The organism is Streptomyces sp. NPDC003393 (assembly GCF_053589015.1).
Genome location: NZ_JBSFRB010000031.1, coordinates 1 through 101,396, shown reverse-complemented (window position 1 = coordinate 101,396; position 101,396 = coordinate 1). Strand labels below are relative to the sequence as shown.

General features: G+C 70.0%; 80 protein-coding genes, 1 tRNA gene and 7 pseudogenes. 38 read left to right on the top strand and 50 right to left on the bottom strand.

Annotated features, from left to right (window positions below; genetic code table 11):
• Window positions 1-276: glycoside hydrolase family 6 protein (locus tag ACWDUZ_RS26510; RefSeq protein ID WP_451634313.1), on the top strand; the 276-nt coding region annotated here is incomplete at its 5' end.
• A 64-nt stretch (window positions 277-340) separates the two neighbouring features.
• Here the strand turns inward: ACWDUZ_RS26510 and ACWDUZ_RS26505 are convergent.
• The gene (locus ACWDUZ_RS26505) at window positions 341-1,111 is read right to left on the bottom strand and encodes a phytanoyl-CoA dioxygenase family protein (protein WP_451634312.1); all 771 of its coding nucleotides are present in this window, start codon (window positions 1,109-1,111) and stop codon (window positions 341-343) included.
• Between the two features lie 125 nt (window positions 1,112-1,236).
• Between ACWDUZ_RS26505 and ACWDUZ_RS26500 the strand changes: the two genes are divergently transcribed.
• On the top strand, window positions 1,237-2,193 hold the full coding sequence (locus ACWDUZ_RS26500) for a class I SAM-dependent methyltransferase (protein WP_451634311.1): 957 nt from the start codon (window positions 1,237-1,239) through the stop codon (window positions 2,191-2,193).
• A gap of 119 nt (window positions 2,194-2,312) precedes the next feature.
• The gene (locus ACWDUZ_RS26495) at window positions 2,313-3,014 is read left to right on the top strand and encodes an SDR family oxidoreductase (protein WP_451634310.1); all 702 of its coding nucleotides are present in this window, start codon (window positions 2,313-2,315) and stop codon (window positions 3,012-3,014) included.
• 66 nt (window positions 3,015-3,080) lie between these two features.
• Here the strand turns inward: ACWDUZ_RS26495 and ACWDUZ_RS26490 are convergent.
• The 4 genes and pseudogenes from ACWDUZ_RS26490 to ACWDUZ_RS26475 form a co-directional block, all read right to left on the bottom strand.
• Window positions 3,081-3,378: pseudogene (locus ACWDUZ_RS26490) on the bottom strand (glycoside hydrolase family 75 protein); the annotation flags it as partial.
• 65 nt (window positions 3,379-3,443) lie between these two features.
• Window positions 3,444-4,280 (bottom strand): aldo/keto reductase, encoded by an 837-nt coding sequence (locus tag ACWDUZ_RS26485; RefSeq protein ID WP_451634309.1) that lies wholly within the window; start codon window positions 4,278-4,280, stop codon window positions 3,444-3,446.
• A 99-nt stretch (window positions 4,281-4,379) separates the two neighbouring features.
• Complete coding sequence (locus ACWDUZ_RS26480; protein ID WP_451634308.1) at window positions 4,380-6,206, bottom strand: AMP-dependent synthetase/ligase; 1,827 nt, start codon at window positions 6,204-6,206, stop codon at window positions 4,380-4,382.
• 390 nt (window positions 6,207-6,596) lie between these two features.
• A complete protein-coding gene (locus tag ACWDUZ_RS26475; protein ID WP_451634307.1) occupies window positions 6,597-7,460 on the bottom strand; it encodes a LysR substrate-binding domain-containing protein in 864 nt (287 codons plus the stop codon).
• A 187-nt stretch (window positions 7,461-7,647) separates the two neighbouring features.
• Here ACWDUZ_RS26475 and ACWDUZ_RS26470 point away from each other — a divergent pair, with 187 nt between their 5' ends.
• The gene (locus tag ACWDUZ_RS26470) at window positions 7,648-8,715 is read left to right on the top strand and encodes a bile acid:sodium symporter family protein (RefSeq protein ID WP_451634306.1); all 1,068 of its coding nucleotides are present in this window, start codon (window positions 7,648-7,650) and stop codon (window positions 8,713-8,715) included.
• 205 nt (window positions 8,716-8,920) lie between these two features.
• Here ACWDUZ_RS26470 and ACWDUZ_RS26465 read toward each other — a convergent pair.
• Window positions 8,921-9,067, bottom strand: a pseudogene (locus ACWDUZ_RS26465) (zinc-binding dehydrogenase); the annotation flags it as partial.
• Between ACWDUZ_RS26465 and ACWDUZ_RS26460 the strand changes: the two are divergent.
• Window positions 9,061-9,441: pseudogene (locus ACWDUZ_RS26460) on the top strand (MarR family winged helix-turn-helix transcriptional regulator); the annotation flags it as partial. The pseudogenes ACWDUZ_RS26465 and ACWDUZ_RS26460 overlap by 7 nt on opposite strands.
• A 36-nt stretch (window positions 9,442-9,477) precedes the next feature.
• On the opposite strand, the gene fdhD reads toward ACWDUZ_RS26460, so the two are convergent.
• Genes fdhD through ACWDUZ_RS26435 form a run of 5 tightly spaced genes read right to left on the bottom strand, consistent with a single transcriptional unit; the run spans window position 9,478 to window position 15,930 of the window.
• Window positions 9,478-10,305: a formate dehydrogenase accessory sulfurtransferase FdhD gene (gene fdhD, locus ACWDUZ_RS26455; RefSeq protein ID WP_451634305.1), complete on the bottom strand. Its 828-nt coding sequence runs from the start codon at window positions 10,303-10,305 to the stop codon at window positions 9,478-9,480.
• Between the two features lie 7 nt (window positions 10,306-10,312).
• A complete protein-coding gene (locus ACWDUZ_RS26450; RefSeq protein ID WP_451634304.1) occupies window positions 10,313-11,173 on the bottom strand; it encodes a 2Fe-2S iron-sulfur cluster-binding protein in 861 nt (286 codons plus the stop codon).
• Entirely contained in the window at window positions 11,170-13,002 is a 1,833-nt protein-coding gene (locus ACWDUZ_RS26445) for an NAD(P)H-dependent oxidoreductase subunit E (protein WP_451634303.1), read from the bottom strand. The genes ACWDUZ_RS26450 and ACWDUZ_RS26445 overlap by 4 nt, the downstream gene beginning before the upstream one ends.
• Before the next feature lie 19 nt (window positions 13,003-13,021).
• The gene (locus tag ACWDUZ_RS26440; RefSeq protein WP_451634302.1) at window positions 13,022-14,962 is read right to left on the bottom strand and encodes a molybdopterin oxidoreductase family protein; all 1,941 of its coding nucleotides are present in this window, start codon (window positions 14,960-14,962) and stop codon (window positions 13,022-13,024) included.
• On the bottom strand, window positions 14,959-15,930 hold the full coding sequence (locus tag ACWDUZ_RS26435; RefSeq protein ID WP_451634301.1) for a 2-dehydropantoate 2-reductase: 972 nt from the start codon (window positions 15,928-15,930) through the stop codon (window positions 14,959-14,961). The genes ACWDUZ_RS26440 and ACWDUZ_RS26435 overlap by 4 nt, the downstream gene beginning before the upstream one ends.
• A 219-nt stretch (window positions 15,931-16,149) precedes the next feature.
• On the opposite strand from ACWDUZ_RS26435, the gene ACWDUZ_RS26430 reads away from it, so the two are divergent.
• From ACWDUZ_RS26430 to ACWDUZ_RS26410, 5 genes are all read left to right on the top strand, one after another.
• Window positions 16,150-17,490: an OFA family MFS transporter gene (locus ACWDUZ_RS26430; protein ID WP_451634300.1), complete on the top strand. Its 1,341-nt coding sequence runs from the start codon at window positions 16,150-16,152 to the stop codon at window positions 17,488-17,490.
• The gene (locus ACWDUZ_RS26425; RefSeq protein WP_451634299.1) at window positions 17,459-17,602 is read left to right on the top strand and encodes an MFS transporter small subunit; all 144 of its coding nucleotides are present in this window, start codon (window positions 17,459-17,461) and stop codon (window positions 17,600-17,602) included. The genes ACWDUZ_RS26430 and ACWDUZ_RS26425 overlap by 32 nt, the downstream gene beginning before the upstream one ends.
• 143 nt (window positions 17,603-17,745) lie before the next feature.
• Window positions 17,746-18,693, top strand: a complete 948-nt coding sequence (locus ACWDUZ_RS26420) for a beta-ketoacyl-ACP synthase III (protein ID WP_451634298.1) — start codon at window positions 17,746-17,748, stop codon at window positions 18,691-18,693.
• Between the two features lie 136 nt (window positions 18,694-18,829).
• Entirely contained in the window at window positions 18,830-19,507 is a 678-nt protein-coding gene (locus tag ACWDUZ_RS26415) for a GntR family transcriptional regulator (RefSeq protein WP_451634297.1), read from the top strand.
• 195 nt (window positions 19,508-19,702) lie between these two features.
• Window positions 19,703-20,884 (top strand): ROK family protein, encoded by a 1,182-nt coding sequence (locus ACWDUZ_RS26410; protein WP_451634317.1) that lies wholly within the window; start codon window positions 19,703-19,705, stop codon window positions 20,882-20,884.
• Window positions 20,885-20,960: 76 nt separating this feature from the next.
• On the opposite strand, the gene ACWDUZ_RS26405 is transcribed toward ACWDUZ_RS26410, so the two are convergent.
• The 5 genes from ACWDUZ_RS26405 to ACWDUZ_RS26385 all read right to left on the bottom strand — a co-directional run bounded on the left by ACWDUZ_RS26405 (window position 20,961) and on the right by ACWDUZ_RS26385 (window position 29,065).
• Window positions 20,961-22,382: an OFA family MFS transporter gene (locus ACWDUZ_RS26405; RefSeq protein ID WP_451634296.1), complete on the bottom strand. Its 1,422-nt coding sequence runs from the start codon at window positions 22,380-22,382 to the stop codon at window positions 20,961-20,963.
• 1 nt (window position 22,383) lies between these two features.
• Window positions 22,384-23,748 (bottom strand): MFS transporter, encoded by a 1,365-nt coding sequence (locus tag ACWDUZ_RS26400; RefSeq protein WP_451634295.1) that lies wholly within the window; start codon window positions 23,746-23,748, stop codon window positions 22,384-22,386.
• Window positions 23,749-23,971: 223 nt separating this feature from the next.
• The gene (locus ACWDUZ_RS26395; RefSeq protein ID WP_451634294.1) at window positions 23,972-26,107 is read right to left on the bottom strand and encodes an acetate--CoA ligase family protein; all 2,136 of its coding nucleotides are present in this window, start codon (window positions 26,105-26,107) and stop codon (window positions 23,972-23,974) included.
• Window positions 26,108-26,111: 4 nt separating this feature from the next.
• Window positions 26,112-27,344 (bottom strand): formyl-CoA transferase, encoded by a 1,233-nt coding sequence (frc, locus tag ACWDUZ_RS26390; RefSeq protein WP_451634293.1) that lies wholly within the window; start codon window positions 27,342-27,344, stop codon window positions 26,112-26,114.
• Window positions 27,345-27,355: 11 nt separating this feature from the next.
• Entirely contained in the window at window positions 27,356-29,065 is a 1,710-nt protein-coding gene (locus ACWDUZ_RS26385; RefSeq protein ID WP_451634292.1) for a thiamine pyrophosphate-binding protein, read from the bottom strand.
• A 176-nt stretch (window positions 29,066-29,241) separates the two neighbouring features.
• Between ACWDUZ_RS26385 and sucC the strand changes: the two genes are divergently transcribed.
• The 4 genes from sucC to ACWDUZ_RS26365 all read left to right on the top strand — a co-directional run bounded on the left by sucC (window position 29,242) and on the right by ACWDUZ_RS26365 (window position 33,078).
• Complete coding sequence (sucC, locus tag ACWDUZ_RS26380; RefSeq protein WP_451634291.1) at window positions 29,242-30,372, top strand: ADP-forming succinate--CoA ligase subunit beta; 1,131 nt, start codon at window positions 29,242-29,244, stop codon at window positions 30,370-30,372.
• Window positions 30,373-30,386: 14 nt separating this feature from the next.
• A complete protein-coding gene (gene sucD, locus ACWDUZ_RS26375) occupies window positions 30,387-31,271 on the top strand; it encodes a succinate--CoA ligase subunit alpha (protein ID WP_451634290.1) in 885 nt (294 codons plus the stop codon).
• A gap of 32 nt (window positions 31,272-31,303) precedes the next feature.
• Entirely contained in the window at window positions 31,304-32,845 is a 1,542-nt protein-coding gene (locus tag ACWDUZ_RS26370; protein ID WP_451634289.1) for an aldehyde dehydrogenase family protein, read from the top strand.
• A gap of 148 nt (window positions 32,846-32,993) precedes the next feature.
• Window positions 32,994-33,078 (top strand) — tRNA-Leu (locus tag ACWDUZ_RS26365).
• Between the two features lie 738 nt (window positions 33,079-33,816).
• Here the strand turns inward: ACWDUZ_RS26365 and ACWDUZ_RS26360 are convergent.
• Both ACWDUZ_RS26360 and ACWDUZ_RS26355 read right to left on the bottom strand, forming a co-directional pair.
• Window positions 33,817-34,677, bottom strand: a complete 861-nt coding sequence (locus ACWDUZ_RS26360) for a hypothetical protein (protein ID WP_451634288.1) — start codon at window positions 34,675-34,677, stop codon at window positions 33,817-33,819.
• Between the two features lie 188 nt (window positions 34,678-34,865).
• Complete coding sequence (locus ACWDUZ_RS26355) at window positions 34,866-35,450, bottom strand: nucleosidase (protein WP_451634287.1); 585 nt, start codon at window positions 35,448-35,450, stop codon at window positions 34,866-34,868.
• Here ACWDUZ_RS26355 and ACWDUZ_RS26350 point away from each other — a divergent pair.
• Window positions 35,433-35,864 carry a DJ-1/PfpI family protein gene (locus ACWDUZ_RS26350; protein WP_451634316.1) on the top strand — a complete coding sequence of 144 codons (432 nt, stop codon included), beginning with the start codon at window positions 35,433-35,435 and terminating at the stop codon, window positions 35,862-35,864. The genes ACWDUZ_RS26355 and ACWDUZ_RS26350 overlap by 18 nt on opposite strands.
• Window positions 35,861-36,322, top strand: coding sequence for a DUF2269 family protein (locus tag ACWDUZ_RS26345; protein WP_451634286.1), 462 nt, complete (start codon window positions 35,861-35,863; stop codon window positions 36,320-36,322). Before ACWDUZ_RS26350 ends, ACWDUZ_RS26345 begins: the two co-directional genes overlap by 4 nt.
• Window positions 36,323-36,480: 158 nt before the next feature.
• On the opposite strand, the gene ACWDUZ_RS26340 is transcribed toward ACWDUZ_RS26345, so the two are convergent.
• From ACWDUZ_RS26340 to ACWDUZ_RS26260, 17 genes and pseudogenes are all read right to left on the bottom strand, one after another.
• Window positions 36,481-36,789: a GNAT family N-acetyltransferase gene (locus tag ACWDUZ_RS26340; protein ID WP_451634285.1), complete on the bottom strand. Its 309-nt coding sequence runs from the start codon at window positions 36,787-36,789 to the stop codon at window positions 36,481-36,483.
• 338 nt (window positions 36,790-37,127) lie between these two features.
• Window positions 37,128-37,610, bottom strand: coding sequence for a peroxiredoxin family protein (locus tag ACWDUZ_RS26335; RefSeq protein WP_451634284.1), 483 nt, complete (start codon window positions 37,608-37,610; stop codon window positions 37,128-37,130).
• Between the two features lie 709 nt (window positions 37,611-38,319).
• Window positions 38,320-38,544 carry a hypothetical protein gene (locus ACWDUZ_RS26330; protein ID WP_451634283.1) on the bottom strand — a complete coding sequence of 75 codons (225 nt, stop codon included), beginning with the start codon at window positions 38,542-38,544 and terminating at the stop codon, window positions 38,320-38,322.
• A complete protein-coding gene (locus tag ACWDUZ_RS26325) occupies window positions 38,541-39,191 on the bottom strand; it encodes an RNA polymerase sigma factor (RefSeq protein ID WP_451634282.1) in 651 nt (216 codons plus the stop codon). Before ACWDUZ_RS26325 ends, ACWDUZ_RS26330 begins: the two co-directional genes overlap by 4 nt.
• A 529-nt stretch (window positions 39,192-39,720) precedes the next feature.
• On the bottom strand, window positions 39,721-40,653 hold the full coding sequence (locus ACWDUZ_RS26320; RefSeq protein WP_451634281.1) for a lactonase family protein: 933 nt from the start codon (window positions 40,651-40,653) through the stop codon (window positions 39,721-39,723).
• Window positions 40,654-40,708: 55 nt separating this feature from the next.
• Window positions 40,709-41,176: pseudogene (locus ACWDUZ_RS26315) on the bottom strand (DDE-type integrase/transposase/recombinase); the annotation flags it as partial.
• Between the two features lie 115 nt (window positions 41,177-41,291).
• Entirely contained in the window at window positions 41,292-41,552 is a 261-nt protein-coding gene (locus ACWDUZ_RS26310) for a transposase (RefSeq protein ID WP_451634315.1), read from the bottom strand.
• A 178-nt stretch (window positions 41,553-41,730) separates the two neighbouring features.
• Window positions 41,731-42,999: an MFS transporter gene (locus ACWDUZ_RS26305; protein WP_451634280.1), complete on the bottom strand. Its 1,269-nt coding sequence runs from the start codon at window positions 42,997-42,999 to the stop codon at window positions 41,731-41,733.
• Between the two features lie 818 nt (window positions 43,000-43,817).
• The gene (locus tag ACWDUZ_RS26300; protein WP_451634279.1) at window positions 43,818-46,100 is read right to left on the bottom strand and encodes an FUSC family protein; all 2,283 of its coding nucleotides are present in this window, start codon (window positions 46,098-46,100) and stop codon (window positions 43,818-43,820) included.
• 121 nt (window positions 46,101-46,221) lie between these two features.
• Entirely contained in the window at window positions 46,222-46,542 is a 321-nt protein-coding gene (locus ACWDUZ_RS26295) for a hypothetical protein (RefSeq protein ID WP_451634278.1), read from the bottom strand.
• Between the two features lie 313 nt (window positions 46,543-46,855).
• Window positions 46,856-47,932, bottom strand: coding sequence for a methyltransferase (locus tag ACWDUZ_RS26290; protein WP_451634277.1), 1,077 nt, complete (start codon window positions 47,930-47,932; stop codon window positions 46,856-46,858).
• A gap of 1,318 nt (window positions 47,933-49,250) precedes the next feature.
• The gene (locus tag ACWDUZ_RS26285; RefSeq protein ID WP_451634276.1) at window positions 49,251-51,164 is read right to left on the bottom strand and encodes a glycoside hydrolase family 2 protein; all 1,914 of its coding nucleotides are present in this window, start codon (window positions 51,162-51,164) and stop codon (window positions 49,251-49,253) included.
• 162 nt (window positions 51,165-51,326) lie between these two features.
• Complete coding sequence (locus ACWDUZ_RS26280; protein WP_451634275.1) at window positions 51,327-52,544, bottom strand: family 1 glycosylhydrolase; 1,218 nt, start codon at window positions 52,542-52,544, stop codon at window positions 51,327-51,329.
• Between the two features lie 20 nt (window positions 52,545-52,564).
• On the bottom strand, window positions 52,565-53,440 hold the full coding sequence (locus tag ACWDUZ_RS26275; RefSeq protein ID WP_451634274.1) for a carbohydrate ABC transporter permease: 876 nt from the start codon (window positions 53,438-53,440) through the stop codon (window positions 52,565-52,567).
• The gene (locus ACWDUZ_RS26270; protein ID WP_451634273.1) at window positions 53,440-54,261 is read right to left on the bottom strand and encodes a carbohydrate ABC transporter permease; all 822 of its coding nucleotides are present in this window, start codon (window positions 54,259-54,261) and stop codon (window positions 53,440-53,442) included. The genes ACWDUZ_RS26275 and ACWDUZ_RS26270 overlap by 1 nt, the downstream gene beginning before the upstream one ends.
• A gap of 190 nt (window positions 54,262-54,451) precedes the next feature.
• Window positions 54,452-55,102 (bottom strand): extracellular solute-binding protein, encoded by a 651-nt coding sequence (locus ACWDUZ_RS26265; RefSeq protein ID WP_451634272.1) that lies wholly within the window; start codon window positions 55,100-55,102, stop codon window positions 54,452-54,454.
• A gap of 46 nt (window positions 55,103-55,148) precedes the next feature.
• Window positions 55,149-55,724, bottom strand: a pseudogene (locus tag ACWDUZ_RS26260) (extracellular solute-binding protein); the annotation flags it as partial.
• Window positions 55,725-56,031: 307 nt separating this feature from the next.
• On the opposite strand from ACWDUZ_RS26260, the gene ACWDUZ_RS26255 reads away from it, so the two are divergent.
• From ACWDUZ_RS26255 to ACWDUZ_RS26225, 7 genes and pseudogenes are all read left to right on the top strand, one after another.
• Complete coding sequence (locus ACWDUZ_RS26255) at window positions 56,032-57,069, top strand: LacI family DNA-binding transcriptional regulator (protein ID WP_451634271.1); 1,038 nt, start codon at window positions 56,032-56,034, stop codon at window positions 57,067-57,069.
• A 532-nt stretch (window positions 57,070-57,601) separates the two neighbouring features.
• Window positions 57,602-59,035, top strand: a pseudogene (gene pdxR / locus ACWDUZ_RS26250) (MocR-like pyridoxine biosynthesis transcription factor PdxR); the annotation flags it as partial.
• A gap of 430 nt (window positions 59,036-59,465) precedes the next feature.
• Complete coding sequence (locus tag ACWDUZ_RS26245; protein ID WP_451634270.1) at window positions 59,466-60,233, top strand: SDR family NAD(P)-dependent oxidoreductase; 768 nt, start codon at window positions 59,466-59,468, stop codon at window positions 60,231-60,233.
• A 121-nt stretch (window positions 60,234-60,354) separates the two neighbouring features.
• Window positions 60,355-60,450: pseudogene (locus tag ACWDUZ_RS26240) on the top strand (thioredoxin domain-containing protein); the annotation flags it as partial.
• Between the two features lie 37 nt (window positions 60,451-60,487).
• Window positions 60,488-61,087 carry a sigma-70 family RNA polymerase sigma factor gene (locus ACWDUZ_RS26235; RefSeq protein WP_451634269.1) on the top strand — a complete coding sequence of 200 codons (600 nt, stop codon included), beginning with the start codon at window positions 60,488-60,490 and terminating at the stop codon, window positions 61,085-61,087.
• A gap of 163 nt (window positions 61,088-61,250) precedes the next feature.
• Window positions 61,251-61,721 (top strand): peptide-methionine (R)-S-oxide reductase MsrB, encoded by a 471-nt coding sequence (gene msrB, locus ACWDUZ_RS26230; protein ID WP_451634268.1) that lies wholly within the window; start codon window positions 61,251-61,253, stop codon window positions 61,719-61,721.
• A 144-nt stretch (window positions 61,722-61,865) separates the two neighbouring features.
• Window positions 61,866-62,195, top strand: coding sequence for a hypothetical protein (locus tag ACWDUZ_RS26225; protein WP_451634267.1), 330 nt, complete (start codon window positions 61,866-61,868; stop codon window positions 62,193-62,195).
• A gap of 79 nt (window positions 62,196-62,274) precedes the next feature.
• Here ACWDUZ_RS26225 and msrB (ACWDUZ_RS26220) read toward each other — a convergent pair whose 3' ends face one another.
• From msrB (ACWDUZ_RS26220) to ACWDUZ_RS26210, 3 genes are all read right to left on the bottom strand, one after another.
• Entirely contained in the window at window positions 62,275-62,676 is a 402-nt protein-coding gene (msrB, locus tag ACWDUZ_RS26220; RefSeq protein ID WP_451634266.1) for a peptide-methionine (R)-S-oxide reductase MsrB, read from the bottom strand.
• 135 nt (window positions 62,677-62,811) lie between these two features.
• Window positions 62,812-65,280: a SpoIIE family protein phosphatase gene (locus ACWDUZ_RS26215; RefSeq protein ID WP_451634265.1), complete on the bottom strand. Its 2,469-nt coding sequence runs from the start codon at window positions 65,278-65,280 to the stop codon at window positions 62,812-62,814.
• A gap of 305 nt (window positions 65,281-65,585) precedes the next feature.
• A complete protein-coding gene (locus tag ACWDUZ_RS26210; RefSeq protein ID WP_451634264.1) occupies window positions 65,586-66,116 on the bottom strand; it encodes a COG4315 family predicted lipoprotein in 531 nt (176 codons plus the stop codon).
• A 148-nt stretch (window positions 66,117-66,264) separates the two neighbouring features.
• On the opposite strand from ACWDUZ_RS26210, the gene ACWDUZ_RS26205 reads away from it, so the two are divergent.
• The 6 genes from ACWDUZ_RS26205 (at window position 66,265) to ACWDUZ_RS26180 (ending at window position 73,027) form a co-directional block, all read left to right on the top strand.
• The gene (locus ACWDUZ_RS26205; protein ID WP_451634263.1) at window positions 66,265-66,867 is read left to right on the top strand and encodes a sigma-70 family RNA polymerase sigma factor; all 603 of its coding nucleotides are present in this window, start codon (window positions 66,265-66,267) and stop codon (window positions 66,865-66,867) included.
• The gene (locus tag ACWDUZ_RS26200; RefSeq protein ID WP_451634262.1) at window positions 66,848-67,600 is read left to right on the top strand and encodes a hypothetical protein; all 753 of its coding nucleotides are present in this window, start codon (window positions 66,848-66,850) and stop codon (window positions 67,598-67,600) included. The genes ACWDUZ_RS26205 and ACWDUZ_RS26200 overlap by 20 nt, the downstream gene beginning before the upstream one ends.
• A gap of 629 nt (window positions 67,601-68,229) precedes the next feature.
• Window positions 68,230-70,026: an L-lactate permease gene (locus ACWDUZ_RS26195; RefSeq protein ID WP_451634261.1), complete on the top strand. Its 1,797-nt coding sequence runs from the start codon at window positions 68,230-68,232 to the stop codon at window positions 70,024-70,026.
• A 141-nt stretch (window positions 70,027-70,167) separates the two neighbouring features.
• The gene (locus ACWDUZ_RS26190; protein ID WP_451634260.1) at window positions 70,168-70,890 is read left to right on the top strand and encodes a hypothetical protein; all 723 of its coding nucleotides are present in this window, start codon (window positions 70,168-70,170) and stop codon (window positions 70,888-70,890) included.
• A gap of 196 nt (window positions 70,891-71,086) precedes the next feature.
• Window positions 71,087-72,307: a metallophosphoesterase gene (locus ACWDUZ_RS26185; protein WP_451634259.1), complete on the top strand. Its 1,221-nt coding sequence runs from the start codon at window positions 71,087-71,089 to the stop codon at window positions 72,305-72,307.
• 114 nt (window positions 72,308-72,421) lie between these two features.
• The gene (locus ACWDUZ_RS26180; RefSeq protein WP_451634258.1) at window positions 72,422-73,027 is read left to right on the top strand and encodes a class I SAM-dependent methyltransferase; all 606 of its coding nucleotides are present in this window, start codon (window positions 72,422-72,424) and stop codon (window positions 73,025-73,027) included.
• 122 nt (window positions 73,028-73,149) lie between these two features.
• On the opposite strand, the gene ACWDUZ_RS26175 is transcribed toward ACWDUZ_RS26180, so the two are convergent.
• Window positions 73,150-74,064 (bottom strand): DNA-3-methyladenine glycosylase family protein, encoded by a 915-nt coding sequence (locus tag ACWDUZ_RS26175; RefSeq protein WP_451634257.1) that lies wholly within the window; start codon window positions 74,062-74,064, stop codon window positions 73,150-73,152.
• Window positions 74,065-74,124: 60 nt separating this feature from the next.
• Window positions 74,125-74,364, bottom strand: a complete 240-nt coding sequence (locus ACWDUZ_RS26170) for a hypothetical protein (protein ID WP_451634256.1) — start codon at window positions 74,362-74,364, stop codon at window positions 74,125-74,127.
• Between the two features lie 271 nt (window positions 74,365-74,635).
• Here ACWDUZ_RS26170 and ACWDUZ_RS26165 point away from each other — a divergent pair, with 271 nt between their 5' ends.
• A complete protein-coding gene (locus tag ACWDUZ_RS26165) occupies window positions 74,636-75,073 on the top strand; it encodes a GNAT family N-acetyltransferase (protein WP_451634255.1) in 438 nt (145 codons plus the stop codon).
• Window positions 75,074-75,114: 41 nt separating this feature from the next.
• On the opposite strand, the gene ACWDUZ_RS26160 is transcribed toward ACWDUZ_RS26165, so the two are convergent.
• Entirely contained in the window at window positions 75,115-75,357 is a 243-nt protein-coding gene (locus ACWDUZ_RS26160) for a hypothetical protein (RefSeq protein ID WP_451634254.1), read from the bottom strand.
• A 259-nt stretch (window positions 75,358-75,616) separates the two neighbouring features.
• On the opposite strand from ACWDUZ_RS26160, the gene ACWDUZ_RS26155 reads away from it, so the two are divergent.
• Both ACWDUZ_RS26155 and ACWDUZ_RS26150 read left to right on the top strand, forming a co-directional pair.
• On the top strand, window positions 75,617-75,766 hold the full coding sequence (locus ACWDUZ_RS26155; protein WP_451634253.1) for a hypothetical protein: 150 nt from the start codon (window positions 75,617-75,619) through the stop codon (window positions 75,764-75,766).
• Window positions 75,759-77,222, top strand: coding sequence for a dihydrolipoyl dehydrogenase family protein (locus ACWDUZ_RS26150; RefSeq protein ID WP_451634252.1), 1,464 nt, complete (start codon window positions 75,759-75,761; stop codon window positions 77,220-77,222). The genes ACWDUZ_RS26155 and ACWDUZ_RS26150 overlap by 8 nt, the downstream gene beginning before the upstream one ends.
• A 192-nt stretch (window positions 77,223-77,414) precedes the next feature.
• On the opposite strand, the gene ACWDUZ_RS26145 is transcribed toward ACWDUZ_RS26150, so the two are convergent.
• A complete protein-coding gene (locus ACWDUZ_RS26145; RefSeq protein ID WP_451634251.1) occupies window positions 77,415-77,957 on the bottom strand; it encodes a DoxX family protein in 543 nt (180 codons plus the stop codon).
• A gap of 54 nt (window positions 77,958-78,011) precedes the next feature.
• The gene (locus ACWDUZ_RS26140) at window positions 78,012-79,460 is read right to left on the bottom strand and encodes an amidohydrolase family protein (protein WP_451634250.1); all 1,449 of its coding nucleotides are present in this window, start codon (window positions 79,458-79,460) and stop codon (window positions 78,012-78,014) included.
• A gap of 444 nt (window positions 79,461-79,904) precedes the next feature.
• Between ACWDUZ_RS26140 and ACWDUZ_RS26135 the strand changes: the two genes are divergently transcribed.
• The 4 genes from ACWDUZ_RS26135 to ACWDUZ_RS26120 all read left to right on the top strand — a co-directional run bounded on the left by ACWDUZ_RS26135 (window position 79,905) and on the right by ACWDUZ_RS26120 (window position 83,780).
• Window positions 79,905-80,726 carry an IclR family transcriptional regulator domain-containing protein gene (locus ACWDUZ_RS26135; RefSeq protein ID WP_451634249.1) on the top strand — a complete coding sequence of 274 codons (822 nt, stop codon included), beginning with the start codon at window positions 79,905-79,907 and terminating at the stop codon, window positions 80,724-80,726.
• 73 nt (window positions 80,727-80,799) lie between these two features.
• Entirely contained in the window at window positions 80,800-81,999 is a 1,200-nt protein-coding gene (locus tag ACWDUZ_RS26130) for a CaiB/BaiF CoA transferase family protein (protein WP_451634248.1), read from the top strand.
• Entirely contained in the window at window positions 81,983-82,825 is an 843-nt protein-coding gene (locus ACWDUZ_RS26125) for a citryl-CoA lyase (RefSeq protein ID WP_451634247.1), read from the top strand. Before ACWDUZ_RS26130 ends, ACWDUZ_RS26125 begins: the two co-directional genes overlap by 17 nt.
• A 94-nt stretch (window positions 82,826-82,919) precedes the next feature.
• Window positions 82,920-83,780, top strand: coding sequence for a dioxygenase family protein (locus ACWDUZ_RS26120; RefSeq protein WP_451634246.1), 861 nt, complete (start codon window positions 82,920-82,922; stop codon window positions 83,778-83,780).
• Between the two features lie 35 nt (window positions 83,781-83,815).
• Here ACWDUZ_RS26120 and ACWDUZ_RS26115 read toward each other — a convergent pair whose 3' ends face one another.
• From ACWDUZ_RS26115 to ACWDUZ_RS26100, 4 genes are all read right to left on the bottom strand, one after another.
• Complete coding sequence (locus ACWDUZ_RS26115; RefSeq protein WP_451634245.1) at window positions 83,816-85,900, bottom strand: alkaline phosphatase family protein; 2,085 nt, start codon at window positions 85,898-85,900, stop codon at window positions 83,816-83,818.
• A 233-nt stretch (window positions 85,901-86,133) separates the two neighbouring features.
• Window positions 86,134-87,342: a cytochrome P450 family protein gene (locus ACWDUZ_RS26110; protein ID WP_451634244.1), complete on the bottom strand. Its 1,209-nt coding sequence runs from the start codon at window positions 87,340-87,342 to the stop codon at window positions 86,134-86,136.
• A gap of 251 nt (window positions 87,343-87,593) precedes the next feature.
• A complete protein-coding gene (locus ACWDUZ_RS26105) occupies window positions 87,594-88,910 on the bottom strand; it encodes an Ig-like domain-containing protein (protein WP_451634243.1) in 1,317 nt (438 codons plus the stop codon).
• 304 nt (window positions 88,911-89,214) lie between these two features.
• Window positions 89,215-91,677, bottom strand: a complete 2,463-nt coding sequence (locus ACWDUZ_RS26100) for a PQQ-dependent sugar dehydrogenase (protein WP_451634242.1) — start codon at window positions 91,675-91,677, stop codon at window positions 89,215-89,217.
• 431 nt (window positions 91,678-92,108) lie between these two features.
• Here ACWDUZ_RS26100 and ACWDUZ_RS26095 point away from each other — a divergent pair, with 431 nt between their 5' ends.
• Complete coding sequence (locus ACWDUZ_RS26095; RefSeq protein ID WP_451634241.1) at window positions 92,109-93,098, top strand: sugar phosphate isomerase/epimerase family protein; 990 nt, start codon at window positions 92,109-92,111, stop codon at window positions 93,096-93,098.
• Window positions 93,099-93,303: 205 nt separating this feature from the next.
• Here ACWDUZ_RS26095 and ACWDUZ_RS26090 read toward each other — a convergent pair whose 3' ends face one another.
• The 3 genes from ACWDUZ_RS26090 to ACWDUZ_RS26080 form a co-directional block, all read right to left on the bottom strand.
• Window positions 93,304-93,543, bottom strand: coding sequence for a LuxR C-terminal-related transcriptional regulator (locus ACWDUZ_RS26090; RefSeq protein ID WP_451634240.1), 240 nt, complete (start codon window positions 93,541-93,543; stop codon window positions 93,304-93,306).
• A gap of 295 nt (window positions 93,544-93,838) precedes the next feature.
• A complete protein-coding gene (locus tag ACWDUZ_RS26085) occupies window positions 93,839-97,882 on the bottom strand; it encodes a ThuA domain-containing protein (RefSeq protein ID WP_451634239.1) in 4,044 nt (1,347 codons plus the stop codon).
• Window positions 97,883-98,076: 194 nt separating this feature from the next.
• Complete coding sequence (locus ACWDUZ_RS26080; protein WP_451634238.1) at window positions 98,077-99,111, bottom strand: multicopper oxidase domain-containing protein; 1,035 nt, start codon at window positions 99,109-99,111, stop codon at window positions 98,077-98,079.
• Between the two features lie 814 nt (window positions 99,112-99,925).
• Between ACWDUZ_RS26080 and ACWDUZ_RS26075 the strand changes: the two genes are divergently transcribed.
• On the top strand, window positions 99,926-101,396 hold a 1,471-nt coding region (locus ACWDUZ_RS26075), incomplete at its 3' end, for an OmpL47-type beta-barrel domain-containing protein (protein WP_451634314.1).

The window sequence follows — 101,396 nt, the reverse complement described above, 5'->3', positions numbered from 1 at the left end:
GGCGCGGGCCTGGGCGAACGGCCCACCGCGGCCCCCGCCGCCGGGATCGACGCCTACGTGTGGGTCAAGCCCCCGGGCGAGTCCGACGGAGCCAGCCAGGCCGTCGACAACGACGAGGGCAAGAGCTTCGACCGCATGTGCGACCCCACGTACGAGGGCAACGCACGCAACGGCAACAACCCCACGGGCGCGCTGCCGAACGCACCACTGGCCGGCCACTGGTTCTCCGCCCAGTTCCAGCAGCTGCTCCAGAACGCCTACCCACCGCTGTCGTGAGCCTCGGCGCGTAGGTGATCCGCCGGGGCCGGCCCGGGGTCGGACCCGTTCCTCTCCTCCCCGGTCACCTCTCCCGGGTCAGGCCCCGGCGGATCGAGAACTCCACGGCCGAGTAGTTCCCGTCCGGCCGGTCCAGTTCGAGCGGCACCACCGGGTGCAGCGGCGGCTGTGCCATGAAACGGGGCCGCGTGCCGTGATGCGGCTGGGCGGCGTGCACCAGGAAGGGGTGACACAGGTAGACGTCACCGGGACGTCCGGTGGCATGGGCGAGCGGGCGGTGTGCCGAGGCCTCGATCAGCTTGGGGGCGATCCTGAGCCCGGACACGCCCGCTTCGCCGTACGGTTCGAGCAGCGGGGGCACGTCCAGGTGCGATCCGGCCCGGATGCGGGTCGGGGCGTCCTCCTCGTTCACTTCCGAGAACAGGAACAGCATCAGCAGCGCCCGGTCCCGGGAGCGCAGATTGGTGTAGTACCACTCGGCGCCCTCGGGGAGATAGCTGCCCTCGATGTGCCAGCCGGCGTCGTCCGGCTCCTCGCTGTGCGGGAAGCGCAGCGGGAAGGAGCCCAGCGAGTACCGCGGTTCCCAGCGGCCCTCGCCCACGAGCAGATCGAACGCCTCGTGCAGTGCCGGACTGTTGGCGGCGGCCGCGAACGGACCCTGCGCCATGCCGCCCACCCAGACCACGGGATCCTTCCAGGTGCCGGGATCCTGCGGGTCGTAGCCCGTCTCCTGCCACAGCAGCCGCGCGCAGTCCTCCGCGACACGCGGCGGGAAGGCGCTCTCGATCTTCACGAAGCCGTCCTGGAGAAAGCGCTCCACCATCGTGTCGTCCATGGGCCCATCGTGGTGCGGCACCCGGAGGAAACGCACCTGTTTTTTTGCCGACCCGGCAACGGATCTGGCCCGGCCCCGGCACGTCGGCGCAGGCTGGCCCCCACCGAGAGGAGAGGCTGACGACCATGGCGGACAACCACGCGGACCACGCCGGTACGCACCACCCGGGCGCGCACGGCCACGGCGCGCACGACCACGGCCACCGGGGACATCAGGGCCAGGGACATCACCACGGTGACACGGACATCGACTGGGCCGTGATGGCGCCGCTGCTGGAGGCGCAGGCGGAACTGTTCACCCCCCTGTACACGCAGGTCATGGCCTGGCTGGGCACTCAGGCGACCGGGTCCGGCCTGATCGTCGACGCCGGCAGCGGGCCGGGAGTGGTGTCCGGCCTGTTCGCCGAGGCCTTCCCGGGCGCCCGGGTCGCCGCGGTGGACGGCTCCGGGCCGCTGCTCGAGCGCGCCCGCGCCCGCGCCGAACACCTCGGCTTCACCGACCGCTTCACCACCGTCACCGGTGAACTGCCCGACGCCCTGGCCGAACTCGCTTACCCGGCCGACCTGCTGTGGGCCAGCAACAGCCTGCACCACCTGGGCGACCAGCGCGCCGCGCTGGCCGCGTTCGCCGAGCATCTGGCGCCCGGCGGCACCCTCGCCCTGCTGGAGGGCGGGCTGCCGGCCCGCTTCCTGCCCCGGGACATCGGCATCGGCCGTCCCGGCCTCCAGGCCCGTCTGGACGCGGTCGAGGCGGACTGGTTCACCCGGATGCGGGAGGACCTCCCGGGTTCGGTCGCCGAGACCGAGGACTGGCCGGCGCTGCTGGCCGCCGCCGGCCTGAAGCCCGCCGGCACCCGCAGCTTCCTGCTGGACCTGCCCGCCCCGGTCTCCGAACCGGCCCGTGCCTACGTCGCCGCATCCCTGGGCCGGCTGCGCGAGGGGCTGGCGGAGGACCTGACCGCGGCGGACCGCGCCACCTTGGACCGGCTCCTCGACCCCGAGGACGAGGCGAGCGTGCACCGCAGGAAGGACGTGTTCGTCCTCAAGGCGCACACCGTCCACACGGCGGTCCGCACCGGCTGACGCGGACTCCCGGAGCGGGTCCGCCCGGACGGCTCGCGGTCATCGCTTGACTTGGAGCGGGCTCGAAGTGGTGAACTCCCGCTGTCTTCGAATTCTTCCGACGAGCAGGGGGCTACACCATGACCGACTCTCCGGTCGCGCTCATCACCGGCGGCGGCAGCGGCATCGGCGCGGCGACCGCCCGGCGGCTGCTGGACGCCGGGCACCGGGTGGCCGTCACCGGGCGGGGCGAGGAGCGGCTGCGCGGTTTCGCCCGTGAGCTCGGCGATCCGGACGGGCTGCTGACGATCGCCGGCAGCACCGCCGAGTACGACGAGGTCCGCTCGGCGGTCGAGCGGACGCTCAGGGAGTTCGGACGGCTGGACACGGTCGTCGCCAACGCGGGCTTCGCGACCCATGACACGGTCGCCGAGGGCGACCCGGCCGACTGGGCGGAGATGGTGCTCACCAACGTCCTCGGGCCGGCCCTGCTCGTCCGTGCCTCCATCGACGCCCTGAAGGCGAGCCGCGGCCGGATCGTGCTGGTGGGCAGCGTGGCCGGCTTCGTGAACACGCCCGGCAACCTCTACGGGGCGACCAAGTGGGCGGTCACCGGACTCGCCGAGAACACCCGGCGCCAGGTGACCCAGTGGGGCGTGGGCGTCACCCTGATCGCACCCGGCCGGGTGGAGACCGCGTTCTGGGACGGTCTGGGCGCCCTGCCGGAGGGCGGACTGCTGACCGCCGACCAGATCGCCGACTCGGTGGTGTGGGCGATCCGGCAACCGGAGGGCGTGGACGTCAACACCGTCGTCGTGCGGCCGATCGGCCAGCCCAACTGACGCCCCCGCAGCGTGGACGGGGCCCGGTGCCGTGTGCGTGGCGGCACCGGGCCCGTCCCTTCAAGCTCAGTTGTCCCGCACGAACTGCTTCGCCGGCTGCTCGCCCCAGCGCGACCGCCGCGCTGTGGCTCTCGACGGGGGAGCACTGGGAGTCCTTGAAGAGGATGTACGGCACGCCGGAGTCGGCGCCGACCGTCGCCGGGTCGGGGTCGATGCCGAGGGCCTTCGCGGTGGCGTGGGACGCCTCGCCGATGATCTTCCAGGGGCCGGTGTCGCCGACGACGGCGTACTCGACCTTGTCGTCGTGGACGACGGCCACCACGCCGCCGCCCTTGATTCCGGAGCTCGCGTAGTTCCAGATGGTGCGGGCGCCGCGCCCGCCGACGCCCTCCCGGCGAGCGGTCGGGGACGGCGCCGCCGTGCTGTCCGTCAGCCCATGTCGAACGTCGCCGGGTCAGGGCCCAGCCGGCGGTCCTCGTTCAGGGCGCTGATCGCCGCGAGGTCCTCCTCGTCCAGGCTGAAGCCGAAGACGTCGATGTTCTCCCGGATCCGGGCGGGCGTCACCGACTTCGGGATCGCGATGTTGCCGAGCTGGATGTGCCAGCGCAGCACGACCTGGGCCGGGGTGCGGTTGTGCTTCTGGGCGATCGCCACGATCGCCGGCACCTCCAGCAGGCCCTTGCCCTGACCGAGCGGCGACCACGCCTCGGTCGCGATGCCCTGCTCCGCGTGGAAGGCGCGGGAGGCGTGCTGCTGCAGGTGCGGGTGCAGCTCGATCTGGTTGACCGCCGGGATCACCGAGGTCTCGGCGATCAGGTGCTCCAGGTGCTCCGGAAGGAAGTTCGAGACACCGATCGCGCGGACGCGGCCGTCGGCGAGCAGCTTCTCGAACGCCTTGTAGCTGTCGGCGTAGCGGCCCCTGGACGGCAGCGGCCAGTGGATCAGGTACAGGTCCAGGTACTCGAGGCCGAGCTTGGCCAGCGACGCGTCGAAGGCGCGCAGCGTGGCGTCGTAGCCGTGGTCGCTGTTCCAGAGCTTGGTGGTGACGAAGAGCTCCTCGCGGGGGACGTCGGAGGCGGCGATGGCCCTGCCGGTGCCCTCCTCGTTGCCGTAGATCGCCGCTGTGTCGATGCTGCGGTACCCGGACTCCAGGGCGGTGGCGACCGCGCGCTCCGCCTCGGCGTCCGGCACCTGCCAGACGCCGAAGCCGAGCTGGGGCATCTCGACGCCGTTGTTGAGGATGATCGGGGGGACCTTGCTGCTCACGAGCCTATGATCCTTCGGTTGTCGTAGGTCTTGCCTCACATCGTCAACGATCACGAGCCATGACGCATTCCTTACCGGCCGATCCCCTCGACCCGGCCCTCAACCCTGGTACAGCGCCTCCACCTCGTTCGCGTACGCGTTCTCGATGGCCTTGCGCTTCAGCTTCAGCGACGGGGTCAGCAGCCCGTGCTCCTCGGTGAAGGGCTGGGCGAGGATGCGGAAGGTGCGGATGGACTCGGCCTGGGAGACCAGGGTGTTGGCGGCGACCACCGCGCGCCGCACCTCGGTCTCCAGGTCCGGGTCGTGCACCAGCCGGGCCGGGGACATCTGCGGTTTGCCGCGCATCTGGAGCCAGTGCTCGACCGCCTCGTGGTCGAGGGTGACCAGGGCGGCGACGTAGGGGCGGTCGTTGCCGACGACGATGCACTGGGAGACCAGCGGATGGTCGCGCACCCGCTCCTCCAGCACGCCCGGCGCCACGCTCTTGCCCCCGGAGGTCACCAGGATCTCCTTCTTGCGGCCGGTGATGGTCAGGTAGCCGTCCTCGTCGAGGGAGCCGAGGTCGCCGGTGGCCAGCCAGCCGTCGTGCAGGGTCCCGTCGGTGGCCTTCTGGTTGTTGAGGTAGCCCTGGAAGACGTTGCCGCCGTTCAGCCACACCTCCCCGTCGTCGGCGATGTGCACGGTGACGCCCGGGATGGGTTGTCCGACGGTGCCGTACCGGGTGCGCTCGGGCGGGTTGGCGGTGGCCGCCGCCGTGGACTCGGTCAGGCCGTACCCCTCGTAGATCTGCACGCCCGCGCCCGCGAAGAACAGGCCGAGCCGGCGGTCCATCCCCGAGCCGCCGGACATCGCGTTGCGGATCCGGCCGCCCATCGCCGCGCGCACCTTGGAGTACACGAGCTTGTCGAAGAGCTGGTGCTGCATGCGCAGCCCCGCCGACGGTCCGGGGCCGATGCCCCAGGCCTTGGCCTCGACCGCGTCGGCGTACTTCACCGCGATGTCGACGGCCTTCCCGAAGGGCCCGTCCCGGCCCTCCTTCTCGGCCTTGCGGCGGGCCGCGTTGAACACCTTCTCGAAGATGTACGGCACCGCGAGGATGAACGTCGGTCTGAACGCCTGGAGATCGGGCAGCAGGGCGGCGGCGTTCATCTGCGGCTGGTGGCCCAGGCGGACCTTGCCGCGGATCGTGGCCACCTCCACCATCCGGCCGAAGACGTGCGCCAGCGGCAGGAACAGCAGCGTCGACGCCTCGTCGCCCTTCTTGGAGTGGAACACCGGCTCCCAGCGCCCGATGACCGTGTCCGCCTCGTACATGAAGTTGCCGTGGGTGAGGACACAGCCCTTGGGGCGGCCGGTGGTGCCGGAGGTGTAGATGACGGTGGCGATCGACTCCGGGGTGACCGCCTCCCGGTGCCGGTGCACCACCTCGTCGTCGATGGAGGCGCCGGCGTCGTACAGCTCCTGGAGGGCACCCGTGTCCAGCTGCCACAGCCGGCGCATCTGCGGGAGCCGGTCGATGACCGTGGCGATGGTCATCGCGTGGTCTTCGTGCTCCACGATCGCGGCCGACACCTCGGCGTCGTACAGCATCCAGAAGCACTGCTCGGCCGAGGAGGTGGGGTAGATCGGCACCACCTGGGCGCCGATGGTCCACAGCGCGAAGTCGAACAGGGTCCACTCGTAGCGGGTGCGGGACATGATGGCGACCCGGTCGCCGAAGCGGACACCTTGGGCGAGCAGGCCCTTGGCGAGGGCGAGGATCTCGTCGCGGAACTCCGCGGCGGTCACGTCCCGCCACACCCCGCTCTCGTCCTTGCGGCCGAGAGCGATGTGCCGCGGGTCGTCCTGAGCATGCTGGAACACGGCGTCGGCCAGGCCGCCCACCGGCGGCGCCGACGTCGACGGAGGGCTGGTGAACTCGCGCAAACCCGCTCCCGCTCCTCGGTCTCCGGTGTTCCGGCGGGCGCTCCGGCCCTTCCGGTCCACCTGTGACGCTCCGCACAGCGCGGTGAAAGCTACCCCACGGGGCGGCGGCGCGGGAGGGGGGTCAAAAGCGAGCAGTGCTCACAACCGCACAGGTCAGCGCCAGAAAATGCGCTCACATGGGGAAGGGTCGGACAGAATCCTTACGGTTCAGTAAGTTTCGGTGGCGTAATCTCCACCGAATCTGTACGACCCTCTGACAGCCCCGCGCCCGGCCGGCCACGCCCGTCCGACGCCCCACGGACCGTTGCACAGCCTTCCCCCCGGACAGCGTGCGCACACCCGGTTCCGTCACCGCATGCGCGTCGCGCCGCATAGGGCGGTCTGCGGCGGTCAGCGCCGGTGCAGCCGCTCGCCGCCGGTGAGGATGGCCTGCGCCAGCGCGTCGGCCGCCTGCTGGGCGGAGGGCCGGTGGCGGCCGTGGACCAGGACGAAGTCGACCTGTCCGAGTTCCGGCAGCCCGGCCCGCTCCGGGACCCGCACCAGACCCGGCGGGATGAGGCCGCGCGAGTGGGCCATCACGCCCAGCCCCGCGCGCGCGGCGGCGATCAGACCGTTCAGGCTGCCGCTGGTGCACGCGATGCGCCACGGCCGCCCCTGCCGCTGGAGGGCCTCGAAGGCGAGCGCCCGGGTGATCCCCGGCGGAGGGTAGACGATCAGCGGCACCGGACGGTCCGGGTCCAGGCGCAGCCGCTCCGCGCCGATCCACACCAGCCGGTCGTGCCACACCGGCTCGCCGCGCGGGTCCTGCGGGCGTCGCTTGGCCAGCACCAGGTCCAATTCTCCGGCGGCCAACTGCTCGTGCAGCGTGCCCGACAGCTCCACCGTCAGCTCCAGATCGACCTCCGGATGCCGATGGCGGAAGCCCTCCAGGATCTCCGGCAGCCGGGTCAGCACGAAGTCCTCCGACGCGCCGAACCTGAGCCGGCCGCGCACCCGGGTGCCGCCGAAGAACGCCGTCGCCTGCTCGTGCACCTCGAGGATCCGCCGCGCGAAGCCCAGCATGGCCTCACCGTCCTCGGTCAGCTCCACCGAGTGCGTGTCCCGGGTGAACAGCGGCCGCCCGGTGGCGTCCTCCAGACGGCGTACGTGCTGGCTGACCGTCGACTGGCGCAGGCCGAGCCGCCGCGCGGCCCCGGTGAAGCTCAGCGTCTGGGCCACCGCGAGGAAGGTGCGCAACTGTGCGGGGTCGTACATACGTCCAGACTAGTCTCTTCTCATCACGAAAAGCGATCGCAGTCAGAGCGGTATACCGGATTCCCGATCGCCGCTCGGAGGAGCACGATGGAGCGGGGACCCGTCGGTCCCGCGACGGACGGACGCGAACGGGTGTGACAGGCGCCCATGGGCGTGCGGCAACGTCCGGGGGGCACCCGCACCGTCGATGAGCACGAGCAAGTGGAGCACAGTGAAACGCCTGCGTTGGCCGAGCCGGCTGCCGATCGACCCCTACATCGTGCTGCTGCTCGGGACGGTCGGTCTCGCGGCGCTCGTGCCGGCCCGCGGGGGCGCCGCCCACGTGGTCTCCGGCGCGTCGACGGGTGCGATCGCCTTTCTGTTCTTCCTCTACGGTGCCCGCCTGTCCACCCGCGAGGCGCTGGACGGACTGAAGCACTGGCGGCTCCACGTCACCGTGCTGGCCTGCACCTTCGTGGTTTTTCCGCTGCTCGGCCTGGCCGCCCGCGGACTGGTCCCGGTGCTGCTGACCCAGCCGCTCTACCAGGGCCTGCTCTTCCTCACGCTCGTGCCGTCGACCATCCAGTCGTCGATCGCCTTCACCTCCATCGCCCGCGGCAACGTGCCCGCGGCGATCTGCGCCGGCTCCTTCTCCTCCCTCGTCGGGATCGTCCTCACCCCGCTGCTCGCCGCCGCGTTCCTGGGCAGCAGCGCGGGCGGCCTCTCCGGGCACTCGCTGGTCACGATCGTGCTGCAACTGCTGGTGCCGTTCGTCGCCGGGCAGGTGCTGCGCCCCTGGATCGGCCCCTTCGTCGCCCGGCACAAGAAGGTCCTCGGACTCGTCGACCGCGGCTCGATCCTCCTCGTCGTCTACACCGCGTTCAGCGAGGGCATGGTGCGCGGCATCTGGCACCAGATCAGCGCCGTACGGCTGGGCGGGCTGCTCGCGGTGGAGGCCGTGGTGCTCGCCGTGATGCTGACCCTGAGCTGGTACGGCGCCAAGGCGCTGCGCTTCGGCCGGGAGGACCGCATCGCCATCCAGTTCGCCGGCTCGAAGAAGTCCCTGGCCTCCGGACTGCCCATGGCGAGTGTGCTGTTCGGCGCCCACGCCTCGCTGGCCGTGCTGCCGCTGATGCTCTTCCACCAGATGCAGCTCATGGTCTGCGCGGTGATCGCCAAGCGTCGTGCGCACGACCTCGAGACACGGCGGGAGCCCGCCGCCGAGGCGCCCACGGCCGCGCGTACCGCGGTCGGCACGGGGCTCAGCGGCCGCTGACGCCGGGCCGGCTCCGGGAGACCGGACCGGTTCCGCTCCGGCCGACTCCCGGCGGGATCAGCTTGCCCCGACTTCCGGCCGGCAGTTCACGCCGACTTCCAGCCGGATCGGTTCACGCCGGGTCCCGCGCGGACAAGTCCGCGTCGGCACACGCCCGGATCTTCGCATCGACACACACCGGATCGGGGTGACGGGTCCATCCGGATCACGGCCGCAGCACCACCTTGCCCAGGTTGACGCGCGACTCGATCGCCCCGTGCGCCCGCCCCGCGTCCTCCAGCGCGAACCCGCCGTGCACGCGGGGCCGCAGCAGCCCCCGCCCGAACAGCCGCCACAGCTCCTGCCGCCACCGCCCGCGGCCGGGCCCTGGTCGCCGAGGCGCTGGCCGCCGAGGACATGAAGATGTGGCACCACGTGGTGCTCTCCGCCGTCCGCGATCTCGCCCCGGTCGCCCAGGCCGACCTGGGCGGCGGCGTCGGCCTCGACCCCAAGGACCTGGTCGGCGTCCTCAACGACCTCCAGTCCGCGGGCCTCGTCCTGCGCGAGCCCGACCTGAGGGACCGGCGCAAGAACGCGGTGTCCCTCACCGACGCGGGCGCCCGGCTGCTGACCCGCTGCGAGAAGGCGGCCCGCGAGGCCAACGACGAGCTCCTCGCCCCGCTGTCACCCTCCGAACGCGACCGGTTCATGGCCCTGCTGATCCGCATCTCGGGCACGGAGGCCTGACGGACGCGCCCCCGGGGTGACGTCGATCGAGCAGGGTCAGACGACGACACGCTCCGAGCCCGCGTACACGTTCATCGAACTGCCCCGCAGGAACCCCACCAGCGTCAGCCCCGCCTCCGTGGCCAGGTCCACGGCCAAGGACGAGGGTGCCGAGACCGCCGCGAGCACCGGTATGCCCGCCATCACCGCCTTCTGCGCCAGCTCGAAGGAGGCCCGCCCGGACACCATCAGGATCGTCCGGGACAGCGGCAGGTCGCCCTTCTGCAGGGCGCGGCCGACCAGCTTGTCGACCGCGTTGTGCCGGCCCACGTCTTCCCTCGTGTCCAGCAGTTCGCCGTCCTCGGAGAACAGCGCCGCCGCGTGCAGCCCGCCGGTGCGGTCGAAGACCCGCTGGGCCGCGCGCAGCCGTTCCGGAAGCGTCGACAGCAGTTCGGGCGCGATCCGGACCGGGGGAGTGTCGGCGATCGGCCAGCGGGCCGTCGTACGCACGGCGTCCAGACTGGCCTTGCCGCACAGGCCGCAGGAGGAGGTGGTGTAGACGTTGCGTTCCAGGGTGATGTCGGGGAGGGCGACGCCGGGGGCGGTCTTGACGTCCACCACGTTGTACGTGTTCGAGCCGTCCACGGTCGCGCCCGCGCAGTAGACGATGTTCAGCAGGTCCGAGGCCGCGCCCAGCACGCCCTCGCTGACCAGGAAGCCGGCGGCCAGCGCGAAGTCGTCGCCCGGCGTGCGCATGGTGATGGCGAGCGGCTTGCCGTTCAGCCGGATCTCCAGGGGTTCCTCGGCGACGAGTGTGTCCGGCCGGGTGGACACCGCACCGTCCCGGATGCGGATGACCTTGCGTCGTTCCGTCACTCGTCCCATGTCCTGATCAGCCCCGGTTCTGTACGTGCTGGTAGCCGAAACGGCCCTTGATGCAGAGGTTGCCATGGGTCACCGGGTTGTCGTGCGGCGAGGTGACCTTGACGATCTCGTTGTCCTGGACGTGCAGCGTGAGGTTGCAGCCCACGCCGCAGTAGGCGCACACCGTCGTCGTCTCGGTCTGCGCCGACTCGTCCCACGTACCCGCCCGGCGCATCTCGAACTCCGTGCGGAAGGACAACGCCCCGGTGGGGCACACCTCGACGCAGTTGCCGCAGTACACACAGGCCGAGTCGGTCAGCGGCGCGTCCTGCTCCACGGCGATCCGGGCGTCGAAGCCGCGGCCCGCGACCGAGATCGCGAAGGTGTTCTGCCACTGGTCCCCGCACGCGTCGACGCACTTGTAGCACAGGATGCACTTGTCGTAGTCGCGCACGTAGAGCTCGTTGTCGATCCTGGGCTGCTCGTTCAGCCGGGCCGCGTCCGGTCCGAAGCGGTCGGGTTTCGCCTCGTACTCCTTGAGCCACTCGGCGGCCCGTGGCGTCGTCGACAGGTCGACGGAGGAGGCGAGCAGTTCCAGGACGACCTTGCGGCTGTGCCGGGCACGCTCGCTGTCGGTGTGGACCTCCATGCCCGCCTCCGCCTTGCGCGAGCACGCCGGGACCAGGGTGCGCGAGCCCTCGACCTCGACCACGCAGACCCGGCAGGCGTTCTTCGGTGTGAGCGTGTCGCCTTGGCACAGGGTCGGCACGTCCTTCCCGGCCGCCCGGCAGGCGTCCAGGATCGTCGCGCCTTCGGGGACCCTGACCTCCTGCCCGTCGAGGGTGAACTCCAGCAGCCGGCGCGGGATTCCGAGCGAAGTGACGGTCATGCGTACGCCCCCAGACGGTCGATGGCGGATTCCACGGCGTTCCACGCGGTCTGCCCCAGACCGCAGATCGAGGCGTCCCGCATCGCACGGCCGACCTCTCGCAGCAGCGCGATGTCGTCGCCGGCCGCCGCGCCGGTGCGCTCCAGAAGGCGGTTCAGCGCCTCCTCCTGCCGTACGGTCCCCACCCGGCAGGGCACGCACTGGCCGCACGACTCCTCCCGGAAGAACCGGGCGATGCGCAGCAGCAGCCGGGGGAGCGGCACGGTGTCGTCGAAGGCCATGACGACCCCGGAGCCCAGCGTGGTGTTCGCGGCGCGGGTACCCTCGAAGGTGAGGGGGACGTCCAGCTCGTCCGGGCGGACGAAGCCGCCCGCCGCGCCGCCCAGCAGTACGGCGCGCAGTCCCTCCGGTGGCCCGGCCAGCTCCAGCAGCTCACCGAGCGTGGCGCCGAACGGCAGTTCGTAGACGCCCGGCCGGTCGACAGCGCCGGAGACGCAGAAGAGTTTCGGACCCGTGGAGCGGTCGGTGCCGATCGCGGCGTACGCCTGCGCGCCCATGGTGAGGATCGGCAGGACGTTGACCAGGGTCTCGACGTTGTTCGCCACCGTCGGCTTGCCGAACAGGCCCTTCTCCACGGGGAACGGCGGCTTCGAGCGCGGCTCGCCCCGGTGGCCCTCGATGGAGTTGAACAGCGCGGTCTCCTCGCCGCAGATGTACGCGCCCGCCCCGCGCCGGATCTCGATGTCGAAGGCGTACCCCTGGCCGAGGACGTCCTCGCCGAGCAGGCCGCGGGCGCGGGCCTGGGAGATGGCGTGCTCCATGCGGCGCAGCGCTCTGGGGTACTCGCCGCGCAGGTAGAGGTAGCCCCGGTGGGCGCCGGTCGCGTAGCCCGCGATGGTCATGGACTCGACGAGCGCGAAGGGGTCGCCCTCCATGAGGACGCGGTCCTTGAAGGTGCCGGGCTCGGATTCGTCGGCGTTGCAGACCAGGTAGTGGGGCTGGTCCGGTTGGGAGGCCGTGGCCTGCCACTTGCGGCCGGTGGGGAAGGCGGCGCCGCCGCGGCCCAGGAGGCCGGAGTCGGTGATCTCCCGGATGACGGCGGCGGGGCCCAGCTCGAAGGCCCGGCGCAGAGCGGTGTAGCCGCCGTGCGCCCGGTAGTCGTCGAGGCTCGCCGGGTCCACCACGCCCACCCGGCCGAGCAGCAGCAGCCCGTCCTGCCCGGCCTGCGGCACGGCGAGCGCGGCCGGCGGCTCCTCGGGCGCGGCGTCGGGTGCGGTCGCCGCGAGGACGGCCGCCTCGGCGGTGGCGGATGCCGACACGGCCGTACGCACCGGGTCGCCCGCCCGGACCGCCAGCGCGGCCGGGGCCCGCTCGCACAGGCCCAGGCAGGGACTGCGTTCGACGCTCACGCCGCTGCCCGGGCCGAGACGCGCCTGCACGCCCGCGCACAACTCCTCCGCGCCGGCTGCCGCGCACGCCAGGTCCGTGCACACGTGCAGCACGGTCGCCGGCCGGGGCCTGACGGAGAACATGGCGTAGAAGGTGGCGACGCCGTAGGCCTCTGCCGGTGGCACGGTCAGCCGCCGGCACAGGTAGTCCAGGGCACCGTCGCTGATCCAGCCGATCCGGTCGTTGATCGCGTGCAGCCCCGGCAGCAGCAGGTCGCGCCGTTCCCGGGCCTCGCGTCCGCCGCGGGCCCACCTCAGGTCGGCGGCCGTCATCTCGTCGCGGGCGGCGCCTTCCCAGGACGACTCGGGCGGGCCGAGCAGCGCGTCGACCGCCGCGCGTTCCTCGTCGGTCGGCTTGCTGTCGCCGAAGTGCAGATCCACGCCGGTCACCTCAATCGGGTCAGAGTCGGGTCAGCGGGGGAACCTCGGTGGCGACCGGCAGTTTCTCGATCCGGATCGCCGACGCCTTGAACTCCGCGGTGCCGGCGATCGGGCAGTTCGCCTCGATCGTCAGCTGGTTGGTGTCCACCTCGTCGGGGAAGTGGAACGTCATGAAGGCCAGGCCGGGCCGCAGCGCCGGGTCGACCCACACCGGCGCGGTCACCGCGCCGCGCCGCGAGGTCACCCGCACCTCCTCGCCGACCACGACGCCGTAGTGCTCCGCGTCCTCCGGGGACAGCTCGACGTATTCGCCGCGGCGCAGCGGAGAGGCGAAACCACCGCTCTGCACCCCGGTGTTGTACGAGTCCAGCCGACGCCCGGTGGTCAGCCGGATCGGGTACTCCTCGTCGGTGAGGTCGACCGGCGGATCGTGCTGGACGATGCCGAACGGCGCCGGCCTTCCCCTCCGCACGGGCTCCGCCTCCCACAGCCGGCCGTGCAGATAGCTCGGCTCGAGGCCCTCGGTGCTCGGGCACGGCCACTGGATGCCCTGGTGCTCCTCGAGCCGCTCGTAGGTCATCCCGTAGTGGTCCGGCGACAGGGACCGCAGCTCGTTCCAGACGGCCTCGGCGCCGGCGTACTTCCAGTCGTGCCCGAGCCGCGCCGCCAGGTCGCAGAGGATGTCGATGTCCTCGCGGGCCTCGCCGGGCGGGGTGACGGCCCGGCGCACCCGTTGCACGCGGCGCTCACTGCTGGTGGTGGTGCCCTCCGTCTCCGCCCATCCGGCGGTCGCGGGCAGTACCACGTCGGCGAGTTCCGCGGTCCTGGTGAGGAAGATGTCCTGCACCACGAGGAAGTCCAGGCCGCTCAGCCGGCGTACCGCCTGCTCGCTGTCGGCCTCCGACTGCGCCGGGTTCTCGCCGATGCAGTAGACGGCGCGCAGGGTGCCGTCCTCCATCGCCTCGAACATCTTCGTCAGGTTCAGCCCGTGGTGCGGGGCCAGTTCCGTGCCCCAGGCGGATTCGAACTTGTGCCGGATCCCGGGGTCGAGGATGTCCTGGAAGCCGGGCAGCCGGTCGGGGATGGCGCCCATGTCGCCGCCGCCCTGCACGTTGTTCTGGCCGCGCAGCGGCTGCAGCCCGGAGCCGTAGCGGCCGACATGGCCCGTGAGCAGCGACAGGTTGATCAGCGCGCGGACGTTGTCGGTGCCGTTGTGGTGCTCGGTGATGCCCAGCGTCCAGCACAGCTGCGCGCGTTCGGCGCGGGCGTAGGCGTGGGCCAGCTCCCGGATGGCGCGGGCCGGTACACCGGTGACCTTCTCGGCCAGCGACAAGGTCCACGGCTCCACCAGCGCCCGGTACTCGGCGAAGCCGGTCGTCGCCCGGTCCACGAACGCCTCGTTGACCAGCCCCGCGTGGATGATCTCGCGGCCGATCGCGTGCGCCATCGCGATGTCGGTGCCCACGTTCAGGCCGAGCCAGCTCTCCGCCCACTCGGCGGTGGAGGTGCGGCGCGGATCGACCGCGTACATCCGTGCGCCGTTGTGGATGCCCTTGAGCACGTGCTGGAAGAAGATGGGGTGCGCGAAGCGGGCGTTGGAGCCCCACATCACGATGACGTCGGTGTGCTCGACCTCCTCGTAGGAGGAGGTGCCGCCGCCGGAGCCGAACGCGGCCGACAGGCCGGCGACGCTCGGCGCGTGGCAGGTGCGGTTGCAGGAGTCGACGTTGTGGGTGCCCATGACCACGCGGGCGAACTTCTGCGCCACGTAGTTCATCTCGTTGGTCGCGCGGGAGCAGGAGAACATGCCGAACGTGCCCCGGTTGCGTTCCAGGCCGCGCGCGACCCGGTCCAGGGCCTCGTCCCAGCTCGCCCGCCGGAACGGCTCGTCCCGGGAGTCCCGCACCAGGGGGTGGGTGAGCCGGGTGTACGTCTTGGGGGTCCGGTCGCGTTTCCTCATGCGGCGCTCCTCAGCGCGAGCAGGTCCGAGATGGCGTGCACGGTGCGCAGGGTGGGCACCTCGACGCCGGTGATCTCCGCCAACTCGACGACGGCGGCGAGCAGGACGTCGAGTTCGAGCGGTTTGCCGCGCTCCAGGTCCTGGAGCGTGGAGGTGCGGTGGTCGCCGACGCGCTCGGCGCCGGCCAGGCGCCTCTCGACGGAGACGCCGACCGTGCAACCGAGGGCCTCGGCGACGGCGAGCGTCTCGCGCATCATGGTCTCGATGACCCGGCGGGTGCCGCCGTGCAGACACATCTGGCGCATGGTCGCGCGGGCCAGCGCACTGATCGGGTTGAAGGAGATGTTGCCGAGCAGCTTGACCCAGATGTCGTCCCTGAGGTGCGGTTCGACCGGGCACTTCAGGCCCCCGGCCCGCATGGCCTCGCTGAACCGGGTGCAGCGCGCCGAGACGCTGCGGTCGGGCTCGCCGATGGAGAACCGGGTGCCTTCCAGATGGCGTACGACCCCCGGCGCCTCGAGTTCGGTGGCCGCGTAGACGACGCATCCGACGGCCCGTTCCGGCGCGAGCACCGCACTGACCGTGCCGCCGGGGTCGACGCTCTCGAGGCGGTGGCCGTCGTAGGGGCCGCCGTGCCGGTGGAAGTACCACCAGGGGATGCCGTTCTGGGCGGCGACGACCGCCGTGGTGTCGTGCAGCAGCGGCTCGATCAGCGGCCCGCACGCCGCGTACGAGTTGGCCTTCAGGCCGAGGAAGACGTAGTCGACCGGGCCGACCTCGGACGGGTCGTCGGTGGCGTGGGCGTGGGCGCTGAAATCGCCGCGCGGGCTGCGCACGCGTACTCCGTACTGCCTCATGGCCGCCAGATGCGGTCCACGGGCGATGAGGTGCACGTCGGCGCCCGCGCGGTGGAGCGCGGCGCCGACGTAGGCGCCGATCGCACCGGCGCCGAGGACTGCGACTTTCACTGGACGCTCCGTTCGGTTTGAGGGATACCGCGGAGGTGGTGAGGAGGGGCGGCTGCCGGAGGGCGGCCGCATGGTGTCGACGAAATATTGTCTACAGTATGGGAGTGGTGGCGGCAAGGGTGCGCGCACCGACCGTTCGGCGCATGCTGCATACCGCTCACCGCATACAGACGACGCGCGGCCTTCTCAACCCGTGTGCCGCTTTCTACGGTCCGGCACATGAATCCGCCGCTCGCACCTCCGGGATGGAGCCGCTGGCTGGTCCCGCCCGCCGCGCTCTCCGTCCACCTCGCCATCGGCCAGGCCTACGCCTGGAGCGTCTTCAAGCCACCTCTGGAATCCGCCCTGGGCCTCAACGGCACCGAGAGCGCGCTGCCCTTCCAGCTCGCCATCGTCATGCTGGGCCTGTCCGCCGCGTTCGGCGGCACGCTCGTCGAACGCAAGGGGCCGCGCTGGGCCATGACCGTGGCCCTGGTCTGCTTCTCCTCCGGCTTCCTGATCTCCGCCCTCGGGGCACAGACGAAGCAGTACTGGCTGATCGTCCTCGGCTACGGCTTCGTCGGAGGGATCGGCCTCGGCATCGGCTACATCTCGCCGGTCTCCACCCTGATCAAATGGTTCCCCGACCGGCCGGGCATGGCCACGGGCATCGCCATCATGGGCTTCGGCGGCGGAGCACTCATCGCGTCGCCGTGGTCGGCGCAGATGCTGGAGTCCTTCGGCGCCGACCACTCCGGGATCGCCCTGGCGTTCCTCGTCCACGGTCTGTCGTACGCGGTCTTCATGTCGCTGGGTGTTCTGTTGGTGCGGGTGCCACGTACCGAACGGCACGAACAACCCACGGCCCAAGGACCCGGCGCCCTCACCGGGGTGCAGGTCTCGGCCCGCAGCGCCGTGCGCACGCCGCAGTTCTGGTGCCTGTGGATCGTCCTCTGCATGAACGTGACCGCCGGCATCGGCATCCTCGAGAAGGCCGCCCCGATGATCACGGACTTCTTCGCGGACACCTCCACCCCGGTCTCCGCCTCCGCCGCGGCGGGCTTCGTCGCGCTGCTGTCGGCGGCCAACATGGCGGGTCGCATCGGCTGGTCGACCACTTCCGACCTGATCGGCCGGAAGAACATCTACCGCGTCTACCTCGGCGTCGGCGCGCTGCTGTACCTGCTGATCGTCTTGTTCGGCGACACCTCGAAACCGCTGTTCGTCCTGTGCGCCCTCGTGATCATCTCCTTCTACGGCGGAGGGTTCGCCACCGTGCCCGCGTACCTGAAGGACCTCTTCGGCACCCACGAGGTCGGCGCGATCCACGGCCGGCTGCTCACCGCCTGGTCCACCGCGGGCGTGCTCGGGCCGCTCATCGTCAACTGGATCGCCGACCACCAGGAGGCCGCCGGCAAGCACGGTTCCTCGTTGTACGGCCTGTCCTTCGGCGTCATGATCGCGCTGCTCGTCGTCGGCTTCGTCGCCAACGAACTGATCCGGCCCGTCCACGCCCGCCACCACCTCCCCACACCGAGAAAGGGCACCGATGCCGACGTCGCCGCACGACAGCAGTCATAACCCGCCCGCCCGGCGGCCCCTCGTCGCCTTCGCCTGGCTGTGGGTGGGGGCGCCGCTCGCCTACGGGTTGTACGAGCTCGTACACAAGGTGACGCAGTTGTTCACGGGGTGAGGCGGAGTGTCCGGTCGTCCGGGCCTCTGACGGAAGCCGACAAGCCGGGCGCCTGTTTCCTGTCGCCTCGCCTGCCGCTCTACCCGTGGATCAGTGATCAGACTGGGGGAGTCCGCCACCCACGGCAACGAGGGGGATTCCCGATGAACGGCTCACGCATCCGCGCCGTCGGCCACTACCAGCCCGCCCAGGTGCTGACCAACGACGACCTGGCGGCCCTGGTGGACACCAGCGACGCGTGGATCAGGAGCCGGGTGGGCATCCGGACCCGGCACATCGCCGCCCCGGACGAGCCGGTCGACGAACTCGCCGCGCACGCCGCCGCCAAGGCACTCGCGGCGGCGGGACTGGCTCCCGACGACATCGACCTGGTCCTGGTCGCCACCTCCACGGCCGTGGACCGCTCCCCGAACACCGCCGCGCGCGTCGCGGCCCGCCTCGGCATCCCGAGGCCGGCCGCGATGGACGTCAACGTCGTGTGCGCCGGCTTCACCCACGCCCTGGCCACCGCCGACCACACGGTGCGCGCGGGGGCCGCCACCCGCGCCCTGGTCATCGGCGCCGACAAGATGTCCGACGTGACCGACTGGAGCGACCGGACGACCTGTGTGCTCGTCGGCGACGGAGCGGGCGCCGCCGTGGTCGAGGCCTGCGCGCCGCGGGAGACCCCCGGCATCGGGCCCGTGCTGTGGGGTTCGATGCCCGAGATGGGGCACGCCGTACGGATCGAGGGCACGCCCCCGCGGTTCGCGCAGGAGGGGCAGAGCGTCTACCGGTGGGCCACCACGCAACTGCCGCCGCTGGCCCGGCAGACCTGCGAGCGGGCGGGAGTGGCGCCCGAGGACCTCGCGGGGGTCGTCCTGCACCAGGCCAACCTGCGCATCATCGAGCCGCTGGCGGAGAAGCTCGGTGCCACGGGCGCGGTGGTCGCCCGCGACGTCTCCGAGTCGGGCAACACCTCCGCGGCGAGCATCCCGATGGCCCTGTCCAAGCTGCTGGAACAGGGCGCGGTCGGCTCGGGCGACCCGGTGCTGCTGTTCGGCTTCGGCGGCAACCTCTCCTACGCGGGACAGGTCGTGCGCTGTCCGTGAGCGGCGCGCGGGCCCCCGGGCCCGGGCGTGAGTGACCGATTCCGCCTCTCCCTGGGCATTGTGCGCCGTAGACTGTAGACGAAAGACAATCAATACTGTCTGCCGGTGATCCGCTCGTTGCCGTGGAGGGACCGCGATGTTGTCGACAGGACTGCCGCAGGGGGCGGTGCCGAGACTCGAAAGGCCCGGGCCGCTGCGGGACCGCGTCTACGAGGCGCTGCTCGAACTCATCACCACCCGCGCCCTTCAGCCCGGCCAGCATCTGGTCGAGAGCGAACTCGCCGGACACCTCGGCGTCTCCCGGCAGCCGGTGCGGGAGGCGCTCCAGCGGCTGAACACCGAGGGGTGGGTCGATCTGCGGCCCGCGCAGGGCGCGTTCGTGCACGAGCCCACCGAGGAGGAGGCCGACCAGCTGCTGACGGTCCGTACGCTGCTGGAGGCGGAGGCCGCCCGGCTGGCCGCCGTCAACACGGACGAGGCCGGCGTCGCGGCCCTGGAGGAGCTGTGCGCCCGGGGCGAGCAGGCCGTCGCCGACGACGACGTGGACGCCGCCGTCGCCCTCAACGCCCGCTTCCACGCCACGATCATGGACCTGGCCGGCAACGCGGTCCTGGCCGAGCTGGCCGCACAGGTCGACCGCCGGGTGCGCTGGTACTACACACCGGTGGCCAGGCAGCGCGGCGGCCAGTCCTGGGTCGAGCACCGCGAGCTCATCGCGGCCGTCGCCGGTCACGACGAGCAGCGCGCCACCCGGCTGATGCGCGAACACACCGAGCACACCCGCAGGTCGTACCACCAGCGCGAGCAGTCCTGACCTCGCGCGCCCCACGGTGGCGAAGGCCCGCCGAGGACGACGGACGACCACCTCGCGCCGCTTTGTCCTTCCGAGGGCAAAAGGTGCGGTGATTAGCGCCACGACCGGTTCTCAGGCCCGCCGGTCACTGCTACGTTCGCCTCAAAACCCGGTGGATGGGCCGAATTGAGACAGGGAGGGGGGCACGTGAGACGCATGACGGCACGACCCGCCAACGCACACCAGGCGCGGCTGCTGAAGCTGTTGCGCGACTCGGGTCCCAACTCCCGCGCACAGCTCGGCGACCTGGTCGACCTGTCCCGGTCGAAACTGGCCGTGGAGGTCGACCGCCTCCTGGAGACCGGACTGGTCGTCGCCGACGGGCTCGCCGCCTCGCGCGGCGGCCGGCGCTCCCACAACGTCCGGCTCGCGCCCACCCTGCGCTTCCTGGGCGTCGACATCGGGGCCACCTCCGTCGACGTCGCGGTCACCAACGCCGAACTGGAGGTGCTGGGACACCTCAACCAGCCGATGGACGTGCGTGAAGGTCCCGTCGCCGTCTTCGAGCAGGTCCTGGCCATGGCCGCCAAGCTGCGGGCGAGCGGAGTCGCGGACGGCTTCGACGGCGCCGGCATCGGCGTCCCCGGGCCCGTCCGCTTCCCCGAGGGCGTCCCCGTCGCGCCGCCGATCATGCCCGGCTGGGACGGCTTCCCGGTGCGGGAGGCGCTCAGCCAGGACCTCGGCTGCCCGGTCATGGTCGACAACGACGTCAACCTCATGGCGATGGGCGAGCAGCACGCGGGTGTCGCCCGGACCGTGGACGACTTCCTCTGCGTCAAGATCGGCACCGGCATCGGCTGCGGCATCGTCGTCGGCGGCCAGGTCCACCGGGGGGCGACGGGCAGCGCCGGCGACATCGGGCACATCCAGGCCGTGCCCGACGGCCGCCCCTGCGCCTGCGGCAACCGGGGGTGCCTGGAGGCCCACTTCAGCGGCGCGGCGCTGGCCCGTGACGCGCAGGAGGCGGCCGCGCAGGGACTCTCGGCGGAACTCGCCTCCCGGCTGGAGGCGAACGGCGCCCTCACCGCCGTCGACGTCGCCGCCGCTGCCGCCGCGGGCGACGCCACCTCGCTCGACCTCATCAGGGACGGCGGAACCCGCACGGGTCAGGTCATCGCCGGACTCGTCTCCTTCTTCAACCCCGGCCTGGTGGTGATCGGAGGCGGCGTCACCGGCCTCGGACACACCCTGCTCGCCGCGATCCGCACCCAGGTCTACCGCCAGTCGCTGCCGCTGGCGACGGGCAACCTCCCCATCGTCCTCGGTGAGCTGGGACCGAGGGCCGGCGTGATCGGCGCGGCCCGGCTCATCAGCGACCACCTGTTCTCACCCGCGTGAGGCCGCGCCCGCCATGGCAGGGGGTGCCCTTCCCGCAGCGGCGGGAAGGGCACCCCCTGTGCCGTACCGGGCGTGCTCAGCCCGCCGTGGTCCGCGGTTCGGTGGCCGCGGAGGCCGCCGCGCCGTCCCGCTTCCCGCGGCCCGGCTGCCGCAGCAGCAGCGCCAGCGCCGCCGCCACCATGGATATCCCGCCGGCCAGCGCGTAGGCGCCGTTGTAGCCCCAGGCGCCCACCACCATCGAGCCGAGCCCGCCGCCGAACAGGCCGCTGACCAGCTTGCCGCTGTACACCAGCCCGTAGTTGGTGGCGTTGTAGTTCTCGCCGAAGTAGTCCGGGGTGAGCGCGGCGAACATCGGATAGAAGGCGCCGCCGCCGAAGCCGGAGAGGAAGGCGAAGAGCAGGAACAGCCACTCGCTCTTCATGTCACCGGCCCAGATGACGCCGAACTGGCTCAGGCCGAGCACCACGATGACGAAGATCAGGGCGTTCTTGCGGCCCCAGTGGTCCGACAGCCACCCGACCATGGCACGGCCGACACCGTTGATGACGGCCATGACACCCATCGAGGACGCGGCGACCAGCGGCCCGAAACCGACCTCCTTGGCGAAGTCGACCTGGAAGGAGATCCCGAAGATCGACACGCCACCGGTCATCACGACCGTGATCCACATCAGCGGGAGCATGCCGGTCCTGACCGCCTCCTTGGGCGTGAACTGCCGCACGGCGGGCGGGTTCTTGGCCAGGCTCGCCGCGCTCTTGTCGTTCCCGGAGTGCGACAGCGGGTCGACATGGGCGGGCCACCAGTTCTTGGGCGGGTCCTTGAAGAAGTAGGCACAGACCGCCACCACGATCAGCACGTACACGCCGATCAGGTCGAGCACCTCGTTGTAGTTCCCGGTGTTGAAGGCGTAGTTGAAGATGAAGATGAACGGCAGTGAGCCGTAGGCGAAACCGCCGTTGACGAAGCCGGTCTTCGCGCCGCGCCGCTCCGGGAACCACTTGCCGACCATGTTGATGCAGGTCGCGTAGATCAGCCCCGAGCCGAGACCGCCCACGACACCGAAGCCGAGGATGGCCACGATGACGTTGTCGATGTGGGACAGCGCCAGGAAACTGAGCAGGCACAGCACCGCACCCAGGTACACGGCACGGCGCGCCGTCAGGATGCCCCGCTCCCGCAGCCAGCCACACGGGAAGGCGACACCCGCCTGGAAGAACACCCAGACACTGAGGATCCAGAAGGTGTTGCTCTGCGTCCAGCCGTGCGCCTCGGACAGGGTGTCCTCGGCCGAACCGTAGGCGTACTCCGAGACACTGATGGCCATCATGGCCACCCATGGCAGCCACATCATCAACTTGCGTGAATGGCCGAGTATGTCGCGGTCCGTCTCGCCGACGCGGAAGACCCGCCCCCGGGAGTCGGTGACTTCGCGGTACGCGCCTTTCGTCGTGCCGGGATCGGCCGGCGTGTTCCTTGTTGCCATCGGATCAGCCGTCATGTCAGGCCATCTCCTCGCCGAGAGGGTGGGGATTGGGGACGACGCGCCGGGCGCTGAGCCTGCCCGGCGCCTTGAGGAACAGCGCCACTGCGGCGCAGGCGAGCCTGGTGCAGCCCGCCAGGAGGAACACGGCGTGCGGGTCCCGCGCGGCGTACGCGACGGCGCCCGTGCCGCAGGCGACGGCGACCGGCAGCAGCCAGGCGCCGGCGAGCAGTCCGTGGACGCTCGCGGTGTGGTTCTCACCGAAGTAGTCCGCGGCCAGCGCGCCCGTCAGCGCCGGTACCGCGACCCCGGCCGCGCCGGTGGCGGCGGCACAGCCGAGTAGGAGCACACCGCTGCCCGCGTCGGCCGAGACCGCGACGCCGAACTGCGCGGCGCCCAGCAGCAGACAGGCGGTGATCAGGACGGGGCGGCGCCCCCAGCGGTCCGACAGCGCCCCGGCCGCCGCCGCCGCGGCGCCACCCGCGACGGTCACCGCCCGCACCGTCCGGCCGCCCGGCCCGAACTCCCCGCCGTACACGGTGAGCAGGCACACGCCGAGCACGGTGACACCGGCCGCACCCAGCAGGCAGAGCCACATCAGCCACAGCGCCGGGGTGCGGGCGGCCTGACGGAGGGTGTGGTGACGCACGGCGGGCGGGTTCTTCTCCCGTGCGCGGCGGGCGCGGCGGTCCGCCGGCACGGACAGCGGATCGGGACACGGCGGCCACCAGTTGCGCGGCGGGTCCCGGAGGAACCGTCCGGCACCGGCCACCGCCAGGGCCGCCGCGGCGCCCGCGACCGCGAGCAGGACCCGCGGGTCGGCGCCGGCGACCGGGCGGAGGAGAAGCGGTACGGCCCCGAGGGCGAGCCCGCTCGCCACGACCGCCGTGGGGCCGCCCCTGCGTTCGGGCCACCAGGCGCCCGGCAGCGTCGGACAGGTCCCCAGGACCAGCCCGGCGCCCGCACCGGCGCACACCGCGAACCCCAGTCGGGCGGCGGTGACATCCGGGCCGAGGGCGAGCGCCAGGTACCCGGCCAGGGTGCCGAGCGCTCCCGCCGTCATGGCGGCGCGGGGCGGAAGCCGGCCGCTCTCCCGCAGCCGCCCGGCCGGCAGGACCACGGCCGCCTGGCACAGCGCCCACAGCCCGGCCGGCCACCCGAGGTCCCCGCCCCACCGGTGGGCGGCCCGGAGACCCGACTGAGCCGCGAGGAACGCGGAGGCGGCGCACCCGATGCCCGCCATGCCCACCCAGGGCAGGACGACCATCCACATCCGGCCACGGCCCAGCAGGTCGGCGTCGCTCTCGCCGACGCGGTACACACGGCCCCTGCGGTCACGCACCTCCCGGCAGACCGGGGAGGCGGGTGGATCGATGGTTTCCATCTCGCACAGCACCCCTTGCGTCGAAGGTTCTGGCCGGTCCCCCCCGTCCATTGCCTTGCGTGCGCGCACGGGTCCCGGGTGCGGCCGGCGCGCACCGCCGGCCGCACCCACGCTCGCTCAGCTCATCGACCGCCCCCCAGCAGCCCGGCCGCCCGCGCCCAGCGGGCTGTGTTCCGCCCGGGGGCGACCCCCGGACCCCCGGCCGGTTCTTGGTGCGCCGGCGTCACGACAGCAACCCCGCCGCCCGCGCCCAGCGGTACTTCGCGCCCAGCACCGCCACCGGCTTCTCCGTCGTGTACGGGTACGCCACGACGCCCCGTTCGAAGAGGTACTGGCAGGCCTCCTCCACCTCCACGTCACCGGCGAGCGAAGCCACCACCGGCTTCTCGATGCCGCGTGCGCGGAACTCGGCCACCACGCGCGCGGTCAACTCGGCGAACACCATGGGAGGGGTGACGATGGTGTGCCAGTAGCCGAGGACGAGCGCGTGGATGCGCGGGTCCTGAAGGCCCAGCCGGATCGTCGCCTCGTACGTCGACGGCGGCTCGCCCCCGGTGATGTCCACCGGGTTGCCGGCGGCGCCGAACGGCGGGATGAACCGGCGGAACGCCTCGTCCAGATCGGGCGGGATCTCCATCAGCGACAGCCCGTTGTCGGTCACCGCGTCGGACAGCAGCACTCCGCTGCCGCCGGCCCCGGTGATGATGACCACGTTGTCGCCCTGCGGGGTGGGCAGCACGGGCAGCGCGCGGGCGTACTCCAGCATGTCGTTCAGACCGGGCGCCCGGATGACCCCCGCCTGCCGCAGGATGTCGTCGTACACGGCGTCGTCGCCGGCCAGGGCCCCGGTGTGCGACCCGGCGGCCTTCGCGCCCGCCGCCGTACGGCCCGCCTTGAGCACCACGACCGGCTTCTTCGGCACGGTCGCCCGCGCGGCCTCGACGAAGGCACGGCCGTCCTTGAGGTCCTCCAGGTGCATCGCGATGCACTCGGTGTGCGGGTCCTCGCCGAACCAGGTCAGCAGGTCGTCCTCGTCGAGGTCCGACTTGTTGCCCAGGCCCACGATCGCCGACACACCCGTCTTCGTGGTGCGGGCGAAGCCCAGGATCGCCATGCCGATCCCGCCCGACTGCGAGGTGAGCGCCACACCGCCCTTGACGTCGTAGGGCGTGCAGAACGTGGCGCACAGGTCCTGCCAGGTCGAGTAGTAGCCGTAGATGTTCGGCCCGAGCAGCCGGATCCCGTACCGTTCGGCGATCGCCACGATCTCCGCCTGGAGCTCGTGCTCGCCGGTCTCCGCGAACCCGGAGGGGATCAGCACCGCGTTGGGGATCTTCTTGCGGCCCACCTCCTCCAGGGCCGAGGCCACGAACCGGGCGGGGATCGCGAAGACCGCCACATCCACCTCACCGGGGACGTCCGTGACACTCTTGTACGCCTTGCGGCCCAGAATGTCATCGGCCTTGGGGTTCACCGGGTGGATCTCCCCGGAGAAGCCCCCGTCGACGAGGTTGCGCATCACCGAGTTACCGATCTTCCCCGGCTCGTTGGAGGCGCCGATGACGGCCACCGAGGCCGGCTGCATCAGCCGCCGCATGGAGGCGAGGATCTCGTCGCGGGTGTACTTCTTCCGCGCGGGTGGCTGCTCGTCGGCGAGGATGACCCGGATGTCGGCCGCGACCGCGCCCTCCGGTGTCGCGATCACCGGATTGAGGTCCACCTCGGCGATCTCCGGGAAGTCCGCGACCAGTTGGGACACCCGCCGGATCTGCTCGGCGAGCGCCCACCGGTCCACGCCCGCCCGCCCGCGCACCCCGCGCAGCACGTCCGCCGCACGGATCGAGTCCAGCATGGACATCGCCTCGTCGGCGTCCACGGGGGCCAGGCGGAACGTCACGTCCTTCAACACCTCGACGAGGACTCCGCCGAGCCCGAAGGCGACGACCTTGCCGAAGGTCGGGTCCGTCACCGCACCGACGATGACCTCCTGCCCCTGCGGCAGCAGCTCCTGGATCTGCACCCCCTCGATGCGCGCCGTCGCGTCGTACGCCCGCGCGTTCTCGATGATCCGGCAGAACGCGGCCCGTACGTCCGCCGCGCCCTCCACGCCGACCACGACCCCGCCGGCGTCCGTCTTGTGCAGGATGTCCGGCGAGACGATCTTCATCACCACCGGCCCGCCGAAGCGTGCCGCGCACGCCACGGCCTCGTCCACGTCCCGCGCCAGCTCCTCGCCCGGCACGGCGATCCCGTAGGCGTCGGCGATCACCTTGCCCTCGGGCGCGGTGAGGGCGCTGCGGCCCTCCGCCCGTACCGAGTCGAGCAGGGCGCGCACCCTGAGCTCGCGGTCCTCGGCCATCACGTCAGATCACCCCGTTCGACTTCAGCAGGCGCAGTTCCTCGTCGCCGAGGCCCAGCTCGCCGACGTAGACCTCTTCGTTGTGCTCGCCGAGCAGCGGTGAACTGCTGACCTCGACGGGGGAGTCGGACAGCTTCAGCGGGCTGCCGACGGTGACGAACTCGCCGCGCTCGGGGTGCGGGACGCGCACCACCATCTCGTTGGCGACCAGCGACTGGTCCTCGATGATCTCCTTGGTGGACAGGATCGGCCCGCACGGGATGTTGTGGGCGTTGAGCTTCTCCAGCACCTCCCACTTGGGCAGCGTCGAGGACCACTCCTCGATCAGCTGGAACATCTTGTTCAGCCGGGGCAGCCGGGCCTCCGGGGTCGCCCAGTCGGGGTCGTCCGCGAGTTCGGGCCGGCCGATCAGCTCGCTGATGGGTTTCCAGCCGACCGGCTGCACGATCACATAGACGTAGTCGTTGGGCCCGCCCGGCGCGCACTTGACCGCCCAGCCGGGCTGACCGCCGCCGGAGGCGTTCCCGGAGCGGGGGACCTCCTCGCCGAAGTCCTCGTTGGGGTACTCGGCGAGCGGGCCGTGGGCCAGGCGCTGCTGGTCGCGCAGCTTCACCCGGCACAGGTTGAGCACCGCGTGCTGCATGGCCACGTTGACCCGTTGCCCGCGCCCGGTCCGCTCGCGCTGGAACAGCGCGGCGAGCACCGCGGCGACCAGGTGCACCCCGGTCCCGGAGTCACCGATCTGCGCACCGGTCGCCGTCGGCGGCCCGTCCTCGAAGCCGGTGGTCGACATCGACCCGCCCATGGCCTGCGCGACGACCTCGTACGCCTTGAAGTCGGTGTACGGGCCCTCGCCGAACCCCTTGATGGAGGCGTAGACGAGCCGCGGGTTGATCTCCTTGATCCGGTCCCAGGGGAAGCCCATGCGGTCCACCGCGCCCGGCCCGAAGTTCTCTACCATGACGTCCGAGCGCCGGATCAGCTCGGTGAGGATCTCCTTGCCGCGTTCGGTCTTGGTGTTGAGGGTGATGCTCCGCTTGTTGCAGTTGAGCATCGTGAAGTAGAGGGAGTCGACGTCCGGGAGGTCGCGCAGCTGCCGGCGGGTGATGTCACCGGCGGGCGCCTCCAGCTTGACGACGTCCGCACCGAGCCAGGCCAGCAGCTGGGTGGCGGAGGGGCCGGACTGGACATGGGTCATGTCCAGGACTCGGATGCCTTCGAGTGCCTTGCCCGTCACGAGCGTTCACCTCACTTGTACATCGTCTGGTTCATGGTTCCGGGGGCGTACGCGTCCGGGTCCACCCAGACGTTGATCAGCGACGGCTTGCCCGACTCGCGGGCGCGCCGGAGGGCCGGCCCGATGTCGGCGGGGTCGCGCACCTCCTCGCCGTGACCGCCCAGCATCTGCGCGAACTTGTCGTAGTGGACGTCGCCGAGGGTGTTGCCGACCCGCTCGCGCTCCTTGCCGTACTTGGCGGCCTGGCCGTAGCGGATCTGGTTCATCGAGGAGTTGTTGCCGACGATGCCGACGAAGGGCAGGTCGTAGCGGACCAGCGTCTCGAAGTCCCAGCCGGTCAGGGAGAAGGCGCCGTCGCCGAAGAGGGCGACGACCTCCTTGTCGGGCCGGGCCTGCTTGGCGGCGAGCACGAAGGGGATGCCGACGCCGAGGGTGCCCAGCGGCCCCGGGTCCATCCAGTGGCCCGGCGACTTGGGCTGGACGACCTGTCCGGAGAAGGTGACGATGTCGCCGCCGTCGCCGATGTAGATCGAGTCCTCGGTGAGGAAGTCGTTGATCTCGCTGACCAGCCGGTAGGGGTGGATGGGGGAGGCGTCCGACCTGAGCTGCGGCAGCCGCTTGTCGATCGCTGTCTGCTCGGCGGCGCGCAGCTCGTCGAGCCACTCCTTGCGCCTGGCGGCGCCGCCGTCGAGGCGGCCGGAGGCGGCCTCGGTGACGGACTTCAGCACCAGCCCCGCGTCACCGACGATGCCGAGGTCGATGTCGCGGTTCTTGCCGACGGTCCGGTAGTCGAGGTCGATCTGCACGACCGTCGCCTCGGGCGAGAGCCGCTTGCCGTAGCCCATGCGGAAGTCGAAGGGGGTGCCGACGATCACGATGACGTCGGCGTTCGAGAAGGCGTACCGGCGGGAGAGCTGGAAGTGGTGCGGGTCGCCGGGCGGGAGGGTGCCGCGTCCGGCGCCGTTCATGTACGCGGGGATGTTCAGGGTCCGTACGAGCTCGATGGCGGCCTCGGTGCCGCGGGTCGTCCAGACCTGACTGCCCAGCAGGATGGCCGGCTTCTCGGCGTGGACGAGGAGGTCGGCGAGGGTCTCGATCGCCTCGGGGTCACCCGCCGAGCGGGTCGAGGCGCGGTAGTGGCCGGCGGCCGGGACCCGGGCCTTGTCGCGGGGGACCTTGGCGTCGAGCACGTCGCGTGGGATCTCCAGGAAGGACGGCCCGGGTGCCCCGTGGTAGCACTCGCGGAACGCCATCGACACCATGTCCGCCGCGCGGGCGGTGTCCGGAACCGTCGCCGCGAACTTGGTGATGGGCGTCATCATGTCGACGTGCGGGAGGTCCTGGAGGGACCCCATCTTGTGCTGGGTGTGCGCGCCCTGACCGCCGATCAGCAGCATCGGGGACTCCGCGCGGAAGGCGTTGGCGACACCGGTGACGGCGTCCGTCGTACCGGGACCGGCGGTGACGACCGCACAGCCGGGTTTGCCGGTCAGGCGCGCGTAGCCGTCGGCCGCGTGGGCGGCGACCTGTTCATGGCGTACGTCGACGACCTCGATGCCCTCGTCGACGCAGCCGTCGTAGATGTCGATGATGTGGCCACCGCACAGGGTGTAGATGCGGTCGACCCCCTCGGCCTTGAGGGCCTTGGCGACGAGATGACCGCCGGAGATCACGTCCTCGGTGTGCCGGGCCTGCTGGGCGTCCTGGGTGTCGTCGGGCATGGCGAAGTCCTGTCCCTTCGTAGGGGTGGAACTGCTCTCGCGGTACATTGCATACAGTCGACGAATACTGTATGGAGCTTGTTATCCCGCATCCGGTGGGTGGTGTCCAGGGGGCGTGCGGCACTTTTCGGGGGCCCAGGGGGCCGCCGCCGAGGACACGGCAGACAGGAGCCGAGATGGACCTGTACGAACACCAGGCAAGGGAACTCTTCGCGGAGCACGGCATCGTGGTGCCGAGGGCCGAGGTGACCGACTCACCCCAGCGGGCCCGGGAGATCGCGCGCGGCCTCGGCGGCCGCGCGGTGGTCAAGGCCCAGGTGAAGACCGGCGGACGGGGCAAGGCCGGCGGCGTCAGGCTCGCCGCGGACCCCGCCGCCGCGGAGCAGACCGCACGGCAGATCCTCGGAATGGACATCAAGGGCCACACCGTGAACACGGTCATGCTGGCCCAACCCGTGGACATCGAGGAGGAGTTCTACGTCTCCTACGTGCTCGACCGCGCCGAGGGCCGCTTCCTCGCGATCGCCTCGGCCGAGGGCGGCATGGAGATCGAGGAGGTCGCCGCCGGCAGGCCGGAGGCGGTCGCCCGGGTGCACATCGATCCCGCCCGGGGCGTCACCTCGGCGCTGGCGAGCGAGATCGCCGAGGCGGCCGGGCTCCCACCGCAGACCGTCGACGTCCTGGTACGGCTGTGGGAGGTGCTGGTCCGCGAGGACGCGCTGCTCGTCGAGGTCAACCCGCTCGTCCGCACCCGGCAGGGACAGATCCTCGCCCTCGACGGAAAGGTCACCCTCGACGACAACGCCCGCTTCCGGCAGTCCCGCTGGGGGACCGACGAGTCCCCGCACGACGACCCGCTGGAGGCGGCGGCCGCCGCCAAGGGCCTGAACTACGTCAGGCTCGACGGAGAGGTCGGCGTCATCGGCAACGGCGCCGGACTGGTCATGTCGACGCTGGACGTGGTGGCCGGCTGCGGCGCCCGGCCCGCCAACTTCCTCGACATCGGCGGCGGGGCGTCGGCACAGGTCATGGCCGACGGACTGGCCGTCATCCTCTCCGACCCGGCGGTCAGATCGGTCCTCGTCAACGTCTTCGGCGGCATCACCGCCTGCGATGCCGTCGCCGAGGGCATCGTCCGGGCCCTGGACACCGTCCGGCTGACCCGCCCGCTGGTCGTCCGCCTCGACGGCAACAACGCCGCACGCGGCCGCGCCGTCCTCGACGCACGCGCGCACCCCCTGGTCCACCAGGCCACCACCATGGACGGCGCCGCCCGCCGTGCCGCCGAACTCGCCACCGCAGCCTAAGGAGACGGCACGCCATGGCCATCCACCTCACCAAGGACAGCAGAGTCCTCGTCCAGGGCATGACCGGCGGCGAGGGCATGAAACACACCCGCCGCATGCTCGCCGCCGGCACGGACGTCGTCGGCGGCGTCAACCCGCGCAAGGCGGGCCGCACCGTCGACTTCGACGACCGGGTCGTCCCCGTCTTCGGGTCGGTACGCGAAGGAAGGGAGGCGACCGGCGCGGACGTGAGCGTGGTGTTCGTCCCCCCGGCCTTCGCCAAGGCCGCGGTGCTGGAGGCCGCCGACGCGGGCATCGGCCTCGTCGTCGTCATCACCGAGGGCATCCCCGTGCACGACTCGGTCGCCTTCACCGCGTACGTGCGACGCACGGGGACGCGGGTGATCGGCCCCAACTGCCCGGGCCTGATCACCCCCGGCCAGTCCAACGCGGGCATCATCCCGGCCGACATCACCAAGCCGGGCCCCATAGGGCTGGTCTCCAAGTCCGGCACGCTCACCTACCAGCTCATGTACGAACTGCGCGACATCGGCTTCTCGACCTGCGTGGGCATCGGCGGCGACCCCGTGACCGGCACCAGCCACATCGACTGCCTGGCCGCCTTCGAGGCCGACCCCGACACCGAACTGATCGTGATGATCGGCGAGATCGGCGGCGACGCCGAGGAACGCGCCGCCGCGTACATCCGCGACCACGTCACCAAGCCGGTCGTCGGCTACATCGCCGGCTTCACCGCCCCCGAGGGCCGGACCATGGGCCACGCCGGCGCCATCGTCTCCGGCTCGACGGGCACCGCGCAGGCGAAGAAGACGGCACTGGAGGCGGCCGGCGTGGCCGTGGGCGACACACCGACCCAGACGGCGCGCCTCGCACTGGCGGCACTGGAAGCGCGCACGTGAGCGCACCGACGCACCGGGAGCGGAGCGAGTCGATGGCATCCACCCTCACCCTCAAAGCCCACACCGACTGGGACGACGCCTGGCAGCGCTGCCTCGCCGTCGCCCCCGAGGCGTTCCGGGACGACCGCGTCCTGAACCTCTGGAACGCCGCCTGGCAGGCGGACGGCCGGCCACTGACCGCGACCAGCCCGGTCGACGCCCGTCCGACGGCCGGCCCGCCCCGTCTGGACGCGGCCACCGCCGAACGGGCCGTACGCGCCGCCCTGGACCAGCACCGCGCCTGGCGCCACGTCCCCCTGCCCGAACGCCGCGCCCGGATCGCGGCCACCCTCGACGCCCTCAGCGCACACCGGGAACTGCTCGCGCTGCTCCTGGTCTGGGAGATCGGCAAGCCCTGGCGGCTGGCGCGGGCGGACGTCGACCGGGCCGTCGACGGAGTGCGCTGGTACGTCGACGGCATCGAGCCGATGATCGCCGACCGTTCCCCCCTGGACGGCCCGGTCTCGAACATCGCCAGCTGGAACTACCCGATGAGCGTCCTCGTGCACGCGATGCTGGTCCAGGCCCTGGCGGGCAACGCGGTCATCGCCAAGACCCCCACCGACGGCGGTGTGGCCTGTCTCACCCTGGCCTGTGCGCTGGCCGCCCGGGAAGGCGTGCCCGTCACCCTGGTCAGCGGCAGCGGACACGAACTCTCCGAGGCGCTGGTGCGCGCGCCGGAGATCGGCTGCGTCTCCTTCGTCGGCGGCCGGGACACCGGCGCGGCCGTGGCCACCGCCGTGGCCGACCTCGGCAAACGGCACATCCTCGAACAGGAGGGCCTGAACACCTGGGGCATCTGGAACCACAGCGACTGGGAGACCTTCGCGGCCGTCGTCCCCAAACTCTTCGACTACGGCAAGCAGCGCTGCACCGCCTACCCGCGCTTCGTCGTCCAGCGCGAACTGTTCGACGAGTTCCTGGCGGCCTACCTTCCGGCGGTGCGCGCCGTGCGGGTCGGCCACCCCCTGGCCGTGGAGCGGCGGGAGGACCCCTTCCCCGAGCTGGACTACGGCCCCCTGATCAACGCGGCCAAGGCCAAGGAACTGACCGACCAGGTGGCGGAGGCCGTCGACCGCGGCGCGGTCCCCCTGCACCGGGGCCGGCCGGAGCACGCCCGTTTCCTCCCCGGCCAGGACACATCGGCGTACGTCCACCCGGTCACCCTGCTGAACCCACCCCCGTCCTCGCCGCTCCACCACGCCGAACCCTTCGGCCCCGTCGACACGATCGTCCTGGTCGACACCGAGGCGGAACTCCTGGCGGCGATGAACGCCTCCAACGGCGCCCTGGTCGCCACCCTCTCCACCGACGACCGGGCCACCTTCGACCGCCTGGCCCCCCAGATCCGGGCGTTCAAGGTGGGCCACGGCACCCCTCGCTCCCGAGGCGACCGTGACGAGCTCTTCGGCGGCTTCGGCGCGGCATGGCGCGGCGCCTTCGTCGGCGGCGAGCTGCTCGTGCGGGCGGTGACACAGGGTGCACCGGGGGAGCGGCTGCCCGGGAACTTCCCGGAGTACCGGCTGACGCCATGACGTGACCGCCAGGTGACCGTCGGTAGCCCGGCAAAGTCGCGTCACACCCCTGCGTACCGGACGGATATGCAGGTGAAAGCCACTCCGAAACCTTGGTATTCTTGTGTCTGTCGCCGCGGGGTCCGCCCCGCCGGGCGGCAGACACCTGGTCCGGGTGGCGGAATGGCAGACGCGCTAGCTTGAGGTGCTAGTGCCCTTTATCGGGCGTGGGGGTTCAAGTCCCCCCTCGGACACAAACAGTGACATCACGGTGATGAGGGCCTCGACCTGGCGGTTGGGGTCCTCGTTGCGTGTATGTAGCTGATGGTGACGCCCACGGCCTCGTAGGGCGGGGCCTTTCTTCTCGGCGGCGGCGGTTTGGATGCGCTGCGCGATATCCCGGAGACTCTCGGTGATCTGCCGGATCTGTCGCGCGTTGAGCGATGATTCCTTCTTACGGATGGCGTCGGGGCGCGCGTCGATCTTCTTCTGTGCCGCATCTTTGTCTCGCTGGGCCTCGTCGATCCACTGGGTGACGACGGCGGGATCGGCTCCGGCGCTTTGGGCGGCTTGTAAGCGGGCAAGCCGGCGTTCGCATTCTTTGATCGCCTGGCGTGCTTGGGGCTGCTCGGCCCGGGCGATCGACCGGTCAAGGGTTTGGCACACGATGTCCTCCCGCAGGTAGACGGTGCTCGGGTGGGTCAGGTCGGGATAGAGGGCGGCTTCCTCCTCTTTGAATTCGCAGTGGTAATAGACGCGGTTGCGGATCGTGGCCGGCTGCATCTTGCGCCCGCACAGGCTGGATGGGGCCCGGCCGCGCAAGGCGTAGGGGCGTGCGTTCCGCTTCCCGGTGCGCTCCTGTCGGCCTTGGCTGCGCACTCATTGCTTGCGAGCGGTTCGGCCGTGGCCGGTGGGCGGCGGCCTGCCCGGATCACGTGGCCACGTTGCCGGCGTAGCGCCGCAAGGCGTCCACGCTGTGGAAGGCGCGGTAGTCACTTGCCTCCAGGGCAGCCTGCTCGTCCGGGGTGGTTTCCGGGACCAGGACCACGGGGTCGCCCACTTCCTCCCGCAGGCCCTGGGGCCAGAACGCGATGGCCACGAGGACGGGGCCCGCGGGGGGCCAGGTTGGTCACCTCGCTGTCCAGTTCGGGCTCGGCGAACCCCTGCTGTCGCAGGTCCTCCAGCAGCTGGGCCAGGCCGGGCACGTCCTCGTCCGTGGCAGCGGCGGTTACCGGGGCGGCGGTCGACCTGAGGACCGTGGCGTGGGCGGGTGCGGCCAGGCCGACGGGAGACGGTCCCTTGAGCAGTTTGGTGAGGAACATGTTCGAAGCCTCGGCGAGGAGTTGACGTCGGGCTGCGAGGAACGAGCGGTAGGCGTCGATGCGCCACAGCTCCGGGTCAGCGGGAATCCACTGCGATTCGAGGGCACCTGGAACCTTCTGGGTGATCACCGGCAGGCAGTCCTCCGGCCGTTTGGCGCTGATCCGCAGGTTCGTGTCCTGGGTGAGGAAGCAGAAGTAGGCGACTGCGTTGACTTCGGCCCTGTTGTAACCGTGCTTGTAGAGCAGGGCCTTGGGGAAGATGTGGTGCACCTGGAGGGAGCTGAGCTTTCCGAGCGTGCCTTCCTTCAGAGCGTTCCCGTTTCCCAGGTCCTGTGCCCCGTGGACCCGGGACAGCATGGAGAGCAGCGGGTAGAAGCGGGATCCCATGCTGGAGCCCTGGAAGTCGTCGGGCCGGACCTCCAGCCGGCCGCCGCGGGCCTGCCGCTCGCAGGCGCAGGCCGGTCGCGGGCGCAGCCGAACCCGGCAGCCCGCCGGAACCGGACCTGCCCGATGTTTTATGCGGATGGCCATCGGCCACCGATCGGCGCAAGTACCCGAACGGCATGCACATCAGGCCCTATGACTTGCGGATTCAGGTGCACGCGGCTCACTGGACAGGGCAGTTGCCCGTCGTCGACGATAACGACTGTTCGTCGACAAGCACCGCCGTGGATGGGCATCGGGGCTGCAGACAGCACGATGGCCGAAGCGAGGAGGACTCAGGCGTAGGAGGGGACGTTGCGGGCCGCCCAGTCCGCCAGGATGCGCGCGCAGTCCGCGACCGTTTCCCGCCAGGTCCCGGCAGCTCCCTCACCAGCGTCGTCGCTGACGTGCTTGACGATCTGTAGAGGGACACCTGCTCGCTGCGCGGCCGTCGCCAGGGCATAGCCCTCCATGTCGACCAAGGGTGCATGCACCGCCAGTCGGGTGCGAGCGGCCTCATCATTGATGAACGAGTCCCCCGTGGCCAGCGTAGGGCCACTGCCGTCGCCTACGGTCAAGGGCGTGCCATAGGTCTCGCCGGTCAAGGTGAGGAGGGTATCGCTATCCAAGTCGTGTTGTATGACCGTGCCGATGAGGTGAGTTCCGGTCAGGCCCGGGCACAGGGCTCCAGCGGTGCCGAGGTTGATGACCTTCGACGGCAGTGGGCCGCCGGCCAGGGCAGCGGCCAGGGTGGTGGCGGCGTTCACCTTTCCCATACCTGTCAGCAGGATGGGCAGGGACGTGTCGAGGTACTGGGCCTCTTCCTTGACTGCCAGCACGAGTAGGGGGCGGTTACTGGTGATCTGTCCTGTGAGCTGCATGATCCCAGGGTACGAGCCGTCCAACTCGGTCCGTTTCGCGGGCGCACACTGACCACCGAACTGCCCGCACTCCTGAAGCAGGCGATGGACGATCCGGACGTAACCGTCGCAGCCGTCTGCGGCGGCTCACTCGTCCTGGCCATGGCGGGTCTGCTGGAAGACCGACACGCCACCACGCACCACCTGGGCCTGGACCTGCTGGACGCCACCGGAGCGCACGCGGTAAGCGCCCGTGTCGTCGACGACGGCAACCGGCCCACCTGGAGGCAGGCCGTCACCAAGCCCATGCGGCTCAACCTGGCCTTCGACGTGACCGTGGACGGCGACACGCTCAAGGGCACCTCCAAGGCAGGACGCCTTCCGTCCTCGAGGGTCACCGGCGAGCGCCTGACGGCCGTGGAGCGCCCGGCGTGACCAAGATCCTGCTGTCCTTGCACGTCCTGGCTGCCATCCTGACCGTCGGCCCCGTCACCGTCGCTGCAAGCATGTTCCCCGCGACACTGCGCCGCACTACCGGTGACCGGGACGGCATCCGCACGACCCTGCAGACGCTGCACCGCATCTGCAGGGTCTACGCCGGCATCGGCATCGCGGCCCCCGTCTTCGGCTTCGCCACAGCCAGCAGCCTCGGCGTCCTCGGCGACGCCTGGCTGATCACCTCGATCGTGCTGACCGCGGCGGCCGCCGGGATCCTGATCCTGCTGATCCTGCCAGGTCAGGACCGCGCCCTGACCGACACGGCGGCCCTGGCTGAAACGCCGGCGCCCGCAGCTGCGAACCGTCTCGCCATGGCAACCGGCCTCTTCAACCTCCGCTGGATGACCGTCACCGTCTTGATGATCACCCGCCCCGGCTCGACCACAGGAGCATGACCACGCATCCGCGCTGACGGCGCCACCTGCGACTCACCCCCGCCGCAGGCAGCAACGACTCCAGCACCGACCACTGCTCATCGGAAAGACCCCCACGCCCCACACGGTGATCATGACGGCACGAGCCATGGACCAGAACCCGGACCTACAACACGGCCCTAGTCCTCAACCTTGCTGTGGCTCTGATAGGCGAGGTCCTGATAGTCAGGGTGCCGGGCCATCCAGGTGGTGATGAACGGGCAGACGACGAGCACCCGCAAGCCATCCGCCCGCGCGGCGTCCAGGCCCGCACGGGCCAGCGCCGAGCCGACGCCCTGCCCGTTGAACTCCTGGTCGACCTCGGTGTGGGTGAAGACGATGAGCCCACTCTCGCTGGTGCGCAGGTACTCGGAGAACCCGGCCAGCCGCCCGTCCACGCGAGCCTCGTAGCGATGAGTGTCGGGAGAGTCGGTGATCTCGATGGTCATCGTGTGCCTTTCGAGAAGTAGGGCGAGAGGGTCCGGTCATCGTAGACATAGGTGCAGGGGATTCAGCGGGGTCGGTTGCGGCGTGGCGGTCCAGCGTGTGGGGTGATTGTGGAAGACTCCGTCCGTCGCGGTGGCGTCCGGCGGCCGTGCGGCCCAGGCCACGGTCTCCGGAAACGGTCTTGGGGATCGCCACCTGCCGGTGCGGGACTGCGACCTCGTGTCGCGGGATCAGCGTCTGGGCGCCGATCGTCGCGGACGTCGGCTCACGCATACTGTGATCATCCTGCAGGAATGATCACGAGATGCGCGCGGGCTGTCGGTTACTGGGACATGCTCCTCTAGGCGGCGTGCTCCTTGACGTAGCGGATGAGGCCGGCGACGTCCTCGGGAACCAGGCGTCCGATGGCGCCATTGGAGTAGACGGCGACGATGACACGGCCCTGGGGGTCGAGGACGAACCCGGTCGACTGCAGGTGCTCGGGGTCCTCGTTGACAAAGGCCCCAGTGGCCGCGGCGACGGACTGGGCGTCCGCACTGTGTCCGACGGGGTAGGTCAGCTTGAGCTTGTCGATCAGGGCCTGGGTGGTGGCCTCGTCGTCGACGGAGAGTGCGACGACCTTCACACCGAGCTCCTCGAAGGTCTCACGGGCACGCTGGAATGCCCGCAACTGGCCGTTGCAGTACGGGCACCAGGAGCCTCGGTAGAACAGCACGACGCCGAAGCTCCCCTGCAGGATGTCGGGCAGGGAGATCTGGGCGCCGCCCGGAACCGTGACGGTGATCGCAGGGAAGGCGTCGCCGGGGTGCAGGACGTGACTCATGGTGGTTCTCCTGTTCGTATGGTTTCGTGATTTTGCGGACGCCGTTCGCTCGGGCGCTTCTGGCCATCCCGCCTGCGGTATGGGGGCAACCGGCCTCGAAAGAGGCCCGGACAGACCGCTGAACCGGCACCGACGCGGTGAGGCCGTGGCGCAGGTCCCCCGGTCTCGCTGGTGGCGTGACAGGCCGAAGGCTCCGGGGGAGCCGTGCGGCCGTGGCCACAATCGCGTTCCCGATGGTGGGGTCGACCGGGGGGTGAAGGTACACAGGGCCCTCACCTCTCCGCTCTCCTCGGGTGTCCACATGCGATTGGCAGCACCCCGGAGCGGATTCTTACTGGAAATCTCGGATCGGCTCTGCGAGGGCGCCACCTGGAGCAGTGCGGTCACGTCGTCGCTGCCGAGGCGAGGGCCGATGATCGGGATACGTACCGGGCGCGGAGCGCCGATTGCCGCAGACTGCAGCGAGAAGGATGGGGCCGATCGGATCGCCGTCGACGGCGCGGGCCGCGGCTCCGCTGGGCCCTCGCTGCTCCTGCGCCGTATCGCAGGGGTCGCTCCGGTGCCAGGGCGTCCGTCTGAGGACGCCCTGGGTCATGCCCGTCGTGATCCGTTGGCGCTGTCGTCGTTCGCTGAACCGTTCAGAGGCCGCCGGCATACGGCCATAGGTGCGGCCGATCACCGTCGTCGATCGTGTGGCTGGTGCGACGCGTCAGAGGTCGTGCGCAGCCAGGGCGATGGCGGCCAGCAGTCCCTGGTAGTCCTCCGAGCACGGCCCACACGCCCGCAGATGGGCCTCCACACCCGCCATTGGGCCGGTGTGCCGGTCGTTCTCGGGCATCTCCGCGTAGAGGTGAAGGACCTCCATGGCGCGCTCGCAGCCGACGTCACGGGGATCGGTCCGCAGAAACGCTTCCAGCTTCGTCGTGTCGGTCATGAGGGCCTCGATGCGCTCGTGTTCAGGTACCCCAGGGCGGTCAGCCGAGCGCGCAGCCTGCTGCGCGCATCGAACATTGTCTTGTAGACGGCGTTGCGGTTGGTGCCGAGCTTGTCCACCAGCGCGTCGAGCGGCACGCCGTCGACGACGAGCGCCACGAAGACACGCCGCTGGTGATCGGTGAGGACGTCGTCCACAGCCGCACGCACGCCTGCCAGCAATTCGCCGGCCTCGGTCTCAGCGCCCGGGTCGACGCCGAAGTGGTCCGGCAGCCGTTCCCACTCCTCGTTGTCCAGTGTGACGCCCGGTGTCCTCCAGAAGTGGCGGCCGAGCTTGGACGAGACCTCCAGTACCACGAACTTGAAGGCCCACGTGGTGAACCTGCTCTCGCCACGGAACTGCCCGATCTTGCGTGTGATCGCCAGAAGAGCGTCCGCAGCCGCCTGGTGGGCGAGGTCATCACGCTCGGGGCCCACGACGTTGTGGGTGGCGCGTCGGCCGATCTCGAAGCGCGCGATCCGCAGCAGCACTTGGTGGAGCCTGGTACAGGCCTCCTCGTAGGGGCGTCCCTGCGACTTCAGAGCACGCACCCATCGTTCGGAGTCAGGATCGAGTCCGGCATGCGTTGCGTTGCCGGGGTCGTTCATCACGGGAACGAGGGGTGGCCCCGCGGCCTCCATATCGCCTTCGGTCACACTGTTCGCCATGGTGCTCGCAGTCTCCTGGGCAAGCGGCATCGGCGTCGCAGGCCACACCGGCACGGGACGAGCCAGACGCCGCGGTCACGCGGCCGGCCGGTCCGATCACCGACCCGAGGGGGCGGGGCACGGCGCCCCGGCCAAATGGTGGCAGGAGCCGCATTCCTGCGGCAACCATAACAGCGCCGAACGGCGGCGACCGACGGGCATCGTGAGCCCCGTCTCCTGCGGATACCGGTGTCGTGCTTGCACCGCCTGTACATCGGCGGACAAATTGGTCGAGACCACTCGGCTGCCGCACGCGCAGGGTACAGGTTGACACCAGCCCCTGGACCTCAGGGCTCCCGGTGCGGTCCCGGGGAACACTGACGGGGATGCCCCGCACCCCGCCCGTAGGATCGGCGGAGGACCCGCTGTGGTGCATGGGTTGTCTCCGGGTGGCTGCCGCGAGCCTGCGGCAGCCACCTCCCGCGCCTGATCAGAGAGCGACTATGCCCTCGCCGCCCACCGCGTCGGGCACTGTGACCGAACCGACCTTCGTCAGCGAGCCGTCGGCGTTGACGCGGAATTCGTCGACGCCGCCGGTCGCACCGGTCTGGGCGTAGAGGAACTCCCCGTCGGAGGAGACAGCCGCGTCCACCGTGCCTGCGCCGGTCGAGGTGTTGCCCAGGACCTGCAGCGAACCGTCGGCGCCACCGTGAACGCCCGTGAGGGAGCCGCTGCCCGCATTGGCGGCGTAGAAGTTGTCTCCGTCACGGACCACCCAGCAGGTCGCCGTCTGGCCCGTGGCCACCGCGCTGACCCTGGTGAGTTGAGCGTCCCGTCCGAACGCGTAGGTGGCCACCGAGTTCGAACCGGCCTCGGTGACGACCAGGCGGCCGACGGCGTCGAACGTGAAACCGAACGGCACTGCACCGGGGGTGGGGGTGACGACTGGCTCGGCCGAGATGCCCAGGGCACTGACCTGGAACACGTCGATGCTGTTGCCGACACCCTTGGTCGTGACGACCAGTTTGCTGCCGTCCGGGGTGAAGCCGACCTGCGCCGGGGTGTGGGTGAACTGCGGAGTGGCCTTCGGGTCGAGGCCGAGCGCGCGGTGCCAGGAAGGCACCTTCAGCAGCTTGTCGCCGACGCGCAGGAAGCCCTGCACCGAGCCGCCGTCCAGGGCGTTCAGCACGTACACCAGGTTGCCGTGCACGGTCACGCTGACCGGGAAGGAGCCGCCGGAGGAAATGACCTGGCGCCGTACGAGCTGGTCGCCCTGCACCGAGAAGACCGTGATCGTGTTGCTTCCGGCATTCACCGAGTACAGCAGCCGGTGCGCCTTGTCGTACGTCAGTGAGCCCTGGGATGCCAGGTTGTCGACCACGGCCCCGTCCTGCTTGCCCCCGAGGCCGCCCGTCGCGTACACCCGGTGCTGTTTCAGGGAGCCGTCCGCCGCACGGCACCGAGGCCTTGGCTCGCTCGGTGAAAACCCAGGAGGTGAACTGGACGCCGTGGTCGCTGTGGATCACGGTGCCTGCGGCTGGTTGGCGGTTGCTGATGGCCATGTTGAGAGCGTTGGTGACCAGGGCAGCTGTCTGGGAGGAGTCGATGGACCAGCCGACGACACGGCGTGAATGAGTGTCCAGGACGACCGCGCAGTACACCTCTCCCTCCCTGGTGGGGTGCTCCGTGATGTCGGTGACGCAGAGCTTGTCCGGAGCAGTTCTGGCGAAGTTGCGGTCGACCGGGTCGGCGGCTGTGGGGGAATCGTGCCGCGGTCGTCGGCGGCGGTTGCCGGGCAGGCCCTTGCTGCCGGCACGTTGCATCAGGAGCATTACGGTGCCGTGGCTCACGGGGATGCCGTGCCCGAGCCTGAGCGCGGCGTGGACTCGGCGGATTCCGTAGGTTCCGTGCGAGGCGGTGTGGATGGTGGTGATGGCCTCGGTCAGCCGCGATGCCGCAGCGAGCGTGGGGAGGGCGGCCGCGAGCGCCAGGCGTAGCAGCCGGACTCGGACACCCGCAGGACTCTGGTCGCCAACTGCACGGACAGTCCCTCGCCGGCCATTACCGCGACGGCCTCGAAGCGTCTTTTGGAGGCACCACCTTGCCTATCAGCGCCGTTGCCCGGCGATGGATGGCCAGTTCCGCCTCCAGTTCGGCGATGCGTCGTCGGGCGGCCACAAGCTCGGCCTGGTCCTCGCTGGTTGGCCCCGGCAGTCGGCCGGTATCGATGAGGTGCTGACGGCGCCAGACGTAGATCGTCTGCTCGCTGATACCGAGGTCATGGGCGATCTGCCTGATCGCCCGGCCGGCTTTCGACGAGATCGAGGACCTTGCGCCGGAACTCGGCCGCGTAACGACGGGGCACGGAAGCCTTTTTGAGTCTCTGAAGCATCATCTGTCCAGCAAGGTGACTCCACCAGACCCGGGGCACATCAGGGACTCCACGAATCCAGGGTCAGCTCAACGAGGGTGTTCGGCAATGCTCTGGCGGTGAGGTTCGTCATGATGACTCACCATGGTGGCTGGCCGGGTCCGTGTGCGGGTTGCGTGCAGCGAGGAGGGTGAACAGGGTGGTGATCACGACAAGGCTGCCGTATCCGAGTGCGATCCGTGGTAGCGAGAGGGCGTTCGAGAGCTGGCCGAAGATGAGGCTGATGAAGGCGGCGCCGCTGTAGCAGAGGAGGTAGATCGCGCTGAAGATCGGCGCCCGGTCGGCCAGGGTGCTGCCGTGCAGCAGACCGCGGGTGGCGGCGGTGACAGCGATGCCTTGACCGACGCCGCTGACGATGGTTGCAGCGATGAACAGCGGCAGTGTGCCGATGGCGACGGCTGAAATGATGCCGATCCACCCGGCCAGGAAGACGGTCATGCCGATGCGCTGGGCCGCCGCTGGTGTGAACCGGCCGCCGATGGGAGCACCGAGAACGCTGGGCGCCATGTAGGCGGCGAACACCAGTCCGAGGATGAGCGGGCTGTGGGTGTGGAGTTGATCTTCGACCAGCGAGGGCATGAAGGACTGGTAGAAAGCCCCGGACGCATAGCTGATCACGAACACCGTGGCCGCGACCGGGAGCAGACGCCTGACCCGCGCCGGTACGCGGACCCTGGGTATCAGTGATCGCCAAGCGCCCGGCGTCGGCTTCGCGGTTTCCGGGCTGATGACGATGAGCACGGCGGACAGGACGAGGAGACCGGCGCATACCAGGTAGATGAGTTCGCGTGGCCAGGGGGCGAACTGGACCAGGGCGCCGGCGGCGATGGCGCCGAGGGTGAGGCCGAGCATGGGTCCTTGGCTGGAGGCGACGGAGGCCAACCATGCCGGCCTGGCGGGCGCGGCGTCGACGATGTACGAGGTGAGGCTGCTGCTGGCCAACCCCGTACCGATACCCATCAAGAGCCGAGCGGCCAGCAGAGTGCCGATGTGGTGCACGTCCAGGAGCAGCAGAGTGCCCAGCAGGAGCAGGCCGAGGCTGGCGATCGCGGCGCGCCGTCGGCCCAGATGGTTGGACAGTCGTCCCATCAGCAGCAGTGCGGCGATGATGCCGACCGAGTAGGCGACGAAGGCCAGCGAGAAGCCGGCGTTGGTGAACCCGTCCTCGGCCCGGTAGGTGTTGAGCAGGGGGATCGGTGCGGCCGATGCGGCAAACGAGGCCACCAGGGAGATGATCGCAGCTGCGAATGCCGGCCGGAGTGTTCTGCCCTGGCGAGAGCGGTTGATCACTGATGAGACGCCCGTGTCGTCGGCAGGGGGTGCGTTCAGTCGTGCCATGACGGATCAACCTCCGGTAGCTGTGCGAGTGCTCGCCGGGCCCAGGCCGGGCCGAGCATTTTTATGGGCCTGACGGCCCACTTCAGGAGTTAACAACGTTCGAGAATGGGCTGTCAAGCCCACTTCATGACTCCCGAGCACCCCTGTTCAGCTGTGCGGTCACGGTCTTGGGAGAGCGCGGCAGCGCGGCAGCGACCTCACGGTCGGCCGGGCCCCCGAGCATCAGCCCGACCACTTTCAGCTCCCGCGGTGACACCTGGTCGCCGTATCCCCGTCGCCCGCCATGCCACACGACGCGGTGCACCGCGCCGCTCGCGCGCAGCCGACGCAGCACTCGATCGGCGTCGCGTCCGGCGCCCGTCCGACTGACTCACTCCGTACGTACTTCAGTCGTCACCGGCCTGTTCCCGTCGGCCGGCCGCCGGCGGACACTGCGCGCGATTCTCGCGGCAGCGCAGTTCCTTCTGGGGCCCGGGCAGCGCCTGCCATGCACGCACCGCCTCCTCCCACGCGGCGGCCGCCTCCGGGAACTCTTGCCGTCCGGCGCGAACCGCCGTCCGGCACATCAGCAGCGCCGCCCCCCTGCCGTGGTCGGCGGCGGCCCCGCAGCCCCTCTTCGACCCCGAGGGTCGGCAGCTCCGCCTCCGCCTGTGTGACGCATTCCTCGACCTCGCCGACACGATCATCACCGCGAGCAGTGTGATCCGGCAGGCACGGACGATCCCCCGCTGGGACGAACGCACGAACCGCCGACCCTGACCGCACCCCTGTCCGCGCGACCTCCAAGGGCTCCCGACAGTCGGTCCCTCCCACGGATCTCAAGCTGATCCGGTGACGGCAATCCGCGTGTTGACGTCGCCGGCCGCCGCTGCAATCGGCGCCTGAAGTCGGCGGGCTGTTTCCAAGTGGTCGCCGGTCCATATGATGCGCACGCTTGTTCCTGTCGCCCGCCCGTCCGCATCGTGCAGGTCACGGCGGACCGCCTCGACCAGTCGGGAGTGGTTCCTCGGATCGGAGTTCAGGGGATCGGGTACCGGCCCTTTGTCTTCCAGCCCGTCCGCCAGACTCTGGTACCACCGCAGGATCCGCTCTGCCATGATCACCAGTTCCTTCTGTGCGGCGGCACGGTCGTCGAGCAACGCTCTGTCCGTGGACCGCCGCCACAGTTCCAGGACCGCGTCGCCGGCCAGGCGGAGTTCGACCACCCCGGTGACCAGGGTCGTCATCTCACACAGAGGCACTGCCTTGGCCCCGTGCTCGGCCAAGTACGTTCGGAAGGCATCGTCCAGCCGACGTGCTGCGGCCGCCGCCTGCCGGCCCTCCTGCGGAACCTGGATGGCCGTAGGCCCGAGAGCACAGCACGACACCGCATAGTCCACCGCGGCGAGCAGGTATCGCGCACTGTCGGCGTACGCATCCGCCAGCGCCTTGCTGACCGCCGCGGTGGCGCCCCGCGGCCAGAACAACAAGCCGACGAGCAAACTCACGGCGCCGCCGAGCGCGATGTCCTCGATGCGGAACAGGATCACCGAAAGGCCGGCAGGCTGCGCGATGTTGAACAAGATCACCACGGTGAGAGTGAAGGCCGCCTGCCCGGCAGCGAACGAGACCGCCGGACCGACACCTGAGAACACCACCGCGAGTGGCAGGAGCACCCACAACAGAGTCGTGTGGTGTCCGATGAGCTGAAGAACAGCGACGCCCAGGACCGAACCGGCCAAAGTGCCGCCGAGGGCGCGAAAGACGTTCTGTCCGGTGCTGAGCGCGTTGGAACGCAGAACTGACAGGGTACCGAGCACGACCCAGAAGGCGTGCTGGACACCGGTCACGTCGGCCAACGCGACCGCGATACCCAGGCCGACGGCACCGCGGATGCTGTTGTGCAGCCAGACCGAGTGCGGTTCCACATGTGCCGTCGCACGCTCCACAGCGCTGGTCAGCGGCCCGGCCGGCGCCCCCGGCACCCGGCCGAGCAGATGGTCCCGCCAACTGCGCTGATGAGCGGCCCGGGCGGTGTCGACGTTCTGCGCGATCTGCAGGACGACGAAGGCCACCTCCTGGGCCCGGAAGGACACGTCGAGGCTGTCGATGAATATGTCGAGGTCGAGTTCGCCGGTTTTTCCGGCGCGTGGCGTCGGCAAGCGGCTGACGGCCCCGTCCTCCAGCGCGGTCAAAGCGTTGCGAAGTTCCGCCGCCGCGGCCAGAAGCCGTTCCGGGGAGCCGCCTGGATCATCGAGCAACTGCGCCGACAGATCCAGAACTTCCGCAGCAGCCCTGCGCACCTGCGAGGACTCCGGGGTGCCCACCGGACCGACCTCCACTGCGGGTGCGGCCTCCGCAAGGATCGCGCTCAGCCAGGTCAGCTCATCGACCAGTCGGACCAGGGCCCGAGACTCGGTCGACAGGCCCGTGGGCCGGTAGGGGGTGGCGGTGAAGGCCTGCCGCAGCTTCTGCGCACTCGACTCGGTCTCCGCAGCGCAAGCACGGCACTCCCGGAACGCCGGGGCCGGAGACCCACCCGTGTAATAGTCCGCGTCGGCTCGTAGCTGAGCCGCCGCCGCTCTGCAGACGCGCGCCGCCGGCGCACTGAGCGGATCACCCTGCGGCCTAGGCCACAGCAGCCAGACCGCGAGCATGGACGCCCCGGCCGCAATCGCCACGCCTACCAGCCGTTCGGGCAGCTGCTCCAGCGGCGCGGGCGCCGACGCCGGCAGAATGAACGCAAGTAGCAGCGACGTCGTGGCGCCGGCCAGAACCGAGCTGACTACGCCCGAGAAGAGCACGACGAAGCCCACCAACGCCGTCGCAGCGGCCGCGGTCAAGACCGACCGGGTCGCAAGGGTACCCAGGGAAACCAGCACCAGCCATGCAATGGCGAGCACCACATGTGCCCGCATACGCTGGGCCATGGGACCGGTGAACTCGACCAGCAGAAGCATCGAGAATGCGCTGAACGCAGCGAAGGTGGCGGCGACCGGCGCATGGAAGACCTTGGCGCACAACGCGAAGAGCAAGGGCAGCACCACTGCGGTTCTGGCCGCCCGTCGTGTGGCGGCCAAGCCCGGATCCCGGCGGCGCAACCATGCGGTGAGCTGACGCATCCGATTCATCGCAATCCGCCTCGGGTCAGGGACACGATGACCGGGCGAGGCTGCCGTGGGACGTTCTTCGTGCCGGTCGTGGCCGCCGCGCGGTCGGCCCGTGCACCGGGGGACGCCAAGATCACGCGGCAGTGCTCCCCGTGTGGTCCGACAGCTTCTCCAGCATCAGCAAGGCCACCGGCGTTGACGCCACGTAGCCCTCCCGAATGATGCGATGGTCGGGACGGCGGCACGCCCCACCAGGGTGGGTACAACAGGCCGACGCGCTGGACGAGGCAAGCAGCGAGACGAGCCCCGACGCGACAGGACCGGCGCAGGCGGCACCGGGCAGGCACGAGTGTCGAGGCGTGACCAGCGATGCGGCCGGGGCCGCACTGCCGGGCTCGACGACAGGATCTGCCACCGCCTTCTCTGGCGTGATCCGCTTTCCGAACAGCCCCATGAGACTCGTCCATCCTTTGCTTGGGAGAGGTGTCGACGACGGGCGGGTCCAGCCGCTTTCTGTTGGCAAACACCGGTGCCGACTCGCCCTACTGGCGTCGGCCGTGCCGCCCGTTCTTACCTTCGGCCCGACCGCCGACTGCGCCGGTGCAGGCTGCCGATGGGCGACCGACAGATCGCGGCACAACGGTGGAAGTACCACCTGCCTCGATCGCTCGGAGAGGTTCCGGCCCAAGGTGCAGGAACCCGCTGAGAACCGGGTCGACACCGGTGGACTCACGCGCGCCGTGGCGGTGCGGGTACCGTGGTCGTACTCAGTGGTCGAGCCCTCCGGTTCGAGGGCTCGACCCCGTGTGAGCTGAGTGTCGGCGCAGTGTCGCCTCGATGAACGAGAACGGTGTCGAGGTCGGCACGATACGGTCGAGGGTGAACCCGGACGAGTCCAGGAGAGACTGGTACTCCTCAGCGGTGCGCTCACGCCCTCCCACCATGGTCAGCATCTGGAGGTCGAGCACCTTCGCGAGGTGCGGTGTGTCGTCGGGCGGGCTCACGGCCTCGACGAGGACGACCCTGGCCCCGGGAGCAGCCGTCTTCGCAATCGTGTGCAGGATGCGTCGACAGAACTCATCGTCCCAGTCATGGAGGACGTAGGACAGGACGTACACGTCAGCGGCGGGCACCGACCGGAAAAAGTCGCCTCCTACGCTCTGGACGCGGTCGGCCAGACCATGGGCGGCCAGGTTCTTCCGTGCCGCGGCCACCACCTCCGGACGGTCGAACACGATGCCCCGCCGGTCCGGGGCGTCGGCCAGCAACTGTATGAGCATCGACCCGTCAGCGCCACCGAGGTCGGCAACGACAGCGCCCTTCGGCAGCCGGTACCCGTCGAACATGCCGGACCGTAGGCCGTTGGTGACGTTCGCGAAGGTGCGGTTCTGGATCTCCACCTTCTCAGCGTCGGTGGAGATCCAGTCGAAGAACGGCCGGCCGTAGTATCGCGTGGCCGCGGTCTCCCCGGTCAGTGCCGTGTGCAAGAGCTCACTGAACGGCCCGTACTGTATGCCCACCAGATAGAACGCGGCATACCGCACGGAGTTGGGGTCGTCCTCGGCCAGAGTCGCGCTGAGCGGCGTGTTTTCCACTTTGTCACCATGGGTGCGGAATACACCGAGGGAGGCCAGGAAACGGATGATCCGACCCAGCGCGTCGGCGTTGGCGTTCGTCTCGGCGGCGAGTTGGTCGACCGTCCGCGGGCCATCCGCCAGAACAGTAGCGATGTCCAGTTTGGCCACCACGTACAGCGCCTGCGAGATCTGGAATCCCGACAACAGTTGGATCATCTGCATCTGTGCAGGTACCTGTACCGGTGGTGTGTTCTCGGTGGCGCTCATGAACTGGCTTTCCGTCCGTTCCGTTCAACTACTGGTTGATATATCGTCGAAAACAAATTCTGGCCAAGAGCTTGAAGTCAACTGCATTTCCTTCACGGAGGCCGTCGTGAGGATGGACAGCATGCTCCTCAGGGGTCTTCGCAAGGGCTGTTCACCCGCCCGTCCCTGATGCCGGTCGAGGCAAGATGAGGTTGATCCCAGCGGCTTGGTGCTGACGAGTGGGTGCGTGACAGCGGGCGAGATGTCTGCGCTGATGAGTGGCATGATCAACGTGTGACGATCATGCGCGAACGAGACGCCTTGCGCATCGGCTGTTCATCGGGATCTCCGGACGCCGTCCGGGATGGATGCGGCTCGGCGCCCGGGTGCTCGCGGATCGACCGCAACCTGTTCGCCGCCGCACGCGGTCCGAAGGCGTGCGCCTGAGCCTCACCCATCACTCCGGCCTCCCGCATGGAGGTCCTTGTGCGGCGACCGTATCAGCGGGGTGAAGCCGTCACGGAAGCCGGCGAAGGCACCGCAGGGCAGAAAGTCCGTGCTCAGCTGTCGCACCCCGAATGTGCCGACCTTCCGTGCCTGCGGGGATGAACCCGCACGAGCCTGCCTCCGTCCTGTCTGTCGTGTGGCAGTGAGGGCGCACTCACACCCGCGGTTCCCAGTAAGACCCACTGGCATCCACTCCGCGTCTATTTTCCGTCGTCATCCCCGAGTTGCCCCTGGACCCGGAAGGGCCGGGCAGCGGCAGTAGGTGGTGGACCCGGCGGCACGCCCGGCAGGGATGTGCACGCCGTGCAGATGTCGAGGGCGCACTGGTCATGCGCCCGTCAGGTGCTCAGAAGTGCCGGAGGTCACACACGGGAAGTCGTGCGCCGACAGGCGAGGTGGACATGTTCGCGAGCGAGTCGAACGTGAAGACCGCCCTTGCCAGGACCTGACAGCACGGCCGTGGGGGCACCGACACGACATGCATGGAGCATCTGCACCGCTCCGCGATGCGGGCGATGCGTCGTTCGGAGGCGAGGGTCTCGGTGCAGGAGAGGACGGTGCCGCCGCCGACGGGGGCGTGCGGGAGGGGCGGCGGATGTCGTGGGCCACGGGTGTTGAGGTCGGCCCAGGTGCGGCCGAGGAGTTCGCCGCGACTCCTGCCGCAGCGGAGCGCCGTCTCCCGGGGCTGGCGTATGGCGCGCCGTGGTCGGCGGGCTGGATGCATCTCGGCATCCAGCCCTATCCGACTCGAACAGGAGCTCAGACCTACGGTTTGCGGAGCCCGCGCGTCCCTGTGACGATCCCGAGTCCAGGAATGTGTGCCGTCGACGGCTCAGTCGCCCCGCGGTGCCGCAAGCTGTGCGGACTGGGTGTCTTCCACGCTGCGGCGGTGCTGTTCCAGTGCTTCGGTGGGCATCGCCGCCGAGGGGCGGGAGAAGAGTCGGCGGAGCTGCTCGGGTGGCAGCTTCGGGTTGCGATCGGCTGTGAGCAAGCCGTTCGTCTCCTGCTCGGTGTCGGTGAGTTGTGTGTAGCAGAACCCGGCCAGTTCGGGAGAGTCGGTGACCGCCCGGGTGAGCCCGTCGAGCCGGTCGAACAGTTCTGCGGGTGAGGCCACCGTCGCGTAGCCGAACCATTCCTCGCCCTGGGGACGGAAGCTGAGGCCGCCGAACTCCGTGAGCATGACCGGGCGTCGTCCGCGCGGATCTGCGGGGTCCGGGTCGAGCACCACGCGGCGGCCCCCGGGACGGCCGTGCGTGAGCATCGCATCCACGGCCGCCGCGGTCGCGTAGCGCTCCCGCAGTTCGTCACCGGTGGCGGCGTAGTCGTGGATGGTCCACAGGTCGCTGTCCGGCAGTTCCCATCCGTCGTTGGAGATGACAGGGCGGGACGGGTCGAGCGCCCGGGTGAGGTGCACGAGCGACTCGACGAAACTGCGCTGTGCAGGGGAGCGTGCGATGTCCTGAACGCCCCAGCTCTCGTTGAACGGGACCCAGGTCACCACGGAGGGATGACCGCGATCGCGGCGGACGACGTCCATCCATTCGGTGGTCAGCCGGCGCACTGCCTCCTGACCGAAGGCGAAGGCACCCGCCATTTCACCCCAGACCAGCAGGCCCAGCCGGTCGCACCAGTACAGAAAGCGCGGATCCTCGACCTTTTGGTGCACCCGGGCACCGTTGAAGCCGAGTTCCTTGATGAGTTCGACCTCGCGGCGCAGCGCCGCGCTACTCGGCGCCGCGAGATGGGATTCCGGCCAGTAGCCCTGCTCCAGGACCATGCGCGGATAGTAGGGCCGTTCGTTGAGCAGGAACCTTCCGTCGCCGGTGCCGACCGTGCGCAGGCCGAGGTAGCTTGCCACCTGGTCGATCGTGCGCACCGTTCCTTGTGCGTCGCGGCTTTCGAGACGGATCTCGGCGTCGATGAGGGTGGGCGACTCGGGGGACCACAGCAGGCGGTCGCGGTCCTGGCCGTTGCGCAGGGCGGGGAGGGGGATGTCCACGTCGACCTGGTCGTCGGTGGCGAGCGTCGTGTGCTCGGCCAGCAGTTCGCCGGCCAGCCGAAACCGCACGGTCAGGAGCAGGTCGATGTCCCGAGTGTCCGGCGCGCGGTGGATGCCCGCCTCCAGGCGGACCGCACAGCGTTCGAGGACGGTCGTCCAGCTCAGCTCGCAGACGTGGTTCGCAGGGACGGTCTCCAGCCAGACGGGCTGCCAGATGCCGGTGGTGCGGTGATACCAGATGACGTGCGGACTGGCCTGCCAGTCCTGTTTACCGCGGGGCTGCGCCGCGTCTCCGGGAAGGTCCTCGGCGCGGACGACCACGGTGTGGTCGCCGGAGTCCGGGTCCAGGGCGTCGGTGATGTCGAAGGCGAACGGGGTCATCCCCCCCTCGTGGTCCCCGACACGGGTGCCGTCCACCCATACGGTGGCCCGGTAGTCGACGGCGCCGAAGCGCAACATGGCGCGATCGCCGTCGAGTTCCTCCGCATGCAGCGGCAGGGTACGGCGGTACCAGACGACAGGGTGGTGAGCGGTGTCGCGTATGCCGGAAGCCGGCGACTCCGGCGGGTAGGGGACAATGATCGTACGGTCGAAGGCGGACGACTGGTGCTGCCAGCGGGCGGTGACACCACGGTCTTCGTCGTCGAAGGCGAACTGCCACACCCCGCTCAGATCGGTCCATTGCGGCCGGCGCAACTGCGGGCGGGGGTAGTTGCCTTCTTCGGTCGTCCTATCGCGCGCGCTCACCGCGTTGCTCCTGTATCGCTGAGGTGGGTCGAGGGGGTGTGGGCAGGGAAAGGGACTGCCCGGATGTCATCCAGGCCTGTCGCGAAAGTCCCGTCGTCCGCCCTCAGGGCGGGCCGTCCGGTGTGCGGGGCGTCGCGGGCCAGGCGGACTGTCGCAACAGGCCTAGGCCTGAGCGGCCTTGGCGAGAGCGCGGAAGCGATCCACCAGGACAGTGGGGCGTCGTTGCAGGACCGAGCCCGCGTCGCGTTCCAGGTCGTACAGGCCCATCTGGACCAGATAGTGGTCCATCGGCTCGGTGGACTCCCGGTAGAGCCAGTCGACCAGGGCAAAGAAGGGGAACCAGGTGTAGCCGACCAGGGGCATACCCTCGGCGCGCAACCGATGCACGGTGGCCACGCTCTGTTCCAACCAGCCGAGACGTTCTTCCACCGGGCCGCCGCGGCTGGTCTCGGTGACGAAGAGGGGTTGCCCGTACCGGTCGGCGTAGGTGTGCAGCAGGTCCACCAGTCCTTCCGTGCCGGCCTCCTGGGGCTGGACCAGGCCGGTGGCGGCGTCGCGGTGGGACGTGGTGAACGCCGGGTAGTAGTTGACTCCGATCACGTCGGGTGTCACCGCGTTGTCCGTGAACCAGGCCAGTTCGGCCTCGGTCACGCCGTGCGCGGTGAGGTGTTCGCGCATCGGGTGGTCCGCGTCCACGCGGCCCGTGATCAGGTCGAGGCCGAGGAAACGACGCTCCTCGAGGTGCTCGAGTTCACCCGCAGGCCACTGCCCTGTCCACCGGAACCCGGCGTCGACGTGGACGAATGTCGCCTCTGGCTGAGCGGCGGCGATCCGTTGCTGGGTCAGCACCATACCCTTGGCGAGTTGGGTGATGATCTTCACAAAGCCGTCGTCGCCCTTCAGGCAGGGCGGCCATGTCCCCTGCTCGCCGCAGTACACCGCATTGATGATCGGCTCGTTGAGCGGCGTCCAGGAGTCCAGCGCGCCGCGGTAGCGCTCCGCCACCGCTTCCGCGTAGGCGGCCACGGCCTCCGGGTAGCGGTGGTTGAGGAACTGGTTGTCCAGCCATAGCGGGGTCCCGTAGTGCATGAGATCAACGATGCAGCGCAGCCCGATGTTGCCCAGGTGTTCCACGACACGGTCCGTCCACTCCCAGTCGAACGTGCCGGGGGAGGGTTCGATCAGGTACCAGGGGATGCCCCATCGGATCATGTCCGCGCCGGCGTCCGCGGCCAGGGAGAGGTCGTGCTTCCACTGGTGGTAGTGCTGTGTGAGTTCGTACTCGTCGAGTTTGCGGCGGCCGACGCCCTCCTGCGGCACGAAGGTGTCCTCGATGCCGACGGCGAAGTGCAGGCTGCTGTCCCGGAACCATGGGGTCATGGCGGTAGTCCTCGCGTTCGTTACTTGATGCCGGTGGTAGCGATGCCCTGCACGAAGCTTCGCTGGATGAGCAGGAAGAACAGGATCACCGGCAGCAGGGAGAGCACGGCACCGGCCATGAGCATCCCGTACTGGGTGACGTGCTGCCCCATGAAGAGCGACAGGCCCGCGGGCAGGGTCGCGTGGCTGTTGTTCGACGTCATGATCAGCGGCCACAGCAGGTCGTTCCAGTTGTACTGGAAGTGGAACAGCCCCAGGGTCAGCAGCGCGGGCCGGGCCAGGGGCAGCACGATCTGCCAGTAGATGCGCCACTCCGAGGCGCCGTCGATCCGCGCGGCCTCCTCCATGTCGCGGGGCAGCGACAGGAAGAACTGACGGAGGAAGAAGATGCCGAACGCGTTGGTCGCCCGCGGCACGATCAGACCGGCAAAGGTGTTCACCAGGCCGAGGTGGTTCAACTGGTCGTACAGCGGGACCAGGGTGATCTGGAACGGCATCATCAGCATGATCAGGATGGTCACGAAGACCACGTTGCGTCCCTTGAACTCCAGTCGGGCCAGCGCGTAGGCGGCCATGGAGTCGAAAAACAGCGAGATGATGGTGACCGAGCCGGCGAACACGACGGTGTTGCGGTAGAGCCCAGCGAACGGTATCGCGTGCCAGATCTCCCGGTAGTTGGCAAGGGTGAAGGCACGCGGCCACAGCGTCGGGGGGCTGGTGACGATGTCGTTCTCGGGCCGGAAGGAAGCGAGGACCATCCAGATGATCGGCAGTAGCACGGCGAAGGCCAGGGCGACCGCCGCCACGGTGACGGTGATGCGCCAGGCGGTTGCCAGGGCCCGGTTGCGCGGGTCCTCGTACCGTGCCGCTGCGGGGGAGCGTCGGGTCATGGTCATCAGAAGGACACCGCCCGCTTCCGGAAGTACGTGAACTGGAGCATCGACAGCACGAAGACCAGGACGACCAGCACCCAGGAGACGGCCGCCGCGTAGCCGAACTGGCTCTGCTCGAACCCGAGCCGATAGGTGAGCATCACCAGCGTCTCGGTCTGGAAGAACGGGCCGCCGTGCGTCATGACGTAAATCTGGTCGAACGCCTGCAGGGTGGCGATCGCCGCCATGATCGAGATGAGCATGGTCTGGTTGGCCAGCAGCGGCCAGGTGACGTGGCGCAGTCGCTGCCACGGGCCTGCCCCGTCGGCGCGGGCGGCGTCGTACAGCTCGCCGGGGATGGACTGCAGCCCCGCGAGGTACATGATCATGTAGAAGCCGACGTTCTTCCAGATGCCCACCGCGATGACCGCGGGCATGGCGTAGGACGGATCCTGCAGCCACCCCTGCTGGGTGGTGATGCCCAGGTGTGACAACCAGTCGGTGATCAGCCCGATGTTCGGGTCGAGCAGGAACGACCAGGCGATGGAGACCACGCCGAGGGAGACCACGAAGGGCAGAAAGACCGCTGTGCGCAGGAATCCGCGCAGGGCCATGGCCCGGTTGAGGAACAGTGCGAGGGCGAGCGCCAGGACCACGCTCACGGGGGTGCTCACCGCGGCATAGACCAGCGTGTTCTTCAGCGCCCTCCACACTGCGGGGTCATGGAACATCTGACGGTAGTTGCCAAGGCCGATCCATCGAGCCGGCTGCAGGACGTTGTAACGGGTGAAGGAAAGATAGCCCGCCTGGAGCATCGGCCAGGCGACGAAGACGGCGAGGATCACCAGACTCGGGGTGAGGAAGAGCCAGGCTGCCCGTGCCTGCCGGCCCCGGTAGGAGAGCCGGAGAGGAGGCCGTGTGCCACGGTATGGCGGGGCGGAGGCCGCAGCCCGGAGCCGCGGCGTGGTCTGTGTGGACATCGTTCACCTCTGCGGCGGCGGGCCGGCGACGTGTGGCCCCGGCCCGCCGTCGACGTTAGTTGGTCTGCTCCAGCTGCTTCGTCACGTCCGCATTGGCCTGCTTGAGAACCGACGCCACGCTGCCCTTGCCGCTGAGGATGCGCTGCAAGGCGGGGTAGAAGATCTGATCCTGGATCACGGGCCCGTTGGCAAGCCCCGGCAGGAACGGCTGGGAGGAGTTGAGCACCTGCGGGGCACCGAAGGCTGCCGGATAGGGGTAGCCCTTCAGATCATTCGCCGTGACATCGGTGCGGTTGGGCGGGAAGCCGGTCCCCTTCGCCAGCGTCAGCTGGGACTGCTTGCTGTTCCAGTAGGAGAAGAACGTGTAAGCCGCCTTCTTGACCGCCGGGTCGCTGGAGGTAAGCGCCAGTGAGGTGACGATGGCCGCGGTCGTCCGGGTCTGGGAGCCGGCGAACGGCATGGTCACGCCGTAGTCGACGCCGGCCTGGGTGAAGGTGCTGGTGTCCCACGGGCCGACGATCTCCATGGCGGCCTTCTGCGTCTGGAACAACTTGTCCGCGTCCCCACCATTGATACCGATGGGAGAGACCTTCTTGTTCCGGTACAGGTCGGCCCAATGCTCCACTGCGGAAACCGTCGCCGGATCGTCGAGCATCGCCTTCTTGCCGTCCTGGCTCACCACGCCGCCGCCATCGGCCCACAACACGAGGGAACGCGGGAGCCGTCTCGTGATCGGCCATCGCGAGAGCGTACTGGTCGGGCTTGCCGTCGTGGTTGGTGTCCTTGGTGAGCTTGGCGGCGTACTGCTCGAACTGTGCCATCGTGGTCGGCGGCTTGTCCGGATCGAGACCGGCCTTCCGGAAGAGCGTCTTGTTCCAGTACAGCAACATGGGCGCGGTCTCCAGTGGCACGCCGTAGTTCTTGCCGTCGAACTTCGAGGCCTGCACTGCGTACTTGACCAGCTTGTCGGAGCCGGACGACGGAGCGGAGTAGAAGTCGTCGACGGGCTGCAGCACACCGCTGTGCGCGTACTTGGGCATCTGCCCGCTGTCCATGGCAACGATGTCCGGGCCGGTGCCGGAGCTCACGCTCGTGAGAAGCTTCTGGTAGAAGACGTCCCACGGCATGGGGTTCGACTCGACCTTGATGTCCTTGTGTGAGGCGTTGAACTCGCCGACCAGTTTGTCGAGGGTGGCCTTGTCACCACCCGTCAGGCCGTTCCAGAACTTCAGGGTCACCTTGCCGCCGTGCTCCGACGTGCCGCTGCTGCTCCGCGCCGCACCCTGGCCCGAACAGGCGCCCACGGCCAGTGCGCCGACGAGCACCATGCTTGCGACCCTGAGTCCCCTGCGTCCGTGCAGGGGATGCTGCTTTCCGTCCACGACTACTCCTCTGCCTCCGCCGAGCCGGCCGCCCCGCGCCGCCGATCTCCGTGAGGGTGTTGGGTGCGCCACCGGATCTTCCGGTGTGCTGGCACCATTGATACAACGTTGTGGTAAACGTTGTACAGACTCGATTCGATAAAAGTGACCACTACGCGGTCCGCAGGGGGTATCCAGGACGCACCCGGAGTGCCGATCCAGTGACCCCGGCTGACCTGCAACGATGTAATTTTCGAACGACAAGGGAGACAGGATGCGCCCACCGGGGCTTCGGGACGTGGCTGCGCAGGCAGGTGTTTCGGTGAAAACCGTGTCCAATGTTGTCAACGGGACAGGCCGGGTCACTGCTGCTACGCGTGCACGGGTCGAGGCGGCCGTGGCGGCACTCGGCTACCGGCCCAACGTGGCGGCGCGCAACCTGCGCCGGGGCCGCACCGAGGTGATCACTCTGGCACTGCCGGACCTGACCGCGCCCTACTTCGCCGAGCTCGCGGACGCCATGATCCGGGTTGCGGAGCCGCGCTCCCTGACCGTCCTGATCGACCAGACCCAGGGGACACTGGAGCGCGAACTGCGCACCTTCCACGGCGAGCTCCTTCAGCAAAGCGACGGCCTGGTCTTCAGTCCCCTGGCCATGCCGGCCGAGGAACTTGCCCGGCGGACGGACGGTGTGCCGGTGGTGCTGCTGGGGGAGCACGTCCCCAGCGGTCTGCACGACCGGGTCGTGGTCGACAACCGCGCCGCGGCCGCCCTGGCGACCAGGCACCTGATCAGTCTGGGCAGGAGCTCGATCGCTGCGATCGGCCCGCAGCCGCGCGGTTCGCACCCCACCTCCCGACTCCGCCTCGACAGCTTTCGGGAGACGCTCGCCGAACACGGCATGTCCGTCGAGCCCACCATGCTGGCTCCCGTGGAGAGTTTTCACCGCGCGGACGGTGCCCAGGCCATGAACCGGTTGTTGTCGCAACGCCCCAGACCCGACGCGGTGTTCTGCTTCAACGACCTGCTGGCGCTGGGCGCTATGCGTGCCGCGCACGACCATGGTCTGCGCGTCCCGGAGGACATCGCCGTCATCGGCTTCGACGGCATCGAGGAAGGCGCGTTCAGCACACCGACCCTGAGCACGATCACCCTGGACAAACGGCAGATCGCCGAGGCCGCACTCGCGCTGCTCGCGTCCCGGACGGAAGCCCCGGAGCTTCCGGCGCGGACGGTGACTGTCGACCACAGGCTTGCCGTCCGGGCCAGCACCGCCGGCCCATCGGCGGATGCATCGCGTGAGCGGATGTGAGACGGCGTGGCTGCTGGGAACAGCAGGCCGGGTGGACGGTGGAGAGCCGGCTTTGGCGACGCCGCTCTGTTTGAGTCGCCGGTGCCGCGACAGACGACGTTCGCCGTGTCGTCGGCGGGCGCCGTCAGCCCGTGCTGAATGGCGCGGCCTACTCGATCCCGACTCGGCGGTCTGCCGGACGTAGCTTTCGGGATGTGTCGTGCACGGCAGAGTCGTCGGACTTGCAGGAGAGTCGCGTACGAGGCGAGGGCCTCGACCGGGGACCGGAGCGCGTGCGAACTCGGCGAGTCCTGAGCCGACCGGGCACGGGGCACCGGCCTGGTCATCCCGCATCGCCGTGAGCGCGACCACGGATCTCGCCTCCCAGCTCGGCGAGAACAGCACAAACGATCAGGCCGACCGGCCCGCGCTTGCGGAGAGCACGCTCGCAGAACGACACGGCGCGCGGTCGCCACCGCGACGAGGGATGGCCGGCGGCGCGGCCTCACGGGACCACCGTCCGGTCGATGGTCCGGGAGTATGATTCCTTTTTGTGGCAGGTCATCGGGCCAGTTCCGTGGCCGTTCTGCCCGCCGCGTTCGGTGCCGACCTGCACCTGGAGCTGTCAGGACCGGGGCTGCGCGTGGGGCTCGCGGGCGCCTTGCGACAGGCCGTGCGCACGGGACGTCTGGCGCCCGGCAGTCGGCTGCCGTCCTCCCGCTCACTCGCCGCGGACCTCGGCGTCTCGCGTCACACCGTGGTCGAGGCCTACGCCGAGCTGACCGCTGAGGGCTGGCTCACCGCCCGGCAGGGCTCCGGGACCCGGGTGGCCACCCGGGTCGAGCCGCACGCGGCCGCGCCCGGCCCTCCCCGCACGAGGCCGGACGAGCCCCGTCCCCGGTACGGCCTGTGGACCGGCGCACCGGATCTCGCCACCTTTCCGCGCACGCAGTGGCTCACCATGGCCCGGCGGGCTCTGACCGCCGCGCCACGCGAAGCCCTCGGCTACGGGGACGCCCGGGGCCGGTCGGAGTTGCGCACCGCACTCGCCGACTACCTGGGGCGGACCCGCGGGGTGTTCGCCGAGCCGGATCGGATCGTCGTCTGTTCCGGGTTCCACCACGGTCTGGCGCTGGTGGCGCAGGCGCTCAGAGGCCGGCGGGTGCGAGGGGTGGCGGTCGAGGCCTACGGACTCGACGTGTTTCGCGATGTGCTGGCAGACGCCGGTCTGCGCACCCCGCCTCTCCACGTCGACGACCATGGCGCACGCATCGACGACCTCGCGCGGCTGCGCGAAGTGGGGGCGGTGCTGTTGACCCCGGCTCACCAGTACCCGACGGGGGTCGCGCTGTGCCCGGACCGGCGCATGGCCGCCGTCGAGTGGGCACGTGCCACGGACGGCCTGATCCTGGAGGACGACTACGACGGGGAGTTCCGATACGACCGTCAGCCGGTGGGGGCCCTGCAGGGACTCGATCCGGAGCGGGTCGTGTACTTCGGTTCCGTGAGCAAGTCCCTGGCGCCGGGGGTACGGCTCGGATGGATGGTGCTGCCGGAGGACCTCATCGCGGAGATCGTGACCGCCAAAAGCCACGGCGACTACATGACGAGCGCCCTGGAGCAACTGACACTGGCGGAGTTCATCGCCTCGGGTGCGTACGACCGCCATGTGCGCTCGATGCGGCTGCGCTACCGGCGTCGCCGCGCTCAGCTGGTCGAGGTCCTGCGCCGGCGGGCCCCCGGCATACGTGTGACCGGGATGGACGCGGGACTGCAGACGGTGCTCGAACTCCCGCGTGGCACCGAAGGCTCGGTGGTCCAGGCCGCGGCCCGGCATCATCTGCCGGTGAGGGGGTTGGCGCAGTTCCGGTACGAAGCGGTGGACAGCGGATGGCAGCTGCCCGAGCGGGACGCCCTCGTGTTCAACTACGCGGCAGCCTCGGACAGCGCGTGGGCAGGCGCTCTGGACGCACTGTGCACGGTGCTGTGCCGGCAGGCGGCCCGAGGACGGAGCGGACGTGCCGGATCAGGGGTTCATCGCGTCCGTGTCGGGCTCACCGAACACGGTGCGCAGCAGCATGGCCACCCACCGCGTCGGAGATGACGAACTCGACGCCGGTCGGGCCGCGGGCGATGAGCGAGCGCAGTGGACAGGGACGCGCCGCGGAAAATGGACCGGACCGCTGCCGCGGCTCCTGTCATTCGCCTCCCGCACGAGCCGTTTTCTTCGCGCCGCAATCCGCAGACGGCCAAAGCGGTAGGCAGGAGAGATCCATGCGATTTCCGCTGGTCGATTCACACAGCCACCGCGATGGGCGCCGTAGAGACCATATAGAGCTGCTGTAGACACTGCTGTGGCAGAGTCGAATGGAACACAGGAAAAAGTCTTTGTCGCTCAATGGAGAAGGACCGTAGTTATGGACTTCGAAGGCAAGAAGCTCGTCGTGATCGGCGGTGCCAGCGGCATGGGTCTCAAGGCCGCTGAAGATGTGATCGCGCAGGGAGGCAGCGCGGTGATCGTCGGCCGCCCGGGCCGGAAGCTCGACGACGCCGTGGCAGGCCTGTCGCGCTCCGGCAGCGCGTGGTCGGTCGCCGCCGACCTGGCGGACCGGAACCAGGTCGTCGAGGCGCAGAAGCAGCTGGCGGAGGACCACCCCGACGCCACCCTCCTCGTCAACTCGGCGGGGTTCTTCAAGCCGAAGGGCTTCCTCGACTACGAGGTCGAGGACTACGACGCCTACCACGACCTCAACAGGGGGACCTTCTTCCTGACTCAGACCATCGTCCGGGGCATGGTCGCCGGGGGTCGGGGCGGCGCCATCGTGAACGTGGGCTCCATGTGGGCGCACCAGGCCCTCGCCGTGACCCCGTCGTCGGCCTACTCGATGGCCAAGGCGGGACTGCACGCCCTCACCCACAACCTGGCCATCGAGCTGGCCGGCGAGGGCATCCGGGTGAACGCCGTGGCTCCGGCCGTCACCAGGACGCCCCTGTTCGAGAAGGTCTTCCCGGCGGACCAGCTGGACACCGCGATGGAGCAGCTGAGCGGGCTGCAGCCGCTCGGCCGGGTCGGCACCCCGCAGGACGTGGCCTCCGCGATCGTCTTCCTGCTCTCGCCGGCCTCGAGCTGGACGACGGGCGCCATTCTCAACGTCGACGGCGGGGTCATGGCAGGCCGCAATTAAACACACCCGCACGCCTTGCCCGGGACGGTGACCTGTCACCTGCTCCGGGCGAGGTGTCCAGACGGCATCGATCAAACCGCCCGCTGACGAAGGAGCCCGAACGGCAGGCAGTCCGAGAAGCGTGACGGACGAGACCTTCGCGAATGAGGTGCTCAAGAGAGACAAGCCCGCGCTTGCCGATTTCCGGGCCGAGTGGTGCAAGCTCTGCCGCCTTGTAGCACCGGTCCAGGCGAATCCCGGAGACCGTGAGAACGATGCATTCCCCAACGGAACCGGGCACCCGCGACCAGCGGGAGAGCCCCGCGCAGCGCCGTGCGAGATTCGAAGAGGAAGCCCTCCCGCATCGGCGCACCCTCTACGCCGCCGCCTGGCGCATGACGCACCACGCGGCAGACGCCGAAGACCTGGTCCAGGAAGCGTACGCGCGCGCGTACGCTTCGTTCGACCGGTATCGCCCAGGCACGAACTTCGCGGCCTGGATGAAGAAGATCATGGTCAATCAGTACATATCCGGGCGTCGTCGCCAGCAGTGCAGACCGCAGCTGTGCCTCTCCTCCGAGGTCGAGGACGAGCAGCTGGCACGTCCTGGCGCCCATGCCTCCGATGCGCCGAAGTCGGCCGAGGCGGAAGCGCTGGAGAGCATCGTGAATCCCGACCTGAAAGCCGCCTTCCGCCAGCTCTCCCCGCCGCGCCGCCTCGCCGTGTACCTCGCGGACGTCGAGGGCCTCTCCTACCGCGAGATCGCGGACAGGATGGGAACCCCTGAGGGCACCGTGATGTCGCGCATCCACAGGGGGCGACGGCAGCTGCGTTGGCTGCTGCAGCAGCACGTGCTCGGAGTGCACACAGCGTGACCGCCCGGCGCCGGTGGGGAAGGGTGCCGGCCCGGCCCCACTCGGCTGCGGGTGCGCTCCCTCGCCCGCTGCCCCTCGGCACCTCCGCCACACGGTAAGAGTCGGGCGATGCGTGACGCGAACAGAGCATAAAGGACATTCCAGTATCGCCCGGGAGGTAGGCATGCCGGAGTACACCAAGAGTCCACAGCGCATCTCACAGCTCACCGACCGGCAGTACGGCGTGACCCAGCGGGACGAGACGGAGCCCGCGTTCTCCAACGCCTACTGGGACAACAAGGCACCCGGCATCTATGTGGACATCGTGTCCGGGGAGCCCCTCTTCGCCTCGGTCGACAAGTACGACAGCGGGACCGGTTGGCCCAGCTTCACGAGGCCTCTGGAGTCCGGTCACGTCGTCGAGAGGCCCGACACCGGTCACGGCATGGTCCGTGTGGAGGTACGGTCGTCGCAAGGGGACAGCCACCTCGGGCACCTGTTCCCGGACGGGCCCAGGGACCGCGGAGGACTGCGGTACAGCATCAACTCCGCCTCGCTGCGCTTCGTCCCCCTGGAGGATCTGGAGCGGGAGGGCTACGGCCAGTACCTGAGCGTCTTCGAGACGACGGAGGAGGCGGCCCCCGAGAGCCGATGACCGGCGACCAGGGCAGGGCCCCGGAGCCCGAACGGCATGGCGGCTCGGGGTCCCGTCCCGCGGTTCGTGGCCCAGCAGGGCCCGAGCCGACAGCCGTGTACAGCAGTACGCAAACGCTCGTCCGGGGGGAGAAGGAGCCGCACAGTGACCAGCAACATCGACAACCTGCACCCGGAAGACGGCGCCGTCGTGCCGCCTGAGCAGATCCCCTCCGCTGTCACCGCAGGCCGCCTGACCTACGGCGATGGCACGACCCAGACCTTCCGGTCCGACGGGACCACGTCCTTCTTCGAGGCGGGACGCCAGACGGAAGGCACCTGGTCCGTCGACGAGAACGGGAGCTTCTCTTCCTTCTGGCCGCCCTCGTACCGAGCCTCCTACGATCTGCGCTGGGTGGTGGAGGGGAACGGCGTCGTCGGCCTTCGGTTCTCCGATCTGAAGAGCGGTACCTGTTTCGACGGCCGCTTCCAGTAGCGCCGGGTTCCAGGACGAACCCAGGCGGGGCCGCTGACTTCCAGCGGCCCCGCCTGCTTGTCGTTCGTCGACGTGCGGATCAGTGGGAATGGCCAGGCTTCAGCCGCAGGGAGAGGCTGTTGATGCAGTACCGCTTGTCCGTCGGTGTCGCGAATCCCTCACCCTCGAACAATTCTCCGAGATACGACCCGCAGCGAGCGCACCGAACGACAGGATAAGGGGCCGCGTCCTGCTGCACTTCGACCGACTCGAGATCCTTGGGGTCGTAGAACGCGGGCCAGCCACAGCGAGAGTCGAACTTTTCCTCCGAGGTGAAAAGATCAGCACCGCAGGCCCTGCAGGAGTAGACACCCTCTTCCTTGGCGTCGGTGTACTCTCCCGTGAACGCCGCCTCGTCCGCGGCGCCGCGCAGCACCCTGTATTCCTCCGGGCTGAGCTCGGCGCGCCACTCGGCGTCTGACTTCTCGATTTCGTACGCCATGACTTCATCCTTGCTTTCTGTCAGGTGGTCGGGCAACTCAGAGGCACAGCGGCACCCGCTCAGAGGCGGGATCTCCGCGGTGGCAGGGGAGTACCGGCGAGGGGACCGAGAGGGAGGCCCTCGTCGGTCCCCGCCTCACAGCGTGGACGGGAGCTCTTGGTCGACCCAGACGAGCTTGCCGTCCGTCGCGGAGCGGAAGCCCCACTTGCTGGACAACTGGGCGATCAGGAACAGTCCCCGGCCGTTCTCGTCGACGAAACGGGCATGGCGCAGGCGCGGGTAACACGGCCCGCGGTCGAAGACTTCGCAGGTCAGAACCTGGTGCTTGATGAGCCGTAGCCGGATCGGGCCGACGCCGTGGTGGATGGCGTTGGTGATCAGTTCGCTGACGATCAGTTCCGCCGTGGGCACGAGATGCTCCAGTCCCCATGCGCGGAGTTGGCGGGCGGCCAGGTGCCGGGCGGCGCTGACGACGACCGGCGCGGCCGGCAGCTCCCAGGAGGCGGTGTGGGTCGGCTTGAGTGCGTGGACCCGGGCAAGGAGCAAGGCGACGTCGTCGGATGCCGCCTGAGCCGGCACGGTCTCCATCACCGAGGAGCACAGGTCTTCCAAGGGCTGTTCGGGTTGTGCCAGTGCGGTGGCGAGGCGGTGCATGCCGGCATCGATGTCGTCGTCATGGGATTCGACCAGGCCGTCGGTGTAGAACGCGATCAGGCTTCCTTCGGGCAGTTCCACCTCCACCGCCTCGAAGGGCACCAGCCCGAGACCCAGGCCGAGTGGGGCCCCGGTGGGCAGGTCGGGGAAGGTGACCTTGCCCTGTGCGTCGACTATCGCGGGCGGCGGGTGCCCGGCCCGTGCCATCGTGCACTGCCGGGTGACCGGGTCGTAGACGGCGTACACACAGGTCGCGCCCATGATCTCGGGGATCTCATCCGGAGCGTCCTCCTCTTCCCCGGCCAGCCGCCGGACGCTGTCGTCGAGGTGGCTCAGCAGTTCGTCGGGGGGCAGGTCCAGCTCCGCGAGCGTGCGGACGGCGGTGCGCAGCCTGGCCATGGTGACCGCGGCGTTGATGCCGTGTCCGACCACATCACCGACGACGAGGGCCACCCGGGCACAGGGCAGCGGGATCACGTCGAACCAGTCGCCTCCGACACCGGCGTCCGTGTCGGCCGGCAGATAGCGCCCGGCCGCCTCGACGGCGACGCCGCCCTTCAAACGGTGTGGGAGCAGGTTGCGCTGGAGGGCGAGGGCCGTGCTGCGTTCGCGTGTGTACTGACGGGCGTTGTCCAAGGACAGCGCGGCCCGGGTGACCAGTTCCTCCGCCAGGAGCAGGTCGTCCTGCCGGAACGGCGTCGGGTCCTCGGTGCGCGCGAACAAGGCCACGCCCAGCACGCAGTGCCGGGCACGGATGGGCACGATCATCATGGAGTGAATCCCGTTCTCACGTATCTTCTCCGCCCGTGCCGGGTCGTGGTCGACCCATGTCCCAGGGCTGGTGTCCAGTACGGGTTCCAGGCGGGACTTTCCCGTGCGCAGCGCGGCGGCGAGTGGCGAGCTCGGGGGGACGGAAATCGTCTCCCCTCGAGCGAACGCCGACTCCGGTACCCCCGGGTGGATCGAGGCCAGACCGGCACGTCGGAACACGCGGGAGTTGTCGCACGTGGTGCCGATCCGGGCGGACGGCTCCCCGCCGAGTGGAACCGGCTCTGCCAGGTCGACGGTGACGTAGTCGGCCAGCAGCGGCACGGCGACGTCGGCCAGTTCCTGTGCGGTCTGCATGACGTCCAGGCTGCTCCCGATCCGTGTGCCGGCCTGGCTGAGGATCGCAAGGCGCTCGCGCACCCGCTGGTTGCTGGTGACGTCCACAGTCAGGGAGCAGACCCCCAGTGCCCGGCCGTCCGCGTCCAGGAGGCAGAAGAACGAGACCGAGAACGCGTGTTCCCGGCGTGGGTCTCCCGGCGGCCATGCCCGGTACTCGTGGACCGCGGAAGTGCCGCTCGCCAGCACCTGCCGCATCACCGCTTCAAGGGCCTCGGCCTCGAAGCCGGGCAGTGAATCCTTCAGGCGGCGTCCGATCCTGCGATCACGGGAGATGCCGTCATGCTCCATCTCGTCGTTCGTCCAGATACAGCGCAGCTGCGGGTCATGAATGGCGATGCCGACCGGCGCGCGGGCGAACAGCGACTCCCGCACCGATCCGTCCACCATTCCTGGGGAGCTCGCGCCCATGCCGGTCAGGGACACCAGCCACCGGTGGTTCGCGTCCTGTCCCCACAGCAGCGAGAGGCGCACGCTCAGGTTGAGCGTGCGGCCGTCGCGGTGGCGGACCGCCACGGTGCCCGACCAGCCACCTTGGGCACGGCACTGCTCGCCGAACGCCGATGCACCCAGCGCCTCCTCGAAGGACGGCAGCACGAGCGTGGCGGATCGGCCGACCACGTCCTCAGCGCAGTACCCCACAAGGTGCTGAGCGGCTCGCGTCCACGCGACCACCGTCCCTTGCTCGTCGATCACCGTTATCGCTGCGTCGGATATCTCGCGGAGCTCCAGCGGCTCCAGGAGCGCGGCCTGGTCAGTGCTCATCGCGGCCTGGTCAATGCTCATCATCGTGTTCCTCATCACATGCGTCGCGACCCGACCGTATGCGCGCGTCGCCCCGCACGTGCGGACCATTTTCTGAGCAAAAGACCGGACCACTTCGCGCCGAACGGCCAGGCGGCCCCTGATGCCCCGCGTCGGACCGGTTGCGTCACGAAGCGCCACGTCGCGTGTTCGGGACACCATGCTCGGGAAGGGAGCAGGCCGGACACTCGGCCCGGGCTCGTCGGCCAGGCCGCCCCGGACGGGTCGAGAAAGCGGCTTCGCCAGGTGCGAACCGTGTCAGGTCATCCGAAGAAGACCAGGTGGGGTCAGTAGCCGTAGCCCCCGTCGCCGCTCCCCGGCGTGGACGAGGCGGCCGGGGCTGCCGTCTTGATGGCGGAACCCCGCGCATCCAGCACGTACCAGATGCCGTCGATGCCCTGTCCCTTGACGTCGCCGGCAGCCTGGTCGCCCGCGTAGTAGTACAGCGGATGCCCGGCGTACGTCGCCTGGGCCCGGCTGCCGCCGCCCGTCGTGCCGATCAAACCGGCGTCGACGCCGCCGCCCGCCTTGGGCTTGCCCTCCAGGGGCGGCCAGAGCTTGAGGCAGGCCGCGTCGCAGTTCATGGAGTTGGTGTTCTTGCCGTCGGCGGTGAACAGGTACAGCGTCCGTCCGCCGCCGTCCACGAGCACGGTGCCCAAGGGCGAACTGCTCGTCTTCAGGGTCGAGGCGTCGGTGGCCTGCGCCGACGGCGCACTCTGCGCCGTGGTGCCGCTGTCACCGCTGCCCCCGCCACAGCCGGCCAGCGCGAGCATCGCCGCCAGCGCGAACCCGGTCACGGTGATGCGTCCTCGGTTCATGATGTCTCCGTCCCTTTCTCACAAGGCCGTTCGGTGAGTCACGGGGTTGTACGGGCGAGCCCGTCCAAGGGATTGCGCTCCGTGCTCCCGAAAATTTCCCGGCGACTCCTCAATCCCTTCGTCGCTCTCGTCCGTACAACCGGGCGTGGTGCTGTTCTCACGCGCGAACCAGGTCGACGACGCAACGCTCGTCGCCGGCTTCGGGCTGGGCGACGAGCAGGCGTCCGTCGCCTTCGTCAGGCGTTTCCAGGACGCCGTGTACGGCCTCGCCCTGTCGGTGACTCAGGAACCGGGCCTCGCCGAGGAAGTGAGTCAGGAGGTGTTCGTACGGGCCTGGCGCGCTGCGAGCAGCTACGACCCCCGGCGTGCCTCGGTCCTCACCTGGCTGCTGACCATCACTCGGAACGCCGCCATCGACGTCGTCCGGGCTCGCCGGGCCACGCCCGCTCCGGCCGAGACCCTGCAACGGCTCATCAACGGGACCCTCCGCCGCGATGCCGAGTCCGACGGCCCCGAGCACCAGGCCCTTACCGCCCTGGAGAGCGAGCGTGCGCTGCGCCGGCTACGCGGTCTGCCCGCCGAGCAGGCCCGCGCCGTGGTGCTCGCCGTGATCGGGGGCTGCACGGCCGCCGAGGTCGCCCGGCACGAGAACATTCCTCTCGGCACCGCCAAGACCCGTATCCGCACCGGCCTGCGAAGGCTCCGCAACTCGCTGAAGGAGGAGCGCCGCGATGCAACACCACCCCGATGAGGACGAACTGATCGCCCTGGCGCTCGGCGCCCTCCCCGGCCGGCCGGCCGAACTGCTGCGGCACCTCGCCGACTGCCCCGCCTGCCACTCGGCCTACGGCGAGGTCTCGGGGGCGGTGGACGCGGTACTGCCGGCCGCGCCCTCGGTCGCCGCTCCGTCCGGGTTCGAGACACGGGTCCTCGACCGTCTGGACCTCGGCCGGCCCACCGGTCCGCGCCGGCCCTCCGCCACGCGCCGTTCCTTCCCGGCACCGGAGAGCGGGCGGTCCGCCCCGTCCGGACAGAACCACGCACCGCTCCGCCGCCTGTCCGGCCGTCGCTCCTACCGGACGCCCCTGCTGGTCGCCGCGGCCACGGCCGTCGGGATGTGCCTGGGCGGCGTCGGCGTGGCGGTGCTCGGCCACGACGCGTCCCGGACCCACGTGGCCCCGGCCCCGAGCGATCACGGTGCCCTGCTGGTCACCGCCTCGGGAGCAGTGGTGGGCACGGTGGAACCCAGCCGGGCCGGCGACGACCGCGTCGTTGTCATGCAGATCACGGCCGGCCGCCCGGGCACGCACTACACCTGCCGGCTCCTGCTGGGCGACGGCTCCACCCGCGACGCCGGCGCCTGGTGGATGCCGGCCTCCGGACAGGCGACCTGGATCGCCTACGCAGCCGCCGACACGATCGACCGTGTCGAACTGGTGACGGACGACCGTCACGTCTGGTCCTCGGCCGACCTCGACGGCTGAACGCCCCACGGCGGACCGCTGCCGGCGGTGGTGGTGTGCGGGCGGCCGACTCTCTGCCGGAGGCCGGGAAGGCCGGATCCCCTGCCGGGCCGCCACCCAGCCATGTGCCCGCGCCCTGGCCGGACTTCGCCTGTGACATAGGCCACCCGTGACCCTTGACACAGATCCGTCACCACTGCATTCTTCCACCATTCGGTTGGTGCCTACCGAGTAGTGGAATCGACCTCGTCGCCAACACCTCGGAGTGCCCGTATGCGACACCGCGTCAGATCCCGCCCCGCCATGGGAGCGAGCACCGAATCGGACACCGTGCGCCATCCCGCACCGGCCCGCGAACCCGGCAGGCGCACGGCGCCGGCGGCGCCGGCCACCCGCGCCCAGGCCATGACGACCGCCGACACCGGGTGCGGGACGCGGGTCGTGAACTCTGCCGCCCGCGCCGGCAACGGGATCCCCCTCGCCCACACCGTGCGGGTGCGAAACTCAGCCACCCGCGGCGTCCCCCGTACCGAAGTCGCTCGAGCCAGCGCTGTACCGCCCCGGCGCCGTCGTAGCGCGCCGTCCCACCGACCACCGCGGTGCCGACCGCGGTGCGCCCTCCTCTCCGGTGTCGCAGAAAAGGGTGCTAGATGATCCTCGCCAACTATCAGCAGAACTACACCCCGGTGGGTCACTCGCTCGGGCTGTCGTCCATCATCGCGATCCTCCCCTTGCTCATCCTGTTCGTGCTGCTCGGCGTGGTGCGGATGAAGGCGTGGCTCGCCTCGCTGATCTCCCTCGCCGTCGCCGTGGTCCTCGCGGTCGCCGTGTACTCGATGCCGCTCGTCGACGCGCTCAACAGCGGACTGCTGGGCGCCGCGTTCGGTTTCTTCCCGATCATGTGGATCGTCATCAACGCGATCTGGGTCTACAACCTCACCGTCGAGACCGGCCACTTCGACGTACTGCGCAGGTCGTTCGCGTCCATCAGCGACGACCAGCGAGTGCAGGCGATCCTCATCGCCTTCTCCTTCGGCGCCCTCATGGAGGCGCTGGCCGGTTTCGGCACGCCCGTCGCGATCAGTTCGGTCATGCTGATCGCCCTGGGCTTCAAGCCGCTCAAGGCGGCCACCGTCGCCCTGGTCGCCAACACCGCACCCGTGGCGTTCGGCGCGATAGCCGTGCCGATCACCACGCTGGCGGGCGTCACCAGCCTGCCCGTGGACGACCTCGGCGCGATGGTCGGCCGGCAGACGCCGATCCTGGCCCTGTTCGTGCCGCTGGCCCTGGTGTTCATCGTGGACGGGCGAAGGGGGCTGCGGCAGACCTGGCCTCCTGCGGTGGTGTGCGGCGTGTCCTTCGCGATCTTCCAGTACCTGTCCTCGAACTACTGGTCCGTGCCGCTCGCCGACATCATCGCCGCCCTCGCCTCCATGCTGGCGGTCCTGGGGTTCACCCGGGTGTGGCGCGCCGAGGAGACGTACCAGGAGAGCGACGAGGACGACGGTCTCGACGGCGTCCCCGGCGGTGCCGGCGGCGGCTCCGGCCGGCCGCAGACCCCCGGCGGCGCGCCGGACACGGCCGGCGGCGAGTCCGTGGAGACCCTGGTGCCGACCCGGGCCCGCGTGGACACCGACCGCGACACGCACGACTCGCCGCTGGACGTCTTCAAGGCGTACGCGCCCTACCTGGCCATCATCGTGGTGTTCGTGCTGGCCACCCGGGTACCGGCGATCACCGGAAAGCCGCCGGCCGGCGTCGGCGCGTCCGGCACCGGCCTGGAGTCGGTGACGCGCGTCGTCAACTGGCCGGGGCTGCACATCTTCAAGGCGAACGGCGACCCGGTCGCCACCACCTTCAAACTCAACTACCTCTCGGCGGCCGGGAGTCTGCTGCTGATAGCCGGCCTGATCAGCATGGTGCTGATCCAGGTCGGCCCGCGCCGCGCCCTGCGCGCCTACGGACGCACCCTGGACCAGCTGAAGTTCGCGGTGCTCACCGTGATGCTGGTGCTGGGACTCGGCTACATCATGAACGAGTCCGGTGAGACCACCACGCTGGGTCTGTGGGTGGCCGGGGCCGGCGGGGCCTTCGCCTTCCTCTCGCCGATCCTCGGCTGGCTGGGCGTAGCCGTCACCGGCTCCGACACCTCCTCCAACTCCCTGTTCGGCGCTCTCCAGATCACCGCCGCCCACCAGGCCGGCCTGTCGCCCACCCTCATGGCCGCGGCCAACTCCTCCGGTGGCGTGCTCGGCAAGATGATCTCCCCGCAGAACCTCGCCATCGCCGCGGCCGCGGTCGGTTTCGAGGGCCGCGAGGGGATTCTCTTCCGCCGGGTCATCGTGTGGAGCCTGGTCTTCATGCTCTTCATGTGCGCGCTGGTCTACCTGCAGAGCACCCCGGTGCTCGACTGGATGGTCGTCAGCACGTCGGCGACCACCCCCTGACAGGGGGTGCGCCACCGCACTGAACGCGCCGGCACGTCCCCGAGGTGCCGCGGTCCACTCAGTGCGGTGGCTGCCGGCGCCTGAAGGGGAACCACGGCCTCGGACGGGCTCGTCTCCTGGAGCGGGTGAACAGGTGAACGGGTGAGTCTCGCCGGGGGGATCATGCAGATCATCGAGGTGACCGGGTACGCCGTCCGATCCGCCGTGATCACGCTGAGGCGGACGGAGACGCCACTCGAGTTCGTGATCTTCCCGATGCTGCACGTCGCTTCGCCCACGTTCTACTCCCAGGTCCGTCTCAGGCTCAGGGAGTGCGACCTGATCGTCATGGAGGGAATCCGGGGGAGTTCGGTCGGCGTGAGTGTCCTGACGCTCGCCTACCGGTTCGCCCCCCGTCGGCGGCGCAACGGCCTCCAGGAGCAGCGCGCCGAGTTGTTGCTTCCCGACGACGTGCCGGTCGTCAACCCGGATGTGACCGCGACGGAGGCGATCGAGGACCTGAGGACACTGCCGCGGTGGAGGTACGTACTGCTCATGGCCGGGGCCCCGGTGATGGGCCTGGTGTTCGCGCTGCGCGGTCCGCGCGCCTTCCTCGACGAGGATCTGGTCGTCGAGGACCTGCCGTCGACGCTGCGCGCGGAGTTGCTGGCCGACGGTCCCGTCGAGCACGCGATGACCGACCGGCGCGACCAGCGGCTGCTCGACGCGCTCGGCGAGATCCACACCGAGCGCGGTGCCGAGCCGATCCGGGTGGCCGTCGTCTACGGAGCCGGCCATGTCCCGGCGATCGTGTCAGGGCTGTGGGACCGCTACGGATACCGGCCACGTGAAGCGGAATGGCTCACCGTCCTCGTCCCGGCGTAGAGCACCGGGCGGAGCCCGGGGCTCCGTCGCTCCCGCGATCACTCCGAATGATCACGTGCGTGTGAGGGCGTCCGGCCGGGGAATGACCCGCCCGTGGTGGCGCAGAGCCTCGGGTGAGGTCGAACGCCGGTCTCGGCGGGCCCGAGGGCGACCCGATACAGTGCGCGGGACGGCAGTCCGGTCAGGGAGGCCAAGGTTGACCGACACCAGCAGCACCCGCCCCGCCGAGGGTGAGGCGCAAGCGCCACGGCGGAGCCGACTCCACCGCCTGATGCGCTACATCCCCATGATCGCCCCCGTGCTGCTGTGGGCCGTGCCCTGCTGGGTGCTCCTGTACGGCGGCCAGCACTGGCCGCTGCCCGTCACGTCCGCCGGCACCGCCCTGTTCGTCCTCGGCCTCGTGTGCATGCCGCTCGCGATGGTCCGCGGCCACGGCCGGCGCCAGCAGGACCGGGCGGCGATCATCGGCGACACCCTGCTGGGCACCAGCTGGATCCTGTTCACCTGGTCCGTGCTGCTCGGCGTCTTCCTGCGGCTCGCCCTGACCGTCGCCGGCGTCGGCGAGAGCCAGGACCGGGCCCGGGTCGTCGCCTGGGCCGTTCTCGGCGTCACCGCCGTCCTGCTCGCCTGGGGGTACGCCGAGGCCCGCCGCGTGCCACGGGTGCGCCGGCTCGACGTGCAACTCCCGCGACTGGGTGCCGGGTTGGACGGCACCCGGGTCGTCCTCATCACCGACACCCACTACGGCCCGCTCGACCGCGCCCGCTGGTCGGCGCGGGTGTGCGAGACGGTGAACACCCTGGAAGCCGACCTGGTCTGCCACACCGGCGACATCGCGGACGGCACGGCCGAACGCCGCCGCGCCCAGGCCGCACCGCTCGGCACCGTGCGGGCCACCCATGCCCGGGTCTACGTCACCGGCAACCACGAGTACTACAGCGAGGCCCAGGGCTGGGTCGACCTGATGGACGAGCTGGGCTGGGAGCCGCTGCGCAACCGCCATCTGCTGCTCGAACGCGGAGGCGACACCCTGGTGGTCGCCGGCGTGGACGACGTCACCGCCGAGTCCTCCGGCCTGGCCGGTCACGGCGCCCACCTCGCCGGCGCGCTGGACGGCGCCGACCCCGGCCTTCCCGTCCTGCTGCTGGCACACCAGCCCAAGTTCGTCGACCGGGCAGCGGCGTCCGGCATCGACCTCCAGCTCTCCGGCCACACCCACGGCGGCCAGATCTGGCCCTTCCACCACCTGGTCCGTCTCGACCAGCCCGCCCTAGCCGGCCTCACCCACCACGGCACCCGCACGCTCCTCTACACCAGCCGCGGCACCGGCTTCTGGGGCCCGCCGTTCCGCGTCTTCGCCCCCAGCGAGATCACCCTCCTCACCCTCCGCTCCCCACACCGGCCCACCGCGCCGTAGACGGGCGGCCGTCGTCCCACGCCGGCGAACGTCGCGACGATCACGCTGTGGCTGCCGGGATCCCGGCGTCGGGGCCGGTCCTGGGCGTCACCAGGTCCACCTAGAGTAGGCCGCATGAGCCGATGGAAAGAGCTGACCGGGGAGACGTCCGGACAGGACTACGCCGCACGGTTCGCGGCCCTGGCCCGCAGCGGGAAGGACGTGCACGGAGAGGCGCGGTTCTGCGCGGCGCTCGTGCCCGCCGGAGCGCGGGTGCTGGACGCCGGATGCGGTACCGGAAGGGTCATGATCCGGCTCGCCGAACTCGGATACGACTGTGTCGGCGTGGACCTTGACGCATCGATGCTGGCCGTGGCGCGGAAGCAGGCGCCGCGACTGCCCTGGTTCGAGGTCGACCTGGCCGAATTCGAGCCGGACCTGCTGGGCGTCGCAGCGGGGTTCGATCTCGTGGTCGCGGCGGGCAACGTTCTCCCGTTGCTCGCCGCCGGCACCGAGGCCACGGTGGTCGACCGCCTGTCCGCGGCCCTGCGCCCGGGCGGACTGATGGTCGCCGGCTTCGGCCTGGACGCATCCCATCTGCCCGTGCCGCCCAGCATCACCCTGTCGGAGTACGACGAGTACTGCGCCGCGGCCGGACTCACCTTCGTCGACCGCTTCGCCACCTGGGACGCCGCCCCTTACGACGGCGGCGGTTATGCCGTGAGTGTCCACCGGCGGTGAGGCGCTGAGGCGGTGCGGTGGTGAGCGGCGCCTTGATCACCGCGTCTGCCGGCAGGCCGGCGACTTCTCCACGTAGTACGCGAGCAGTTTGTTCGAGGTGACCATCCCCGGCCCGACGCCCTTCAGTACAGGGGCCCCGCACGCGGTGCTCGCGGAGCGTGGCGGGGGGCCGAGCCGGGAGTGAGTTCGATCAGGCGGAGGACCCGGTAGCGGTGCGGCCGGAAGGGCTCGTAGAACGCCTCGATCTCGCTGTCGTCCAAGGGGCGGCCGAGCAGGGCGGCACCCGTCATCCGGCCGAGGTGGTAGTCCCCCAGGGGGAGGGCGTCGGCGTCGCCGAGGGCGCGGTGGCCGACCTGGGCCGCGGTCCAGGGGCCGATGCCCGGCAGCTTGGTCAGGAGCGCGTAGGCGCGCTCGGGGTCGGCCGCCGTCCGGTCGATGCGAGCGGCGTGGTGGGCGGCCTGGATCACGGTGCGGGAGCGGTGCAGGTCGACGCCGGCCCGGCGCCATTCCCAGCTGGGGACCGACGCCCACGCCTGGGGGGTCGGTGGCACGCGCATGCCCTGCGGGGCGGGGCCGGGCGGTTCGGTGCCGTGCGCCCGCACGAGGCGGGTGAGGGCGGCCTGGGCGTCGAGACCGACGACGCGCTGCTCGATGATCGCCGGGACCAGCGCTTCGAACAGCCGACCGGTGCGGGGCACACGCAGGCCGGGCATCCGGCGCAGCGCGCGCCGCAGAAAGGGGTGGGTGGGCCGGAACAGCTCGGGGTGATCACCGGCGCCGAGTTCGGTCGGGATGGCGTCCACCAGCTCCTGGGCCCCGGGGCCCCAGGCGTCGATGGTCAGGTCGTCGAGCCGCTGTTGCCGGACGCGATAGCTGACCGGCCCCGTGGACGTGAGCGCGGTGCGCCAGAGGGCCCGCTCGGGTGTGACCCGGTGGGTGGGATCGTGGCGGCCGCGGTGCAGGGCGGCCAGCGTCCGTCGTGCGTCGACGGGGAAGCCGGGCTGCCAGTGGAGCGACGCGTCCGGTGGCTGGGGCATCTGGCTGCTTTCAGGTGGGCCGCACTCTTTCGCGGCCTCCGAGGATGAGGTTCGTCATGATTACCCAGCATGCCGTCCGTTCCCGGTCGGGTCCGCATGCGGGTCGCGTGCGGCGAGAACGGTGATCATGGTGGCGAGGAGGGCGAGTGCCCCGGCGTACCTGAGGACGATCTGCGGGAGCGAGAAGGTGTGGGAGAGCTGCCCCGAGACGAAGCTGAGGAAGGCGGCGCCTATGTGGCAGAGGAGGGAGATGACGCTGAAGATCGGTGCCCGGTCGGCGAGGGTACTGCCGTACAGCATGCCTCGGGTGGCGGCACTGACGAGCCGCTGCTGCCCGGGACCGGAGCGCCTATTGTGGGGATCACAACGGATACGGGCCGCTACGGAGATCTCTCGCAAGAAGAGCGCGAGGGCAGGCCTCGACCCGGGAATCAGGCGAACCCGGAAGCGCACCGCCCCGCGAACGTCCCTCCGCGATTCACCGCCGAGGACCTCGTCGTCGGCACCTGTGATCCACGAGTCGTAGCCGGCACGGCGGGCGGGCGGCCGGATAGCGCAAAGGTGTTCGACAGTGACGACCAACATCGAGGCCGAGGCGGCCTTTCGTGAACAGAACAACGCGGCCCTCATCGCCGCTCTGGACGAGACCGGTCCCGGTGAGGCCGACTCCGCCTGGGAGCTCGATGTCCTCAACGACGCGGAACACGGTCGCTGGACCGGGTCCCTCGGTCCCGAAGCGATCGCGGAACTCTCGTATCGATTCGTCGACGGCCGCGTGGTACTGCTGACGACCTGGGTCGACCCCGCCTATCGCCACCGTCGGGTGGCCACCGAGCTGATGGCTCGCGTGCTCGACGAGATCCGCGAGAGCGGAAAGAAGATCACCGTCATCTGCCCGGTGGTGGGTGAGTTCATCGCCCGCCACCCGCAGTACCTCGATCTCATCGACGCGGCTCATCCGGGGTCCGGCGCCCATCCACGGCATGAAGCCGCGGACGGGCCGACGTAGCCTCACACCGCCGGCGGCGGTCGGCAAACCTCTATGTCGACTCAGGGCTGCCTGGCGAAGGTCCGCACGTGATCGATGGCCGCCTGCAACGCGTCCTTCAGCGGGGTGACGTCGTGGGCGACCAAGGCGAGGAGGCTGCCGCCCTGGAATGCGGCGGGAAGCAGATTGGCCAGCTGGGCCGGATCCGCGTAGCTCGTGTCGCGGCTTCCATACGACACAGCGTACCGCGGAGTGGGCTTGACAGCCCAGTCCCGGGTGGCGCAGCGGATCTCGGCGATCGTCACGGTCAGCAGTGCAGGCCCTGCTGACCGACTGCCTCAGCGACGTCGACCAGAGCGACATCGACACTGCCTCCCTCGGCTCGGTCGGTGTGCCCGGCCGACGACGAAACCCCAGAGTGAAGACACGGACGTCGTGGGAGGCGGAGGCACCCGGTGCCGGGCCGCCGCGGCATCGGTTGCCGCCCGGCACACGTGTGAGCGCTGCGCCGTGACGGTCCAGGAGGGCGGGGCACGCGGACGAGGCAGGAAAGGCTGAGGAGCGATGAAACCAATCACCGAGGACATGCGGCAGATCGTCGACAGCCGCGCCCAGGCCTGGTGGGGGAGCCTTCGACCCCGCCCGGCGGGCGGCATCACCGCCGCCTCGACCGTCGTCGAGCACTCCCAGGGATGCGAGAAGGACCATGAGTGAACCGCATGACACCCGGACGGGTGCGCTGTACGACGTGGTCGTGCTGGGTGCGGGCCCGGCCGGTGCGAACGTCGCCGGCCGGGCCCGCGCCGCCGGACTCTCCGTAGCGATCGTGGAACGGGAACTGGTCGGCGGTGACTGCGCGTACTGGGCGTGCGTGCCCAGCAAGGCGCTGCTGCGGCCGGTCCTCGCGGTCGCCGACGCGCGGCGCGTGGACGGTGCCCGGCAGGCCGTCACCGGTCCGGTCGACACCGAGGGCGTCTTCGCCCGTCGCAACCGCTCCGTCAACGACTGGGACGACACCAGACAGGCCATGTTCCTCGAGTCCGCCGGAGCCGACCTCTACCGTGGTCACGGCCGTCTCGACGGGCCCCGACGCGTCAGCGTCACCCGTGACGACGGCGCCCGGCACACCCTCACGGCCCGGCACGCCGTGGCCGTCGCCACCGGCAGCCGGCCGGCGTTGCCGGACATCCCGGGCCTGGCCGAGGCACGCCCCTGGACGAACCGGGAGGGCACCGAGACCAGCACCGTGCCCCCTCGCCTCGCCATCATCGGCGGCGGCGGAGTCGGCATCGAGATGGCCACTCTCTGGCAGGGCCTCGGCTCCCAGGTCACGCTGCTCGCCCGGCGTCGGCTCGTCCCCCGCATGGAGCCCTTCGCCGGTGAACTGGTCGCCCAGGGACTGAGCGAGGCCGGCGCGGAGGTGCGGATCGGCGTCGAGGTGACCGCCCTGCGCCGCCCGGACCCGGAGGGGCCGGTCACCCTCACCCTCGACGACGGCGGCGAGCTGGAGGCCGACGAGGTCCTGTGCGCCACCGGCCGCACCCCCGCCACCGACGACATCGGCCTGGAGGCGATCGGCCTCACCCCCGGCTCGTGGCTGGAGGTGGACACCACGTGCCTGGTCGACGGCGTCGACGGCGACTGGCTGTACGCCCTCGGCGACGTCAACCATCGTGCCATCCTCACCCATCAGGGCAAGTACCAGGGCCGTACCGCGGGCGACGCCATCGGCGCCCGTGCCGCCGGCCGACCGATCGACGACGCACCCTGGGGCGACCACGCCACCACGGCCGACCAGCACGCCGTGCCGCAGGTCTTCTTCAGCGACCCCGAGGCGGCAGCGGTGGGCCTGACCGCCGAGCAGGCGGAGCGCTCCGGGTACCGCATCAAGACCGTCGACCTCGACTTCGACGCCGCCCAGGGCGCCAGACTCTACGCCGACGGCTACCGGGGCCACGCCAGGCTGGTCGTCGACCTCGACCGGGAGGTCCTCGTCGGAGCGACCTTCGTCGGCCCCGGCGTCGGCGAGCTCCTGCACTCGGCCACCGTCGCGGTCGCCGGCGAGATCCCGCTCAAACGGCTCCGGCACGCGATCGCCCCCTTCCCCACCGTCGGCGAGATCTGGCTCTTCCTCCTCACCGCCTACCAGCACGATCAGGAGACGGCGTAGCGCATTCCCGCCTGACGCCGAAGGGGGAGGAATCGAGGATCGGGCCGTGGCTCACAGCTGGGTGACGCCCCCGTCGACGGCGAGTTCGGCGCCCTGCTCGAGCTCCTGCGCGCGGAGACCTGGCCCCGGGCCGTCTCCCGCCCCCAGGACGACGGGGTCGCCGAGCCCGGCCTCACGCTCTCCCCTCCGGTCTCAGGCCGCTGACGCGCGGCCGTCCCCGCTGCCGTTCGCGGCCCTCGCCCGCTCGCGCAGGACTCGGGCGCGGGCGGCCAGGGGGACGGCCGACGCGAGGAGGCCCACCGCCGGCGCGGCAAGGCCCCAGGCCCAGCCGGACAGCCGGTGCAGTCCGAGGGCGGCGTCGAGCGACCAGGGGCCCGGCCCGGTGAAGGCGAGCACCGCCGCGACGGCGCCGTACCAGAAGGGCACCTCGCACCCACCCCGCTGTGCCCAGAAGCCGTTGGAGGCCGTTGCGGTGGCGGCGACGGTCATCGTGCCGACGACGACCGCGCAGCCGGCGGGCGTGAGCAGCCCGCAGGCCAGGGAGGCGGCGCCCGTCAGCTCCGCCAGTCCGGCGACCAGCGCCATCCGGGCGCCGGGTGTGAACCCCCAGCGTTCGAAGACGGCGCCGGTGCCGGTGAGCCCCGCTCCGCCGAACCAGCCCCACAGTTTCTGGGTGGCGTGGCCGAACAGCAAGGAGGCGAGGAGCAGTCTGAGCGACAGCAGTCCCACACTCATCGGGCTGACCTTCCTCGATCGTCCGTGGTCACGAGAACCGGGAGCACCACCGGCTCACCGTCCGTGCGTCGTGGCGCTGCGGTAGTCGGTGTAGGTGTAGGGGTTGTCGAGGACCTTGGTCTCGGGGATGTCGGGGTTCATGCCCTTGCGCCACTCCTCCTCGCCCATCACCGAGCGGAGGTGCTCGACGGTCTGCTCGACCTCACGCCGGACGGCGGCCAGGTCGACGCCGAGCAGGCGGTGTTCGTGCTTGACCACCGTCCCGTTGACGAGCACCGTGTGGACGTCGCCCCGCTGTGCCTGGAAGGCCACGTGACCGTAGGGGTTGAGCAGCGGGAACGAGACCGGTGACCGGTCGTTCTTCAGCAGGACGAGATCGGCCTTCTTGCCCACCTCCACGCTGCCCAGGTCGTGCTCGCGGCCCAGCGCCCTGGCACCGCCCCGGGTGGCCCACTCGACCACCTGGTCGGCGCGCAGGGCGCAGTGCGTGACGGTCCTGCTCTCGGCGTGCGCCTCCATGTGCTCACGCGCCCGGTCCGCGCCCAGGGTGGTCCGCATGGCGGAGAACAGGTCTCCGCTCCACCACACGCTCGTGTCCATGGACAGGGACACCGGGATGTCGTGAGCCCGTATCGCCCACGTCGTCGGGTACCCCTGTCCGGCGCTCTGCTCGCTCTCCGTGGACACCGAGACCGAGCCGCCCGTCGCGGCGATGCGGTGGTAGGAGTCGGCCGACAGGGTCGACGCGTGGACGTAGACCGTCCCGGGCGTCATGAATCCGTGCTCGTGCATCAGCCGGATTCCGTCGTCGTCGGTGGCGCCCCAGACCCCGGCGTGGGTGGTGACGGAGACGCCCAGTTCGCGCGCCGCCTCGAAGGCCGGCTTCTCGGGGAACGCCGGGTCGCCGGTGACGTCGAAGGCGAGTTGGAAGCCGAGCATGTCGTCGCCCGTGATGCGGCGGCGCACGAAGTCCCGGAACTCCGGCGCCCGGGTCCATTCCGCCGGAGCCTGCTGGATGTTGCCGTAGGCGAGGACGAAACGTCCCGGCACGGACTGGAGGGCGTCGACCGCGGCGTCCGCGTGATCGGGTGTCTGCAGCCCGTGCGACCAGTCCACGACGGTGGTCACTCCGGCGTCGAGGGCCTCCACGGCGGCCAGGCGGTTCCCGGCGTGCACGTCCTGCGGGCGGAAGGCCTTGCCGTGCTCGAGGTAGTACCAGACGAAGTACTGGGTCAGGGTCCAGTCCGCGCCGTAGCCGCGCATCACCGTCTGCCACATGTGCCGATGCGTGTCGATCATGCCGGGCATGACGATGCCGTCCGCGGCGTCGATCTCGAACGTCCCCTCGGGGACGTCCAGTTGTGGGCCGACCGCGGCGATCCGGTCGTCGACCACGAGCACGTCGGTGTCGGTCAGTACGCGACGCTCGCGATCCATGGGCAGCAGCGTGCCGCCTCGCAGGACGACGGGTCGTCCGGACACGGGCTCGGTGGGTCGGCTCATCGCTGGTCTCCTTCGTGATGGCTGTCCAGGGCGGCGAACGGCCGGCGACGGCGGAACGCCGCGCGGCGATCGCCCTCACTCCGCACGCGTCGACTGCGAGGAGCCGAGCGTGTCCAGTGGGCCCTGCCGGCACGCCGGCCGTCGGACCGTGAGGTGTCTTCGCACCGCGGAGTACGCGTCATGGGCCGCTCCCGTCGCGCCACCCACGGACAGTTGTCCGCATCGCGACCGACTTTGCTGGTCGATAGTCTTGGGGTCCACTGTCCTTGTCAATACGGGAGACAGCGGAACCTCTCCGCCGGTCGGCGGCGATCGGGGCCCGTGTCCGTATGGCGAGCGAGGGCGCCTGCCGGCGGCTGGATCGCCGTATGGAGACCGGACTGCATAGGGTGCCAACCTCGGACTGTCCACTCACCGGACGAACGCACACCCAGAGGAGTCCCCATGCCCCGCGAAGGAACCGGGCCCGATTTCATCGAAGCGCTGGCGCGGGGCCTGGAAGTGATCACCGCGTTCCAGCCGCGGCAGCCGGTGATGTCGCTGACCGACGTGGCGAACGTGACGGGGCTGGCCAGGCCCACGGCGCGCAGGATCCTGCTGACCCTGGCCGAGCTGGGGTACGTCCGCCAGCAGGCCGGCGGGTTCGCGCTCACCCCCCGCGTGCTCGACCTCGGCGTCGCCTATGTCCGCTCCATGGGACTGTGGGACGTGGCGCGGCCGCACCTGGAGCGGCTGGTCGAGCGGACGAACGAGTCCTGCTCCATCGCCCAGCTCGACGGCTCGGACATCGTCTATGTCGCCCGCGTGTCCGTACCGAAGATCGTCACGCTCGCCGTGCAGATCGGCACCAGGTTCCCCGCGTTGCAGACGTCGCTGGGCAAGGTCCTGCTGGCCGCCCTGCCGCCGGACGAGGCGGCGCGGACCCTGGCCGAGCCGAGCCGGTCCGGGCTGGTGCCGGTGTGGCGGCCCGAGCGGGAGGAATGGGAAGCGGAGCTGCGGGAGGTCCGTGCGCGCGGCTGGGCCCTGACCGACCAGCAGCTGGCCCGGGGCATCCGGTCGGTGGCCGCGCCGTTGCGGGACGGATCAGGGCGCGTCATCGCGAGCGTCAACGTCAATGCCCATGCCGCAGAGACACCGGTGGAGGTGCTGGTCGACGACTACCTGCCGCTTCTGCTGCAGGCCGCGGGCGAGATCAGCGTCGACTTCGCCCGTCTGGAGTCCGTTCCGCACACCAGCCTGGCCCCGAGCCCGGCCGGCACACCTTGACGTCCGCTCGGCCGCGTCCCAGAATCGGCCGCGCGGACAAGTGTCCGCTGCACGGACAGGGAGGGCACGGTCGATGGCAGAGCGCTCCAGCCCCACTCGCCCGGATGCCGCGGGGCCACTCTCCGGGGTGCTGGTGGCGGACTTCTCACGCATCCTCGCGGGGCCGTACGCCACGATGCTGCTGGCGGATCTCGGGGCGGACGTCGTCAAGGTCGAAGGGCCGGGCGGCGACGACACCCGGTCCTGGACGCCTCCCGTGCGGGACGGGGTCTCGACCTACTACCTCGGCGTCAACCGCGGGAAGCGGTCGATCGCCCTCGACCTCAAAGACGAGGCCGACGCACGCGTCGCCCGTGAGCTGGCCCGCCGGGCGGACGTCCTCATCGAGAACTTCAAACCCGGTGGACTCGCCAGGTACGGCCTGGACTTCGCATCGGTCCGGGAGCACAACCCGGGCGTGATCTACACGTCGATCACGGGTTTCGGGTCCGGCGCCGGCCGCCACGTGCCCGGCTACGACCTGATGGTGCAGGCGATCTCGGGTCTGATGAGCCTCACGGGTGACCCGGACGGGCCGCCGTACCGGGCCGGGATCTCGGTGTTCGACGTGATGGCCGGCAACCACGCGACGATCGGCATCCTGGCGGCGCTCCGCCACCGCGAGGCGGTCGGCGAAGGGCAGCTCGTCGAGGTCAACCTGTTGTCGTCGGCGCTCACCGGCCTGGTCAACCACAGTTCCGCCTACGTCGCGAGCGGGACCGTGCCGTACCGGATGGGCAACGCCCACCCCAGCGTGTTCCCCTACGAGCCGCTGCCCACCGCGGACAACGACCTCATCGTGACCGCCGCCAACGACGGGCAGTTCCGCAGGCTGTGCGAGGTGCTGGGCATCCCCGAGACCGCCGACGACCCGCGCTTCGCCCGCAACGCCGACCGCACCGCCAACCGTGAGGAGTTGCGGCCCCTCCTGGTGGAGCGGCTGGTCACACGCGGCGCCACCGAATGGTTCGAGCTGTTGGTCGAGGCAGGCGTGCCGAGCGGGCCGATCAACACCATCGACGGCGGGTTCGCCATGGCCGACCGGTTCGGCCTCGCACCGGTCGTCACCGTGGGTGAGGGCGACCGCGCGGTCCCGACCACCCGCCACCCCATCGGCTTCTCCGCCACTCCCGCCACCTACCGGCTGCCGCCGCCGGAACTCGACGAGCACGGCGACGAACTGCGCAAGTGGCTGTCCGAACCGGAGGAGGGAAACCATGGCCGAACCCGGTGAACGTGCCTCGTACCCCACCGCCCTGGGCGCGTCCGACCCGGAGACCATCACGCTGCTCGGCCATGATCTGGCCGAGGACGTCATGGGCTCGGTGGGCTTCGGCGAACTGGCGTTCTGGCTCGCCACCCAGCGCAGGCCCACGCCCGGCGAGACACGTGTCTTCGAGGCGGTGCTCGCCGCTCTCGCCGACCACGGCTTCACCCCCACCGCCATCGTCACCCGGCTGACGTATCTGTCGGCCCCGGACTCGATCCAGGGCGCGCTGGCCGCCGGTCTGCTCGGCGGCGGCTCGCGATTCCTGGGAGTCACCGAGGACACCGGAAAGTTCCTGCACGAGGTGCTGGAATCACTGGGCGGCGCACTGCCGTCCGACGAGACGGGCTGGGACGCGGTGGCGCTGAGCACGGTGCGCGAGCGGCGTGCGGCCGGCGAGTTCGTCCCCGGGCTCGGGCATCACGTGCACAAGGCGGGCGATCCCCGCACGCCCCGGCTGATGCGGATCGCGGCCGAGGAGGGTCTGTTCGGCCCGCACCTGTCGCTGTTCGCCGCCATCGGGCGCGTACATCCGGCCGTGCTGGGCAAAACCCTGCCGCTCAACGGGGCGGGCGTCTGCGGCGCCGCCCTCGCCGACCTCGGGCTGCCCCTGCCGCTGCTGCGCGGGTTCGCGCTGCTGGCCCGCACCGCCGGCCTGATCGGGCAGCTCGCCGAGGAACTGCGTCACCCGGTGGCGCGCGACGTCTTCCTCTCCGTCGACCTCAACAACACCTCCGTTCCCCCGGATCCCTTCGTCCCCGCACCACTGGGGGAAGAGGACCGCGACGGCTGACAGCGGCCGCGGTCGGGCAGTACACCGGGAACCCACCACGCCGCGGCGGCACCTGGTCGTCATCACCCACGTACGGCACACCGAGGAGCACACCATGTTCGTCGACGAGGACAACATCACCGACCTTGCCGTCCGGCGCTGGGGCACCGCCCACTCCCCGCGCACGGCGGAGCTGATGACCGCGCTGGTGCGCCACCTGCACGACTTCGCCCGGGAGGTGCAGCTGACGGAGGAGGAATGGACGGCCGCGATCGAGTGGCTGACGGCGACGGGCAGGATCTGTGACGACAAGCGCCAGGAGTTCATCCTGGCCTCGGACGTGCTCGGGCTGAGCATGCTCGTCGTCCAGCTCAACAACCGCTTCTCGCCACAGGCCACCCCGGCCACGGTGCTCGGGCCGTTCCACATCGACGGGTCGCCCGCCGCACCGTACGGCTTCGACATGTCGGAGGGCATTCCGGGAACCCCCCTGTTCATCACGGGCAAGGTCGTCGACACCGCGGGCAAGCCCGTTCCCGGCGCCGTCATCGACGCGTGGCAGGCCGACGCCGACGGCGCCTACGAGGCGCAGCTCCCGGAGATCGACGAAGCCCGGCTGCGGGCCAAGTACCGGACGCGCGAGGACGGCACCTACTGCATCCGCACCATCGCTCCCCGCGGCTACGCCATCCCCATGGACGGCCCGGTCGGCGATCTGATCCGCCGGACCGACATCAGCCACTTCCGGCCCGCCCACGTCCACTGCCTCATCGACGAACCCGGGTACCTGCGGCTGATCACCCACCTGTTCCAGGAAGGCAGCGAGTACCTCGACAGCGACGTGGTGTTCGGCACCAAGGAGGCGCTGGTGGTCCGCTTCACCGAGCGGCCTGCCGGGCCGACACCGGACGGCGGCAGCCTCGAGCGGCCGTACCTGCACGCGCGGTACGACTTCGTACTGCAGCCCTGCGACTGACCCGCCACCGGACCGGCGTCCCCTCCGGACGCTTCTCAGACCGTCGCCACCCGTCCGGCGTACCGATGCCGCCAGCCGGTCGCGCCACCGTCGGTGACGACCACGTCGTAGTAGCCGCGCTCGGTCGGCCAGTGCACGACCACCGACCTGCCGCCGGGCACGTGGTAGCGCCGGGTGCCGCCGGCGTAGTCGTGCGCCGTCAGGGTGTAGTGGACCGTACGCCTGCCGTGGTTGCGCAGGGTCAGCCGGACCTTGGCGTGGCGGCCGCGCACGAGTTCCGCCTCGACGCCCGGGATCGCGACGTCGGTGTGCCCGGCGGGGACGATCTGCCCGGCGAAGGAGCGCAGGAAGCCGTCGGGCCCGTAGACGGAGAAGGCGTACCTGCCGTCGGTCTCGTTCGCGTCCCAGGTGTACTGGCGCGGCTCGGCGGCGGAGACGGTGAACGGCGTGTTGGAGAAGTCGCGGTACTTGTCCGGAAAGACCTGAAGGCTCACCGCCTTGCCCTGTGGACCGCCGGACAGCGTCATGGTGGCGGTCACCGTGCCGGCGGCGCGGTCCTCGGTCAGCGTGGCGTGCGGGTGGAAGGAGAGACCGCGTGGCCTCATCCCGCCCGCCGGGAGCGACGGCGGGGTCCCGTCGACCGGGTCGGCGATCTCCACGGGGCCCGGCCTGGGGTGGGCGAAGTCGAGCGCGCTGGTCAGGTCGCCGGCGATCGAACGGCGCCAGTCGGTGATGTTCGGGCAGGTGAACGGCTTGCCGAGGTGGGCGGCCCAGGTCTCCAGGAACCTGACGATCGAGGTGTGGTCGAACACCTCCGAGGCCACGTGGCCGCCGCGGGTCCAGGGCGAGACCAGCAGCATCGGCACGCGCGGGCCGAAGCCGTAAGGAGTGGTGCCGGAGTACTCGCCCGCCGTGCCCGGCTCGGGGCGCGGCGGCAGCACGTGGTCGAACTTCCCGTCGTTCTCGTCGTACGTGATGATCACCAGGGTGTGGTTCCAGATGTCCAGGTTGCTCTGCAACGTCCGGAGCACCTTGTCCATGTAGCGCTCGCCGTGGACGGTGTCGAAGTTCGGGTGCTCGCTCCACGCCGCCGGCATCACGACCCACGAGACCTCCGGAAGCGGGTGTTCGGCGTCCGGCTCGCAGGCCGCGATGAGGTCTCCGAGCACCGCGTCGAGGTTCTCCTCGGAATCGTCGTCAGGCGTGGTCGCGCCCGAGTAGACGAAGGAGTTGGCCTTCCAGATCCTGCCGGTGCCCGGGGCGAGGTCCTCCTCGCTCGCGGTCCTCGGGTCGAACGCCCGGAAGCTGTTCGTCACGTTGCAGCCGTACTCGCCGATGAAGCCGCTCTGCAGGCTGCGGCCGACACCGTTGCCGCTGTTGTCGCAGTAGACGCGCCAGTCGATGCCGGCCCGCTCCAGCTGCTCGGGCACCGTCAGCCAGGTCCGGGTGTAGTTGTTCTGCCCGGCGTTGGAGGTCTCACCGCCCGCGGTGCCGGACATCAGGTAGTAGCGGTTCGGGATGGTGGGCCCGTGCAGCGAGCAGAAGTTCATGTCGCAAACGGTGTACTGGGCGGCGAGCGAGTACATCCACGGCATGTGGTCGGGTGTGTAGTACCACATGCAGTGGTCGCCCTTGTCCTTCACCCAGGTGTTCCAGCGGCCGCCGTTGGCGCCGTAGAAACTGTGGTTGTCGCTCCAGGTGGCGGTGGAGACGGCCGGTGTGACGATGTTCCCGTCGGCGTCGCGCTGCTGGAAGACGTCGGTGCCGTCCTGGAACGTGAGCACCTGTTTGTCGCCGTGCCCCCGCACGCCCGGCAGTTGGCCGAGGTAGTGGTCGAACGAACGGTTCTCCTGCATCAGGATCACCACGTGCCTCAGATCGGACATGTCGCCGCTGAAGCCCTTGGGAAGGACATCGTCGGCGGCTCGCGCATCTGTTGCGGCGGCGAGGTCGGCGACGGCGCCCACGGCCAGCGCGCCGAGGGCGCCCGCGGCGGTCTGGAGCGCTCTGCGCCGGGTGAGCCGGAGTTCACCGCGCGGACTCGCGGCGGACTCGGACTCGGACTGGGACTCGGATGCGGTCTCGGACGTGGGCCCGGTTTCGGTGAAGGGGGGTGTCATCAGCAAGACCTCTCTCGGGAGAGAACACTGAGCACGACAGGGACGAGGGAGCGTCGCGGTAGCGGGTGGGTGCGGGGGAGGGGCGAGGCCGGCGCGCGCCGTCGATGGACCGCAGCACCGCATGACCTCCCGGAACGGACTCCGTCGCGGGAGGAACGATAACGTCCGGGCCGTGGGACCGGGTGGTGTCTCCGCCGCCGGACGGTGCCGGTGGCGTGCCGTCGCGGGCAAGGTCAGGGCTGGGGCTGCCAGCGCACCGGCAGCTGACGTGGGCCCCGGATGAGCATGCCCTGACGCCAGCTCAGGGCGCCGGTGTGCGCGTCCAGTTCGAGGCCGGGGCAGCGCTCCAGCAGGGCACGGATCGCGATGCGCGCCTCCATACGGGCGAGCGACGCGCCGAGGCAGTAGTGGATGCCGTGACCGAAGGCGACATGACCGCCCGAGGGCCGCCGGATGTCGAAGCGGCCGGGCTGGGGGAACCGCGCCGGGTCGTGGTTCGCGTCCGCCAGGGCGACGAGGACCAGCTCACCGCCGCCGGGGATGACGGTGGCGCCGATCTCGACCGGCTCCGTGGTGAACCGGAACGTCGGCGTTTCCACCGGCCCGTCGTAGCGCAGCATCTCCTCCACCGCGCCGTCCATGAGCGTCATGTCCTCGCGCAGCACCGCCAGTTGGTCGGGGTGGGTCAGCAGGGCCAGCACGCCGTTGGAGATCAGATTGACCGTGGTCTCGTGCCCCGCGACCAGCAGCAGCCAGGCGGTGCCGCGCAGTTCCTCGGCGGACAGCCGGTCACCGTCCTCGTCGGTGGTGCGGATCAGCGCGCTCATCAGGTCCGGGCCCGGCGCCTTGCGCTTGTGCTCCAGCAGGTCGACGAGATACGCGGACGTCTCCCGCGTCGCCGCAAGCCGCGCCGCCGGGTCGGGATCGGTGAGGATCGTGGCGGTCCAGTCCCGGAAGGCCGCCCGGTCCAGCATCGGCACGCCGAGCAGTTCGCAGATCACCGAGATCGGCAGCGGGAACGAGAGGGCCTCGACGAGATCGGCCCGCCCTTGTGGCATCGCCACCATCGCGTCGAGCAACTCGCCGGTGATCTCCCGCACGCGCGGCGCGAGCCGCTCGATCCGGCGTGGCGTGAACTCGCGGACGACCAGTTTGCGCAGCCGCTCGTGGTCCGGCGGATCGGAGTTGAGCATGTGCGGCCCCGCGGACGGACTGGGGATCGGGAAGGAGGGCGAGGCGTTCTTCCACTGCTTGGACAACCGCGGATCCACCAGCGCGGCCCGGCCGGCCTCGTACCCGACGACGAGCCAGGCCTCCGCGCCCTCAGGAATCCGCACCCTGTGCACCGGGCCGCGCTCGCGCAGCGCCGCGTAGACCGGATAGGGATCGCGGACGAAGTCCTCGCCCATCGCGACCAGATCGATCACCTCGGCTGCTGCCATCGCCTGCCCCCGTCTCCGGCTCCGCCCGAACGCCCGTGCTGTGAACGGAAGGGTTCACCGGCCGGCAAACCCTTTCCGTTCCCAGCACTATCAGCTGGCGGAACGCCGGCGAAGAACGCATTCGGCCGAACCGGAACGGCCGGCGCCGACGTCCCGTGGTGATCGCTGCGCCCGGGGCGGTCAGCGGTCGCAGCGGCCGAAAGGCCTGGTCACCGAGGTGACCAGGCCTATTCGCTCGCCGTCGCGTCGGGTCAGTGGGTGGCGTCGCCCGCGACCCACTGGCTCCACGGCATGTTCCAGTCGCTGAGGCCGTTGTCCGCGGCCGGCGTGGCCGTGTCCTGGGAGTTCTTGACGGTCACGATGTCCCCGATCATCGAGTTGTCGAAGAACCATGCGGCGGGCTGGGTGCTGTCGCCACCGCCCACGACGTCCTTCAGGCCCACACAGCCGTGGCTGGTGTTGACCTTGCCGAAGACCGAGTCGGCACCCCAGTAGTTGCCGTGGATGAACGTGCCCGAATCGGTCAGGCGCATCGCGTGCGGGACGGCCTTGATGTCGTACGAGGGCTTGCCGTCCTTCTCCGTGAGGCCGACGGTCGCGGCGTTCATGTGCACCTGCCGGAACTTCTCGGAGATGACCATCTGGCCGTTGTACGTCGGGTGCTCGGGGCTGCCGGCCGAGATCGGGATCGTCTTGACCGTCTTGCCGTCGCGCACGACGGTCATCTGCTTGGTCGCGGCGTCGACCGTGCTGATCTGGCTGCGGCCGATCTTGAACGTGACCGTCTTCCGGTTGCCGTGGAGGTCGAGGTCGACGGTGACGGTGGAGCCGGGCTTCCAGTAGCTCTCGGGGCGGAAGTCCAGGCGGTGGTCGTTGAGCCAGTGGCCGACGACCTTCTGCCCGCTGCTGGAGCTGACCCGGATCTCCGACTGCACGGCGGCCTTGTCGCCGATCGCCTTGCCGAAGTCGATCCGCACCGGCATGCCCACGCCGACGGTCGAGCCGTCCTCGGGGAAGAGGTGCCCGGCGAAGCCGCCGGCCGGGGAGGCCGTGGTGATCGTGGCGTTCTGGGTGACGGGGCGGGCCTGGCCGTCCTCGGCCTCCGCGGCTATCTGGTACCTGGTGGCGCGCTCCAGCGGGCCGTCCGGCTTCCAGGAGGTGCCGTCCGCGGACAGGGTGCCCGGGATCTCGGTGCCGGTCGCGACGGCGGTCATCGTGACCTTGGTGAGCTTGCCGTCACTGACGGTGACCTTGACGGGGTCGTTGATCCCGATGTTGTAGGCCGCCTGACCAGGGGTGATCTTCACTCGGGCAGTGGAGGCCTCCTGGGCGGGCGGCTGGCCGGCGGGCGCCTGACCCGCCGGTGCCTGCGCCGTCGGCGTCTGACCTGCGGGAGCCTGCGCCGCCGGCGTCTGACCTGCGGGCGCCTGCGTCGCCGGGTGGCTTCCGGCCTCGTTGTCACCGGTGGCGGCGTGGCTGGTGCCGCCGAGGGCGGTGAGGGCGAGCACGCCGCCCAGGGCGCCGGCCGCAGCCGTCAGCCCGGTGCCTCGTTTACGTGCCGTGATCAAACGCTTCTCCCATGCCACTGGTACTGGAATCTCCGACGCGGGTCGCCGGACGAGTGCGGTCAGCCGTGATTCCACTTATAGGCGGTCGAACGTCCGAATTGGGCACATTGTGGCGAAGGGCACGCGTTGCCGAACATGTCGCGGAGATCGGCCCGCCGTCTCGCTCCGCGCCGCGCGGCCGGGCCGGCCGGGCAGGTCGGCGGTTCGGCTCGACGGGCCACGATCTCTCGTCCGCCCGAGTCGGCTCCGGGCACAGGAACGGAGGGCCCCGTGTCCGGGGCCCTCCGTCGTCCCTGCTGTCCGCTCAGCTCATGGTGAACGCGTCCAGGCTGAACAGGTCGCCGCTGCCGCCCTTGAAGACGAAGTACAGCTCGTGCGTCCCGCCCGGGTCGGTCACGGGTGCGCTGACCGTCGTGAAGGCGCCGGAGGTGTCGCCGACCGTCGCCGTCCCGGCGAGCGGCCCGTCGGGGGCGTCGGTGTGGATCTCGATCGTTCCGCCGGCACCGCTCGACGCGGCCCGGAAGTCGATCTTGCTCACGCCCTGGAGGTCGTACGGGTCGAACTCGATCCAGTCGCCGTCACCGATCGACGTGACCGCCTTGCCGCCCTGGGCGCCGGCGACGGAGGTCGTCTGCACGCCGGACTGGGTGCGGTAGAACTCCGCCTGCCTGCCCTTGGGCATCATGATGATCTGCGTCGTGCCGGTGAGGTCGGGGACCCCGGCGGTCGGCGAGGTGTCGGTGTAGCTCGCGGAGAGGATGGCGTAGAAGTCGTCGGAGTCCGTGTGACCCGCCGTGGTCATGGAGAACGTACCGCTGCATCCCGTGGCCTGCGTGAGGTTGTGGGAGTGCATGTCATGACCGAGCGAGTAGCTGACCTGGACCTTGGAGCAGTCCACCGGGGTGCCGTCCGGGTCGGTCGCGTCGATCTTCCACGCGACCGTGTCGCCGTCCTTGAAGGTCAGCCCGTTGGGCGGTTCGGAGAACGACAGCTCCGGTGCGGAGTTGCCCACCGTGACCAGGACGGCGGCGACGCCCGTCCTGCCGCTCGGGTCGCTGACCGTGAGCTTGGCGTGGTACTGGCCGTTCGCGGTGTAGGTGAAGGACGGGGTGGCACTCGTGGAGTCGGTCGTGCCGTCGTTGTCGAAGTCCCACGCGTAGCTGAGGGCGTCGTCCTCGGGGTCGGTCGAGCCGGTGCCGTCGAACTTCACCGTGAGCGGGTCCTTGCCCGAGGTGGTGTCCGTCTTGATCGCGGCGGTCGGCGCCTTGTTGCCCGGCGAGTACTCGATCTTGTAGAGCCCGGCGTCCAGGGAACCGCCGAACCACGCGCTGCCGTAGTCGAGCACGTACAGCGAGCCGTCCGGCCCGAACTCGGTGTCGATGGGCTCCACCAGACGTGCCCAGTCGTTGCCGTCGGTCAGCGTGTCGATCGACTGGATCTTTCCGCTGCCGTCGGATGTGATCGGCTTGATCCAGCGGGCGCCGAACTCGTAGGCGAAGAACTTCTTGTCATAGCTCTTGGGGAACTTGACGTCGGACTTCAGCCCCGGGTCGTAGTGGTAGACGGGGCCGCCCATGGGCGCGCCCTCGCCGCCGAGCTGGGGGAACAGCGGGTTGCCCGCGTAGTGGTTCCAGATCCACGCCGGCTGGGCCGGGGGAAGGTCCTTCAGGCCGGTGTTCAACGGAGCGTCGTTCACCGGGTGGGCGCAGTCGAAGGGCTTCCCGGACTGCCCGGTGGCGAAGTCGTACTGGATGTACGGCGTGTTGTCGCCGATGCAGTACGGCCATCCGAAGAAGCCGGGCTTGGTGATCCGGTTGAACTCGACCGTGTTCTCCGGTCCGCGCTGGGGGTTCGCGGTGCTCGCGTCCGGGCCGTAGTCGGCCAGGTAGACGACGCCGGTCTTCTTGTCGACGTGGAACCGGAAGGGGTTGCGGAAGCCCATCGCGTAGATCTCGGGACGGGTCTTGGGGGTGCCCTTGGGGAACAGGTTGCCCTTCGGGATCGTGTAGGTGCCGTCGTTGTGCACCTTGATCCGCAGCAGCTTGCCGCGCAGGTCGTTGGTGTTGGCCGTGGAGCGCTCGTTGTCGAAGACGGGGTTGCGCTCCGGGCGCCGGTCGATGGGGGCGTAGCCGTCGGACTCGAACGGGTTGGAGTCGTCGCCGGTGCTCAGCAGCAGGTTGCCGGCGCCGTCGAAGTGCATGTCGCCCGCGACGTGGCAGCACTGCCCCCGGTCGGTGTCGACCCGCATGATCTTCTTCTCGCTCGACAGGTCCAGCTTGCCGTCGGTGAAGGTGAACCGGGACAGCTGGTTGTAGCCCTTGTAGGGCGCGAAGTCGGCGGCCGTCCCGTTCTCCGGGGCGTCGGTCATGGGGGTGTCGAGCCGGGGGGCGTAGTACGCGTAGACCCAGTGGTTCTTGTCGAAGTGCGGGTCGAGCACGATGGTCTGCAGCCCGTCCTCGTCATGGGTGTAGACCGACAGCTTGGCCGCGACGTCGGTGAGCCCGTCGAGGGTCGTGTAGTAGACGGTCCCGTCGCGGGAGCTGTGCAGTGCGCTGCCGTCGGGCAGCACGGCGAGCCCCATCGGCTCGCCGACCTGTTCGGGTCCCTTGGCGAGAGTGACCTGCTGGAAGTCGGATGTAGCGGCACTGGGTTCGGCCGCGGCCGTACGGGCCGATGCCTCGGGCCGCGCTTGGGCGGACGTCGATCCGGCCACCGCGACCCCCACGCTGAGCACCGCGCTCAGCGTGGCGGTGAGTAGTCGGCTCACTGGTGTACGCACGAACTGCCTGCCTCTCGTGTGGCGCTGCGATGAACATCGCGCGAACCGTCGCGTCGCGCGGGGGTGTCGGGCCGGGGCCGGATGCCGGAGCCGCGTGTGCCGTTCGGCCGGTGGAGCGGGCACACGTCCCGGAGCTGTGCGGGCGCCCTCGACGTTCACGGCCCCCGAGGAAGCGTGATGAGCGTGGAACTCGTGGCCGTGCACTGTCAAGAATCTACTGTCGGGTAGCCGCGTTTCATTGCCGCAAGTGGCCACATCTTTTGCTCATCCAGTGAAAAGTGGCGACGGTTCGTGGTGAACTATCGGCCGTCTCAGGTGTTCATCGTCCGTCAGTCCCGTCAACTGACCGTCCCTCAGGCCTTCCAGGCCGACGAACGCCCCGTACCACCCACCCCCTGCTCCACACGTAAGGAGTGATGATGGGTCAGTTCACCCATGACTTCGGCCGCAGAGGCTTTCTGCGGGCGGCAGCCGCCGGCACCGTGGCCGTCGGCGCGGCGACCGTCGCGGGCGCGCTCCCCGCGGCCGCCCAGACACTCGCCCCGAGCGCCGGGCCCCACGGCGCGAGCCTGAGCATCCCGAAGGACGCCATCGGCATCCAGCTCTACAGCGTCCGCGACAAGGTCCAGGACCTCGGGTTCCGCGTCGTCTTCGAGGAACTGTCGCGGATGGGCTACAAGGAGGTCGAGTTCGCCGGATACACCCAGAACACCTCCATCCTGGGCCGGCAGATCACCATCGAGGAGATCCGCACACTGCTCGACGACAACGGCCTGCGGGCCATCGGCAGCCACGTCGGCATCGGGTCCCTCCGCAACAACCTCCAGCAGGAACTCGACAACGCCGAGATCCTCGGCATGCCGAACGTCGGGACCGCGAACGCCCCCTCGGACACCCCGACGGTCGCGGCGTACCAGGCGGCCTCGGAGGACTTCAACCGCTGGGGCGAGGCCGCGACGGCGCGCGGACTGAAGCTCTACCAGCACAACCACTCGGGCGAGTTCGCCTTCGCCAAGGACCAGCCGGAGGTGCGTCTCTACGACGTCTTCCTGGAGAACACCGACCCGGCCCACGTCTACCTGGAGATGGACGTGTACTGGGCCTTCGTCGGCCAGTTCCGCTACCCGGGCTTCGACCCCGCCGCCTATGTGCGCAGGCACCCCTACCGCTACACGATGTTCCACATGAAGGACGGCAAGTCCGACCCGGACGTCGGCGACGGCTACGACATGACCGAGTTCGGCGCCGGTGACATGCGCTACCAGCGCTTCATCCACGCGATCGGCCCGTTCGGCAACCACCACGGGATCTGGGAGCAGGACAACGCCCCCGGCACCCAGCCCGACCCGCCCGGCTCGCTCGGTGCCGCGCAGCGCAGCTACGCCGCGCTGGCGAAGCTGCTGGCCTGACCGGCGTCACCACCCCGTCCCACCGACCGCCCCCCTCCTGCCGGGCGGGCGGTGGGACGGGGTGGCCGCTTCTCATGCCCGGTGCGCCGCCCGGCCTGCACCGGCTTCGCGCGCCCTGCCGCGCCCCTCGAGGGACGCGGCAGGGCGCGCAGCAGTGTGCGCAGGAGTGCGCTGCGGGAGCTGAAGCGCCCGGCTCGGGGCGCGGTCAGATCAGTCGGCGCCGGGCCGCCCAGGCGACGGCCTCGATGACGCTGCCGACGCCCATTTTGTCGCACACCCCCCGGCAGCGACGCCGCACCGTGCGGGGGCAGACATGGAGCCGCCGGGCGACGGCCTCGACCGGCAGACCGGTCGCCAGCAGGGACAGCAGGCGCACCTCGTCTCGGCGCAGGCACGCGGTGTCGGGTTGGGTGCGCCGGCCTGTCGGGTAGCTGAGCGTGGACACTTCCGTCTCCTTCGCCGAGCGCGGCCGGCAGGGAACGCGGGGAAGGCCGCCCCGAGGGGTGACCAGAACCCGTGATCGACCGCGGGATCTTTCATCGCCTGTAAACGTTTCAGATGACTCGTGCAACTTCAGTAGCTTGGGTAACCGGTCGCGTGCACAGGGTCAAGGGTGCCGCCGCTGCACTGGTCCGCATTTGATCCGCTCTACACGAAAACTTCTTCCTGTTGAACGGTTCAATCCGTGGCAGAGCCGGGCCCGGGGCTCGCGCCCCGGGCCCGGCGTCGACCGGGTCCTGCTACAGGTTCCGCACCCGGATGTTGCGGAACTCGATCAGGTCGTTGTCACTGTGGTTCTGCAGACCCACGTAGCCGCTGAAGAACTGACGCAGGTCCGTGGGCGGATCGCCCGCACGCGACGACGACTTGCCGGGCGTGTTGTCGAACTCGTTGATCACCACACCGTTGCGGATGATCGTGTAGTGCTGTCCGACGACCCGGATCTCGTAGTCGTTCCACTGACCCTTGGGAGTGACCTTCGCCTGGTCCAGGTCGAGTGAGTCGAAGTTGTAGACCGAGCCGGTCTTCTGCGGCTCACTGGTGGCACCGTCGTAGATCTGGATCTCGTTGCCGCAGTAGATCGCCACCCACTCCGGAGCGGTGCGGGCCGACCCGGTGGTGCTGCAGCCCTCGGGCCGCTGGTCCAGCGGAGTCCGCAGATCCGGGAACCTCACGAACACACCGCTGTTGGCCTGGTGGCCCTCCGGAGCGACGTCCCGGAACTGCAGCCTGATCGAGTAGTCCTTGAACTCCTGCTTGCTGTACCACAGCATCCCCATGCCGCCGGAGCTGCGCAGGGTGCCGTCCGGCAGGAGCGAGAACGTGCCCGCGCCGGCCTGGCTCCAGCCGGCGAGGCTGCTCGCCGACCCGTCGAAGATGGACTTGTAGCCGGCCGTCTTGCCGATGGGCGACCGGGCACCTTCCTTGCTGAGCGTCGCCGCCTCGTGGTTGTCGATGACGCCGTCCTTGCGGAGCTGGTCCACCACGTCGTTGAGGCTGCTGACGAACGCGCCGTGGTTCGGCCAGGTGCCCTCGTCGTCGATCAGGTCGTTGATGGTGCATCCGCCGCCCACCTTGTGGTTGGCCACACCGGTGTCGGTGTCGAGCAGCCGGACCGTGGAACGGGCGTCGGGCGCCGTGCAGCCCGCCGTCACGTCGATCTTCCCGGTGGCGTGCGTGCCGTCGGCGTACGTCACCTTCAGGGTGGCGTGGTGGGTGCCGTAGTCGGCGTACGTGTGCGTCGGGTCGGCCTCGTGCGACGGCGCGCTCCCGTCACCGAAGTCCCACTCCCAGGCGACACCGCCCGCCTTGGCGGCTGAGAACTGGATCGTCCGCGGCTTGCTCTGCGCGACCGCACGCCCCGCCGCGTCGCTCGGGTTCGGCGTGGCCGGCCCACCGTGGTAGGCGACCCGGACCAGCTTCTGGTTCGGGTCGAGGCTGAAGAAGCCGCCGGCGTAGTCGAGCATGTAGAGCGCGCCGTCCGGACCGAACTTGGCGTCCATCCAGCTCTGGATCTTGTTGTCGCCGACGCCTCCGGGGAGGATCCGGCGGAGGTCCTCGCCGAAGGACGGCTGGGACTGGTTCTTGACCTGGTCCGGGGTGACGGTGACCGCGACACGGTTGTTGGCGTTGGACTCGTCACCGATGAACCACTTGTTGTCCCAGTACGCGGGCCAGGCGACACCGCTGTCGGTGTCCACCTCGGAGCGGTGGTAGGTCGGGCCGTCCATGATGGCCTGGCCGCCGCCCTTGAAGTACGGCTCGGTGTACTTCTCGTCGCTCTGCACGTACGTGGGCAGCCCGCTGCCGTCGTTGCGCTCGGGGTAGACCACGCCGCCGCCCTGCGGCGAGTACCAGATCATGTTGCTGCGGATCGGCGGGAGGTCCACCAGCCCGGTGTTGCGGGGTGAGGTGTTCTTCGGGTGGTCGCAGTCGTACCAGCCGGTGAGCACGCTCGCGTCGGTGTTGCTGCGGTCGCGGTAGGGCTGCTTGTTGCCCATGCAGTACGGCCAGCCCTGGTTGCCCGCGGAGGTGATGACGGTCGCGGTCTCGTACTTGGCCGGGCCGAGCTCCGGGTCCGGTGTCGGCGCGTCCGGGCCGACCCAGGCCGCGGTCAGCCAGTTGTTGGTCTTGTCCCAGGCGATCCGCGCGATGTTGCGGACACCCATGACGTAGATCTCCGGGCGGGTCTTGCCGCCGCCTTCCTCCTTGCCGGTGAACAGGTTGCCCTCGGGGATCGTGTACGTGCCGTCGGCCTCGGGGTGGATCCGCAGGATCTTGCCGTTGAGGTCGTTGGTGTTGCCGGCCGTGCGGCGGGCGTCCTGGAAGGACAGGCCCTTGTAGTCCTTGGTCCAGTTGTTCCCGGAGTAGCCGGCCCCGGCCCCCTGCGAGGAGTTGTCGTCACCGACACCCACGTACAGGTTGCCCTTGTCGTCGAAGGTCATGCCGCCGCCGGTGTGGCAGCAGCTGTGGATCTGCGCGGTCCAGTGCAGCAGGTCCTTGCGGGTGCTCTTGTCGATGGACTGGTTCTTGAGGTCGTAGGTCAGCCGCGAGACGGTGCGCTGGCCCGTCTGCTTGTCCCGGTCGACCGACTCGTGCGGCATCCAGTAGACGTAGATCCAGCCGTTCTGCTCGAACTTGGGGTCGAGCGTGATACCGACCAGACCCTCCTCGTTCTTGACCAGTTCGTCGCCGCTGCCCCGGTTGCCCATCACGTCGAGCGTGGTGAGCAGCTTGACCTTCTTGGTCTTGGGGTCCCACTGGTGGATGGTGCCGCAGCCCAGGCCCACCTTGGGGTCGTTCCAGTCGGGGATCGGTCCGCTCGGGCAGGCCGCCTTGCCGATGTAGAAGACCTTGCCGTCGGGGGCGATCGTCAGACCGTGGGGCTCACCGATCTGGTCGAGCTGACCCGACTGGTTCTTGGCCGTGAGCCGATCGACCGAGTAGTTCGACGCGATGGTCGCCTGGCAGTCGCCGCGGACCATGCCGGTCGTCCACTCGATGGCGCCGAGCAGATGACTTTGGAACTTGGTGTCCGAGGTGTAGCTGTCCTCGGTGCGGCCCATGCCGGTGTAGAAGGAACGGCCGCCGTCGTAGTCCCGGCACCAGGAGATCGGGTGGAAGGTGCCGTTGCCCGCCGGCCCGGCGTCGTAGGAGTTCTCCTCGACCTGGGCGATCGTCTGGACGGTGCCGCTCGGGTTCGGGTCCCAGTTCATCCACTGGTCGGACCGGGTCCACTTCAGCGGCAGGTCCTTGTTCGCCGGGTGCTGGCGGTCGGTGACGTCCACGACCGCCTGCTGCACCTTGGTCTCCGGCGCCGGCGCCGGGTCGGCGCCGAACAGCCGCAGCTCCGCCAACTGCGTGAGCGGCTCACCAGAGTTGGCGGTGACGTTCAGCCGGTAGTACTGGTAGGCGGTGGTGTTGGAGAACTTGTACTGCTTGGTCTGGAAGCGGTCCGGGAAGCTCTGGCCGGACTGGGTGTCCAGCGTCTTCCAGTCGTCGCCGTCCTGGGAGCCCTGCAGGGTCCAGTCCTTGGGGTCCCGGCCCGGGAAGTCGTTGGCCGACGTCAGCGCGTACTGGGACACCGCGACCGCGCGCTCCATCTTCGCCGTCACCCAGGCGGTGTTCTGATGGGCCAGCCACTTGGTGGTGTTGCTGCCGTCGAACAGCTTGGCCTTCGTCTCGTTCGGAGGGTTGTCGTCGCTGGCCGTGACGTCCGCCACCTTCTCCGAGGCGGGCAGGCTGGCGGCCGGACGCGTGCCGATCAGGCCCGTGAACCAGTTGGACTTGGCCTCCGCGCGTGCCGCGTCGTGGATGCCGACGAAACCGCCGCCGCCCTTGACGTAGGCCTGGAACGCGGACTCCTCGTCGGAGTTGAGGGACACGCCCTTGGCGGACAGGAAGACCACGCCGCGGTAGTGGGCCAGACGGTCGGCGGTGAAGACGGACGGGTCGTCCGACTCGTCCACGGAGAAGCCGTTCCTCTGTCCCAGTTCCTTGATCGTCGAGACGGCGGCCTTGACGGGGTCGTCCTGTTGATCGGCCGGTCCGTGGAAGACCAGGACGTTCACCGCGGCGGCGGCGTCCTGGTCCTCGGTCGCGGCGGTCTGCGGCCGTGCCTGTGCCTGCACGGCCGGCAGCGCGGCCAGTCCCAGCGCCAGCGCGGAGCTGGACAGCAGGACGACCCCGCGTCGCCAGGCCGGCGTACGACGGGGGGTCGGCGCGGGACGCGACGGTGGCGCGCCGCTCAGTCGTGACAGGGTGAACCGGTTTCTTCGGCCCATGGTTGCTCCTTGACTCGATCCGACAACGGAAGAGTGGTCAGGGGTGGAGCCGGGGCCGCCGCCCGGCCGGTGCCGCCCCGGACCGGATGGCCCGGGGCCGAGCGAGCGGCGGCAGGGTGGTACACGCCCGTCAGACCGTCCGGTCAGGTCCGACGGGCGTGGCTCGGGGGAGCGACGGATGAACGCCGCTCGTGCTACATGCCGGGCATGTTCGGCATGTCTGACATGTCAGGCATGTCAGGCATGGAGTGCGTGCCGCCGGGGACCGTGCCGTCCGCCTCGGTCACCATGAAGACCCCGGACATCCCCATGTCCGAGTGGCTCTGGACATGGCAGTGGTACATCCAGTGGCCCGCGCCGACCCGTTCGCCGGCGATCACCTGGAAGCCGAAGGAGTCCGCGGGGCCGGTGGTCTTGGTGTCGATCACCCGGCTGACGTCCTGCGGGCCCTCCAGGATCCCGGTGCGGTTGTCCACCCAGCGGTGGCCGTGCACGTGGAAGGTGTGGAAGAAATCGCCGTGGGTGATCACGATGAACTCCACCCGCTCACCGCGGACGGCCTTGAAGGTGGGGGTGTTGGGCGCGGTCCTGTTGTTGATCGTCATGTCCTTGAAGACGACCGTGAACTGCTTGTCGGGCAGGACGTCGCCCTTGCGCCGCACCACCACGGGCCCGTACAGACCCTTCTGGATCCCGCCGGTGCCGTGCTCGGTGCCCACGTTGTGGTCGTGGTAGTGCCAGTAGCCGGCGCTTCCGGCCTCCCACGTCCCGTCGTGGCGTTTGCCCGGGGCGTGGGTGCGCCAGACGTACGTTCTGCGCTCGCCCGGCTGGACGACGCTGTCGTTCATCTTGGTGCCGTCGCTGGCGACGTCGTAGTCCAGGCCGTGCACGTGCAGGCTCGCGGCGACGTCGAGGTTGTTGACCACCTCGATGTTCATCGTGTCGCCCTCGGTCAGCTCGATGAGCGGGCCCGGGATCGTCGCCTCGCCGGGGCGCAGGCCGTAGCCCATCTCCCCGTTCGGCAGCTTCTCCATGTACAGCGTCAGGTTGCGGACGTCGCCGCCCTTGTCCGCGGTGTCGGGCTTGTTCGACGCCTGATTGACGGCCTTGCCCGGGTCCGCGGCGGCGCTGCCGCCCAACACCGCCGGGGCGACGGTGGCCGCCACAGCTGATGCGGCGAACGATCGCCGGGTCAAGAGGCGTCTCGTGCCTGCGCCTGAGTCGGTCATCGCTCTCCAATCCGCGACAGGCCTGGATGCCTGAAGGCGATTCGTGGACGTGAGGTGCGCCGGCGTACCGGGCGGCACCGCGTCCGGACGCGGCGGTGCGCTGTGGTACGCGGGGGCGTTGGGCCCCACGGGGCCGGCGGAGCAGTCGTCGTGTTCGGCAGGGGAGTCGGCGGGTTCGACACAGAGGCCGTCGGGTCGGTGCGCCGGTTCGGTGCCGTCCGGCGGGCAGTTGCGCGCCGTACGGACGAAGCCGGCTCGGCTCGGCAAGCCGGACTGCGCCTCGGAACGGCCTCACCGTAACGGCGCCGCTCCAGTTTTTCCAGACTCAGGTCAAAGTTGGTTGAGTTGTGGCCATAGACCTTGGCTGGTCGTCAAAAGGCAGGTAGCTTCCGAGCGTTGCTGCAATCGGAGAGGTGGGTGAGCCTCGCGCGCGGGTCCGCGGTGTCCGCTCCGGCACGGGGCGTCGCGGGCGCCGGTCGCCCGCTCGTGCGGCCGCGGCCGGTCCGCCGTCGTCGCGCCCACGTGATCACCCACAACTCGTTCATCGTGCCGTCGAGTTCAGAGCGCGGGTCGCATGACGACCCGAGCGTCAACGCCGCCTCGGAACCGGGTTCCGCGCGGCACCCGGCCGGACGGGCCCCGACACGGTCGTCCCGGCGGCCGGTCGTCCACCCGGCGGAACCGCGGATCCGTGCGCGGTACCGCAACAAGCGAATTCGCGAAAGGTGCAGCGGTGTTCAGAAGACTGCTCCATACCCAGACGGATCCGCCCTCCGCCAGACCCGCCCGACGCAGCCGGTTCGGCACGCATCCGGTGGTCCTGGCGCTGGGAGGCCTGCTGCTCACGGCGTTCGCGTTGGCGGCCCCGGCCGCCTACGCGGCCTGGAGCCGCGCCGACGACACCACGGCCGCGACCCAGGTGCTGACCTGGACGGCCGGCGACGGATACACGGGGTACACGTCCGCCCCCACCACCGCGGTGGCCGGACCGGCGACGATCGTGTTCGAGAACAGCGCGGCGACCGGCAACACGACGGGCCTGCCGCACACGCTGACGTTCGACACCTCCAACTCCGACTACAACACCGACGTCAGCCTCAACATTCAGGCGAGCCCGTCGGACTCCAGCGGCGGCCGGCACACCGCCGAGGTCACCCTGACTCCAGGCGTCTACCGGTACTACTGCGTGATGCCCGGCCACATCATGTCGGGCGAGCTGACCATCACCGCCGCGCCCGGCGACGACACCACCGCCCCCGATGCGTCGGCATCGGTCACGGGGACGAAGGACGCCGACGGCAACTACGTCGACAGCGCGACCGTCACCTTGTCGGCTTCGGACTCGGGTTCGGGTGTGGACAAGGTCGAGTACGCGCTGGACGGCGGGGCCTATGCGACGTACGGCGATCCGGTGAAGGTGAGCGCTGTGGGTGAGCACACCCTGGCGTATCGGGCGTCGGACAAGGCGGGCAACACCTCCGCCGAGCAGTCGGTGTCGTTCACGGTGGTGGCGGCTCCGCCGCAGGACACGACGGCGCCGGAGGTGTCTGCTTCTGTTGCGGGGGCGAAGGACGCCGACGGGAACTATGTCGAGAGTGCGACGGTGACGTTGTCGGCTTCGGACTCGGGTTCGGGTGTGGACAAGGTCGAGTATGCGCTGGACGGCGGGGCCTATGCGGCGTACGGCGATCCGGTGAAGGTGAGCGCTGTGGGTGAGCACACCCTGGCGTATCGGGCGTCGGACAAGGCGGGCAACACCTCCGCCGAGCAGTCGGTGTCGTTCACGGTGGTGGCGGCTCCGCCGCAGGACACGACGGCGCCGGAGGTGTCTGCTTCTGTTGCGGGGGCGAAGGACGCTGACGGGAACTATGTCGAGAGTGCGACGGTGACGTTGTCGGCTTCGGACTCGGGTTCGGGTGTGGACAAGGTCGAGTATGCGCTGGACGGCGGGGCCTATGCGGCGTACGGCGATCCGGTGAAGGTGAGCTCTGTGGGTGAGCACACGGTGAAGTACCGGGCCACGGACAAGGCGGGCAACACCTCCGCCGAGCAGTCGGTGTCGTTCACGGTGGTGGCGGCTCCGCCGCAGGACACGACGGCGCCGGAGGTGTCTGCTTCTGTTGCGGGGGCGAAGGACGCTGACGGGAACTATGTCGAGAGTGCGACGGTGACGTTGTCGGCTTCGGACTTGGGTTCGGGTGTGGACAAGGTCGAGTACGCGCTGGACGGCGGGGCCTATGCGACGTACGGCGATCCGGTGAAGGTGAGCGCTGTGGGTGAGCACA

What these genes read in the sequence shown, in the direction of transcription:
- ACWDUZ_RS26505 (WP_451634312.1), bottom strand. Translation starts at nt 1,111, where the DNA reads ATGGACGACACGATGGTGGAGCGCTTTCTCCAGGACGGCTTCGTGAAG.
- ACWDUZ_RS26500 (WP_451634311.1), top strand. Translation starts at nt 1,237, where the DNA reads ATGGCGGACAACCACGCGGACCACGCCGGTACGCACCACCCGGGCGCG.
- ACWDUZ_RS26495 (WP_451634310.1), top strand. Translation starts at nt 2,313, where the DNA reads ATGACCGACTCTCCGGTCGCGCTCATCACCGGCGGCGGCAGCGGCATC.
- ACWDUZ_RS26475 (WP_451634307.1), bottom strand. Translation starts at nt 7,460, where the DNA reads ATGTACGACCCCGCACAGTTGCGCACCTTCCTCGCGGTGGCCCAGACG.
- ACWDUZ_RS26470 (WP_451634306.1), top strand. Translation starts at nt 7,648, where the DNA reads ATGAGCACGAGCAAGTGGAGCACAGTGAAACGCCTGCGTTGGCCGAGC.
- fdhD (WP_451634305.1), bottom strand. Translation starts at nt 10,305, where the DNA reads ATGGGACGAGTGACGGAACGACGCAAGGTCATCCGCATCCGGGACGGT.
- ACWDUZ_RS26450 (WP_451634304.1), bottom strand. Translation starts at nt 11,173, where the DNA reads ATGACCGTCACTTCGCTCGGAATCCCGCGCCGGCTGCTGGAGTTCACC.
- ACWDUZ_RS26440 (WP_451634302.1), bottom strand. Translation starts at nt 14,962, where the DNA reads ATGAGGAAACGCGACCGGACCCCCAAGACGTACACCCGGCTCACCCAC.
- ACWDUZ_RS26430 (WP_451634300.1), top strand. Translation starts at nt 16,150, where the DNA reads ATGAATCCGCCGCTCGCACCTCCGGGATGGAGCCGCTGGCTGGTCCCG.
- ACWDUZ_RS26425 (WP_451634299.1), top strand. Translation starts at nt 17,459, where the DNA reads ATGCCGACGTCGCCGCACGACAGCAGTCATAACCCGCCCGCCCGGCGG.
- ACWDUZ_RS26420 (WP_451634298.1), top strand. Translation starts at nt 17,746, where the DNA reads ATGAACGGCTCACGCATCCGCGCCGTCGGCCACTACCAGCCCGCCCAG.
- ACWDUZ_RS26415 (WP_451634297.1), top strand. Translation starts at nt 18,830, where the DNA reads ATGTTGTCGACAGGACTGCCGCAGGGGGCGGTGCCGAGACTCGAAAGG.
- ACWDUZ_RS26410 (WP_451634317.1), top strand. Translation starts at nt 19,703, where the DNA reads ATGACGGCACGACCCGCCAACGCACACCAGGCGCGGCTGCTGAAGCTG.
- ACWDUZ_RS26405 (WP_451634296.1), bottom strand. Translation starts at nt 22,382, where the DNA reads ATGACGGCTGATCCGATGGCAACAAGGAACACGCCGGCCGATCCCGGC.
- ACWDUZ_RS26400 (WP_451634295.1), bottom strand. Translation starts at nt 23,748, where the DNA reads ATGGAAACCATCGATCCACCCGCCTCCCCGGTCTGCCGGGAGGTGCGT.
- ACWDUZ_RS26395 (WP_451634294.1), bottom strand. Translation starts at nt 26,107, where the DNA reads ATGGCCGAGGACCGCGAGCTCAGGGTGCGCGCCCTGCTCGACTCGGTA.
- ACWDUZ_RS26385 (WP_451634292.1), bottom strand. Translation starts at nt 29,065, where the DNA reads ATGCCCGACGACACCCAGGACGCCCAGCAGGCCCGGCACACCGAGGAC.
- sucC (WP_451634291.1), top strand. Translation starts at nt 29,242, where the DNA reads ATGGACCTGTACGAACACCAGGCAAGGGAACTCTTCGCGGAGCACGGC.
- sucD (WP_451634290.1), top strand. Translation starts at nt 30,387, where the DNA reads ATGGCCATCCACCTCACCAAGGACAGCAGAGTCCTCGTCCAGGGCATG.
- ACWDUZ_RS26370 (WP_451634289.1), top strand. Translation starts at nt 31,304, where the DNA reads ATGGCATCCACCCTCACCCTCAAAGCCCACACCGACTGGGACGACGCC.
- ACWDUZ_RS26360 (WP_451634288.1), bottom strand. Translation starts at nt 34,677, where the DNA reads ATGGCCATCCGCATAAAACATCGGGCAGGTCCGGTTCCGGCGGGCTGC.
- ACWDUZ_RS26355 (WP_451634287.1), bottom strand. Translation starts at nt 35,450, where the DNA reads ATGCAGCTCACAGGACAGATCACCAGTAACCGCCCCCTACTCGTGCTG.
- ACWDUZ_RS26340 (WP_451634285.1), bottom strand. Translation starts at nt 36,789, where the DNA reads ATGACCATCGAGATCACCGACTCTCCCGACACTCATCGCTACGAGGCT.
- ACWDUZ_RS26335 (WP_451634284.1), bottom strand. Translation starts at nt 37,610, where the DNA reads ATGAGTCACGTCCTGCACCCCGGCGACGCCTTCCCTGCGATCACCGTC.
- ACWDUZ_RS26330 (WP_451634283.1), bottom strand. Translation starts at nt 38,544, where the DNA reads ATGACCGACACGACGAAGCTGGAAGCGTTTCTGCGGACCGATCCCCGT.
- ACWDUZ_RS26325 (WP_451634282.1), bottom strand. Translation starts at nt 39,191, where the DNA reads ATGAACGACCCCGGCAACGCAACGCATGCCGGACTCGATCCTGACTCC.
- ACWDUZ_RS26305 (WP_451634280.1), bottom strand. Translation starts at nt 42,999, where the DNA reads ATGGCACGACTGAACGCACCCCCTGCCGACGACACGGGCGTCTCATCA.
- ACWDUZ_RS26300 (WP_451634279.1), bottom strand. Translation starts at nt 46,100, where the DNA reads ATGCGTCAGCTCACCGCATGGTTGCGCCGCCGGGATCCGGGCTTGGCC.
- ACWDUZ_RS26295 (WP_451634278.1), bottom strand. Translation starts at nt 46,542, where the DNA reads ATGGGGCTGTTCGGAAAGCGGATCACGCCAGAGAAGGCGGTGGCAGAT.
- ACWDUZ_RS26290 (WP_451634277.1), bottom strand. Translation starts at nt 47,932, where the DNA reads ATGAGCGCCACCGAGAACACACCACCGGTACAGGTACCTGCACAGATG.
- ACWDUZ_RS26280 (WP_451634275.1), bottom strand. Translation starts at nt 52,544, where the DNA reads ATGACCCCATGGTTCCGGGACAGCAGCCTGCACTTCGCCGTCGGCATC.
- ACWDUZ_RS26275 (WP_451634274.1), bottom strand. Translation starts at nt 53,440, where the DNA reads ATGACCATGACCCGACGCTCCCCCGCAGCGGCACGGTACGAGGACCCG.
- ACWDUZ_RS26255 (WP_451634271.1), top strand. Translation starts at nt 56,032, where the DNA reads ATGCGCCCACCGGGGCTTCGGGACGTGGCTGCGCAGGCAGGTGTTTCG.
- ACWDUZ_RS26245 (WP_451634270.1), top strand. Translation starts at nt 59,466, where the DNA reads ATGGACTTCGAAGGCAAGAAGCTCGTCGTGATCGGCGGTGCCAGCGGC.
- ACWDUZ_RS26235 (WP_451634269.1), top strand. Translation starts at nt 60,488, where the DNA reads ATGCATTCCCCAACGGAACCGGGCACCCGCGACCAGCGGGAGAGCCCC.
- msrB (WP_451634268.1), top strand. Translation starts at nt 61,251, where the DNA reads ATGCCGGAGTACACCAAGAGTCCACAGCGCATCTCACAGCTCACCGAC.
- msrB (WP_451634266.1), bottom strand. Translation starts at nt 62,676, where the DNA reads ATGGCGTACGAAATCGAGAAGTCAGACGCCGAGTGGCGCGCCGAGCTC.
- ACWDUZ_RS26215 (WP_451634265.1), bottom strand. Translation starts at nt 65,280, where the DNA reads ATGAGCATTGACCAGGCCGCGATGAGCACTGACCAGGCCGCGCTCCTG.
- ACWDUZ_RS26210 (WP_451634264.1), bottom strand. Translation starts at nt 66,116, where the DNA reads ATGAACCGAGGACGCATCACCGTGACCGGGTTCGCGCTGGCGGCGATG.
- ACWDUZ_RS26200 (WP_451634262.1), top strand. Translation starts at nt 66,848, where the DNA reads ATGCAACACCACCCCGATGAGGACGAACTGATCGCCCTGGCGCTCGGC.
- ACWDUZ_RS26195 (WP_451634261.1), top strand. Translation starts at nt 68,230, where the DNA reads ATGATCCTCGCCAACTATCAGCAGAACTACACCCCGGTGGGTCACTCG.
- ACWDUZ_RS26180 (WP_451634258.1), top strand. Translation starts at nt 72,422, where the DNA reads ATGAGCCGATGGAAAGAGCTGACCGGGGAGACGTCCGGACAGGACTAC.
- ACWDUZ_RS26175 (WP_451634257.1), bottom strand. Translation starts at nt 74,064, where the DNA reads ATGCCCCAGCCACCGGACGCGTCGCTCCACTGGCAGCCCGGCTTCCCC.
- ACWDUZ_RS26170 (WP_451634256.1), bottom strand. Translation starts at nt 74,364, where the DNA reads ATGCTGTACGGCAGTACCCTCGCCGACCGGGCACCGATCTTCAGCGTC.
- ACWDUZ_RS26155 (WP_451634253.1), top strand. Translation starts at nt 75,617, where the DNA reads ATGAAACCAATCACCGAGGACATGCGGCAGATCGTCGACAGCCGCGCC.
- ACWDUZ_RS26150 (WP_451634252.1), top strand. Translation starts at nt 75,759, where the DNA reads ATGAGTGAACCGCATGACACCCGGACGGGTGCGCTGTACGACGTGGTC.
- ACWDUZ_RS26145 (WP_451634251.1), bottom strand. Translation starts at nt 77,957, where the DNA reads ATGAGTGTGGGACTGCTGTCGCTCAGACTGCTCCTCGCCTCCTTGCTG.
- ACWDUZ_RS26140 (WP_451634250.1), bottom strand. Translation starts at nt 79,460, where the DNA reads ATGAGCCGACCCACCGAGCCCGTGTCCGGACGACCCGTCGTCCTGCGA.
- ACWDUZ_RS26135 (WP_451634249.1), top strand. Translation starts at nt 79,905, where the DNA reads ATGCCCCGCGAAGGAACCGGGCCCGATTTCATCGAAGCGCTGGCGCGG.
- ACWDUZ_RS26130 (WP_451634248.1), top strand. Translation starts at nt 80,800, where the DNA reads ATGGCAGAGCGCTCCAGCCCCACTCGCCCGGATGCCGCGGGGCCACTC.
- ACWDUZ_RS26125 (WP_451634247.1), top strand. Translation starts at nt 81,983, where the DNA reads ATGGCCGAACCCGGTGAACGTGCCTCGTACCCCACCGCCCTGGGCGCG.
- ACWDUZ_RS26120 (WP_451634246.1), top strand. Translation starts at nt 82,920, where the DNA reads ATGTTCGTCGACGAGGACAACATCACCGACCTTGCCGTCCGGCGCTGG.
- ACWDUZ_RS26115 (WP_451634245.1), bottom strand. Translation starts at nt 85,900, where the DNA reads ATGACACCCCCCTTCACCGAAACCGGGCCCACGTCCGAGACCGCATCC.
- ACWDUZ_RS26110 (WP_451634244.1), bottom strand. Translation starts at nt 87,342, where the DNA reads ATGGCAGCAGCCGAGGTGATCGATCTGGTCGCGATGGGCGAGGACTTC.
- ACWDUZ_RS26095 (WP_451634241.1), top strand. Translation starts at nt 92,109, where the DNA reads ATGGGTCAGTTCACCCATGACTTCGGCCGCAGAGGCTTTCTGCGGGCG.
- ACWDUZ_RS26085 (WP_451634239.1), bottom strand. Translation starts at nt 97,882, where the DNA reads ATGGGCCGAAGAAACCGGTTCACCCTGTCACGACTGAGCGGCGCGCCA.
- ACWDUZ_RS26080 (WP_451634238.1), bottom strand. Translation starts at nt 99,111, where the DNA reads ATGACCGACTCAGGCGCAGGCACGAGACGCCTCTTGACCCGGCGATCG.